Source organism: Hymenobacter gelipurpurascens (genome assembly GCF_900187375.1).
GTDB classification, from domain to species: Bacteria; Bacteroidota; Bacteroidia; order Cytophagales; family Hymenobacteraceae; genus Hymenobacter; species Hymenobacter gelipurpurascens.
In genome coordinates, this window is sequence record NZ_FYEW01000001.1 from 1782339 (window position 1) to 1897681 (window position 115343).

General features: G+C 57.3%; 83 protein-coding genes (2 of these 83 cut by a window edge). 40 read left to right on the top strand and 43 right to left on the bottom strand.

What is annotated here, in order from left to right; genetic code table 11:
* The 6 genes from CFT68_RS07610 to lysA form a co-directional block, all read left to right on the top strand.
* Positions 1–526 carry the end of a M20/M25/M40 family metallo-hydrolase gene (locus CFT68_RS07610; protein WP_088842779.1) on the top strand. Its footprint begins 833 nt before the window's first position, so the window shows 526 of its 1359 coding nt (coding positions 834–1359); the start codon falls outside the window, past its left edge; its stop codon occupies positions 524–526.
* A 133-nt stretch (positions 527–659) separates the two neighbouring features.
* Entirely contained in the window at positions 660–1460 is an 801-nt protein-coding gene (locus CFT68_RS21475) for a hypothetical protein (RefSeq protein ID WP_141106487.1), read from the top strand.
* 87 nt (positions 1461–1547) lie between these two features.
* Positions 1548–2147, top strand: coding sequence for a glutathione peroxidase (locus CFT68_RS07615; protein ID WP_088842780.1), 600 nt, complete (start codon positions 1548–1550; stop codon positions 2145–2147).
* A gap of 114 nt (positions 2148–2261) precedes the next feature.
* Positions 2262–2774, top strand: a complete 513-nt coding sequence (locus CFT68_RS07620) for a hypothetical protein (RefSeq protein ID WP_088842781.1) — start codon at positions 2262–2264, stop codon at positions 2772–2774.
* Between the two features lie 417 nt (positions 2775–3191).
* Complete coding sequence (locus tag CFT68_RS07625) at positions 3192–4517, top strand: aspartate kinase (RefSeq protein WP_088842782.1); 1326 nt, start codon at positions 3192–3194, stop codon at positions 4515–4517.
* Between the two features lie 244 nt (positions 4518–4761).
* Positions 4762–5904: a diaminopimelate decarboxylase gene (gene lysA, locus CFT68_RS07630; protein ID WP_088842783.1), complete on the top strand. Its 1143-nt coding sequence runs from the start codon at positions 4762–4764 to the stop codon at positions 5902–5904.
* A gap of 259 nt (positions 5905–6163) precedes the next feature.
* Here lysA and CFT68_RS07635 read toward each other — a convergent pair whose 3' ends face one another.
* Complete coding sequence (locus CFT68_RS07635; protein ID WP_170934731.1) at positions 6164–7804, bottom strand: ArnT family glycosyltransferase; 1641 nt, start codon at positions 7802–7804, stop codon at positions 6164–6166.
* Positions 7805–8037: 233 nt separating this feature from the next.
* On the opposite strand from CFT68_RS07635, the gene CFT68_RS07640 reads away from it, so the two are divergent.
* The gene (locus CFT68_RS07640) at positions 8038–9549 is read left to right on the top strand and encodes an SDR family oxidoreductase (protein WP_088842785.1); all 1512 of its coding nucleotides are present in this window, start codon (positions 8038–8040) and stop codon (positions 9547–9549) included.
* A gap of 343 nt (positions 9550–9892) precedes the next feature.
* Positions 9893–11755 (top strand): prolipoprotein diacylglyceryl transferase family protein, encoded by a 1863-nt coding sequence (locus tag CFT68_RS07645; protein ID WP_088842786.1) that lies wholly within the window; start codon positions 9893–9895, stop codon positions 11753–11755.
* Between the two features lie 164 nt (positions 11756–11919).
* Here the strand turns inward: CFT68_RS07645 and CFT68_RS07650 are convergent, their stop codons facing one another.
* The 17 genes from CFT68_RS07650 to CFT68_RS07740 form a co-directional block, all read right to left on the bottom strand.
* The gene (locus CFT68_RS07650) at positions 11920–13458 is read right to left on the bottom strand and encodes an aldehyde dehydrogenase family protein (RefSeq protein WP_088842787.1); all 1539 of its coding nucleotides are present in this window, start codon (positions 13456–13458) and stop codon (positions 11920–11922) included.
* A 93-nt stretch (positions 13459–13551) separates the two neighbouring features.
* Positions 13552–14604 carry a class 1 fructose-bisphosphatase gene (gene fbp, locus CFT68_RS07655; RefSeq protein ID WP_088842788.1) on the bottom strand — a complete coding sequence of 351 codons (1053 nt, stop codon included), beginning with the start codon at positions 14602–14604 and terminating at the stop codon, positions 13552–13554.
* Between the two features lie 189 nt (positions 14605–14793).
* Positions 14794–15267, bottom strand: a complete 474-nt coding sequence (locus CFT68_RS07660; protein ID WP_245815307.1) for a nuclear transport factor 2 family protein — start codon at positions 15265–15267, stop codon at positions 14794–14796.
* A 20-nt stretch (positions 15268–15287) separates the two neighbouring features.
* The gene (locus tag CFT68_RS07665; RefSeq protein ID WP_088842789.1) at positions 15288–16649 is read right to left on the bottom strand and encodes an MFS transporter; all 1362 of its coding nucleotides are present in this window, start codon (positions 16647–16649) and stop codon (positions 15288–15290) included.
* 80 nt (positions 16650–16729) lie between these two features.
* The gene (locus tag CFT68_RS07670; RefSeq protein WP_088842790.1) at positions 16730–17386 is read right to left on the bottom strand and encodes a beta/alpha barrel domain-containing protein; all 657 of its coding nucleotides are present in this window, start codon (positions 17384–17386) and stop codon (positions 16730–16732) included.
* A 58-nt stretch (positions 17387–17444) separates the two neighbouring features.
* The gene (locus tag CFT68_RS07675; protein ID WP_088842791.1) at positions 17445–18455 is read right to left on the bottom strand and encodes a sugar kinase; all 1011 of its coding nucleotides are present in this window, start codon (positions 18453–18455) and stop codon (positions 17445–17447) included.
* 151 nt (positions 18456–18606) lie between these two features.
* Positions 18607–20043, bottom strand: coding sequence for a glucuronate isomerase (gene uxaC / locus CFT68_RS07680; protein ID WP_088842792.1), 1437 nt, complete (start codon positions 20041–20043; stop codon positions 18607–18609).
* A gap of 179 nt (positions 20044–20222) precedes the next feature.
* Positions 20223–21878, bottom strand: coding sequence for a UxaA family hydrolase (locus CFT68_RS07685; RefSeq protein ID WP_088842793.1), 1656 nt, complete (start codon positions 21876–21878; stop codon positions 20223–20225).
* 123 nt (positions 21879–22001) lie between these two features.
* Positions 22002–23534: a tagaturonate reductase gene (locus CFT68_RS07690; RefSeq protein WP_088842794.1), complete on the bottom strand. Its 1533-nt coding sequence runs from the start codon at positions 23532–23534 to the stop codon at positions 22002–22004.
* 10 nt (positions 23535–23544) lie between these two features.
* Positions 23545–25665, bottom strand: a complete 2121-nt coding sequence (gene pelA / locus CFT68_RS22080; RefSeq protein WP_245815308.1) for a pectate lyase — start codon at positions 25663–25665, stop codon at positions 23545–23547.
* 10 nt (positions 25666–25675) lie between these two features.
* Positions 25676–26029, bottom strand: coding sequence for a cupin domain-containing protein (locus tag CFT68_RS07705; protein ID WP_088842795.1), 354 nt, complete (start codon positions 26027–26029; stop codon positions 25676–25678).
* Positions 26030–26110: 81 nt separating this feature from the next.
* Positions 26111–27955, bottom strand: coding sequence for a RagB/SusD family nutrient uptake outer membrane protein (locus CFT68_RS07710; RefSeq protein WP_088842796.1), 1845 nt, complete (start codon positions 27953–27955; stop codon positions 26111–26113).
* A 25-nt stretch (positions 27956–27980) separates the two neighbouring features.
* Positions 27981–31253, bottom strand: coding sequence for a SusC/RagA family TonB-linked outer membrane protein (locus tag CFT68_RS07715; RefSeq protein WP_088842797.1), 3273 nt, complete (start codon positions 31251–31253; stop codon positions 27981–27983).
* Positions 31254–31842: 589 nt separating this feature from the next.
* Positions 31843–33471: a glycoside hydrolase family 43 protein gene (locus CFT68_RS07725; protein WP_088842799.1), complete on the bottom strand. Its 1629-nt coding sequence runs from the start codon at positions 33469–33471 to the stop codon at positions 31843–31845.
* Between the two features lie 81 nt (positions 33472–33552).
* A complete protein-coding gene (locus CFT68_RS07730) occupies positions 33553–34506 on the bottom strand; it encodes a pectinesterase family protein (RefSeq protein WP_088842800.1) in 954 nt (317 codons plus the stop codon).
* 103 nt (positions 34507–34609) lie between these two features.
* Positions 34610–35440, bottom strand: coding sequence for a 5-dehydro-4-deoxy-D-glucuronate isomerase (gene kduI, locus CFT68_RS07735; protein WP_088842802.1), 831 nt, complete (start codon positions 35438–35440; stop codon positions 34610–34612).
* Positions 35441–35591: 151 nt separating this feature from the next.
* Positions 35592–36362 carry an SDR family NAD(P)-dependent oxidoreductase gene (locus CFT68_RS07740; RefSeq protein ID WP_088842805.1) on the bottom strand — a complete coding sequence of 257 codons (771 nt, stop codon included), beginning with the start codon at positions 36360–36362 and terminating at the stop codon, positions 35592–35594.
* Between the two features lie 308 nt (positions 36363–36670).
* Between CFT68_RS07740 and CFT68_RS07745 the strand changes: the two genes are divergently transcribed.
* On the top strand, positions 36671–37732 hold the full coding sequence (locus CFT68_RS07745; RefSeq protein WP_088842806.1) for a LacI family DNA-binding transcriptional regulator: 1062 nt from the start codon (positions 36671–36673) through the stop codon (positions 37730–37732).
* A 123-nt stretch (positions 37733–37855) separates the two neighbouring features.
* Here the strand turns inward: CFT68_RS07745 and CFT68_RS07750 are convergent, their stop codons facing one another.
* The 9 genes from CFT68_RS07750 to CFT68_RS07790 all read right to left on the bottom strand — a co-directional run bounded on the left by CFT68_RS07750 (position 37856) and on the right by CFT68_RS07790 (position 53269).
* Positions 37856–39787 carry a DUF4350 domain-containing protein gene (locus CFT68_RS07750; RefSeq protein ID WP_088842808.1) on the bottom strand — a complete coding sequence of 644 codons (1932 nt, stop codon included), beginning with the start codon at positions 39785–39787 and terminating at the stop codon, positions 37856–37858.
* Between the two features lie 124 nt (positions 39788–39911).
* The gene (locus CFT68_RS07755; protein WP_088842810.1) at positions 39912–42248 is read right to left on the bottom strand and encodes a glycosyl hydrolase family 28 protein; all 2337 of its coding nucleotides are present in this window, start codon (positions 42246–42248) and stop codon (positions 39912–39914) included.
* A 59-nt stretch (positions 42249–42307) separates the two neighbouring features.
* Positions 42308–43963 carry a RagB/SusD family nutrient uptake outer membrane protein gene (locus CFT68_RS07760; RefSeq protein WP_088842812.1) on the bottom strand — a complete coding sequence of 552 codons (1656 nt, stop codon included), beginning with the start codon at positions 43961–43963 and terminating at the stop codon, positions 42308–42310.
* 32 nt (positions 43964–43995) lie between these two features.
* Positions 43996–46962: a SusC/RagA family TonB-linked outer membrane protein gene (locus tag CFT68_RS07765; RefSeq protein ID WP_088842814.1), complete on the bottom strand. Its 2967-nt coding sequence runs from the start codon at positions 46960–46962 to the stop codon at positions 43996–43998.
* Between the two features lie 403 nt (positions 46963–47365).
* Entirely contained in the window at positions 47366–47593 is a 228-nt protein-coding gene (locus CFT68_RS07770; RefSeq protein ID WP_088842816.1) for a DUF2905 domain-containing protein, read from the bottom strand.
* 30 nt (positions 47594–47623) lie between these two features.
* The gene (locus CFT68_RS07775; RefSeq protein ID WP_088842817.1) at positions 47624–47887 is read right to left on the bottom strand and encodes a hypothetical protein; all 264 of its coding nucleotides are present in this window, start codon (positions 47885–47887) and stop codon (positions 47624–47626) included.
* Positions 47888–47930: 43 nt separating this feature from the next.
* Positions 47931–50471, bottom strand: coding sequence for a type IA DNA topoisomerase (locus tag CFT68_RS07780; RefSeq protein WP_088842819.1), 2541 nt, complete (start codon positions 50469–50471; stop codon positions 47931–47933).
* Between the two features lie 187 nt (positions 50472–50658).
* Positions 50659–51555, bottom strand: a complete 897-nt coding sequence (locus CFT68_RS07785) for a hypothetical protein (protein WP_088842821.1) — start codon at positions 51553–51555, stop codon at positions 50659–50661.
* Between the two features lie 619 nt (positions 51556–52174).
* Positions 52175–53269 carry a formylglycine-generating enzyme family protein gene (locus CFT68_RS07790; RefSeq protein ID WP_088842823.1) on the bottom strand — a complete coding sequence of 365 codons (1095 nt, stop codon included), beginning with the start codon at positions 53267–53269 and terminating at the stop codon, positions 52175–52177.
* A 90-nt stretch (positions 53270–53359) separates the two neighbouring features.
* Between CFT68_RS07790 and CFT68_RS07795 the strand changes: the two genes are divergently transcribed.
* Complete coding sequence (locus tag CFT68_RS07795) at positions 53360–53791, top strand: EamA family transporter (protein ID WP_088842825.1); 432 nt, start codon at positions 53360–53362, stop codon at positions 53789–53791.
* Positions 53792–53905: 114 nt separating this feature from the next.
* On the opposite strand, the gene CFT68_RS07800 is transcribed toward CFT68_RS07795, so the two are convergent.
* On the bottom strand, positions 53906–54853 hold the full coding sequence (locus CFT68_RS07800; RefSeq protein WP_088842826.1) for an NAD(P)-dependent alcohol dehydrogenase: 948 nt from the start codon (positions 54851–54853) through the stop codon (positions 53906–53908).
* Positions 54854–55089: 236 nt separating this feature from the next.
* Here CFT68_RS07800 and galK point away from each other — a divergent pair, with 236 nt between their 5' ends.
* Together galK and CFT68_RS07810 are read left to right on the top strand one after the other, a co-directional pair.
* Positions 55090–56253 carry a galactokinase gene (galK, locus tag CFT68_RS07805; protein ID WP_088842828.1) on the top strand — a complete coding sequence of 388 codons (1164 nt, stop codon included), beginning with the start codon at positions 55090–55092 and terminating at the stop codon, positions 56251–56253.
* Positions 56254–56339: 86 nt separating this feature from the next.
* Positions 56340–57416: a UDP-glucose--hexose-1-phosphate uridylyltransferase gene (locus CFT68_RS07810; RefSeq protein ID WP_088842829.1), complete on the top strand. Its 1077-nt coding sequence runs from the start codon at positions 56340–56342 to the stop codon at positions 57414–57416.
* 165 nt (positions 57417–57581) lie between these two features.
* On the opposite strand, the gene CFT68_RS07815 is transcribed toward CFT68_RS07810, so the two are convergent.
* Both CFT68_RS07815 and CFT68_RS07820 read right to left on the bottom strand, forming a co-directional pair.
* On the bottom strand, positions 57582–58040 hold the full coding sequence (locus tag CFT68_RS07815) for a hypothetical protein (protein WP_141106488.1): 459 nt from the start codon (positions 58038–58040) through the stop codon (positions 57582–57584).
* A gap of 140 nt (positions 58041–58180) precedes the next feature.
* Positions 58181–58606 carry a Fur family transcriptional regulator gene (locus tag CFT68_RS07820; protein WP_088842832.1) on the bottom strand — a complete coding sequence of 142 codons (426 nt, stop codon included), beginning with the start codon at positions 58604–58606 and terminating at the stop codon, positions 58181–58183.
* Positions 58607–58751: 145 nt separating this feature from the next.
* On the opposite strand from CFT68_RS07820, the gene CFT68_RS07825 reads away from it, so the two are divergent.
* The 7 genes from CFT68_RS07825 (at position 58752) to CFT68_RS21780 (ending at position 71218) form a co-directional block, all read left to right on the top strand.
* Entirely contained in the window at positions 58752–61535 is a 2784-nt protein-coding gene (locus CFT68_RS07825) for a substrate-binding domain-containing protein (RefSeq protein WP_088842834.1), read from the top strand.
* A gap of 481 nt (positions 61536–62016) precedes the next feature.
* Positions 62017–65181: a SusC/RagA family TonB-linked outer membrane protein gene (locus tag CFT68_RS07830; protein ID WP_088842835.1), complete on the top strand. Its 3165-nt coding sequence runs from the start codon at positions 62017–62019 to the stop codon at positions 65179–65181.
* A gap of 21 nt (positions 65182–65202) precedes the next feature.
* On the top strand, positions 65203–66924 hold the full coding sequence (locus CFT68_RS07835) for a RagB/SusD family nutrient uptake outer membrane protein (protein WP_088842837.1): 1722 nt from the start codon (positions 65203–65205) through the stop codon (positions 66922–66924).
* Positions 66925–67089: 165 nt separating this feature from the next.
* Positions 67090–68427 carry a sugar porter family MFS transporter gene (locus CFT68_RS07840; RefSeq protein ID WP_088842839.1) on the top strand — a complete coding sequence of 446 codons (1338 nt, stop codon included), beginning with the start codon at positions 67090–67092 and terminating at the stop codon, positions 68425–68427.
* Positions 68428–68510: 83 nt separating this feature from the next.
* Positions 68511–69404: a carbohydrate kinase family protein gene (locus CFT68_RS07845; RefSeq protein WP_170934732.1), complete on the top strand. Its 894-nt coding sequence runs from the start codon at positions 68511–68513 to the stop codon at positions 69402–69404.
* Positions 69405–69464: 60 nt separating this feature from the next.
* Positions 69465–70982 (top strand): glycoside hydrolase family 32 protein, encoded by a 1518-nt coding sequence (locus CFT68_RS07850; protein WP_088842840.1) that lies wholly within the window; start codon positions 69465–69467, stop codon positions 70980–70982.
* Positions 70983–71047: 65 nt separating this feature from the next.
* A complete protein-coding gene (locus CFT68_RS21780) occupies positions 71048–71218 on the top strand; it encodes a hypothetical protein (RefSeq protein WP_170934733.1) in 171 nt (56 codons plus the stop codon).
* Here the strand turns inward: CFT68_RS21780 and CFT68_RS07855 are convergent.
* The 4 genes from CFT68_RS07855 to CFT68_RS07870 all read right to left on the bottom strand — a co-directional run bounded on the left by CFT68_RS07855 (position 71215) and on the right by CFT68_RS07870 (position 76048).
* Positions 71215–71985, bottom strand: a complete 771-nt coding sequence (locus tag CFT68_RS07855) for a carbonic anhydrase (RefSeq protein WP_245815309.1) — start codon at positions 71983–71985, stop codon at positions 71215–71217. The genes CFT68_RS21780 and CFT68_RS07855 overlap by 4 nt on opposite strands.
* A gap of 78 nt (positions 71986–72063) precedes the next feature.
* Positions 72064–73674: a SulP family inorganic anion transporter gene (locus CFT68_RS07860; protein ID WP_088842842.1), complete on the bottom strand. Its 1611-nt coding sequence runs from the start codon at positions 73672–73674 to the stop codon at positions 72064–72066.
* A 213-nt stretch (positions 73675–73887) separates the two neighbouring features.
* Positions 73888–75294 carry a sensor histidine kinase gene (locus CFT68_RS07865; RefSeq protein WP_088842844.1) on the bottom strand — a complete coding sequence of 469 codons (1407 nt, stop codon included), beginning with the start codon at positions 75292–75294 and terminating at the stop codon, positions 73888–73890.
* A 76-nt stretch (positions 75295–75370) separates the two neighbouring features.
* Positions 75371–76048 carry a response regulator gene (locus CFT68_RS07870; protein WP_088842846.1) on the bottom strand — a complete coding sequence of 226 codons (678 nt, stop codon included), beginning with the start codon at positions 76046–76048 and terminating at the stop codon, positions 75371–75373.
* Positions 76049–76363: 315 nt separating this feature from the next.
* On the opposite strand from CFT68_RS07870, the gene CFT68_RS07875 reads away from it, so the two are divergent.
* The 18 genes from CFT68_RS07875 to CFT68_RS07960 all read left to right on the top strand — a co-directional run bounded on the left by CFT68_RS07875 (position 76364) and on the right by CFT68_RS07960 (position 100961).
* Positions 76364–77146 (top strand): polysaccharide biosynthesis/export family protein, encoded by a 783-nt coding sequence (locus CFT68_RS07875; RefSeq protein WP_088842847.1) that lies wholly within the window; start codon positions 76364–76366, stop codon positions 77144–77146.
* Positions 77147–77201: 55 nt separating this feature from the next.
* A complete protein-coding gene (locus CFT68_RS07880) occupies positions 77202–79595 on the top strand; it encodes a GumC family protein (RefSeq protein WP_088842848.1) in 2394 nt (797 codons plus the stop codon).
* A 47-nt stretch (positions 79596–79642) separates the two neighbouring features.
* Positions 79643–81199, top strand: coding sequence for a lipopolysaccharide biosynthesis protein (locus CFT68_RS07885; RefSeq protein ID WP_088842850.1), 1557 nt, complete (start codon positions 79643–79645; stop codon positions 81197–81199).
* A gap of 114 nt (positions 81200–81313) precedes the next feature.
* Positions 81314–82621, top strand: coding sequence for an O-antigen ligase family protein (locus tag CFT68_RS07890; protein WP_088842851.1), 1308 nt, complete (start codon positions 81314–81316; stop codon positions 82619–82621).
* A gap of 42 nt (positions 82622–82663) precedes the next feature.
* Positions 82664–83815: a glycosyltransferase family 4 protein gene (locus CFT68_RS07895; protein WP_088842853.1), complete on the top strand. Its 1152-nt coding sequence runs from the start codon at positions 82664–82666 to the stop codon at positions 83813–83815.
* 12 nt (positions 83816–83827) lie between these two features.
* Entirely contained in the window at positions 83828–84490 is a 663-nt protein-coding gene (locus CFT68_RS07900) for an acyltransferase (protein WP_088842855.1), read from the top strand.
* Between the two features lie 41 nt (positions 84491–84531).
* The gene (locus CFT68_RS07905) at positions 84532–85539 is read left to right on the top strand and encodes a nucleotide-diphospho-sugar transferase (RefSeq protein ID WP_212590372.1); all 1008 of its coding nucleotides are present in this window, start codon (positions 84532–84534) and stop codon (positions 85537–85539) included.
* Positions 85536–86843, top strand: coding sequence for a glycosyltransferase family 4 protein (locus CFT68_RS07910; protein WP_088842857.1), 1308 nt, complete (start codon positions 85536–85538; stop codon positions 86841–86843). The genes CFT68_RS07905 and CFT68_RS07910 overlap by 4 nt, the downstream gene beginning before the upstream one ends.
* Positions 86844–86940: 97 nt before the next feature.
* Positions 86941–87780, top strand: coding sequence for a glycosyltransferase family 2 protein (locus CFT68_RS07915; RefSeq protein ID WP_088842858.1), 840 nt, complete (start codon positions 86941–86943; stop codon positions 87778–87780).
* A gap of 45 nt (positions 87781–87825) precedes the next feature.
* On the top strand, positions 87826–89046 hold the full coding sequence (locus tag CFT68_RS07920) for a hypothetical protein (RefSeq protein ID WP_088842860.1): 1221 nt from the start codon (positions 87826–87828) through the stop codon (positions 89044–89046).
* 736 nt (positions 89047–89782) lie between these two features.
* The gene (locus CFT68_RS21935) at positions 89783–92185 is read left to right on the top strand and encodes a hypothetical protein (RefSeq protein ID WP_088842861.1); all 2403 of its coding nucleotides are present in this window, start codon (positions 89783–89785) and stop codon (positions 92183–92185) included.
* Between the two features lie 271 nt (positions 92186–92456).
* A complete protein-coding gene (gmd, locus tag CFT68_RS07930; RefSeq protein WP_088842863.1) occupies positions 92457–93569 on the top strand; it encodes a GDP-mannose 4,6-dehydratase in 1113 nt (370 codons plus the stop codon).
* Between the two features lie 110 nt (positions 93570–93679).
* A complete protein-coding gene (locus CFT68_RS07935) occupies positions 93680–94639 on the top strand; it encodes a GDP-L-fucose synthase family protein (protein WP_088842864.1) in 960 nt (319 codons plus the stop codon).
* A gap of 69 nt (positions 94640–94708) precedes the next feature.
* On the top strand, positions 94709–95932 hold the full coding sequence (locus CFT68_RS07940) for a glycosyltransferase family 61 protein (RefSeq protein ID WP_170934734.1): 1224 nt from the start codon (positions 94709–94711) through the stop codon (positions 95930–95932).
* Between the two features lie 59 nt (positions 95933–95991).
* A complete protein-coding gene (locus CFT68_RS07945; RefSeq protein ID WP_170934735.1) occupies positions 95992–97077 on the top strand; it encodes a glycosyltransferase family 2 protein in 1086 nt (361 codons plus the stop codon).
* 108 nt (positions 97078–97185) lie between these two features.
* Positions 97186–98499 carry an NAD(P)H-dependent oxidoreductase gene (locus CFT68_RS07950; RefSeq protein ID WP_088842869.1) on the top strand — a complete coding sequence of 438 codons (1314 nt, stop codon included), beginning with the start codon at positions 97186–97188 and terminating at the stop codon, positions 98497–98499.
* 54 nt (positions 98500–98553) lie between these two features.
* Entirely contained in the window at positions 98554–99672 is a 1119-nt protein-coding gene (locus tag CFT68_RS07955) for an NAD-dependent epimerase/dehydratase family protein (RefSeq protein ID WP_088842871.1), read from the top strand.
* Entirely contained in the window at positions 99669–100961 is a 1293-nt protein-coding gene (locus CFT68_RS07960) for a UDP-glucose dehydrogenase family protein (protein ID WP_170934736.1), read from the top strand. Before CFT68_RS07955 ends, CFT68_RS07960 begins: the two co-directional genes overlap by 4 nt.
* A gap of 168 nt (positions 100962–101129) precedes the next feature.
* Here the strand turns inward: CFT68_RS07960 and CFT68_RS07965 are convergent, their stop codons facing one another.
* The 9 genes from CFT68_RS07965 to CFT68_RS08005 all read right to left on the bottom strand — a co-directional run bounded on the left by CFT68_RS07965 (position 101130) and on the right by CFT68_RS08005 (position 111955).
* On the bottom strand, positions 101130–102515 hold the full coding sequence (locus CFT68_RS07965; protein WP_088842873.1) for a glutamate-1-semialdehyde 2,1-aminomutase: 1386 nt from the start codon (positions 102513–102515) through the stop codon (positions 101130–101132).
* Between the two features lie 66 nt (positions 102516–102581).
* Complete coding sequence (locus CFT68_RS07970) at positions 102582–103913, bottom strand: DUF4910 domain-containing protein (protein WP_212590373.1); 1332 nt, start codon at positions 103911–103913, stop codon at positions 102582–102584.
* Positions 103897–105162 carry a class I SAM-dependent methyltransferase gene (locus CFT68_RS07975; protein ID WP_088842875.1) on the bottom strand — a complete coding sequence of 422 codons (1266 nt, stop codon included), beginning with the start codon at positions 105160–105162 and terminating at the stop codon, positions 103897–103899. Before CFT68_RS07975 ends, CFT68_RS07970 begins: the two co-directional genes overlap by 17 nt.
* A 75-nt stretch (positions 105163–105237) precedes the next feature.
* Positions 105238–105780 (bottom strand): dTDP-4-dehydrorhamnose 3,5-epimerase, encoded by a 543-nt coding sequence (rfbC, locus tag CFT68_RS07980; RefSeq protein ID WP_088842877.1) that lies wholly within the window; start codon positions 105778–105780, stop codon positions 105238–105240.
* A 71-nt stretch (positions 105781–105851) separates the two neighbouring features.
* Positions 105852–106961: an NAD-dependent epimerase/dehydratase family protein gene (locus CFT68_RS07985; protein WP_088842879.1), complete on the bottom strand. Its 1110-nt coding sequence runs from the start codon at positions 106959–106961 to the stop codon at positions 105852–105854.
* Between the two features lie 98 nt (positions 106962–107059).
* The gene (rfbF, locus tag CFT68_RS07990) at positions 107060–107950 is read right to left on the bottom strand and encodes a glucose-1-phosphate cytidylyltransferase (protein WP_088842881.1); all 891 of its coding nucleotides are present in this window, start codon (positions 107948–107950) and stop codon (positions 107060–107062) included.
* Positions 107951–108232: 282 nt separating this feature from the next.
* Entirely contained in the window at positions 108233–109057 is an 825-nt protein-coding gene (locus CFT68_RS07995) for a WecB/TagA/CpsF family glycosyltransferase (RefSeq protein ID WP_088842882.1), read from the bottom strand.
* 199 nt (positions 109058–109256) lie between these two features.
* Complete coding sequence (locus CFT68_RS08000; RefSeq protein ID WP_088842883.1) at positions 109257–110660, bottom strand: exopolysaccharide biosynthesis polyprenyl glycosylphosphotransferase; 1404 nt, start codon at positions 110658–110660, stop codon at positions 109257–109259.
* A gap of 476 nt (positions 110661–111136) precedes the next feature.
* Positions 111137–111955: a universal stress protein gene (locus CFT68_RS08005; RefSeq protein ID WP_088842885.1), complete on the bottom strand. Its 819-nt coding sequence runs from the start codon at positions 111953–111955 to the stop codon at positions 111137–111139.
* 159 nt (positions 111956–112114) lie between these two features.
* Here CFT68_RS08005 and CFT68_RS08010 point away from each other — a divergent pair, with 159 nt between their 5' ends.
* The 3 genes from CFT68_RS08010 to CFT68_RS08020 all read left to right on the top strand — a co-directional run.
* A complete protein-coding gene (locus CFT68_RS08010; protein ID WP_088842887.1) occupies positions 112115–113512 on the top strand; it encodes an MBL fold metallo-hydrolase RNA specificity domain-containing protein in 1398 nt (465 codons plus the stop codon).
* A 26-nt stretch (positions 113513–113538) separates the two neighbouring features.
* Complete coding sequence (locus CFT68_RS08015; RefSeq protein WP_088842888.1) at positions 113539–114381, top strand: DUF6544 family protein; 843 nt, start codon at positions 113539–113541, stop codon at positions 114379–114381.
* Between the two features lie 71 nt (positions 114382–114452).
* Positions 114453–115343, top strand: the 5' portion of a protein-coding gene (locus CFT68_RS08020) for a 2-hydroxyacid dehydrogenase (protein WP_088843712.1). Its footprint extends 96 nt past the window's final position; 891 of the gene's 987 nt are visible here — the first part of the coding sequence; it begins with the start codon at positions 114453–114455; its stop codon lies beyond the right edge, outside the window.

Sequence of the window (115343 nt, forward strand, 5' to 3'; positions counted from 1 at the left end):
CGTGCCCGGCCACGAGGTAGTGCTGGAGTATCGCCCCGACCGTTTCCTGCGCGGCGGCGACCATACACCCTTCAATCAGCAGGGCTTCACGGCGGTGCGCTTTTCTGAGATGAATGAGGACTTCCGCCACCAGCACCAGGATTTGCGCACCGAAAATGGCACTGAATACGGCGACTACGCCAAGTTCATGGACTTCGCCTACCTGCGCAAAAACACCGGCGTAAACTTGGCTACGCTGGCTAGCCTCGCCCTGGCTCCCGCCGCCCCCGAGAATGTGGGCGTGCTCACGGCCGAGCTCACCAACCGCACCCAGCTGAAGTGGGAAGCGCCCAAAGCCGGCGAAAAACCCGCCGGCTACTACGTGCTGATGCGCGAAACCAGCGCCCCGGAGTGGCAGCAGAAGTTCTACGTAACCGACACCAAAGCCGACCTACCCCACAGCAAGGATAACTTCATTTTCGGGGTGGTATCTGTAGACGCCGAGGGCCATGAGAGCCTGCCGGTGCTGCCGAAGCCGGTGCGCTAGGCCACCTTTATTATCAGATTCTAACCATATTGAGCCGCCAGCACGCGTTATGTATAACGCGTGCTGGCGGCTCAATATGGTTAAGTAGGGCCGGTTATGAGCCTCTCCTCTTTCCTGTTACAAGCACTTTACTATGTCCCGTTTAGGCCTTGCTGCTCTTTGTTTTTTGCTGGTGCTTCGTATTGCGCCGGCACTAGGGCAATGCGAGTCCTCGCCGTGGGTGGGTGGGTGGCCTAGTGCAAAAACAGAGACAATCCAACCCCGTCAGACATTGCTGATTGACGCTGGTTTTAGCCCTTTAGCTTTGGAGATACAGAAGATTGGTCATGCCACCGAAGTTTCTCTTTGGTCGGCTCACGATTCAGTACTTCTCGTAGTGAAAGACAGAATTGTACATCCGAATAATACCATAATGCTGTTGCTTCAACCAAGCCGCTCTCTCTTACTAGATAGCGTTTACGAGCTCAGAGCACGCAATGATGACGAAAACCTGTATTGGATTTTCCAAAATGGAAAGATGCCTAAAGCACCCAAAACCACCAATTACCGATGGCGAGTAGCGGCTGTTCCAGATACCCAGGCGCCAATCTGGCATACTACTCCAGCAGTAGTAAAAAAGGTATTTTCGGATAATAGTGAAGGAACAGAAAACTACGTTCTTTTTTCCTGCCCTTTGAGCGACACTTCCCCATACTTCATTAAAGCTACGGTGCATCATTTACGCAGCGGGCTCAAAAGCACCACATACATGTCCCCCTGGGAAGGTCAGTTAGCGTTGGGTTGGTTTACCTGCTCCGGAGACTTCAGATTTTCCTACCAAGAAGATTGCACTGTACTTTTTGAGGCAATTGACGCAGCAGGCAATCGATCTACGGCCAGCGGGCAGCCAATACCTTTCCAGGCACCAGTTATAGGTCCTACGCCTTGGCACTAGGCCATTACTCTATGCAACTAGATCCGGAGGCCAAGCCTAGGTATCGTGCCAGATACAGTACCTTCGGATTCCCTTAACCTCAGATCAATGCCCTCATTCCGCCAGAAACTGATGAAGTTCCTTTACCCGCTTATCATGCGGCTGTCCAAATCCAGCAGCAAGGGGAAGGTGCTGAAGAACGAGAATCAGGCCGCCGCGCCCGTACCGTTCTATGACCTTGCCAGCCAGCTAAATTCGGGTAAGCAACTGAAGTTTGAGGAATTGCGCGGCAAGAAAGTGCTGCTGGTGAATACGGCCTCCAACTGCGGCTTCACCAACCAGTACGAGGAACTGCAACAGCTTTCGGAGCAGTTTGCCGATCAGTTGGTGGTGCTGGGCTTTCCGGCCAATGATTTCGCGGAGCAGGAAAAGGACGACGACAAAACCATCGAGCAGTTCTGCCAGGTCAACTTTGGCGTATCGTTTCCGCTGATGAAAAAGAGCGTAGTGGTGAAACAGGGCGAGCAAAACCCGGTGTATAAGTGGCTCAGCAATGCCCGCCAGAATGGCTGGAATGAGCAGGCGCCCGACTGGAATTTCTCGAAGTATCTCATCAGTGAGGATGGCCGCCTGACGCACTACTTTGGCCCCGCCGTTTCTCCGCTCAGCGAGACGGTTACCAGCACCATCAAAGCTCCTCAGGCTTAGCTCATAACGCGGTAAGCACGCCCCAAAAATATCTTTTGGCAAGCGAGTTGCAGAAGCCTGGCTTTTTGGTAGTATTGGTTGCGCATCTCCCCTACTTCCTATCCGCTGCTCTGCATGAAGACGCTTACGCTACTCCTCCTCTTCACCTGTCTGGCCGGGGCACCCCTGGCTTTCGCCCAGACGGTGGCCTACAAGCCACCCTCCGGCTACACGCTGCAGTCGCCCGACGATTACGACGAGTACAAGGCCGATATCATTAAGACGGTAAACTGGCTGGAGGTTACGCCCATCAACCAGCAGATAGAGAAGCGCCGCGAAGCCACCCGCTTTTTATTTCAGTGGATCAGCGGCGCCCCCGATGTATCGGTGCAGATGCAGAAATATGTGGCCGACCTCACGGCGCAGGAACCAGAGTTGCTGCTGCTCTTTATGGGCGGTTGGGCCCGCTACCAACTGCAGCATACGGAGGTGAAAGACCCGGTGGTATTGAATACCGAAGCGCTGAAAACTGTTCTTAAGGGCTATCAGGCGGGAGGCATCAAGCGCAACAAACAGCTCGATATGCTAGCGGGCCTGAACGCCAAAGGCACGCTCACGGACTGGGTCAGGAAGCAGCTGGCCAGCTAGGCCACTAGTGGCTAAATAGAAATTTTCTGATACGGCCCGCTGGAGTTTCTAACATAAACGCTTTACTTGCGGCCGCAAAACCACAGACTATGCCTGTGGCGCACTCACACCTCTCCTGGCAATGTCGGCTGTTATTACTTCATCTTGCACTTTCTTACCGCGGGCTGCTGCCCGTGTGGCAAGCGTGTGCGTGATGACTGGCAAGAAGTGTAAGCGCGTGGCTGGCCTGAACGCCGGCCTGCTGATGGTCAAGAAATCGAAGAAACGTAACCCGACCTGACCGTCGCACCTGTTCGTCGTACCCGAATAAGAATGCAAGCGCCGGTCCTACCAAGGGTCGGCGCTTTTTTCGCCCGTAACCGGCCGCAATCAACGGCCTCCCTTTTTCGCCTCTTACTCTCCAGTTTTTCACCGTTTATGAAGATTTTAAAGTTTGGCGGCACGTCCGTCGGGTCAGCGCAGCGGATGCGCGAAGTAGCCGAACTGATACACGCGCCCCATTTGCAGCGGCGTATCGTGGTGCTGTCGGCCATGTCGGGCACTACCAACGCGCTGGTGGAAATAGCGGGCCTGCTGCACGTGGGCAACGTGACGGGCGCTACCGCCAACCTCGGAGCCCTGCGCCAGCGCTACCACGCCGTAGCCCAGGAGCTGCTGCCCGAGCCCGCCGTGGCCGCCGAAGCCATCGAGCACCTCGACCAGCGCTTTCAGGCCATCCTCGACCTGGCTTCGGAACCCTACTCAGCTGCGGCCGAGCGGGTAATTCTGGCCCAGGGTGAGCTGCTGAGCACGCTGCTGATGCACCGCTACGTGACGCGCATCCTCGGCCGCCCCGCCGTGCTGCTGTCCGCGCTGGACTTCATGCGCCTCGATGCCGACGACGAGCCGGACGCGGCCTACATCCGGGAGCATCTGGCCGCTACGCTGGCGCCGTACGCGGCGGAGCAGCTGTTCATCACGCAGGGCTATATCTGCCGGAACATCCAGGGTGAGATTGATAACCTCAAGCGCGGCGGCTCCGACTACTCTGCCTCGCTGATTGGTGCTGCTGCCGACGCTGAGGAAATCCAAATCTGGACCGACATCGATGGCCTACACAACAACGACCCACGCATCGTGAAGGGCACCTACCCTATTCGGGAGCTGTCGTTTGATGAGGCGGCCGAGCTGGCCTACTTCGGCGCGAAGATTCTGCACCCTAGCTCGGTACTGCCGGCCCGCCAGCACGGCATTCCGGTGCGCCTGCTCAACACCATGCAGCCTGAAGCACCCGGCACCCTGATTTCGGCCAAAACGGGCGCCGAAGCCATCAAGGCGGTGGCGGCGAAAGACGGCATTACGGCCATTAACGTGAAGTCGAGCCGCATGCTGCTGGCCCATGGTTTCCTGCGCACCATCTTCGAGGTGTTTGAGCGCTACCGCACCTCTATCGACATGATTACGACCTCGGAGGTAGCCGTGTCCCTGACTATCGACGACGCGACGCGCCTGCCCCTAATTCTGGAGGAGCTGCAGCGCTTCGCCAACGTGGAAGTAGATGAGAACCAGACCATCATTTGTTTGGTTGGCAACCTGGAGCAGGATGCTCACGGCGCGGCAAACCGGGCCTTTGCGGCTCTCAAGGACATTGCGGTGCGCATGATCAGCTACGGCGGCTCGCCTAACAACATCAGTATTTTGGTGCACACCAACGATAAAGTACGCGCCTTGCAGGCGCTGAACGCCGGTTTGTTCCAGCGGTAACGTCTTTGCTGGCTAAAACAACCACACCAAGACGTCATTCCGAGCTTGTCGAGGAATCTCGCGTGCTGACGTCAGGATTACGACCACAACCTCAGCACGCGAGATTCCTCGACAAGCTCGGAATGACGGTCAAATGGAAGTCGTTCCAGCGTAGTCGTTCTAGGCCAGTCCCCCCCAACCTCTCCTCAGCTGAGGAGGGGAGCTAGTAGTTCTAGTATTTGTTTTCAGTTGCCCTCGTAGCACCATGCCTTTTCAACTTCCGGCCGAACTCGTTTCGCAGCCGACCCCTTTTTACTACTACGACCTCACGCTGCTGGACCAGACGCTGGGGGCGCTTACCGCAGCGGCTCGGCCTGGCAACTTTCAGGTGCATTATGCGCTCAAGGCCAACTCCAACCTGCCCATACTGCAGCGTATTCAGCAGGCGGGCCTGGGCGCCGACTGCGTGAGTGGCGGCGAAGTGCAGCGCGCCCTGGAGGCGGGCTTTGCACCCGGCCATGTGGTATTTGCGGGCGTGGGTAAATCCGACGCGGAAATCAATCGGGCATTGGCCGCCGATATTTTCTGCTTCAATGCGGAATCGGTGCCGGAGCTGCAGGTGCTGAACGAGCTGGCCGCCGCCCAAGGCCGCGTGGCGCGGGTGGCGCTGCGCATCAACCCCAATGTGGATGCTCATACGCACGCCTACATCACGACTGGCCTAGAGGCTAACAAGTTCGGTATCAGTCTTTCCGACCTGGCTGGCGTGGTAGATGGCCTAGACAGCCTCCCCAACGTGGAGTTGATTGGCCTGCACGCGCACATCGGCTCTCAGATTACGGAGCTGCACGTTTTCGCCAACCTCAGCCGCAAGCTCAACGAGCTCCAGGCCTGGCTGGAAGGCCGCGGCCATCAGCTTCCGCACCTGAATGTGGGTGGTGGCCTAGGCATCGATTACGAACAGCCCGACCTCAACCCGATTCCGGATTTCAAGGCCTACTTCGGCATGTTTGAGCAGCATCTGGTGCGGCGCCCCGGCCAGCAGGTGCACGTGGAGCTGGGCCGCGCCGTGGTAGCGCAAGCGGGTACGCTCCTGAGCCGCGTGCTCTACGTGAAAGAAAGCCAGCAGACGCGCTTTGCCATCCTGGACGCGGGCATGACGGAGCTGATCCGGCCGGCGCTCTACGGCAGCCACCACCACATCGAGAACATCAGCAGCCAGCTCCCGGCACTGGCCTACGACGTGGTAGGCCCCATCTGCGAGTCGTCGGATACGTTTGCCAAAGCGGTGCAGCTCGCCGAAACTCGCCGCGGCGACCTGGTGGCTATCCGCTCCGCCGGGGCGTATGGGGAGGTCATGTCATCGAGCTACAACCTGCGCGAGAAAGCCGAAGCGCTGTACCGGTGAGCTAGTGAGTTGGGGAGTTTGACGTTTGACTGGCCTAGGCGGCGCTGTCATTGCGAGGACGCAGAACGACGCCATCCTTCCTATTCAGAATTATAAGCCTTAAGACTAAAAAAGCCCTTACTCCTGCGTGGAAGTAAGGGCTTTTGAGTAGGGCAAAGAGTGTAGCGTGCTAAGGAAAGATGGCGTCGTCGTGCGTCCTCGCAATGACAGAAGGGTGGCCTACAGAACGCCTAACTCCCCCATCTCACCAGTTCACCTCCTACCACAGCACCGTCCACTTGCCCAGCTTTTGCTGCTGCTTGAAATAGCGCAGCATCCATTGGCGCTCGGGCTTTATGTCGCCTTTTACCAGCATTACCGGCTGTTGCAGCAGCAAACTCCCAAGTAGGGGTTCCTGTTTGGGGTCGTCGAGGTAGAGTAGGTATTTGTGCCAGGAATTGTTGGGCTCGAACTGGGTTTCGCGGTTGAGGCTTGAGTTGCCATCATTAAGAGATACCGGCAACTGGACTAGCTCGAAAGCCAGGGACGGCAGCAGCTCATTATACACCAGCACCTGCCGGCTCTGCAGATTTTTGTCCCGGATAAATTGCGCCAGGGGGCGGCTGCCGTTGAAAGCCAGCTCATTCTGCTGCATAATGGGTTTGGCCGTGAGCAGCAGCGTGACGGTAAACAGGACCGTAGCCACCAACAGGCGCGGCGCAATGCGTACCTGGGTCCAGAGCGTGAGTAGCAGCACCATGACCACCACGCCCGCCGCCGGGTACGCCGCCGTATAGGGCCGCACTTCCAGCCCCAGCGGAAACACCGCGCTAAAGACCGGCAACATGCAGAGCAGGCCTAGCAGCAAACCATAAAACGCCAGAATACTTACGTACCAACGGTGCAGGGCGGCCTCCGTGCAACGGCCCAGGTAGTACACCGTGAGCAGCACTACGCCTGGGAAAATGGGCAGCACGTAAAGCAGCAGCTTCGACTTGGAAAGCGAGAAGAATAGCAGCGGCACCAGTACCCAGAAAATGAGCACGTTGCGCCACTGTCGCGGCACCGAGGCCCAGGGCGTCTGGATAGCGCGCACAATGAGCGCCACGGCCCACGGCAGGCTGGTAGCGGGAGCCAGCACCAGATAGAACCACCACGGCTTAGCCCGGTTGAAAGTGGCGGCATTAGCGAAGCGCTCCACGGTATGTTCGTAGAGGAAGTAGCGCACGAAGGCCGGATCTTCGGCCATCAGGTATAGATACCAGCTCAGGCCCACCAGCACAAACAGCGCAAACCCCAGCCAATGGTGCACCGTGAGGGGGCGCTTGGCCTGGCCTTGCTTCACGTAGAAGCCCAGCATCACCATCAGGGGCAGAATAAAGCCCACGGGGCCTTTGGTCAGGAACGCCAGCCCTAGGCCTATCCAGAACAGGTACAGCCACCGCGGGCCGCCCTGGTGGTAGTAGCGCAGAATGCCATAGGCCGCAGCCAGTTCCAGCGTAGCCAGGTAGGCGTCGGTCGTGACGTTGAGGGCGGAAATCAGGATGACGGGCAGGGTGCCGTAGATGACAGCCGCGGCCAGCGCCCGGGCACGGTCGTGCTGAAACAGCAAGAGGCCCAGGCCATACATGATTACCACTTGCAGCAGCACTGCCAGCACCGGCAGCAGGCGCACGCCCAGCGTGTTCTCCCCGAACAGGCCCAGGCCAGCAGCCGTGAGCCAGTACGTGAGCGGAGGCTTATGAAAGTGCTGAATCCCGAGCAGGCGCGGGTGCAGCCAGTCGCGGCCCTTGAGCATCTCCCGCCCGATTTCGGAGTAGCGTGCTTCGCTGCTCTCCAATGGCCCCCACGACCCCAGCTGCAACAAAAACGCGGCTCCCAGCACCAGCAGAAACAGCCAGAGCCAGCGGCGGGAAGTCATGGGAAATGGCATAGCGAAAGACGTTGGCGAGTAAAGCGGAAAACGGCCGCGAAGTTAGCCAGAAAGCGCTAGGCCACTAGACCAGCGCTAGGCCAGTCTTGTGTGAACGTCGAAAGAAAAGGGCCTTCTGCTGAAAAGAAGCCCATCATGTTGATCAGACCTGTTTAGCAATCAGGTTGAGAACTAACGCTGCATCTGCTAGTTACACAACTACATCCACCTAGTCCGTTGTCATGAAGATCTTACTTACGGGAGCGAATGGCTACATCGGCCAGCGTCTGTTGCCTCTGCTGGTGGAGGCCGGCCATGAGGTGGTATGCCTGGTCCGTGACCCCCGCCGCTTCGAGCTGCCAGAGCGCCTGCGCAGCCAGATCACCATAGCGCAGGGCGACTTGCTGCAACCGGAGAGCCTGCAGGAGCTGCCCCTGGATATTGAGGTGGCCTACTACCTGGTGCACTCCATGAGTGGGCACGACAAAAACTTCTTCGAGTCGGAGCAGCAGTCGGCGCGCCATTTCACGGAATACATTGACCGCACCACGGCCCGCCAGATTATCTACCTCTCCGGCATTGCCAACGATGCCTCCCTGAGTACCCACCTCCGCTCCCGCCGCTCCGTGGAGCGCGTACTGGATGAGGCGGCGCACGCCGCCCTCACGGTGTTGCGCGCCAGCATTATCATTGGGTCGGGCTCGGCGTCGTTTGAGATTATCCGGGACTTGGTGGAGAAGCTGCCCGTGATGGTGACGCCGCGCTGGCTGAACTCGCGTTGTCAGCCCATCGGCATCCGGGATATCATGTACTACCTCACCCACGTGCTCGACAACCCGGCGTGCCTAGGCCAGTCGTTTGACGTGGGCGGGCCCGATGTGCTCACGTACCGCGACATGCTGCTGCAGCTGGCCAAGGCGCGCGGCTACCGGCGCTACATCATCACGGTGCCTGTACTTACGCCGCGTCTATCGTCGTGGTGGCTGTATCTGGTCACGAGCACAACGTTTTCCCTGGCACAAAGTCTGGTGGAAAGTCTGCGCAATGACACCGTAGTGGACCCCAAACGCAGTATCCGTGAGGTGCTGCCCCACGAGTGCATGGGCTACCAGGCTGCCGTGGAGCTGGCTTTCCAGCGCATCGAGCAAAACGAAGTGGTGAGCAGCTGGAGCGACGCCCTCAGCAGCGGTGTCATGCCCCGCAACTACATGGACCACATCCAGATTCCACAGCATGGCTTACTCCAGGACCGCCAGACGCTACGCTTCTCCCGCGACCCCAAAGAGGTACTGCAAAACGTCTGGAGCATCGGCGGCGACCGGGGCTGGTACAAGGTAGATTGGCTGTGGCGCATCAGGGGGTTGATGGATAAGCTGGTGGGCGGTGTAGGCCTGCGCCGGGGGCGCCGCTCCCCCAACAAGCTCCGCGCCGGCGACCCGCTCGATTTCTGGCGCGTCCTCGTAGCCGATAAAGCCAGCCGTCGCCTACTGCTCTACGCCGAAATGAAGCTTCCCGGCGAGGCGTGGCTGCAGTTCCGCATTCTTGACAATGAAGATGGCTCGCACACCCTGGAGCAGTTGGCCGCCTTCCGGCCGAAGGGCCTGGCGGGCCGCCTGTACTGGTATTCGCTGGTGCCCTTTCACTTCGTGATTTTTAAGGGCATGATTGAGAATATCGTGCAGTACGGCCAAAAATCTCCCGCTCAACTTCCGCAGCACGGCACTCAGCCCCAAGCGCAACCAGCCGCGTCCTAGGCCAGTATCCAGCGCAGCAAATTTCAAGACCCATAAAGTCCTTTATTGACCAGGTTAATATATTGATTTACAGTTTATTATTTTCCTTTTTCCTTATCCATTAAGTCTGATAATCACCTATATTGGTTGGCGACCATCAGAGTCTTGGGCATATCTTCCAGTCATTATTCCTCCCCCTACTTATTCCTTTTATGGGGCCACACCCGGCCCTGGTAGCCAACCAATCGTTACGACCTTATCCGGCCGCCATTTGTCGCCTTGTTATGAGGATGCAAAGGCGGCCTTTTAGGTGGTAGAACAGGCAGTTTGGAGCTGGAATAAGAGCTTATTTACTTGCCTACTGATGTATCCACTACTACTATTTGGCGCCGTATCCTGGGCCGTGCCGGCCGATGCTGGCTACGATTTCTATTCCTTGTTCTACGTGCTGGCGTTTGGCCTCAACCTACTGCTGTTGGTGGCGGAAGGCCGGCGACGGGGCTACCCCCTGCGGCCCTGGCTGGTAGTGCTGGCCTGCACTACGCTCGCATTTATTCTGGGCACCAAGCTTCTGGCGTTTTCCGGCCGGGAGTGGCGCGGCCTCCTGACTACCGGCTACTGGCCTAGCACGGAAGCGCGCACCGTATTGGGCGGAGCGCTGGCCGGCACGCTCACGCTGCTGGCCCTGCGGCGGCCCTTTGGGTTTAGCTGGCACGTCTTCGATGCCTTTACGCTCCCCATGTGCGCGGCCCTGGCGGTGCAGTGCATAGGCTGTGTACTCACAGGCTGCTGCTTCGGCGAGCCTACCGCAGGCAGCTGGGGCCTCACCTACCCACCCGATACACTGCCCTACTTGGTACAGCAGGCTCAGGGGTTGCTGCCGTTGGGAGCGGCCCGGTCCTTGCCCGTGCACCCCACGCAACTTTACTCGCTCGGGCTGTGCGTGGCTGTGGGGCTTGTGCTCCTCCTGACGCGCCACCGCCGGTGGCCGGGCGGTAGCCGCCGCCTCTTGCATCTAGGCCTGTTGCTGACGGGGCGCTTTCTGATTGAGTTTTGGCGCGACCCTGCTGGCGAGCAGGTTGGGGCTGCCTTGCACACGCACGGTGGGCTGGTTCTTAAGCAAGTGCAATGGACGTTGCTAGTGTTGGCTCCGGCCGCACTGGGCCTGTGGGGCTGGCTGTTGCATCGGCCCAAACACCACAACCTGCAGCCGGAGCAGCTTCCCACCCAATTCCCGGCGCGCAACCTGTTGGCCGTGGCGGCTTTGCTGGCCCTTACGGCCTGGCTGGGGCCCCTGTCCCTCACGCTCCCGGAAGTTGTCGTCGTCAAGACGTTGCTGCTGACGGTGCTCGTGCTGGAAGGTGGCGCGCTGCTGCTGGGTGCGGCGGGCTCGGCCCAACCGTTTCGCGTGGCTCTTCCTCTCGGTTTGGCCTGCACGGTACTGATACTCAGCAGCCAAGCCCCTGCCGATTCTACTACCGGCCATGGGCGCGAAAAATACACTACGCTCAGCGGCAGCCTGAGCTTGGGCAACTTCCGGCGCGAACAAAACCTTGGGGGCGGCTGCAACGGCTCCTCGCCCTTGCTGGCCTACCGCCACCGCTACGCTACCGGCACCCTCGATCTTGCCGTTACGGAGCTTCCGGGGGTTGATGAGGACGGCGACATGCACAAGGCCGAGACGACGATAGGCGTGCGGGTGCACACCGGCGCCGACCAGCAAACCCCCACCGGCGACCCACAGCCCTACACGTATGACGCCGACCGCCTCTCTTTCCTGATTGGCCTGAACCCGTATGTGCAGCTAGACCGCAAATGGCTGGGCATGGGCATCGGGTTCATGGTAGGCAACCTGGGCTACCACCGCCTGTACTACGGAGATAAGCAGAGCCTACTGGATCTGCAGACTTCCCTCCGTTTCGGCGACCGGCAGGTGGCCTACGCCATTGCCGATTACAACTACCTGGGTTACGGCACCGCCAATCCACAGCATCGGTTCGGAGTGGGTACTGGATTTGGGGGCACGCGGTGGCAGCTGGTCGGCGGGGCCGCTTCGGCCAAAACCTACGACGTTTCCAGCGGCCAGAACCGTTGGTCGGGCTTTTTGGAAGCTCAGGGGCGGTTTACACCGCAGTGGCAGGCCAGCACGTTTCTGGTGCTAGGCAACCCTCACCAACAGCAGGTGGGCTTGCGACTGGGCTATCGGTTCCCGCCGAAAACCCGCTAATAGGTATTGGCAACGCACCTTCAGCTTCTTTTCACCTGTTGAGCATTGGCGACACTGGCCTATTCCTGCTCCAGGCGGGCCTGCACCAATGAGCAGGCCGGTAAAACAACTCAGCGCGGCCTTTCGGGCCGCGCTGAGTTGGTAAGCAGAATATATAGACTGGCCTAAATCTTCTCCGGCAGCCGGGTGGCATCCTCGAAGTTGCCCAGAATCGATTTTTCACCTTCCGTTACGGCCTCCACGAGCAGCGCACCGCCCACAAAAGCACCCTTCCACGACTCGCCCAGGCCACCAAATACCTCTTCCCGGTCGCCACGCGAGCGGAGTTTATTGATGCCCATCTTGAAGGCACGCACTTCCTTGGCGGTGCGCGCCGCCCACTTCTCGTCATCAGAGGCCAGCGCCCCTACCAAGGCTCCGTTCGAGATGTTCATTTCGCCTACCAGTTCCTCCACGCGGTCTACCAGCACAATGGAGTCAATGGGGCCGAAGGGCTCCTTGAAGTATAGCTCGCTTTGGCGAGGCAGATTTACGAGGGCGCGGGGCGCGCGGTAAGCCGAGCGGTCCTGGCCGGGCAGGAACAGGCTATCATCGAGCTTACCCTCGAAAATAGGCGTAGCGCCAGTTTTCAGGGCGTTTTCGTAGAGGCGGTCCAGATCTTCGGCCTGCGCTTTATTGATTACGGGTCCAAAGGCCAGATCCGGCAGCTTGTCGTCGGCGCTGTCTACGAGCGTGGGGTTGCCGACTTTCAGGCCCTTGATGGTGTTCCAGTAGGTTTCCACGAACTGCGGAAACAGGCGGCGCTCCACCACAAACCGCACGTAGGCCGTGCAGCGCTGCTTGCCGTAGTCGTAGCCCTTCTTGAGCTGATCGGCTAGGCCATCCCAGTCGCTGTAGTTCCAGATGCCGTAGGTGTTCACGCCTTCCATTTCCAGCATGTAGCGCTTGTGCACGGAGCCCAGGGCATCAGCAATGTTGCGGCCGTTGTAGCGGCCACCTACGAAGCTGAGGCAGTCTACTGCTTCATTCTTCACCAGCACGTCGCTCAGCTCACCGCCCGAGCCACTCACCAACGTAACGGGCAGGCCGCAGCGACGAGCAATGGCGAAGGTCAGGCTCAGGGAAATGAAGCCGCCATCGGTAGGTGTTTTGGCAATAACCGAGTTGCCACATAGGGCCTGCACCAGCACCGCGTGCAGCAGCACCGACATAGGGTAGTTCCAGGAAGCAATGTTGCTGACCAAGCCTAGCGGCTCGCGCTGGCCCAGCATGCCTTCAATATTATCGACATACCACTGCACGCCCTCGATAGCGCGGTCGATGTCGGTGAAGCCCAACTTATAGGTTTTGCCAATCTCCCAGATCAGTAGTTTGCCCACGAGGTCTACCTGGTCGCGCAGTTGGTTGAGGCAGTCCTGCACGCGGCGCTTACGCTCATCCAGGTCTACGGCGGCCCAGGCAGCGGCTTCCTGCTTGGCAAACTGCACGGCGCGCACGGCGGTGTCATGGTCGAGCATGGGCAGCGAGCCAATATCGGAGCCATCTACGGGCGAGGTAAACGGGCGGGGCTTACCGGGCTCCTGCCACCGGCCTTCCATGAGGTTCAGGAACTTGCCGTCCTGCGTGAATACTTCCGGAGTGATGGATTTCATCTGGCTCAGCAGACCGCCGAACTCAACCTGGGGCGAAACGATTTTGGTCATGGCAAAGAGAGAAGCAGCCGACAACAGCTGCGTGCTGTAGTTGTGCTCCCTAAAGAAGGTTCTTTTTTGAATTGTTTGCGAACAGGGAGTGGCCTAGCGGGCAGCTTCCGAGGTTTGAGCAGCAAGTACCGGAACCTCTGGAACCGCTTTAGCGCAGGCCAGCAACCGATTAACCAGCTCCGGCGAGCCAATATAGAGCGGAGCCCGCTGATGAAAATCAGTAGGCTCAATATCCAGCACTTCCTCCGTGCCAGCCATGGCCAGGCCACCGGCCTGCTCAATGAGGAAAGCCAGCGGGTAGCCTTCATACAGCAGGCGCAGCTTGCCCTGGGGCGTTTTGCGCGTGGGCGGATACAAGTAAATGCCGCCCGTAAACAGATTGCGGTGATAGTCGGCTACGAGGGAGCCCACGTACCGGCCGCTCATGGTTTGCTCCTTGCACTGCATGAGAAAGTCGCGCACGTACTGCGGATAGTCGAACCAGTAGCCTTCGTTGCAGGAAAACACGTTGCCGGTGGCCGGAATGGTGATGCTGGGATGAGACAGGAAGAACTCCCCCAGCGAGTTTTCATACGTGAAGCCGACCACGCCGTGCCCGGTAGTATACACCAGCATGGTGCTGGAGCCATACAGTATGTAGCCGGCCGCAATTTGTCGGCGGCCACCCTGTAGAAAGTCTTCCCGCGTAGCCTCCTGCCCTACCTCCGACACGCGCCGGTAGATGCTGAAGATAGTCCCGATGCTGATGTTGACATCGATGTTCGAGGAGCCATCCAGTGGGTCAATGGCCACCACGTATTTGCCCTGGCAGTTGCCGGTGTGGATGATGTCGTCCTCCTCCTCTGAGAGAACAGCACAGGCCTCGCCCCCATTGGTGAGAGCCCGGATAAAGCGGATATTGGCTTCTACATCGAGCTTTTGCTGCGCCTCGCCCTGCACGTTCTGCTGGCCCATAGCGCCGATGATGCTGGTCAGGCCAGCCCGGTTTACCTCCCGGTTTACGATTTTTCCGGCCAGCGCAATGTCGCGCAGCAGCTGCGACAACTCGCCCGTGGCGTACGCAAACTCAGACTGCTTGCGCATGATGTAGCGCTCCAGCGTAGTGCCAACTGGCTGGGCCAGTGCGTTTTCGCGACTAATACTCATATACCAGAAAGGAAATAAAAGGGTGTATGCGGAAGCGCGGCGGCTTCCCGATGCTTGTGGCCCCTAACCTCCACGCCCACCAGTAGGCCGCCGCTTTTCTGCGTCGTATTTTGAATATCACATAGAAAAACACTGGCCTAGGGCTCCCTAACCAGCATCTATTCCTTAAACTAACTTGCGCGAAGTGGCCTAGCTTTTGGCTTCAGGCTGTTTCTGCGACTGCCACAGCACTACCTGCCAGCCCTTCTTGGGGTCTTTCACCTGCACCACCACATATTTCAGGTGCGCAATGTTGGGCGTGCCGTCGGGTTTGTTGGGCTGGTAAATAGTAATAGTCCCATTCACTACGGCTGCTTTGCCGTCGTTGTAGGCCCGCACGTTCAGGGCTTCCACGTCGATCTTATCGTACACACTTTTGCCATCCCGAATGGACTGGATGTACTCCTGCTTGTTGTTCTGGTGGCCGTTGGAGTGTGTGTATACCAGGTCATCGGCAAATACCTTCTCCAGCACAGTGTAATCCTTTTTCACCTGAGCTTCGAAACGTTGGCGTTCCAGCGCTTCTACTTCTTTGGCCGCTGCCACGTCTTTCTTGGATTGAGCGAACATACTAACAGGCACAGCCAACAAGGCCAGCAGCAAAAGCAAAGCTGATTTTTTCATAGCGCGAGGAGAGAAAGGAATTAGTGAGCCGCCGATGTTGAGGCAGTTTCGTCGAGGTTGATTTGCTTCATGGTAGGCGCCAAGAAGTGCATCAGCACCCAGGCCAGCAGGTAGGCTCCACCGCAAATCCAGAACATTATAAAATAGGCCTTGTCGAGCTGGCCGATGCTCTCATAGTACACGAACATGCGCTTCTGCACCAGCGCCGACAGCACAATACCTCCCATACCACCGGCCATACCCCCGATGCCCGTAACGGACGCCACGGCACGCTTCGGGAACATATCCGATACGGTGGTAAAGATGTTCGCGCTCCAGGCTTGGTGTGCCGCGGCCGCAATGCCAATCACGAGCACCGCCAGCCACATGTTTACCTGGCCTAGACGCTGGGCAAACACAATCGGGAACACGCAGAGGGCAATCAGCAGCATGGAGGTTTTGCGAGCTTTGAAAGCCGGCATACCATGCTTAATGAAGTTCAGCGGAATCCAGCCGCCGCCCACGCTACCAATGCTGGAGAGCATGTACACCATGGCCACGGGCAAGGCAATATCAGTGCCTTTGAGGCCGTACTGCTTGCTCAGGAAATCGGGCAACCAGAACAAGTAGAACCACCAGATAGGATCGGTCAGGAACTTGCCGAGCACGAAGCCCCAGGTCTGCCGAAACGTGAGCAGCTTAAACCACGAAACCTTAGGCTGGGTGGTGATGGAAGCCGCCGCCATATCATCCACATCACTGTGGATATACTCGAACTCAGCCTTCGTGAGCTTAGCGTGCTTGGCTGGCACTTCGTACAGCACAAACCAGAGCACCAGCCACACAAACCCCAGCGCGCCGGTAATGACAAAAGCCCATTTCCAGCCCCAGGTTTCAGCAATCCACGGCACGGTGAGCGGCGCAATGATAGCGCCCACGTTGGAGCCCGAGTTGAAAATGCCCGTAGCCAGTGCCCGCTCCTTCTGCGGAAACCACTCGGCGGTGGTTTTGATGGCAGCGGGGAAGTTGCCGGCCTCTGTTACGCCCAAAAAGGCCCGCGCCACACTGAAACCCAGCGTACTGCTGACCAAGGCATGCCCGATGGCGGCCAGACTCCACAGGAAAGTAGACAGGGCATAACCCATCTTAGTCCCCAGCTTATCGATAATGCGCCCCACCCCCAGCATACCCAACGAGTAGGCCAGTTTGAAAGCAATTTCGATGTTGGCATAGTCGCCGGCGTTCCAGTGGAACTCGGTTTCGAGGTACGGCTTCAGCAGGGAAATAACCGCTCGGTCGAGGTAATTGACCGTGGTAGCGAAGAACACCAGCGAGCAGATGGTCCAGCGGTACTTCCCGATACCGGTGGCGGTTGCCGGTGCAGCAGAAGTGGTTTGTATCATAGAGGTCGGGCTGAATGCGGTGGGAGAAATTCAGGAACCGAAAGAGGCAGGCGCTAGGCCACTCTGTTTCGGCTTGGCGTTTACTTCTGAAGCGTTTTCACAAACTGCAGCAGGTGGGAAATCTGCTGGCTGAAGGCCTGGGTGTCATCAACGTTTTTGAAGAGCTGGGAACCCATCCCGACCACGTTTACGCCCGCTGCAAACCATTCGCGCAGGCTTTCTTCGGTCGGCTCCACGCCGCCCGTTACCATCAGAGGCACCGTAGGCATGGGGCCGCGCAGGCTCTTGACGAAGCCCGGACCTACCACGTTGCCGGGGAAGATTTTGACGATGGCGGCGCCCATTTTCGTGGCCTGGTACACCTCGCTCACGGTCATGGTGCCGGGCAGCCAGGGCGTGCCGTGCTTTCGGCATACTTCCGCTACTTCAGCCGTCAGGCAGGGCTGTACCACAAAATCGGCGCCGACCTGAATGAAGCGCTCCGCATCCTCAGCGGTGTAAATAGTGCCGATACCGAGTAGCATATCGGGGCAGTTCTCCTTCACAAAAGGAACCAGCGCCGAGAAAACATCGAAAGCATTAGAGCCTCGGTTCGTGAATTCAAACACGCGTAGACCACCTGCGTAGCACGCCTGCAGAATACGCTGGGCGTACGCCACATCGGCGTGATAGAATACTGGCACAATGGGCGTACCCAGTACGATGGTTTGAATATCAGCGGCGGAGAAGCGAGGCATTGAAAAGCAGATTATCGTTTGTTAGGCTACTACTGGCCTAGAAGAAGGTCAGATGTATTTACCGAAGCAGGCGGCCCGAAGTGTTCCCAGCCACAATGTGTTCCACTTCGGCGGCTGTCACTAGGTTTATGTCGCCGTGAATGGTGTGCTTGAGGGCCGAAGCAGCAGTAGCAAACGTGAGGGCTTCCGCTACAGTGGCGTATTTCTGGCTACCATAGATGAAGCCGGATATAAATGAGTCGCCGCCGCCAATGCGGTCTACCACGGGGTTAATGTCGAAGTCCTCGGTTTCGTGGAAAGCGCCGTCGATGTAAGCAATGCCCCGGATGCGCTCGTGGGAAGCACTTTGCGTGTTGCGGCGCGTGGCAATGATGCGCTTGATCTGAGGAAAACGCTGAATTAGTTGCTCGCTCATGGATACGAAGCTGTTTTCCGCTTCTGCTTCGGCCTTAATGCCAAACAGGTCCTCAGCATCGCCTTCTGTGCACACCACGATGTCGCAGCCGGCTACCAGCGGGGGCATCACATCCTGGGCACGTTGCCCGTACTGCCACAGGTTGCGGCGGTAGTTTACATCAGCCGAAACCGTGATACCCAACCGGCGGGCAGCCTGAATAGCATCGGCAGTGGCTTGAGCAGCGGAGACCGAAATAGCCGGCGTAATACCTGTCCAGTGCAGCCAGTTGGCGTCCTTCAGAATTTCATCCCAATTAAACCACTCCGGCTGCAGGTTGGCAAAGGCCGAGTTGTAGCGGTCATACACAATACGGCTGGCCCGCAACGACGCCCCTACTTCCAGAAAATACAGGCCTAGCCGTTCGCCCTGAAACACGCAATGGCTCATATCAACCCCCAACCGCTGAAACGATTGGGCAGCGGCCTGGCCTAGCTCGTTGTTGGGGAAGCAGCCTGCATGAGCGGCCGGCATCCCCAAGCGCACCAAGGAGGCCGCGACGTTGGCATCGCCGCCGCCGTAGGTTATTTCCAGCGAGCTGGCCTGCGTAAGGCGGTAGTTCAACGGCGGCGAGAGCCGCATCATGATTTCACCAAAGGTGACGACTTTCTTCATGTTAGGGACTTAAAGACGCTACTTAAGCTCAATGAGAAACGTCATGTCGAGCTTGTCGAGACATCTCGCTCGAGAGTAATCAGATTACTCTTACAACCTCAGCACGCGAGATGTCTCGACAAGCTCGACATGACGGACTGGATTTGTGATTCTAGCCCACTTCTGCCGTTTCCGACACGCCGGCTTTCACGAAGCCGAAGTACTCCTTGGCATTGCCGTAGCAGATGTTCTGGATGATCTGGCCCAGGCCTTCGATGTCCTCGGGTAGCTCGCCGTTTTCCACGTCGTTGCCGAACAGGTTGCAGAGCACGCGGCGGAAGTACTCGTGGCGTGGGTAGGAAAGGAAGCTACGCGAATCGGTGAGCATGCCCACGAAACGGCTCAACAGGCCCATGTTAGAAAGAGCGTTGATTTGCTTCTCCATGCCGTCCTTCTGATCGAGGAACCACCAGCCCGAGCCGAACTGTACTTTGCCGGCTACCGAGCCATCATTGAAATTGCCAATCATGGTGGCAATCAGCTCGTTGTCGGCTGGATTCAGGTTGTATATGATGGTCTTGGCAAGCTTGTCCTGGCCATCGAGGCGGTCAAGAAAAGTAGAGATTGCACGGCCTTGCGAGAAGTCGCCGATGGAGTCCCAGCCCGTATCGGGGCCAAGCTCACGCAGCATGCGAGAGTTGTTGTTGCGCAGAGCGCCCAAGTGGAACTGCTGAGTCCAGCCTTTCTCCCAGTCCATTTCGGCCAGCAGCACCAGCATCGCCGACTTGAACTTCAAGATTTCTTCCTGGCTTAGCTCTGTTCCTCCCCGGATCTTGGAGAAAATCGCATTGACTTCTGATTCGGTGTAATTGGCCGCGTAAATCTGCTCCAAACCGTGGTCAGAGAGGCGGCAACCGAGGGCCGCGAAGTAATCATGGCGCAGGCGCAGGGCCTGCTGCAAATCGCGGTACGACTGAATATCCACGGCAGCCGACTGGCCTAGCTTGTCGAGGTATTCGTTGTAGGCTACTGCTCCATCTACGGCCATGGCTTTATCGGGCCGGAACGTGGGTAGTACCTGCACCTCGAAGCCGCTAGCAGCCAAAGCGCGGTGGTGCTCTAGCGAGTCCGAGGGGTCATCGGTGGTGCAGAGCGTTTCCACGTTCATCATGCGCAGCAGGTTCCGCACCGAAAACTCAGCGGTGCGCAGCTTCTCGTTGCACTGGTCGTAGATGCGGCGGGCGCTGCCAGCGTTCAGCAGCTCCGTGATGCCGAAGTAGCGGCGCAGCTCCAGGTGCGTCCAGTGGTAGAGCGGGTTTCGCACGGTTTGAGGCACTGTTTCGGCCCATTTTTCAAACTTCTCCCAGTCTGATGCATCGCCGGTGATGTAGCGCTCCGGAATACCGTTGGCCCGCATGGCGCGCCACTTGTAGTGGTCGCCGTAGAGCCAGATCTGCGTGATATTATCGAACTGCTTGTCCTGGGAAATCTGGTCAGGCAGCAGGTGGTTGTGGTAGTCGATGATGGGCATCTGCTTGGCATACTCGTGGTAGAGCGTGCTGGCGGTGGCCGTTTGCAGCAGGAAGTCGTCGTTGAGAAAAGGCTTCATAAACAACCGAGATTATGGGCGAAACCCGCAAAACTCGCGGGTGGGTGTTAGGTAAAGGTATCAGCTTCCGACTGGCCTAGCGCCTCATTTCGCGGCTTTATTAACGGAAACGATTACGGTAGGTGGCCACTCACTGGCCTAGAACAAGCATGACGTTTTTTAGCCAGGTAAGCAAGACTCTACAGCGACACGCCGCGTTTCCACGGAATGAAGTCCGTTTGGCCGTGGCGCACGGCGGCTACTTCTTCGCCGCTGGCTACGCGCACCACGTAGTCGAGAATCCGCTCGGCAGCCTGCTCGATGGTTTCTTCGCCGTCAATCACGGTGCCGGTGTTCAGGTCAATGATATCGGGCATGCGCTTGGCCAAGGCCGTGTTGCTCGAAATCTTCACTACGGGCGCAATAGGGTTGCCGGTGGGAGTGCCTAGGCCAGTAGTAAAGAGAACTACTGTAGCGCCAGAGCCAACTTCCGCCGTTGTCGATTCCACGTCGTTGCCGGGCGTGCACAGCAGGTTCAGGCCGGGCTGCGTAACGGGCTCAGGATAATCGAGCACAGCTACCACGGGCGAAGAACCACCTTTGCGCGCTGCCCCCGCCGATTTCATGGCATCCGTAATCAGACCGTCGCGAATGTTACCCGGCGAAGGGTTCATGTCGAAGCCCGAACCTACGGCCACGGCGGAATCGCCGTAGGCCTTCATTAGGGAGCTGAAACGCTCGGCCGTGGCGGTATTCACGCTGCGGTCAACGAGCTCCTGCTCTACTCCGCACAGCTCCGGGAATTCCGCCAAAATAACGGAACCACCCAAGGCCACCACCAGGTCGGAAACGTGGCCTACGGCAGGGTTTGCCGAGATGCCCGAGAACCCATCGGAACCGCCACACTCTAGGCCTATGCACAGCTTGCTGAGCGGGGCTGGCTGGCGCTGAAGTTGGTTGGCCTGCATCAGGCCGGCGAAGGTCTGGCGCAGGGCCGTGCTCACGAGGGTTTCCTCAGTACCCAGCTTCTGCTGCTCCAGTATGAAGAGCGGTTTATCGAAGCCGTTGGGGCTGCGCTTGTTGATTTCGTCCTGCAGCATGCTCACCTGCGCGTTCTGGCATCCCAGGCTTAGCACTGTAGCACCGGCCACATTGGGGTGCGTGATGTAGCCAGCCAGTAGGCCACACAGCGTCTGGGCGTCCTGCCGGATGCCGCCGCAGCCGCCCTCATGGCTCAGGAACCGAATGCCGTCCACGTTCGGAAAAGGCTTTACTTTCTGTTGGTTGATTTCGGCAGAATGCAGATCAGTCGCCAGAATTTCCTCCACCGATTTACCGGCCTGCATCAACTCCAGCAACGCCTGCGTCTGAGGTTGATAGGATTTGCGACGAGCATAGCCGAGGTCGTTCACCAAAGCCTCCTCCAGGACCTGAATATTGCGATTTTCGCAGAATACCAACGGAATCACCAGCCAGTAGTTGGAGGTACCCACGCTCCCATCGGCGCGGTGGTAGCCCATAAAGGTGCGGTCCTGCCACTTCGTGACCTCAGGCGCCTGCCACTCGGCGCGGCGTTGGTGGTGCTCGTCGTAGCTGTCGGTGGCGTGCTGCATGTTGGCGGTGGTCAGTAGGCCACCTACCCCAATGGCTTCGCGCGCCTTGCCCACCAATACGCCGTACATGTGCACGGGGTCGCCGGGGGCGAGGAATTCGAGAGCTAATTTATGCTTGGCCGGAATCCGGTCAGTGGTCGCGACGGTGGTGCCATCCCAAGTAACGGGTGTGCCGATAGGCAGGTCCGTGAGGGCCACCAGCACATTATCCTGCGGATGAATTTTGGCTACCAGATGTTTCATGTGAAGTGCTGTTTTTGATCTATCGCAACGAAGTACGCAGGCTTAGCATCTGTCAGGTGTTGCTTATCGAACCAAGGTGGCAATAGGCTTGCATGACGTTCTTCGGTTGCTAGGCCAGTGTACTTACTCCGCAGCGGCTTTTTGCGCGACGTTTTTGTTGAGTGCCTCCGCCAGTGTAGCATTGGCACCTTGCGTCAACAGTTTTTCGAGGTACCGAGTTACACACGCCGCAAATCCTGGCAGCGCCGATAAGTCATGCCCCCACAGGGCTTGGTTATGCAGCACGGTGCGCGTTAGCTCGGCTGGCTCCAGACGGTCCCACATTTCGGCGAAGTAGCCAGCCTTTTCGTCCTGAATCGGGTAGGCCTGTCCGTTAGCTTCGCCGTACCATACCTGCTCCTGCTGGTGCGTGCCACGCATGAACAGCAAGTAGGCCGCAAAACCCAGTGCCATGTAATGCGGCACGGCATTCAGCTGCTTGTAGTAGTGCAGCAAGGTGGCCACGTTGCGCATCTGCATCTTGGCCGTGTAGTTCATCGTGATGGCCAGCCAGCGGTGCTCAATAGCGAGATTGCGGAAGCGGTCCAGCACCTGCATTCCAAAGCGTTGACCCACTTTTTCATCCACGGCATACGGGATACCCGGCAGTAGATCAGCCAGCATCAAATTGTGGATGAAGCCAGCTGCACACTCATCTTCCATGGCCTCACGTACCGTTCCGAAACCGGCCAGCACAGCCAGGCCACAGCTCAGGGTGTGCGTGCCGTTGAGCAAGCGTAGCTTCAACTCACGGAACAGGTTGATGTTGGGCTGTACCACTACGCCGGCATCAACCTGCTCAAACGAGAGAATCTGTTTCACCCGCTCATCGCCTTCAATGGCCCAGAGCGTGTATACTTCCGACATGGTCAGCAGCTCATCCTCGTAGCCCAGCTGCGCCGTTATTGCAGCTTGTACCGAGGCAGCGGGGCGCCCAGGCACAATTCGGTCTACCAAGGAGTTGCAGACCTGATTGGCCGTTTCCAGCCAGTCAATAAACTCCGCATCTAGGTTGTTGCGGTGGGCCTGCTCCAGCAGAATGGCTTCAAGCTTCGTCCCGTTGTCAGGAATCAGCTCCGCGGGTACAATCACCAGGCCCTTTTCCTTATCACCGTTAAAGGCCTGAAAGCGGGCGTGCAGGAAGGCCAGCAGCTTACCCGGAAATGACTGCGGCGGACTCTGCGTCACGTCGTCAGCCACCAGCTGTATCCCGACTTCCGTGGTGTTAGAAATCACGACCTGCAGCTCCGGATTGGCGGCGCAGGCCAGAATTTCGGCCCACTGGCTTTTGGCTGACAGCACCCGGCTGATGGAGGAGCACACCACGTTTTCTTCTATCTCACGGCCATCTTCAATCCCCCGAATTCCCAAGGTATATAGGCCATCCTGGCGAGTAAAAGCATCTATATCGCCTCCATCTGTGCTTTTCACAACCACAATGCGGCCGTTGAAAACGCCTTGGCGATTGGCTTTGTCGATAAGGTAATCGGGCAGGCCCCGCAGCAGCACACCCGTGCCAAACTGCAGTACCTTTTCGGGCAACTCAAACAGGGCCGGAGTAGGCAGCATAGCAGCCGGAGTGGCCTGCAGAACATATTCTTTTGATAAGTGTGGCATAGCCAAAGTCCTAGAGTTTGCTTCCCTCTTGTTTTGTTGAATTGGTGGCCCATTTTTGCTGCCATTTCGGGTAGTCCCGCTGCAGCAGTTTCTCGGGCCAGGTGCCGGCGTACACGTAGCCGGCACGGCGTTCATTTTCTATTTCGCTCAGTGCATAATGCACCTTGCTGTCGCGGCCCACATAAATGGGGCGGTTGGTTTCGAGGTCATAGAACCGGGCCCACAGCGAGGCTCCGGGCTGTGCTACTATCACTCGGTCGCGGCCGCTAGGCTGCGCTGGGTCTTTGATTTCCTTGAGAGCTTGATTAGGCATTTTTACCTTCTCAAACCACGCAATAGCGCTGGCAATAGCCTTCTTAACTTCCGGCGAAGGGTTCTCAACTCCTAGCAGGAATTCCACAATAGCCGCCGACTCATCGCCGCTCAACGAGGCCAGCTCGAATGCACGGGCTTTGGCTGGCTGCAATGTTTTTTCATCGTACTGCGCGCACCAGGCCGTGAGCTGCCCGTTCTGCACGTATTGGGTTTTGAGGATGCAGGCAACCCCACGTTCTACCGCTCCTTTTGCCAGCGGTACTAGGGCCGGATCAACAGCCGTAAAATCGCCTTCCTGCTTTGCCACGGAACGCAGCACTTCCAGTGCCAGCACCATCGCGTTATCGTTGTAGGTAATCTGGTGGCGGTAGTTGCTGAAATCGGGGTAATACTGTGGGAAGCCGCCGTTGGCGTACTGCATTTTCAGCAGGTACTGGATGCCTCGCTCAGCGGCTGCTTTGTAGGCCACTCTGTTGGTAGCTTTGTAGGCCTTAAGCAGATAGGTGATTTCGCGCGTGGTGGCTTTGTTGTCGATGGTAGCATCGGTGCGCCCGGCGTCGGCTAGCGTAGCGGCGCGCAGAGCGGCCGACAGGGGCTTGGTGTAATCCACCTTCACTTCTTTCACGGCCTTAGGCCACCCGCCCACGCTGCGCTGATATACCAGCATCTTCTCTGCTACGCTGTCTACCTGATCTGCCTGCTGATTAGCTGCCGTGGGCAACACTGAGTTAGTATGCAGCGGATTGGATGGCGGCAACGCTACCGTCGCCTTTTTGCCCGACACCGGGTACCACCGGCCCCCATAGGTCCAGTCGGCCTTTATTTTTCGGGCTTTTGGTGCGCCTTCCGCAGTTTTCAGGTTATCCTGGTGCCAGGCATAATCACCGCCTTCATGGTGAGAATTCTGGTAGTACACGCGGCGTCCCCATTGCTTGGCACCAGGCCCCGATTGAGCCCAGTAGATATCCGCATCGGCCATGTTTTTGGCGAAGGTGCAGTTCACCAAATAGAACTGCGCCTCGCGGTGAAAACGCCCTAATTTGAAGTTATCATCGCCCTCGAAAGTGCAGTTCCGAAGTACCGTTTTCTGGTCTTTGTTGCCGGAGCCATCGTGCCAGATGGCAGCGTTGGTATTGTGGCAAATGAAGCGGCAGTTCTCAGCGTAGGCCCACCCACGCGGGCAGTAAAAATCTACGCCGCCTTCCATGGTGCAGTCCTTGAAGTAATAGAGGCCAGCATCCACGTCCCAGGGACTCACGGTGTCGCCGCCAAGGGCCCGGAACGTACAATGCTTCACGGTGAGGCGAGTAGTGCCGGGCATGGTGCGCAGGGCCATTTGGTGGCCCGTCTTGCTGATGGTACGTTGGCCCGTAGGGTCCGTGGGGCATGGCACCGTCACGGGTCCTTTGGCATCGAAGCCGTAGCTGTTGATAACCGTTAGGTTTTCAAGCGTCACGTCGGGAGAGTTGCGCATGTTGAGTGTGGCCACTCCCCAATCGTCCTGGCCGGCTGTAGGGTCGCAGCGCCACTCGTCGCGGGCTTGCGCGTAGGCCAGTACCACACCGGTTTCGCTTTGTCCTTTCAGGATAATCTGCTGCTTGCCATCAATGAAGACCTTCTCGCGGTACGTGCCATTCTTGATGTACACGGTGCGCGGCTTGGTGGCCTCATTGGGTAGGCTGTTGAGAGCGGCCTGGATGGTCCGGAAATTTCCCGAACCATCCGACGCCACCGTCACCTGCTGAGCATGGGCCGATTCTATTCCCATTTCCCCAACCCCCACCAGCAGGAGCAGTAGTTTTAGTAAGTTTTTCATGGCAAGTGGCCTAGAGGCCGCCTTTTACAAAATCATCCCGCATCGGGCTGAATGAATCCAGCAGAACACCGGCTTCTTCGCACACCACGCCATGCCACAGGTTAGAGGGTGCATGAAATCCGTCGCCGGCTCGCAGAACTCGTTCCTCCTCCCCTACCAGGCAGCGAAAAACTCCGTTTTCTACATAGGTAATCTGGGCGTGTACATGCCGGTGAGGAGCGCCGAATGCGCCTGTCTCGAAGGCCACTTTCACCAGCATCAGATCCGGGCCATAGGCCAGTACCTTGCGGTGCACTCCCTCCCCTACGGTTTCCCAAGTCAGGTCTTCGTCGGTGAGAAAATGGTGCTGTGGAAATGAGGTCATATCAGGAGAATAGAGAGGCGGAACAGGAGGGTAAAACGAAGTACAGATAAGTCCTTCGTCTACCCCTCATGCACTCACCTGCTAGTAGCCGAAGTTTTGCACCAGTGCCGGGTCAGAGCTCAGCGTGCTCTGCGGAATTGGCAGCAGTTCTTTGCCCTGGCCGGGCACGTACTCAGCCGCTAGGCCAGAGCCCACGCTGGTTGCCGTGGTAGTGCCAACCGTTACGGTGGTACCGGTAGGCTGCGTGTTGGCTACATAAGCCGCATCAATGCCCTGGCGCCAGTTCACGCGCACCGTACCTGTTGGCGCAGTGTTGGGCGTAGGAGAAGGCCGGTAGAAAGAGCGCGTCCATTGCACATCACCGGCAGCCGGCGTTTTGAAGTACATGTACAGCGGCACTTTATCATAAGGGGCTTCGCCTTTGGCCATCTTCAGAATGTTGGCTTTGGCTTCTGCCAGCTTGGTGGCAAACAGGTTCCAGCGCAGCAAATCATACTTGCGGATTCCTTCGCTGCCAAACTCCAGGTAACGCTCGTTTACTAAGGCATTGAACAGAGCAGTTTTTGAGTTCAGTACCAGGCCAGCTTGTGCTTTAGCCTTGGTGCCATAGGCGCGCGTACGCACTTCCAGCAGGGCATCCTGTGCCGCTTGCGTAGGCCCGTTCAGCTCGTTTTCAGCTTCCGAGAACATCAGCACTACATCGGCGAAACGGATGATAGGCCAGTTGTAGCCCAGGTAGTTGTTCGTGCCAGGCAGTGAAGGGATGTGCCAGTCGCGGCGGAATTTGCCATCGGTTACGCTGGCTAGTGCCACACCTGCCCGGAAATTGTTGGCCGGGATAGTGTAAGGCGCAATCGTCACGTCGCGGCGTACGTCCGTCGAGTCGAACGCGTAGAAATACGTGGGGACAATGGTTACGGCGCCTTGCGTAGAGCCGTAGATGGTAGAGGCGTTCAGGCGAGGGCCGTTGTAGTAGCCCAATTTGCTGTCGGAAACCGCCGTTGAGCCGCCCATGCCCACCTGGAACATGATTTCGTTAGCCGACTCCGAACGCTGCTCGTTGATGCTTTTGAATACTTCCAGGAAACTTGTATTGAGCGTATGCTCCGAGCGGTTCGCCATTAGCTCGGCGCACTCCTGGCGGGCAATGCGGTAATAGTCGAGGTAGTCGGCGGGGCGCACCATTTGGTTGCCCTTCAGCGAGTAGCCGCCCCGGTACAGGGCCAGACGGGCGCGCAATGCCTTTACCGCGCCTTTGGTAATACGCTCACTGGCGGCACCCGCTTTGGAGCGCCACGGCACCAACTTTTCGGCCTGCAGCAAGTCGGCAATCAGCTTAGTGAGCGTCTCGTTGCGGTCAGCATTCGGCAGGTTGAAGTCCTGGCCCGACACGGAAGCCGTGAACTGCGCCGGAACGTCGCCCCAGTTGCGTACCAGCTCCAAGTAGTACTGTGCGCGCAACGTCAGGGCCTCGCCGTGCAGCCGGTGCAGCGCAGCCGTATCGGCGGCGGTGCCCGTGGTGTACAGGCTCATCTTCGGAATCTGATCGATGCAGATGTTGCTGCGTTCCACGCCTTGGTAAAGCGTGTTCCAGGGGTTGGTAATCTCGGTGTTGGTAGGCAGCGCCTTATAGCGGGCAATGCTCCGGCGGGCACCATCAGCGGCTCCAGATGAGCCAATCATCTCGTCGGAATCGAAGGGGAAATACATGCTAATCCGGGTGCCGTAGGTCTGGTCGCCCGAGAGAGGATCGTAGGCCCCTACCACGGCAGCCGTAGCGCCGGCTACCGTGCTAAAGGTGGCCTCCGTGGTATTAAGAGCCAGCGGCTCTACATCCAGAAAATCTTTGCAGGATGACACCGCCCCGGCGGAGCCGGCCAGTGCCAGGCCGGCTAGTGCAGCCCGGAAGGAAATGAAGGATTTCATATGCGCAGCGAAAAATCAGGTGGGATTAGAGGGACAGGTTCAGACCAAAGAGAAAGGCGCGGCTGCGGGGGTAAGCAGCATAATCGACACCCGGCGTGAGCGGGGTAGCGCGGCGGGTATTCACTTCGGGGTCGTAGCCCGTGTAGTTGGTGAAGGTGTACAGGTTATTGAGCGTCACGTAGAAGCGCAGCTGCTGTACCTTGGCGCGGGTAGTGAGGGTCTTGGGCAGGGTGTAGCCCAGGGTCAGGTTGTTAATGCGCAGGAACGAGGCATCTTCCACGGCCCACGAGTGCAGGAAATAGTTGCGGGTGGGCGTCCAGATGTCAGCATTCTGGTTTACTTGATTCAGTGTACCCAAATCGGTAATGGGCGTACCGTCGGCGTTGATGGTGCGGTACCGGTCGCTCATGACATCGAGCACGTTGCTGAACACCGTGTTGGCCGTGTTCGACGTAAATTCAATCTTGTTCGCGTTGTAGACATCATTGCCCAGCACGAAGTTGACGAAGACGCTGGCGTCGAAGTTCTTGTAGGTAAACTGCTGGTTGAGGCCACCTGTCAGCTTAGGGTTGGCGTTGCCAATTACCGTCTGGTCCTTGTCGTCGATAACCCCGTCACCATTCAGGTCCTTCAGCTTGATCTGGCCGGGTCGGGCAACGGTCTCACCAATCAGGCCTAGGTTGTTTGGGAATACGTTGACACCCTGGGCGTTCTTCTTCGGAATCCAGGTTTGCGTGGTGGCATTGTAGCCTTCGAAATCGTCAGCCGTCAGGTAGTTGTCCGTTACGTAGCCATACATCTGGCCTACGGGCTGGCCTACACGCGCTACATAGTCGCGGTTGAGGGCAGTACCGGCCCAGCCGGAAGCAATACCAGGAATTTCATCCAACCCAGAGCCGAGGCTCTCGATGCGGCCCCGGTTGAAGGAAGCATTGGCCGTAGCCGTCCAGCTAAAGTCAGGTTTGTTGAAGATGATGCCCGTCAGCTGCAACTCGACGCCTTTGTTGGAGGTTTTGCCGATGTTCTGCAACTGCGAAGAGTACCCCAGGAACGGAGGAATTGGGCGGTTAATCAGCAGGTCAGAAGTAGTGTTGTAGTAAACATCACCGGTGAACTGTACCCGATTTTCCCACAGTGCCAAGTCTATACCGAAGTCGCGGGAAGTTGTCACTTCCCATTTCAGTTTTTCATTGGACAGCGTAGTAGCTACAGAGCCCAGCACCTGATTGTGGTTGAGATAATACGGCGCCCCACCAGCCTGGAACAGCTGGCTGAACAGAAAGTCGTTGATACGGTTATTACCAGCCTGCCCATAGCTCAAGCGCAGCTTTAGGTCCGATACCGCTTCTACCGACTTAAAGAACTCCTCCTTGGAAACGCGCCAGGCGGCAGAAGCACCGGGGAAGTAGCCCCAGCGGTTACCCGCTTTAAACTTGGATGAGCCGTCGGCCCGGAACGTACCCGTAAACAGGTACTTGTCGTCGTAGGAGTAGGTAATGCGCCCGAAGCCAGAGGCCAACGTATAGTCGTTCGGAATGCTCGTATAAGGCAGTACAGGCTGTGAGGTCACGCCCGCGGGCAGCACCCCTTGGTTGATGTTGGCCAGCGCACGCTCAGCCGTGATATCCAGCGGCAGGAAGTTGGTCTGGATGAACTGCGACTTAGTCTGCTGCTGATAGGTCTCCTGGCCTAGCAACAAGCCCATCACGTGTTTCCCTTTCGTAAGGGAATAATCCAGCACGTTGGAGTTGTTGAACGTGATTTGGTTGCCCGTAGTGATAGTAGCGAACGGCAGGTTCTGGTAGCCGCCCGCTGCCTGCCGGATGGTAGGCGAAAAGCGGCCATTGAACGTACCTAGGTCACCGCTAGTGATATCAAAACCAGCCGTAGAACGGAAGAAGAGGCCTTTCGTCAGTTCCAGGGCGGCGTTGCCACCTACGTTGAAGGTCCGGCGCTTGTCGCGGCGGTATTCGCTATCAATCGTAATCAGTGGGTTTACCAAGCTAGAGGTGGTGAAGAAGTCATCATCGAAAGTGCCGGGGTCGATGATGGCACCTGATGCTCTTGGCACCGACAGAGGCTGGTACTGCACCGTATTGCGCAAGCGTGAGGTAACGCTGGAGCCGCTGGTAGAAGTACCGGCGCCGTTCACGGTCTGGTCGTTGAAGCGCATGTTCAGGCCTACGCGCAGCTTGTCAGTGGCCTTCGTATCAAAGCGGAAGTTGATCAGGTTGCGGGAGTAGTCGGAGCCGCGCTGGATGCCTTCCTCGTCGTTGTGGGTTAGGCTCAGTGAATACGTTGTGCCTTTCACGCCACCCGATACCGATACGTTGTGGGTTTGCTGGAAAGCGTTGCGGCCAAACACCTCATCCTGCCAATCGATGAATGGAGCGCTGCGGGCGCGCTGCAGCGTGTCGCTGTTGAAGTTGGAGCTACCGAACAGGGTTTTGAAACTGGCAAGGCCGCCGGTGCCGGTAGCGCCTGCCTGCTGAGCCCGCTCAAACTGGTAGTTCAGGTAATCATCGGGCTTCAATACGCCTAGCTTCTTGCTGATCTGGCGGAAGCCGGCAAAGCCGTTGTAGCTGATCACCGTCTTGCCTTCCAGGCCTTTTTTCGTGGTGATGATAACTACGCCGTTGGCCCCGCGGGCACCGTAGATAGCCGTGGCAGAAGCATCCTTTAGTACGTCAACGGAAGCAATATCCTGGGGAGCAATAACGGACAGGGCGTTTTCAATCTGGATACCGTCTACCACGTAGAGCGGCGAGTTATCCTGGGTGATAGAGCCACCACCGCGCACCCGAACGCGCACATCCTGGTTGCCGGGCGTGCCTTCGGAAGACGTCAGCTGCACACCGGCCAAACGCCCCGTAAGGGCTTCGGCGGCGGAGTTAACCGGAATATCCTTTATCTGCTGGGCACTCACTGACGAAACCGAGCCAGTAACGTCGCGACGCTGCACCGACTGGTAGCCGATAACTACTACATCGTCCAGCGTCTTGCTATCATCCTGCAGCGTTACGTTGATGTCCGTTTTGTCGCCTACTGCCACTTCATAAGGCAGGAAGCCGATATAGCTGAAGCGCAACGTGGCATTGGCGGGCACCGCCAGGTTGAAGCGACCTTCTCCATCGGTCGAGGCGCCGATGGTCGTTCCTTTCACCACGACCGTCACGCCGGGCAGGGCTTCTCCCTTTGCCGACTTGACGATACCCTGGACGCGCTGTTGTTGCTGCGCCCATGCTGGGGCCGCGGCACTAACCAGCAGCGGGGCCAGCAACAGTAATTTTCTTTTCATGACTAGGATGTGGGAATTTGGTGTGGGAAGGGCGCAACAAGTACCAATGCAAGCCAAGCGCTCCTGGGTAGGTAAGCGGCTCCTCACTTACTGTTTCATCGCAATCATCTTTGGCTGCGTTGGGACATTTCAAGGAGGTGACAATTCTCGGGCTGGAGGCTGGCTGATTCTACAAGCCGTTTTGGATTGTTGGCTAGCGGATCAGTTGATTAAGTTTAGCCCTACCCTTGGGGAAAGCGAAGTATAAGCCTCGATTTATTTCTGCAATCGTTGTCGGGAACGTTGCCATTGCGCGGTTTTACTTGATTTCGTTTAATCCTGCATCAAGAATGTGCCGTAATAGCCATTTTGCGTGCTTTGGAGGCAAAGCGCATCACCCTTTCACATTTATTGTACTTTTCCAATCAACGCCCTTCAATGGTCTTCTCACCTGCCATAGGCCTAGGCCACTCTCCTCTTCTGCCTACTTGCCCGAGCCACTTGCCTGCGCATGTTGCTTAACTTCCTTCAACGATACTTATACATCCACAAAAAAACTCCTTTGGCGAAGGAGTTTTTGCGCTATTCAGTAGGTACTTACTTAGTGGCGCTACTCTATCCGGAACCAATCGAAGTCGGCGGCGCCGGCGTCGTTGGTTTGGCTGGCGCGGGTGCAGAACAGGCCCACTTTGGCTCCAATCCACTTGCCTTCCCGGGCCGTGAATTCAGGACCTAACGGTTGAAATTTTTCTCCATCCAGACTGTAGCTGAACTGGCAATTCGCCCCGGGCAGCACCTGCACACGCAAATACACCGGCTGCTTAGCAGGCACTTCTACTACTGCGGAACTGGTTTCTACGCCTTGCTTATCGGCATTCCGGCACACCGACTGGCCTAGTAGCACTTTGCCACCCTGACTGATGAGCGAGAGATAGGCGTAGTCCAACCCCATCATGACCAAGCCGGTTTTTTCGCCTTCAAAGCGTGGCGTGAAGCTAACTTTAGTGGTAGCAGTAAACCGGTCGGCGGGCAGTTTCTGCAGCAGCAGATTCGGTACCTGCCAGAGGTTTTTGTAGCCCTCGGGCAGCGGGACCGAGTAGAGGCGCAGAAAGCCCTCGTTCCCGTTCAGAAACGACCACCCCACCTGCGGGTTAGCGTGCCATTGCCACTGTAGGCCTAGCGCGTTCGTACTGAACTCGTCGGAAGTGCTAGGGGTGGCCAGCGGCTGAGGTTTGCCGGGCACGGCGGGTTTGAGGTGGGTGAGCACCGGTTGGCCTTTGCCATCGCCATCGGGGTCTTCGCCAACCACGGGCCAGTCGTTTTTCCACGCCATCGGCTGCAGATGCACCACGCGGCCGTAGGGGCCCTGGTCCTGAAAATGCAGAAACCAATCCTGCTTGCCATCGGGTGTATCTACCCAGGCGCCTTGGTGCGGGCCGTTGATGGGGGTTTTGCCCTGGTCCATCACTACGCGGTCTTCGTAGGGGCCGAACACGTTTTTGGAGCGCAACACCACCTGCCAGCCCGTAGCTACACCGCCACCCGGCGCGAAAATGTAGTAGTAGCCGTGGCGCCTGTAGAACTTCGGGCCTTCGATGGTAGGATGCTTGTCGTGGCCATCGAACACCAGCACTTCATCCCCGAACAGGCCTAGGCCATCGGGGCGCATCCGGCTGACGGTCAGCACACTTTTGAAGCCAGCCCGGGAGCCCGCAAACCCGTGCACCAGGTAAGCCTGCCCGTCTTCATCCCAGAGCGGGCAGGGGTCAATCCAGCCTTTGGCCTCTTTGATACACACAGGCTCCGACCATGGCCCCGCCGGGTCCTTCGCTGTCGTCACGAAGATGCCCAAGTCTGGGTCGGGATAGTAGATATAGAACTGCTTGTTGTGGTAGCGGATAGCGGGTGCCCACACGCCGTTGCCGTGCTGCGGCACTGCGTAGCGCGCCGCAGGAGGCTGCTGCGTAAACACCGCCCCGATTATCGTCCAGTTGACTAAATCCCGGGAGTGCAACACCTGTAGGCCAGGTACGGCATTGAAACTCGACGAAGTGAGGTAGTAATCGTTGCCTACCCGCACCACATCGGGGTCCGAGTAATCGGCGTAGAGCACCGGGTTCTTGTACATCCCGTTGCCCAGGTCAGGAACCCACACCTTTGAAATTGATGATTGAGCCGCCAGCGGAAGCGGCTGTAGGCCAGTCAACACCAAGAGTAGCAGTAGGGAGAAACGAAGCATAAGCTTGGATAAGGAACGGATAGGCAAGTAAGTTTTCGTTAGGCCACCTTGCTAAGTAGAGATGGGCTAAGTGGCCTACTGCTAGGGCTGAGCAGGATTCCAGTTTCGGAAGACGTTTTCCAACGTGTATTCCTGGGCTTGCTGGGCGGTGAGTTGCCTTGACCACGGCACGCGCTGTTTGGGCTGAAATCCTTTACCCCGGTTCTGATACTCGGCGTAACGGGCGGTTTGCTTGTTGCTCTCCTTCTCCCAATGGTCCCAGCCTTCGGGCTTGATTTGCTCGCCTAGCTCACACTGCAAAAACACGGTTTTGGCGTAGGGTCGCCAGGGCCGGCCCAACACGAAGCTGCCGGCCGGAGCATCACCTATGATTTTGCAGTTCCGGAAAACATAACCGTAACGGGTGCTGTCGGGCGTAGAGGCGGCCGTCACGTAGCCGCCGCCCTTTTTGCAGAAGATGGTGCAGCCTTCAAACCAAGCCGTGCTGGAGCCGAAAATAAAATCAACAGTGCCCTCGATGTAGCAGTCCTGGTAGTACTGGCGGCTGCCGTAGCCGTAGGTATAAAGTGTATCCTGGAAGCCCAGGAAGCGGCAGTTTTTAAAGCGGGCTTTGTCGCCGGCCACCCACACGGCCACCGCCTGGCCTACGGGCCCGGAGGAGTTCTGAAACGTAATGTTTTCGGCCGCAAAATCACTGCCGTAGATGTAAATGCTGGAGGAGCCTGAGGTGCCCTTGTCTTCGCCGAAGATGTTCTTCTTCTGGTTATAGTCGTCGTAGGTGAGGATAGTGTTTTTCAGGTCCTCCCCTATCAGCTTCACCAGGTTCTTGGAACCGGCCAGAATCAGCTTTTCCTTGTAGGTGCCTTTCTTGATGAAAATAGTGGTGACTTTCTTGCGAAAATCGGGCACGGCATTGAAGGCTTCCTGCACCGTTTTGTAGTTGCCGCTGCCATCCTGCGCTACCACGAAATCGTAGGCCAGGGCGTGGCCGATCAGCAGCCAGCTCAGCACCAGCCACGCGAATAGTTTTTTCATGCTTTGGATGATTGGCTTCTGCCCAAAAACAGGAGCAGCTTATCGACTACAACAGGCAAGCAAAACGGCCGGTCTTCTACAGGTAGAGAGCCGGCCGCAAGCCTTATTTCAGGTCGTGAATGCTCACGGCATCCATATCCGTGTATTCCAGGTTTTCGCCGGCCATTCCCCAGATGAAGGTGTAGTTGCTGGTGCCACAGCCCGTATGAATCGACCACGGCGGCGACAGGATAGCCTGCTCGTTGCTTACCCACAGGGGGCGCGTTTCGTCGGGTTGGCCCATCATGTGCAGCACACGCTGGTTTTCGGGTAGGTTGAAGTACAGGTAGGCTTCCATCCGCCGGTCGTGCACGTGCGAGGGCATGGTGTTCCAGACGCTGCCGGACTTGAGTTGCGTAAGACCCATCACCAACTGGCAGCTTTGCAGCCCTTGCAGGTAAATGTACTTGTAGATGGTGCGCTCATTGGCCGTTTCGGGCGCACCCATTTGCACGGGCGTGGCCTCAGCCTGCGTCATGCGCGTGGTGGGGTATACTTTATGCGCCGGAGCGGAGAGCAGGTAAAACTTAGCCGGACTGGCCGCGTCGGCGCTGGCAAACACTACTTCCTTCGACTCTTTCCCCACATACAGGCAGTCCTGCTCGCCTAGCTCGTAGGCCACTCCATCTACCGTAACGGTGCCTGCTTGGCCAATATTGAGGATGCCCAGCTCGCGGCGCTGCAGGAAATACTCGGCCTTGAGGTCCTCCGGATTCGGCAGCGAAATAGCCGTCGTGGCAGGCACAGCTCCTCCCACAATCATACGGTCATAATGAGTGTATACCAGTTCCAGCGAATCAACCACAAAAAGCGTTTCGATCAGGAAGTTTTCCCGCAATTGAGCAGTATTCAGGCCCGCCGTTTCGCGTGGGCTAATAGCATATCGTTGGGTCATGAGGGGGTGTAGTTGTGAGGTGATGAAATGGCAAGTAGGTGAAGTTGTATAACGGTGAGTTTGACGTTGCGGTAGCGCAGACTGCGCACGTGTAGCGGTGTAGGCCACTAGAACTTCAAACTCCCTCTTTCATAACTTCCTCCTCTCACTTTTAGCGGCCCATCCAGCCGCCATCAACGGTTAGTATGGTGCCGTGCACGTAATCGGCGGCGGCAGAAGCCAGGAATACGGTGGGGCCTTTGAAGTCGTCGGGGATGCCCCAGCGGCCGGCTGGGATGCGGCCAAGGATGCTTTGGGAGCGGTTGGGGTCGTTGCGCAGCGCTTCGGTATTATCGGTGGCAATGTAGCCTGGCGCTATGGCATTCACATTCACGCCACGGCCGGCCCATTCGTTGGCTAGGGCCTTTACAAGACTCCCGATGGCGCCTTTGCTGGCAGCATAACCGGGCACATTGATGCCGCCCTGGAACGTGAGCAGCGAGGCCGTGAAGATTATCTTACCCGAGCCATGCTGCAGCATCTGGCCACCAATGGCGCGCGCAATGCGGAAGGGAGCATCCAGATTGATGGCCAGCACTTCATCCCAAAGGGCGTCTTCGTGCTCGGCGGCCGGAGCCCGCTTGATGGTGCCGGCGTTATTAATCAGAATATCAATGCGCGGGAAGTCCTGCTGCACCTGGCCTAGAAAGGCGTCAACAGCGGCCCGCTGGCTGAAATCGGCCTGGTAAGCATGAAACTGACGGCCTAGCGCGTGCACCTGTTGTTCGGTTTCGCTGCCGCTCAGGGCCAGGGAAGAGGATACACCAATGATGTCGGCGCCGGCTTCTGCTAGGCCAATTGCCATGGCCTGGCCAATGCCGCGGTTGCAGCCGGTAACCAGCGCTACTTTTCCTGTCAGATCAAACCCGGAAGTATTCGTCATATAGAGCGGAGCAATTGTAAACTTTTCGGAGAATACCGGTGTACTTTTAGAACGGCCACGGCTAAGTAGGCCTGTTAAGGTTAAAAGATGTAGCTGCCGAAAGGAAGCAGCCTCGGTTTTTTATTCCTGCAATCGTTATCGGGAACGTTGCCAATCGTTGCTTCGGGCAGCAGCTACGCTTCCCTTACGCCAAAAGTGCTCAGCTATTTCTATTTTCAAGCCCCAATTTCACGGATAGCCCTGCTTTCCGTTCTTGGATTTACCGAAGCCGCTCCTCCTACCTCACGCCACCTTACCCCGTCTCCGCTGTGGAAACCTTCACGATAAAAGACATTGCCCGCGAACTGAATCTTTCTACCTCCACGGTATCGCGCGCATTACGGGGCAGCTACGAAATCAACCCCGAAACCAAGCGGCTGGTAATGGAGTGCGCCGAGCGCCTCAACTACCGCCCCAACCCTATTGCGCTTAGTCTTAAAGGCAGTGCCAGTCGGGCCATTGGGGTGATTGTGCCGCAAATTGCCAACTACTTTTTCTCGCAGGCAATCAACGGCATTGAGGCCATTGCCTACAACCGCGGCTACCACGTTATTATCTTCCAAAGCCAGGAGTCGTATGAGCGTGAAATGGCTAATGTGCAGCAAGCCATGTCGCGTAAAGTGGATGGATTGCTGATTTCGCTTTCCAGCGAAACCTCCGACGTAGCGCACCTACAGGAAGTGCAGGATAAAGGCGTGCCGGTAGTGCTTTTCGACCGGGTTTCGTCGGAGCTAAATGCTACCAAAGTAGTGGCCGATAACTTTGGGGGCGCTTTTGCAGCTACCGAGCACCTGATTCAGACGGGCCGCCGCCGGATTGCGCACCTCACCATTCAGCCGTGGCTGAGCATCACGCAGGAGCGCTTGGCTGGCTATCGGGCCGCGTTAGAAAAGCATGGTGTTGAGTTCGATGAAAACCTCATTCGCTATGGTACCTTCGGGCCAGATGAAGTAGGGCCCATGATAAAAGAACTCATGCGTCTCGACTCGCCCCCCGACGCGTTCTTCACCGCCTCCGACCGCCTCGCTGTAGGTTGCCTCACGGCCTTGCGCCAGCAGCGCCTCGCCATTCCGGATGATGTTTCCCTTATTGGATTTACGAACCTGAATGTAGCCGACCTGATGGCGCCTTCCCTGAGCACGGTGGTGCAGCCGGCGCAGGAAATTGGGCAAGTAGCCGCCGAGCGCCTGATTGATCAGATTGAGCGGAAGCACCGCGCTCTGCCCATCGAAACCGTGAAGATTCCGACTGAGCTTATTGTGCGGGATTCTTCAAGCCGCACCGCAGACCATGCTGCCCTGTTTGCTACTCCAAAAACAGTTACCCACTAGGCTCTAGGCCAGTAGGTCGCTGAAAAGCAAAACGCCCGTCATGCTCGGTTTCTCGAGGTATAACGGGCGTTTTGCTTTTCAGCGACCTACTGGCCTACGCGGGTTTCCCCGGCGGCTGCACAACTACTTGCGGGCCGACTGTTGCAGCAGCCAGGTAGCGAGGTCCTTCCCTGCCGAGAAGTTTTCGTACACGGCCGGAATTTTCCGACCATCGTTGTACTCGTTGTACAGCCACGGGTCACCTACCGCGAAAACGGTTCCTTTGCCCACTTTTGCGGTGGCCATAATTATCTGGCCGCCTTGGCTTATTAAGGCCGTAGCAGGAGCCTTTATTTCCAGCGGAGCCAGCTCTTTGATGTAGGCAGCGCGGGCGTGCTTGAAGACGGCATTGCCAGCTGGCAATTCCACTTTCCCCTGCTCGAACTGGCTGCCTTTCACCATATTCACATTCACGTCGCGGAACTTCATCCCGAAAGCCTGCGCCAGTGTATTGAAGCGCGGAATCTCGCAGTTGCTGGTGTCGTTGGCCATGAGCACAAGGGTGCCGCCAGCCTTTACCCAGGCGGTGAGGGCCTGCACATCAGCGGGCTTCACGAAGTTGGGGCTGGCCGTTTCTTTTTTGGTGTCCGGATCGACGATGATGTACACATCTACGCCCTTCAGCGAGGCGGCTGTAGGGGCCGTGGGAACCGACACAGTGTTGGCGCCTAATTCTCTGAACTGATTGCCCCAGAGCCAGAAGCCGGAGTGCATGCGGTCCTCCCATGTGTAGTGGAAGGGTTCTGGCTGGCCCGTGATGTTGCTCTTGCGGCTTTCGTGGTTGAAGTAGGTATCAATGCCCACGGTTTTGCCTTTGCCTAGGCCACTCTCTGCAGCAATTTCCATCTCTACGCTGGCCAGAATAAATGGGCCCACGCCTTTCAAATCGTTCTTGCGCAGCGGTTCGGTGAGGTAGTACTCGTAGCTGCCGTCGCGGTAGGGGTTTCCACCTAGCCCTCCTACACTCACCGTGCCGTTGAAGGCCAGCGCACCGTTTTCTGTCGCCACAAACTCCTTCAGCAACCCGTCATAGCCTTTGCGGGCTACGTCGCTATACTTCTTATCGAGGTAGCCCATGCGCACACCTTTGGCCAGCATGTACACAAACATGCTGCTACCCGATGCTTCGGCGTAGTTGCCTTTACGCGTGGCCTGGTCTACTACCAACGACCATGTACCAGTTTTAGCGTCCTGGTACTTGGCCAGCACCGGCGCCAAGCGCTGGACATCCTTGATGAGTTGAGCGCGCTGCGGATGGTTCTTGGGGAAATAATCTAGCACATCTACCAGCGCCATGGCGTACCAGCCCATGCCTCGGTCCCAGAAGTTCGGCGACTGGCCCGTGGTTTTGTTGGCCCATTTCTGCTCCCGGCTTTCATCGTAGCCATGATAGAGCAGGCCCGTTTTGGAGTCAACGAGGTTTTTCTCGATGAGGGCAAACTGCTTGGCCACGTCATCAAACCCGGCGGGCTGCTGGAATACCTGGCTATACTCGGCATAAAAGGGCTCAGCCATGTAGAGGCCATCGAGCCACATCTGGTTGGGGTACACCTTCTTGTGCCAGAACCCGCCCGCTTCCGTGCGCGGCTGGCCATCCAGTTGTTTCCGCAGCAGCTGGGCTGCTTTCTGGTACTTCTCCGGATTCTGGACCGACATCTGGCTCAGCAGCAGCAAAGCGTGACCCGTCGTTAGGTTATCCAGGTTGTAATCTTCCAGCTTGTAGGTCCTGATGGAGCCATCGGGCTGCACAAACTGCTCGAGGTCCTTCTGGATGTACGTGAAGTAGCGCGCGTCGCCGGTACGTTCCCACACGCGCTGCATGGCCTTCAGCATCAGGCCCTGCTCATAGTCCCAGCGGGCCGTTTTACGGTTGCCGATGACAATAGAATCAGGATGCCAGCTGATGAAAGCATCCGTCATGCGCTGCGACATAGGCCTAGCAGCCGGCGCAGTTTGTGCCTGCGCTGCAAACGAGGAAATAAGAAGACCGGAAAGGAAGAAACGGCGGAGAGACATGAAAAGCTTATCTAAAACTAGAAACTAGTTCCCCTGCTCAGATGAGGAGGGGTTAGGGGTGGTAGACTGGCCTAGAACGGTGCTATCGGGCTGGTCTAACAATTATGCCAGATTATGTACTGGCCTACAGCTTAGAAACCGTCACGACTTTCTTCGACACCTTCTCGCCCATTTCCAGGCCTTTCTTGGCAGCTTTGGTGTTGGTATTGCGCAGGGTTACGGCCTTGCTGCGGGCACCTGTTACGCGCAGCAGCAATTCAGCGCCGGGCGTGTAGCGGATGTTATCGAGGCTGATGTTGCGGCTGTTCTGCACTTCCATCACCGGCTTGGTTTCCTTGGAAAGTAGCGTCACGTTTTTGAGGCGGATGCCATCGGCTTCCTGGCACACGAGGCCCTTATTGCATTCCAGCACCACATTTTCAATATCCACATCCTGGATGGCCATTTCGGGCAGACCGCGCACCAGAATACCCGTGTTAGCCCCTTTGCAGGTCACGTTCTTGATGCGGAAACCTTTGAACTGTGGCGTGCCTTCGTTCAGCGGCTCGGCTTTGATTTCGGGGATGCCGTAGGCCTCTCCATTCACTTGCACCGGGTCTTTGGCGGCATAATACATATCGAACAGGATGGCTTCGCCGGCAATGTCGGTCATGTCCACGCCGTCCACGAAAATGTTCTCCACTACCCCCCCCCGACCACGCGTCGTCTTGAAGCGTAGGCCTACGTCAGTGCCCATGAAGGTGCAGTTGCTCACGTAGAGGTTACGCGCGCCGCCCGACATCTCGGAGCCAATCACGAAGCCGCCGTGGGCATGGTACACTTTCGTGTCGCGAATGATGAAGTTCTCGGTAGGAATTCCGCGTTTGCGGCCTTCTTCATCGCGACCCGATTTGATGCAAATGCCGTCGTCGCCCACGTCAAAGGTGCAGCCTTCTACTAGGCCATTCTTGCAGGATTCCAGATCCAGCGCATCAGTATTCTGCCCATACCAGGGGTTTTTTGCCGTTACGTTGCGCAGCGTGATATTCTCGCACAGCAGCGGGTGAATCGTCCAAGCCGGAGAGTTCTGGATGGTAAAGCCTTCCAGCAGAATCTGCTTGCAGCGCTGCAGGCTGAGCATGTTAGGGCGTAGGAAATCCTTGAACTCCGTGTACTTGCTAAAGTCGGGCTGCTGACCGGCCGGAATGGTCCAGGGCTTGTTTAGCGTAGAGCCTTTCAGCGAGCCAGCCGATGGATACCAGGTGGTGCCTTTCTCATCCAGCACACCACCCGATTTCACGAGGCGCTGCCACTGGCCGGCATTCAGTTTCTCCTTTTTCACCATGCGCCAAGCGTCACCGGCACCATCGAAAGTGCCTTGGCCCGTAATGGCAATGTTCTCCAGATCAAAACCCGAAATAGGCGACTGATTCCGCACGGCGTCTTCTCCCTCCCAGTTGGTTTTCACAAGCTGAAAGTCAGAGAGTTTATTGCTGAACTGCACCAAAGCCCCTTTGGCTACATGCAGGTTCACGTTGCTTTTCATCTGGATGGGGCCCGTGAGCCACAGGCCGCGCGGCACCAGCACTACGCCACCTTTCTGGCTGCAGGCCTCAATGGCCTTGCGGAAAGCCTCCGTGTTAAGCGTCTGGCCATCAGCCACGGCACCATACTTCGTGATGTTGAAGGTATCCTTGCTGAAGTAGGGCTGCAGCACTACCGGCAGATCATACACGTACTTGCCTGCAAAAGCCAGCGGTTGCAGATGCGAGGCGAGGTCTAGATTCAGCTTTTTAACATCCTGCGCCACCAATTGCGCCACACGCTCAGCGCCGTAGGCCGAGAAGTGGGTGTTGTCGAGCTTCGTGTTGTTGGCGCCGTTCTGGTAGCTCCAGAACAATGGCTGAGTGCCTTTTTCGCCGAGCTGGCTATACATGGCCCAGCTGGTTTCGTGCAGGTCAATCATCGGCACCTTCTGGGCCTTAGCTACTTCCTTCACCACGCCGGGGTATTCGCCGTGGTCATCTTTGCGCTTGCCTTGATCATCGAAATAGCGGCGGCCTACGGGCGTCAGAAGCACGGGATTAGCACCCTTGGCGCGGGCTTCTTGCACGTAGCGCGTCAGGTTTTGGCGGTAGGCCGTTTTGGGCGCAGCGTAGCGGGCAGTGTCCTCTTGTTTGGAATCGTTGTGACCAAACTGGATGAACACCCAGTCGCCGGGCTTTAGCTGTTCCAGCACCTTGGCCCAGCGGCCCTCGTGGCGGAAGTTGCGGGTGCTACGGCCGTTCATGGCGTGGTTCTGCACCTGCACATTTGCATCGAAATACTGTTGAAAATACATTCCCCAGCCACGCTCGGCTTTATCAAGCGGTTTGTCGGACATCGTTGAGTCGCCGACCAGGAAAATCTGTACTTTCTTGTCTTCGGCAGGCCGGAAGGCCCACAGAAGCACGGCAAAAAACAGGATGGTAAGTTGTTTCATAGGAAAAGAAAAAGCCTTCCTAGGCCAGTAAGGTACTGGCCTAGGAAGGGTACGGGATGTTATCTGTAACCTGGGTTCTGAATGAATTCGTTTTTATTGGAAACCGCGTCCAGCTGGCGTTGCGGAATTGGGCGCACCAGGTGAATATCCTTGATGCTCACGGCAGCATCGGGGTTATACTTCTGCACGCGCTCCAGCAGCTTGCCGGTGCGCTTCAGGTCAAACCAGCGCAGCTGCTCGCCCCCTAATTCCCGCCCCCGCTCATCCAGAATGAAGTCCAGCGTTACGTCGGCGGGCTTGATGAGCATATCGGTTTCCTTGCCAGGAATGGCGGCCCGGCGGCGCACCACGTTAATCAGGTCAGCGGCTTTGGTGGCGTTGCCGGCCTTGAACTCCGCTTCGGCGGCCGTCAAATACACATCAGCCAGCCGGATAACGTAGGCGTCGCGGGCACTCTGTTCTTCGGCAATGGTAGGCCTGGTCGGGTCCAGGAACTTCTTCATGGTGACGTAGTGAATCCGGTCGCCGCTGATGGTACCGTCGGGCCGGTACACGGCGCTCTGGTCCCAGATGCGGTACTTCTTCTTGGCCTTCGTAGTAGCCGGAATAATGTACTTGCTGGCGACAATGGCGGTATCGCCTACAGCTATGCCCGTTACGGCGCGGTTAGCCAGCCAGGTAGTCTGGAAAGTGGCGGCGTAGCGGGAGTCGATTTTCTCGTTGAACAGGTTCAGGTAGAACAGCGAGGGCATGAAGCGGTTGAACGGACGGCCATAGGGAATGTCCCGGATAACACCCGGTTGGTCATCGTACTTCATTAGGAACAGCAGGTGGCCGTTGTTGCCGCCCCGGGGGTGCCCATCGGGATAGAGCGTAGCATCTACCCTATCATTCAGGCTTAAGTCCTTGGAGTAGTTCACGGCCCACAGAATCTCCTTGTTTTCCAGGTTGGTCATCGACCACAGATCGGCAAACTTGGGCTGCAACGAGTAGCTATAGCTGCTAATGACTTTCTGGGCCAGGTCGGCGGCTTCGCGGTTTTGGCCGCGCGTCAGGTACATCTTGGCCAGGAAAGCCTCAGCAGCGGGCTTGGTCACGCGACCGTAATCTGAGGTAGTGGTAGGCAAATTTGCCACGGCCACATTCAGGTCCTCAAAAATCTGTTTGTAGAAGGTTTCTACCGGCGTGCGGTTGGCGGTGTTGGCAATAGCAGCGGTTTCCTCAGTGGTGAAATGCACTCCGCCCCAGGTTTCCACAATCTGCCAGTAGTAGAAGGCGCGCAGGAAACGTAGCTCGCCTTCCCGCGTTTTCTTCAAGGCATCCGTCATGCCCGACTGGCCTACGCGGGCAATGCCGGCGTTGCAGACGTTTACGGCCGCGTAGAGCTTGCTCCACAGGTCATTCAGAGCGGCAGAACTGCCTTGCAGGGTGGTATATTCGGTAAGGTCGGGGTTCACGTCGCCGGCACCACGCTGCCACAGGTCGGTGCCCATTTCGGAAGCGCTGTAACCGTTTTCCTTGCCATACCACCAGCGGGTGTAGGAGTAAGAGGCATTCACCAGGGTTTCAAAACCGGCTGGGGTGCTATAAACTCCTTCTGCTGTGAGGCCCGAGGGGTTGTATTCTTCCAGCTGCTTTTCGCAGGCCGGCAGCGTCAGGGAAAATACGCCAGCGGTCAGCAGCAGTTTGAGAGTATGTTGCGTTGAGATTTTCATCGTGCAGAATCTATTAAACTACCTCTCTTATTCTAAAACCCAAGGTTCAAACCAGCCGTCAGCACCCGCGGGATGGGCGTGGTGATGGCGCCACCACGCTCGGGGTCGTAGTTGTCGACATGGCTCCAGGTGTAGAGGTTCTTGCCCTGCACATACACGCGCAACGACGACATGTGCAGGCGCGAAGTAAGCGAAGCCGGCAGTGTGTAGCCCAGCGTAGCCGCCCGAATCTTGGCATAGGAGCCATCTTCGTAGAGCAGCGAAGTGCCATAGAGCGCGTTTTGCAGCGTGCTCTTCGAAAGGCTGGCGTCGGGACGTGGGTAATCGTTGGAAGGGTTTTCGGGGGTCCAGTAGTTTTGCTGTGAACTGTTCTCGATGCCCTGCGGATCGAAGAAGCCATTGTACTCGTAGTTGAACATCTGCCCGATACGCGCAAACAACTGCAAGGACAGGTCGAAGCCCTTGTAGGTTACATCGGTGTTGAAGGAGCCGCTCCACTTCGGCACAGACGTGCCCAGCACTTTGCGGTCATCGGTAGCCGTGATGCGGCCGTCGCCGTTCAGGTCGCGCACCTTAATCTGGCCCGGTTTCTGGCCGTAGGTTTTGGCCTCATCTGCCTCGCTGGTCTGCCAGATACCGATCTTCTCGTAGTCGTAGAATACCCGCGTAGGCGAGCCGATAAACCAGAGGTTACTGATGTCGTTGCCGGAAATGGTCAGGGCCGTAATTTCTTCCTTGTTCTTAAACCAGGTAGCGCCCACGTTCCAGCGGAAATCTTCCTTGTCAATCACGCGAGCATTCAGGCCTACCTCAACTCCCCGGTTACGGGTTTTGCCGGCATTTTCCGTCACTACGGAGTAGCCCGAAGTAGCGGGCAGCACGCGGTTCAGCAACAAGTCGTTGGTGCGGGTGTCATACACATCCACGGTGCCCGACAAACGGTTTTGCAGGAAAGCAAAATCCAACCCGAAGTTCAGGGTATTCGAGAGCTCCCAGCCCAGGTTCTTGTTGCCGATGCGGTTGGCGAAGGTATAGGCCGGTGCTGATGACTCGCCGAAGGCAAACGGAATGCGCACCAGCAACGACTGCGTAGAATACGCCGGAATGTCGTAGTTGCCGGCGCGGCCGTAGCTGGCACGCAGCTTCAGGTCAGTGATGGGCGTCAGGCCCTTCATGAAGTCCTCCTCAATGATGCGCCAGGCCACCGCTGCCGAGGGGAAAAACGCCCACTTGTTGCCGGGTGCCAGCACCGAGGAACCATCGGAACGCCCCGTGAGCGTGAGCAGATAGCGGCTCTTGAAGTTGTACTGCACGCGGCCCGTGAAGGAAAGCAGCTTGCTATCTACGTAGCCACTATTAATGCCGACCTGCTGGTTGGCATTTGCCAAGGCATAGAACCCCTGATAATCCAGGAGTTGGTTGCGGCCCTGCGCGTTGGAGTTTTCGTTGTTGAAGGTGAGCAGCGAGGTAACCCCCGTGGCGCTGATGGTATGGTCGCCGAACGTTTTGTTGTAGTTCAGGATATTCTCCCAACTCCAGTTCGTTACGAACTCGGTACCGTAGGCCGACTGGGCCACCGAACCGTTGCGGTCCAGCGTATTGGAACCCTGATAAATGCCGGTACGGGCGTTAGAAAGCGTAAGGCCCAGGTTGGAGCGCAGGTTCAGGCTGGGCAGAATCTGGTAGCTGACGTAGCCCGTAGTGAAGGTGCGCGTGGTGCGTACGTTATTCTGGTAGTTGCCCTCCTGCTCATCAATGAGCGGGTTGATGAAGTTGCCGGCGTTGGGGAAGATGGCCAGGTTACCGTTCTCATCATACGGCGACAACAGCGGGTTGATCTTGTTGGCTTGGTTGGTAGGGTCGCGGCGGCGGTTCTGGTTGAAGTACGTGAGTTGGCTCTGTAGGCCTACCTTCACCTTGGCATTGATTTCCTGATCGAGGTTGAAGCGAATGGAATAGCGGTTCAGGTCGTCCATCCGAAACAGCCCCTTCTCATTGAAGTAATCGAAGGATGTATAGAACTTCGTTTTCTCCGAACCGCCCGATAGGCCTATCTGGTGCTCCTGCTGCACACCTTGGCGCAGTAGCATATCCATCCAGTTGGTGCTTACCCCATCGGCAATATTCTGAATTTCCAGAGGCGTAAAGATCTTTGAGTCATCGGCCGGACTGGCCCAGTTGCCGGTGGTGCGGTTGGCTTCGCGCTTCTGCGCTACGTACTGCTCGGCGCTGTTCACCTTGGGGTAGTACACGGCATCCGTCACGCCGTAGTAGGAATTCACCGTCACGCGGGGCACCCCAGCCGCGCCTTTCTTGGTGGTCACGATGATAACGCCGTTGGCGCCGCGTGAACCGTAAATGGCTGTAGACGCGGCATCCTTCAGCACCTCCATGCTCTGGATATCATTGGGGTTGATATCCTGAATGGAATTGTACTGCACCCCGTCCACAATAAACAGCGGGCCATTCTGGGCCGTGATGGAGCGGTTGCCTCGCACGGCAATGTTCACGCCCGAGCCCGCCGAGCCACTGCTGCGGGTGATATCTACGCCCGGCAAACGGCCCTGCAGCGTTTCCATTACGTTGGCCGAGGGAGCCTTCTGTAGGTCTTCGGACTTTACTGAGATGATGGAGCCCGTAACATCGCTCTTCTTTACCTGCCCATACCCGATTACTACTACCTCATCCAGCGCCTTCTGGTCAGTCTTCAGGGCAATCTTGAGGGCAGTTTGTGAGCCGACACTTACCGTCTGCGGAATGTAGCCGATATAGCTGAACGTGAGGGCTACATCGCCCGAAGCTGGTAGCGCTAGTGAGAACTTTCCGTCGCCATCGGTCGTCGCGCCGAGGGTAGAGTTCTTCACAACTACCGTCACGCCTGGCAAGGCCTCTCCCGTGGAGCTGTCGAGAACCCGCCCTTCTACCTGCCGAGTTTGCTGCGCCTGTGCAGATGCCACTGTGCCAAGCGCCAATGCACTTAGTAGTAATGCTTTTCTCATGGTATGGGAATTTGATTGGTCGAAGAAAGAGCTACCGAACCTGCAGAAGTAAGTCCTTACTAATGTTAGAGGAATGCCTTCGCAATGCGCAGAATGGGGCACTGAATATTTGTGCAATCGTTATCGGGAACGTTGCCAGTAGCCATTTCTGAACGCTTGTTAGCTTTCTCAGCAGTGCTTTGTGCCCTCCTGTTTCCTACATCCTGCTTAAAAACAAGATATTCCTACCCTAGCATAAATTGCATAAAACGGATATACATAGGCCTAGGCCACTCTTCGGTACATCTGGCGTCGTCAAATTCTGGGACGCGACCCCATTCCTCATATAGAGGGAGGCTATAACCCAGAACAGGTGCCTCGGGCTGAACAACCCCCTTCTTCTAATCTATTCGCTGTTAATCTCTTACCCCAATCGCCGCGCCAACCACAGCAAAAGACTCAGGAGCAGGCTCACCAACAGCATCGACATGATAGGCGCGTAAAACCGAAAGCCCGGCCGCTCCACCCGTATATCGCCGGGCAGACGCCCAAACCAGTTAAGCCAGTTGCCGCCGCCTAGCCACAAGAAAGCACCCAGAGCCACCAGCAACAGGCCTAGAACGACGATGATTTTACCGAGTTGAGGAGCCATAATCAGAAGGCTTGTTTAGTGGGCGTGCCCCTATCGCAGCATAATTATCGCTGCCCCAATTACTACCACCACGAATATCCCAAACGCCATCCACTCCTCCCGCAGCTTGAAATCTTGGGGGTACGATTTCCGGATTTTGGCCTGCCCCCAGATGGCGGCAAACAGGGCCGCGGCAAAAAGTGGCATCATTACCTGCATCGTGATGATGCTCCGGGAAAACAGGTAGATGACCAGCAGCACGGGCAGGCCTACAAAATAGGCTCCGAGGCGCGGCAGAAAGGCAGATTGCTTCATAAACACCGGTACTTACTGCGTGAATGTAGGCGTTTTGGCCTTGTTACCCTTTATCAAAAATGGGCTCGATCCGGCCTTCCGCTCCAATCTGCAAAGCTGCTTCATAGCGGTTGCCGGTTTTGGAGGAAATAAAGCCCCGAATGACGCCGGTTTTACCTTTGCGCAGGAGTTGGTTCATCTGGCTGTCGGTGAGGGTTTTGCCGCCCCACTCAAATGGCACCCGGAACTGGCAGTCTTCGCGGAAGCGGGAGCAGCCCCAGGCGCTTTTGCCTTTCAGCATCTGGCCTAGGCGGCACACGGGGCATGGAATCTGACCGGGGTCCTGAGCAGTAGTGGGCTTGCTTTCGGCAGCGCGTACCAGTTCCAGCGTGTGCTGCGGCGTGAGCTTGATGGCGGCCCCGAATTTGTTGCCCGCATCATCCAGAAAGCCCTGCATCACCTGGGTGCGGCCTTTCTTGAGCAGGTCAATCATCTGTTTGTCGGTAAACTTCTTGCCCTCGAACTCAATAGGCAAACGCAGGGCACATCCTTCGCGCCAGCGCGAGCAGCCGAATGCCGATTTGCCGCGCAGCACATGACCACTGCCGCAGGCCGGACACTGGCCTAGCGCACCCGGCACCGCAGGCGTAACCGCTGCCACGGGCGCCGTGGGGCGCGGCGCGGCGGGTTTGCCAGGACTGTTTGTCTCGGGGTTGGCCACCGTAACAGCACGGCCCGAACCGTCTTGCTTTACCTCTAGCACCATTTCGCGCACCAGCTGCTTCAGCTCGCCCAAAAACAGATCGGCGTTCAACTGGCCGCCTTCAATCTGGCGCAGCTTCCGCTCCCACTGGCCCGTGAGTTCTGCCGATTTCAGGGTGGGGTTACGGATGAGGCCGATGAGCTCAACACCGGTGGGCGTGGGCACAATCTTCTTTTTATCGCGACGGATGTAGCCGCGCTTGAACAACGTCTCGATGATAGCGGCGCGGGTACTAGGCCTACCAATGCCGTTTTCCTTCATGGCCTGGCGCAACTCTTCGTCGTCTACGTTACGGCCAGCGGTTTCCATACCACGCAATAGCATGGCCTCCGTGTATTCGCGCGGCGGCTGTGTTACTTTTTGGTCGAGACGGGGCTTGTGGGGGCCGTTTTCGCCTTTCTCGAAGTTGGGCAGCACGGTGTTTACTACGTCGTCTTCGCCTTCCGTACCGGGCGCTTTGGGCGCCGAGGGCGCCTGCTGCTTCTCTGGGTCGCCGTACACCACGCGCCAGCCGGGATTCAGAATCTGACGGCCACGCACCCGGAATGGATAGCTGGCCGCCTCTGCCGTTACGGTGGTGTTCGAGACTTCGCAATCGGGATAGAATGCCGCCAGAAAGCGCCGCACAATAATATCGTAGACGCTTTGCTCGGTGCCGCCTAGGCCACCCGCGCTGGCTCCCGTCGGGATGATGGCGTGGTGGTCGGTGACTTTGTTGTTGTTGAAGACCTTGCCCGACTTCTTGATCTTGCCAGCCAGCAATGGCGCAGTTAGGCCACTATAGGCCCCCAAGCCGCGCATGATGCCGGCAATTTTGGGGTACTGGTCGTCGGGCAGGAAGGTGGTGTCCACGCGCGGATAGCTCACTACCTTTTTCTCGTAGAGGCCCTGCACCGTCTTGAGTGTATCCTCGGCGGAGAGGCCTAGCTGGTTGTTGCACTGCACCTGCAAGGAGGTGAGGTCGAAGAGGGAAGGCGGCGTTTCCAGGGCCTTCTTGATTTCGACATTGGTTACCGTAAGCGGCACGTCTTTCACGGCGGCCATGGCCATATCGGCTTCCTCCTGGCTCACGAAGTAGCCGCGCGCTTTCAGGCGGGCCTTTTCGTCGGGCTCGTCGTCATCAGCTTTGCCTTTTTTGGGCGGTGCCACGTGGCTGAACATGGTGCCGCGGTACTCCGTGCGCAGCACCCAATAGGGCTCCGGCTTGAAGTTCTGGATTTCGTGGTACCGATCTACAAGCAGGGCCAGCGTGGGCGTTTGCACGCGCCCGATGCTGAGCACCTGGCGCTGGCCGGGCGCGTATTTCAGCGTGAACAGGCGCGTGGCGTTCAGGCCCAATAGCCAGTCGCCGGCGGCGCGGCTTTTGCCGGCCTGGTACAGGTTGTCGAACTCCGAGCCTTCCCGAAGGTTCTCGAAGCCCTGCCGAATGGCTTCTTCCGTGAGCGAGGAAATCCAGAGGCGCTTGAAGGGCTTGCGGTACTTGGCTTCCATCAGCACCCAGCGCTGAATCACTTCTCCCTCCTGCCCGGCGTCGCCACAGTTAATTACCTCCTCGGCGTTGGCCAGCAGGTTCTTGATGACGTTGAATTGGCGCACTACGCCATCATCGCGGCGCATGAGCTTGATGCCGAACTGCTCGGGCATCATGGGCAGATCGTGGATGCTCCAGCGCTTCCACTCGGGGCGGTAATCCTCGGGCTCCCGGAGCTGGCAGAAGTGTCCGAACGTCCAGGTAACCTGGTAGCCGTTGCCCTCAAAATAGCCATCCATTTTGCGGTTGGCACCCAGCACCTGGGCTATTTCGCGGGCTACGCTGGGCTTTTCGGCAATGCAAACTTTCAAAATCGCAGATTCTCGCTGATGAATCTGATGCAGCGCCGCTGGCTTAACCGTAGGCCAGGCGCAGCATCAGTAAGGAATCAACAAAGATAACAGGAGAAAAAGTCGAGGCAGCCGTTCTATTTACAGGGTGCGGGACAGCAGAAACCGGGCAGCAAGGCGGCTCCGTCCACAGTGGCCTAGGCCACTGCTAAGAGGCAGAGGCCATGCGCAGATGCCCAGTCGTACTCACGAAATGATAGCGCACCTCATAAAAGCCCCTATCAAGGGCACGGTCCAGCATCGTAACGCTTTCTATTTCGAAGGGCAAGCCCCGGGAAGCCACGCGCACCGGGTTCAGGCTGCGCTGCTGCGTAATTTCCTCGCGGGCCATGTGCAGTGCGGCATGCTCGCTGGCAGCCTGTACGCGCACATAAAAGAGGTTGGCCAGCGGAAACTGCTGGTGTTCCTGCACCTCGCCATCCCAATTCTCGAAGTTCTCCAGCTCCACCGGAAATACTCCTTTGTAGCGTTCATCCAGCACTTTTTGCTTTACCGGATGGTAGGCCACCGTGGTGTTCATATGGTGCGTGAGCAGCTTAATGATGTGGTCTACATCTAGCTGGGGCCCCTGGGCAACCAGCTTGCTGCGGTAGTACAACCCATAGCTGCTGGCTTCCTCATTGTGCGTGATGACCACACCGCTTTGAGTTGCCACCTTCTTCAACTCGGTACTGAAGTCGGCCTGGTTGGTGTGCAGCTGGCCCCACGGAGCATCGGGCCGCATAATCACCCCGAACTCATCGGGAGGCGTCAGGGCCATGTTGGAGGAGTTCTCTCCCTCAAACAGGCGTGGATAGTATTTTTTTAACTGACTGATGCTCAGACTAGCCACCCACACAGCCAGGGTGATGCGGTGCAGGCAAAAGGAACCTAGGTCGTTGCTGACATGGTAGCCAACTGACATCAGGCGGCTGCTCTGGCGCAGGGGCAGGCTGATGACCTGCGGCTCGTTGTACGAATTCAGGCCAAAAAACTTCGGATGTCCTTGTTCTTCCAGCTCCAGCACGTAAGGGCCGTAGGGTACATAGGTGGGTACGCACGGCATAGCGTCGCCCTTCGGAGCTGTATCCTGCTGGCGCAGTTCACTTGCAAGCTGCAGAAGTGCGTCGTATGAAAATAGTCGTTCAATCGTCCTTAACCCGTGCATGTCGGCGCGACAGTATTATTGTATTTTTCGGCAATATATTACGTTGTTTCTAATCTATCACAATCAATAATGCAATATATAGAAGATATATTTATATTAATTATTCCCAATATTAAAAACAAGTGTAGCAACAAGGGTTTATCTGCCTAAGAGGGGCTTTTTCGCTGCTTTCCGCACCCTATGAAAATGGTTTGTGTGCTATGCCAAGCTTGGGGCACCCGCTCCAGGCCAGGACTCTGTATGCTGTGTTGAGGTAGCCGCAAGGCAACAACGACTTGATAAGTCGGCGCAGAATAGCCGCCACTGCTCCCTATATGGAACTCGCTTCTGCCTCCGTTCTGCTCTCCCCCACTGATGGCCTTAAAGCGTAGGCCGGCTGGGCTTCGCGTCCATCAGAGGATTGTGTACCTGATGCTGGGCAGATTGGCGGCTACGATGGCCCTGGGCCTGATAGTGTATGGGCTGTATAGGCTCGTTCGGGCCTGATTTCCCATTTTGCGGGGCGTCTAGGCCACTGCTACAGGGTACCGGCCACTTTTTTCTGTATCCTCACCGAAGCCACGCACCGGAACCCCAACCAGCTTTGCGACCCCTGATAGGGCTGGCTTGCGGCCACCGTAAGGGCTTGCGCCGAGGTTTTAAAGGAGCCGCCTTTGGCCACGCCCTTGGTAGCCGTCATTTCCGCCACGTTCCCGATAATGTTGTACAGGCCTAGCGCGCTGGTCGGGTAAGAATTTACATGGTGGAGCGGAAGTTTTGTGGGCTTTGCCTTGCAGGAAAACAGCTTCACGGGCTCCGTGGTGTAATACTGTTCCAGCAGGTTATACGGCAGCTGATATACGGGCTGCTTCTCTGAGATTCCTACTTCAGTTAAGCACTGCGCCAAGTCAGGCTCCAGCCGAACATTGATAGGCTTGTTCTTGAATTTTGCCTTAAGCAGCACAATTTCTGCCGGCCCGGTGCCACTTGCTCCGGCAGCCTGCTGCCACTCCTGCTCTGTGGGCAACCTGTACTCTACCTCCACTGTATAGCCACGCAGCTCCGGGTGCTTTTTCAGAAATTCCTTCGACTTGAAGAAGTTCTGGTTTACCATTGCGCTACGCCATTTGCAATACGCGGCGGCCTGCTCATAGCTTATGCCCACGGCCGGGTAATAGTACATGGGTGGATAGCGGAAGTACGATACCGGCCTGGCCGCGGTGCCGGCCTGCTGCGAGGCGGAAGCGCTTTGCGCTACCCAAACAGTGGAGTCGGGTAGCTGGCTCCGGTAGTGGGCGGTAGCTGAATCTTGGGCGAGAAATTTGAGGTACTCTAGCCAGTGGATATTGGCCACTTCTGCCTCATCCATGAACAAGTTATCGGCTACCTGCACGGTACCAGGGGGTTTGGGCAGTGCCGGCGTGCCGCTGTTGCTGGGCATATTCTGGCCCCGTAGGCCTAGCGGCAAAAACGCAAGGGCAAGGAGCCACAGCAGCATAATAGCCGGCCGCTTAGATAGTTCGGGAGTGCAGTAATGAGGCATGCGCGTGGGCTGGGAAGAGGTTCGAAAGTACGCATAGATTACCCAGCCGCTGGTAGTGCGTAGGCCAGCCTTGCTTGCGCGGCTCTGCATCTTTTACTATCGGATTATGTCTTTCCCTGACCTCGGCAACGCCGGTTCCCGTACCTACTAGCGTTGTGTAATCATTTGATTTAACGGTATATGTGGATTATTTTTTCGTTGATGGCCGCCATATCGGCCGCTGTGGTGGTAACGCTCTCGAAAGTAGGCGTTAAAAACATTGAGTCGAGTGTGGCTTTTGCCATTCAGTCGGTTCTGATTGTGGCCGTGGCCTGGAGCGTAGTGGCCTGGCAGGGACATTTGCCCCAGGTAGCCCAGATTGAGCGCCGCACCTGGATATTCCTGATTGCAGCGGGCATTATTACGTGCGCCTCTTCCTTATTTTCGTTTCAAGCCCTGAAGCTCGGGCAGGCATCGCGTACGTCTTCGTTCGATAAAATCTCGCTGGTGTTTTCCATCCTGCTGGCGTCATATTTCCTCAAAGAAAAACTCACGTGGCAGGTAGCGCTGGGCGCAACGCTCATGGCCGGTGGCGCCATCCTGATTGCCTTCTCTAAACCAGAAACGGAATAAATATGGCCCAGGCAGTGGCCTAGCAGTGCCCCCTACAATCAGCAAGGCCAACTTCTCTGCGCACCGGGCAGAGAGGTTGGCCTTGTGAAGGTAAAGTATGCCCAGATACCGTGGCTAGGCCACTGTCAGCACAATTTTTCCGGCAGCTTTTCCCGATTCACTGAAGCGCTGGGCTTCGGCGGTTTCAGGTAGCGGGAAGGTTTTGGCAATAACCGGGCGGATGGCTCCGGCCTGCAGCCACGCCGCAATCAGGGCCATGTCGGTGCCTCGGTCTTTGGCCAGCAGCACGTTCATTTTCTTGTCAGAAACTGTAGAGGCCAGTTTGCCAGCCACCATATCAAACGGGTTTGGGTCTGTAGTAACGTAGCGCCCTTTGTGGCGCAGGGCCGGGCGGCTGGCGCGGTAGCTGCTCTTGGCCACGGCATCGAAAATAAGGTCGTAGCGACTCAGGTCTTTCGTGAAGTCGTGTTCGTGGTGGTTCAGCACGCGGTCGGCGCCCAGGCTGCGTACCAGCTCGGCGTTGTCGGGGCCACACACGCCCGTTACTTCTCCGGCGCCCAGTGCTTTGGCAATCTGCACCGCAAAGGTGCCCACGCCACCCGAAGCACCATTGATCAGCACCCGGTTGCCGGAAAGCAACAACCCTTTATCCCGCAGGGCCTGCAGAGCCGTGAGAGCGGCCAGGGGAACCGCTGCCGCTTCCTCGAAGCTCAGCTTCTCGGGGATGAAGGCCGCCGCATCATCGGAGAGCAAGGCGTACTCGGCATTTGCGCCGCCCACACCCTCACTGTGCATGCCAAATACCAGGTCGCCGACGCTGAAACGGGTGACGTTGTCGCCTACGGCAGCCACTTCGCCTGCCACATCACGGCCCGGAATTTTAGGGAATTTCGTGCCCGTGAGCAGCTTCAAATCGCCTTGGCGCACTTTCCAATCGATGGGATTCACACTGCTGGCGCGCACCCGTACCAGCACCTGTCCGGCATTAGGAACGGGGGTGGGCTGGTCGCCGTAGCGCAGTACGTCGGCAGGACCATATTGGTCGAAATAAATGGCTTGCATAAAGTACAAGGGAAAGAATCGTGAACTTGTGCTTACGTAGGGCAGCGCCCAGAATGTTCGCCTCCGGGCTCAGCCGCTGAGCGCAAAGCGGTACTACTCTGCAAGTAAGCCTGCGTTGCGTACTGTTTCCACCCACCAACAGGCGCGCAAAAGGCGCGCAACGCCTATAGCATTACCCATGCTTTAACTTAATATTGGGCCCGGCGTACCCTATTTCCTCACCTCTGCTTTCTCTTATGCCACTTTCCTCCATCCAGGCTGCCTTTGAGCAGCGGTTCCAACATAAGCCGCTAGTAGTCCGGGCGCCTGGTCGCGTGAACCTGATTGGCGAACACACCGACTACAATGGTGGCTTTGTGCTGCCTGCGGCCATTAACCGCGAAATCTTCTTTGCGGTGGGCCTCAACAACACGACGCAGATTCGCCTTTACTCCTTCGACCAACAAGAGGCCTACGAAACCGAAAACACGGCCATTCAACCCAGCCAGATACATTGGGCCAATTACCTGCTGGGCGTAGTGGCGCAGTTTGAGAAGCGCGGTATTTCGGTGCCGGGGTTCGACTGCGTATTTGGCGGCAACATCCCGATTGGAGCCGGCCTTTCTTCTTCGGCCGCCGTGGAGTGCGGACTGGCCTATGCCCTCAACTCCTTGCTGAACAGCGGCCTCGAGCGGATGGACCTGGCGCGCATGAGCCAACTAGCCGAGCATGAGTACGCCGGCGTGCAATGCGGCATCATGGACCAGTTCGCGAGCCTGTTTGGCAAGGCCGGCCACGTGGTGCGCCTGGACTGCCGCTCCCTGGAATATGCTTACTTCCCCTTCGACTCCGAGCGGTACCAGTTGGTGCTGTGCAACTCCGGCGTGAAGCACTCTTTGGCCAGCTCCGAATACAACACGCGCCGCCAAGAATGCGAGCGAGGCGTGGCCATTCTCCAGAAATACTATCCAGAGGTAAAAAGCCTGCGCGATGCCACCCTGGCCCAGCTGGAAGAACACCGCACGGAACTCGGCGACGTAGTGTGGCGCCGCTGCAGCTATGTGGTAGAAGAGAACCTGCGCGTAGAATCGGCGTGCCAGAGCCTTAACGCCGGCGACCTGCAAGCCTTTGGGCAGCAGATGTATGGCTCGCACGCCGGCCTGCGCGATAAGTACGAAGTAAGCTGCCCCGAGCTGGATGTGCTGGTAGAGCTGGCCCAGGGTTTCCCTGGCGTGCTGGGCTCCCGCATGATGGGCGGCGGTTTTGGCGGCTGCACTATCAATATGGTAGAAACCGGCCAGGTAGAAGCCTTTGTGCAACACGCTACGCAGGGCTACCAGGAGCGGCTAGGCCTGCCCCTGGAAACCTACCAGACCACCATTGTAGCAGGTGTTAGCCCCGTGGAGGTGGCCGCTTCGTAGGCCACCACACCCGCTCGCAAGAGTGGCCTAGGCCACTTTGTTTCGTTCTTTTCAGCTTTCGGCTGAAGCCGTTTTCCTTAGTTCCTATGTCTGAGTTTGATCCGAAAGAACAAGCGCACCGGCGCTTCAACCCGCTCAATGGGGAATGGATTCTGGTGTCGCCGCACCGCTCCAAACGCCCTTGGCAGGGCCAGCAGGAGGCACCCGATATAGCCCAGCGCCCCACCTACGACCCCACGTGCTACCTCTGCCCCGGCAATGTGCGCGCCAACGGTGAGGTGAACCCCAGCTACGAAGGCACTTTTGTATTCGACAACGATTTTGCCGCCCTCACCCCCGAAGTGCCCGTAGGCTCCACCGACATCGGGGGCTTGCTGCGCGCCGAAGCCGAATCGGGTGTGGGCCGCGTAATCTGCTTCTCGCCGCGCCACGACCTGACGCTGCCCGAAATGAGCGTGCCCGACATTCGGCGCGTAGTGGACGTCTGGAATGACGAGTTCCAGACCCTCGGCGCCCGGCCCGATATCAACTACGTGCAGATTTTCGAGAACAAGGGCCAAGTAATGGGCTGCTCGAACCCCCACCCCCACGGCCAGATCTGGGCCCAGCGCACCGTGCCCAGCGAGCCCGCCAAGGAAACCGTGCAGCAGCTGGCGTATTTTCAGCAGCACGGCCGCAGCCTGCTCACTGACTACCTGGAAATTGAGCAGCGGGAGCAGCAGCGCACCGTGTTTGAAAATGCGCATTGGGTGGTGCTGGTGCCGTATTGGGCGGTGTGGCCCTTCGAGACGCTGGTAGTGTCGCGCCGCCATGTGCAGGATATCACCCAGCTCACCAGCGAAGAAAAAGACGCCCTGGCCGAAGCCATCCAGCAGCTCACCATCCGCTACGACAACCTGTTCCAGACGTCGTTCCCCTACTCCGCCGGCCTGCACCAGCGCCCTACTGATGGGCAGGAGCACCCTGAGTGGCACCTGCACATGCACTTCTTCCCGCCCCTGCTGCGCTCCGCCACGGTCCGGAAGTTTATGGTGGGCTACGAGCTACTGGCCAACGCCCAGCGCGACATCACGGCCGAATACGCCGCGCAGCGCCTGCGGGAGCTACCCAACGTGCACTACAAGCAAGCCCTGGGCACAGCGCAACCCGCAAAACAGGCCTAGCACCAACTGCCTACTACATAATACGTCATCCTGAGCCCAGCGAAGGATTTTGTCAGATAAGTACGACTGGCCTAGCGCCTCGTGCTAACGTGACAAGATCCTTCGCTGGGCTCAGGATGACGTGCTTTTTTGCCGCTCGGACACAGCATATTACCTCCTAGGCCACTAGCGGCCCGAAACGCGCACATACCGAATCTGCTGAAATACTTGCTGTTCAGGCCGCCAGATCGGAAACTCTACCTGAAGCACATTGCGCGTGAGGCGCACAATGGTCTGCTTATCCAGGGTGGGCTCACTGTGGTCGTCGGTGGTGCCGTAGCTGAAGAGCCTGCCGTTTTTCACTTCGAAGCGGCCATGTTCTGCATAGAAAGGCTCTTTCTGATTCTGCCGAGCCATTTCGTAGTCGTAGGTTCCATCAGCCCGAAACTCCACTTCCACCGTGAGCGAGCCTTCCTTTACGGCGGCGTTCGTCTCACCGGCCGGACTATAGAACAGCTTAGCCTGCAACGAATCGGGCAGTGGCCTACGGGCCTCAAAGGTAATCTGCTTCAGCGCCCAGCGGCCTACCAAAGCGGCCGGCACTTGCGCTTTGGCCGCCTTAGTCAGCAGTAAAAGCAGTACCAAGAACAGCAAAAAGCGCGTACCGTGTGGTTGGCGCTTTCCTATTTTAACACTATAGAAGCCTATCAGCATGGCCCGCAAGTTGCGAATTATGGCGCTATTTGGTAGAGCGAACCGCCAGGCCTCTGCCGGCCGGTCACCTATTACTCCTGGCACTCGCGGCAAACGCCGGCCAGCAGATAGTCGCGAGTTTTGGCCTCAAACTTATCGGGCAGCTGCACGGCCGGAATGGCTACCTGGTTGAGGCAGTAGATGTGCTGGCAGTTGGTGCACTTGAAATGCACATGGTTATCAAAGTGCGCGTGAGCACTGCACTCGATGGAGCAGGCGGCGTAGCGCACCGTGTCGCTGGTATCGATAACGCGATGAATCAGCCCGCTTTCCTCGAAAGTTTTCAGCGTCCGGTAAAGCGTAATGCGGTCCGTATCTCCCCCAATTTTCTGCTCAATTTCGTGGCCTGAAAGAGCAAAAGAGGACTCGAGCAACGTTTGGAGCACCGCCCGCCGCACCGGCGTTTGGCGCAGCTCGTGGCGGCTGAGAGTTTGAGAAATACGGTCGGGACTTGCCATAACAGCACAAAGATACGGTGAATCTGCGGGCACCGCGCTTCTTGTTAGCACGGCCTCATTGTTGAGCTATAGTCGGCGCGCAGCGGATAGTTGCCGCTTATTACACAGAAATTTGAAACTTGAGGAGCCGATTCAGCCACTTCCCATGCCTCACCTCCCCCCTACCGCCTTTCTTTTGCGACGTTTCGGCGTCCTATTCGGGCTGCTGCTGTGGCTGGCAGGTTGCTCCACCTCCACGCCTACGCCCAAGTACACCATCGGCTTCTCGCAGTGTACCAACGGCGACGCGTGGCGCCAAGCCATGCTGGCGGGCATGCAAAAGGAGCTGAGCTTCTACCCTGAGGTGCGCTTTCGCATGAAGGATGCCCACGACGACAGCAAGCTGCAGCAGCGCCAAATTCGGGAATTTCTACGAGAGAAAATTGACCTACTGATCGTATCAGCCAATGAAGCGGAGCCCATTACGCCCATTGTAGAAGAGGCTTTCAACCGCGGTATTCCCGTCGTGATTCTTGACCGGCGCACTACCTCCAAGCTCTACACGGCTTACGTGGGCGGCAATAATCTGGAAGTAGGCCAGGCGGCTGGCAACTATGTGGGTAGCCTGCTGAAAGGCCGCGGCAATGTGCTGGAAGTACTGGGCGCGCCCGGAGCCTCCCCGGCTCTCGACCGGCATCAAGGCTTCGCGCAGGCCCTGGCCGCCTACCCTGGCCTACACTTGGTGGCGCAGGTGCACGGCGACTGGAAGCGCCCCTCCGTGATGGAGCGCCTGCCCGCCGTACTGCGTCAGCACCCGGAAACTAACCTGATATTTGCCCACAACGACCGGATGGCCTTGGGCGCCTACCAAGTCTGCAAGAAGCTCGGCCTTGATGGGCGCATTCGGGTGATTGGCGTAGATGGCTTGCCGGGGCCGCACGGCGGCCTACAGTTTGTGCAGGATGGCGTACTCAGTGCCACGATGCTGTATCCGCCCGGCGGCGAAGAGGCCATCCGGACGGCCATGAAGATTTTGCGCAAAGAGGCCTACGACAAAGAAAATACGCTCAGCACCATGGTCATCGACTCGACCAACGTGCTGACGATGAAGCTCCAGACCGAAAAGCTTACCAGCCAGCAGCAGGATATTCAGCGCCAGCAGCGGCTCCTGAAGCAGCAGCGCGACACCTATGCCAGCCAGCAGACGGTGCTGTACGTGCTGGCGGCCGCCCTGCTGGGGGCGGGCTTGCTAGGCCTGCTGGTGTGGCGCGCATTCCGGGCCAACCGGCGCATTAATCGGCAGCTGGGCGAGCAGAACCAGGAAATTCTGTCGCAGCGCAACCAGATTCAGGAATTTGCCGAGCGCGCCCGCGTAGAAACCGAGGCCAAGCTGCGCTTCTTCACCAACTTCTCCCACGAGCTGCGGACGCCGCTCACGCTCATTCTGGGTCCCGTAGAGGAAATGCTCACTAGCGGCCCCGAGCTGCCAGCGGCTCAGCGCCACGACCTGGGCTTGATCCGGCGCAATGCCCAGCGCCTGCTACAGCTCGTGAACCAGCTCATGGATTTCCGCAAGATTGACGTGGGCAAAATGCCGGTGCGCGCCACGGAAGGTAATCTTGTGGCCTTTGTACGCGAGATTATGGACGTATTTGAGCGCCCCGCCCGGCAGCGTGGCATCACGCTCCGCTTTCTGCCCGCCGAGCCAGTTATTCCGCTCTGGTTCGATGTCAACATCCTGGATAAAGTTTTCTTCAACCTGCTCAGTAACGCCCTCAAATTCACGCCCGACCGCGGCCACATCACCGTCAGCATTCAGCCAGTACCAGCCGATAAGGCAGTGCGGGTAAGTGTGGAGGATGATGGCCGCGGTATTTCTGACGAGGACAAAGCGCACATTTTTGAGTGGTTTTACCAAGGCCAGCAGTCCGTGGCGAGGGGTTCCGGCATGGGGCTGGCGTTGGCGCTGGGCCTCACCCGTTTGCACCAGGGTCAGTTGAGCTTCACCAGCCAACCGGGTAAGGGAAGCACCTTCATCGTGACTCTTCCCATGGAGCTAAACGCCGACCTACGCTCCGACAGCCCCGCCCCCCTCTCCTCGCCGGCATTTGCCCTCGATGAAGGCATAGAGCGCTCCAGCAATACGCCTGATGTAGCCAGCCCGCTGGCTACCGGTGCCGGCAGCGAGGCCCTGGTACTGGTGATTGAGGACAACCCCGAAGTCAATGCGTTTCTGGCCCAGAAGCTTCAGCCACACTTCCAGATCAGCACGGCTTTCGACGGAGCTACTGGCCTACGCCTGGCCGCAGAGTCTATTCCCGATCTGATCATCTGCGACGTGATGCTGCCGGAGCTTAGTGGCCTAGAGGTGGTGGCGCAGCTGAAGGGCGACTGGCGCACCTCGCACATTCCGGTGGTTTTGCTCACGGCCCGCAACGCGCCCGAGCAGCAGGTAGAAGGCGTGCAGGCCGGCGCCGACCTGTATCTCACGAAACCTTTTAATCCGGCCTTTCTGCTCGAAAGTGTCCGAACGTTGCTGACTAACCGCGAGAAGCAGCGGGAGCACTTCCGGCGGGAGCTGTCTGTGGATACCGTGACGGTAGCTCCGCAGCGCGTCGACCAGAAGTTCCTCGCCGACCTCACCGCTATTGTGGAAGCCAACCTGAACCGCTCCGACCTGAGCGTGGAGGATGTGGCCCGCAGCCTGGGCATTTCTAGGGTGCAGCTCTACCGCAAAGTGAAGGCCGTGCTGGGCACGGGCGTTACCGATTTCATACAAGGGGTCCGTCTCACCAAGGCGCGGCAGCTGCTACTCGATGACGACCTATCCATTGCCGAGGTGGCCTACCAGCTGGGCTTTTCTTCCCCCTCCTATTTCTCCACCAGCTTCAAAGCCCGCTACCAAGTGTCGCCTTCCGAGTTTCGGGCCATGCACACCACGACGGGCTAGGCCACCTTATTTGATTCCCGCCAAGGGCTGAACCTGACTCCTCATCTAGGAGCCAAGTTCAGCCCTTTCACTTTTGTGTCGGTACTGGCCTAGAAGGTGTATCAAATTCAAAAAATGTGGTATCAGAAGTGAAAGTGGAGCTGTACAAAATATTTTAAAAATGGTGTTAATTTACTGACTATCAATTATTTATTTTGTTTCATGCTCATTGAGTTAAATCTGAAAGACATTGAGTGAATAGAGCAAGCGAAAGGTGGGCGGTTAGCGGATATTTGATCAACTGCTCGGTGCTCTAACCCCGCTCCGAAGCTTCAAGTATCCCCGCCCGCAGCCGCCGAAGTTGCAGCTGCTAAACCCAAGGGCAGCCAGAGCGGCGGGGCAGTTGAAGCGAGTTCTCACCTGACGCAAGCGGGTGAGTCGTAGGCCGGGCTGCTAGGCCAGTGTCCTTATCTGAATCTTCCCACCATCTTTCAATTCCCCCATGAAACATGCCGTACCCACGCTGCGTCGGGCCGCTGGACTGACGTTGCTCGCCGCCCTGCCGCTGGCCGTTGTTGCGCCCACGCAGGCCACTGCTCTAGGCCACTCCACTCCGGCTGCGGATGCCGCTGCCGACGTTCCTGTTAAGGGCCGCGTGCTGGATGAAAAAGGCGCCGGAATGCCCGGCGTCACCATCGTGGCCAAGGGCACGGCCATTGGCACCTCCACCGATAATGACGGCAATTTTACCCTCTCGGTGCCGGACAATGTTACTTCCCTGCTGGTTTCCTTCGTGGGCTATAAGTCTCAGGAAGTACCTGTGGCAGGCGGCCCCATCAACATCACGATGGCCCCCGATGCAGCGGCTCTGGATGAAGTAGTCGTGACCGGCTACCAGACCCAGCGCAAGGCCGACCTGACCGGCGCCGTGGCGGTGGTGAAGACGGAGGAAATCAAGGATATGGCCTCCAACGACGTAACGCGCAACCTGCAGGGCCGCGTACCGGGAGTACAGATTAATACCGATGGTGCCCCCGGCAGCGCGGCTACGGTGCGTATCCGCGGCATTGGTACGCTGGGCAACAACGACCCGCTGTACGTTATCGACGGCATTCCAACGAAGGAAGGCATCAACCAGATCAACCAGAACGATATTGAGTCGATTCAGGTGCTGAAGGATGCTTCGGCGGCCAGCATCTACGGCTCCCGCGCCGGCAACGGCGTTATCATCATCACCACGAAGAAGGCTAAGCGAGGCGCTACGCGGGTTGACTTCTCGACCTTTTTCAGCGTGCAGCAGCCGGGGCCACACATCAAGCTGCTCAACACCCAGGACTACGGCCGCGTGTATGGCCAAGCCGCCATCAACGATGGCACCGTGCCCAGCCTCCCCTACTACAACTTCCAGACCAGCCGCGACGCCAGCGGCAAGCTGGTGCTGAATGGCGTGACGGTGCCGGAGTTCATTGACGCCGACAAAACCCAGCGTGCCTCCAACACCGACTGGTTCAAGGAAACCCAGCAAAACGCCCTGATTCAGAGCTACAACCTGAGCCTGAGCAGCGGCAGCGAGCGGGGCGGCGCCTTGTTCTCCCTGAACTACTACGACAACTCCGGCACCCTGAAGCACACCAGCTTCGACCGCATGACGGCCCGCCTCAACTCCGACTACAACTTCCTGGAGGGCAAGCTGAAAGTAGGCGAAAACCTGACCATTGTGAAGTCGCAGCGGGCCGAGTTTGACCTGAACTTGGTGCGCGACCGGACCACACAGCTGCCCTCCATTGTGCCGGTGCATACCGTAGACGGCGTGGGCTGGGGCGGACCGGTAGCGGGCATGAGCGACCGGGACAACCCCCTGCGTCTGCTCACCGACAACAAGCAAAACCGCTCGAACACGGGTCGGGTATTCGGCAACCTGTTTGCCGATGCGGAAATCCTGAAGGGCCTGCACTTGCGCACTAGCTTCGGTATTGATTACAGCCTGTTCAAGTACCGCCAGATCTATAAGACCTACAAGGCGGGCTTCCTCTCTGAGCAGAACAACCGCGTAACGGACAACAACCGTTTCTGGGGTAACTGGGTGTGGCAGAACACGCTGAACTACGACATGACCCTGGGTGGCAAGCACCAATTGGGCTTCGTAGCCGGCACCGAGCGCATCAGCTACAACGACGAAAGCAGCTTTGCCTCGCGCACCAATTTTGCCAGCGAAGACCCTAACTACGCCTACCTCGATGCGGGCTCGGCCAACAAAGACAACGGCGGCGGGGCCACGGCCTACCGCTTGGCCTCCTACTTCGGCAAATTCAACTACTCCTTCGCTGACCGTTACCTGCTCTCGGCCACCATCCGCCGCGACGGCTCCTCGCGCTTCGGGCAAGATGAGCGTTTCGGGGTATTTCCGGCCCTCTCGGCGGGCTGGCGCCTAAGCGAGGAGAGCTTCGTGAAGGATGCAGTGCCTTTCCTCTCTGATTTGAAGCTGCGCGCCGGCTGGGGCCAGACCGGCAACCAGGACATTGCCAACTTCGCATCGCGAGGTTTGTACCAGTCGCTGCTGGGAACCTTGGACCCTAACTTTGACTACGACCACGGTACGGCCTACGACATCTACGGTAACGACACCAACTTGCCTTCGGGCTACCGGCGCTTTCAGCGGCCCAACCCCGGCCTGAAGTGGGAAACCACCACCCAGACCAACGTGGGCGTCGACTTCGGCTTCTTCCAGAATAAGCTCTCCGGCTCGGTTGACTACTTCGTCAAGAACAGCAAAGACATTCTGGTGAACCTACCTTTCCTGGCCGTGGTGGGCGAAGGCGGCGACAAGTTCGTGAACGGCGCCTCCATCCAGAACAAAGGCTGGGAATTCCTGCTCAGCTATCAGAGCGAGTTGGCTAACGGCCTGACCTACGGCATTACGGGCAACCTTTCCACCTACCGCAACAAGCTCACCTTCCTGCCCGACGAGGTAATCAACGCCTACGGCGGAAACGGCCAGAATGTAACTCGCCTAGGCCACTCCATTAACGCCGTGTACGGTTACGTGGCCGATGGTTTGTACCAGAACTCCGCCGAAGTAAGCGGCGGCCCTACGCAAGTGGGCGCCGCACCCGGCCGCATCCGCTACAAAGACCTGAACGGCGACGGCAAGGTGGACAACTTTGATCAGACCTGGATTACGGAAGGCGTGCCCGACTTCAACTACGGCCTCAACCTGAACGCTGGCTATAAGGGCTTCGATGTGCAGGTGTTCTTCCAGGGCGTACAGGGCCTAGATGCCTTCAACAACGCCAAATTCCGGACGGACTTCTCCTCCATTGCTTCCGGCGAAAACTGGGGCCAGCGCCTGCTGGGTGCCTGGACGCCAACCAACACCGGCTCTACTATTCCGGCCGCTACGCTCATCAACACCAACAACGAAGGCCGCGCTTCCACCTACTTCATCGAAAACGCTTCTTACATGAAGCTGCGCAATGTGCAGCTGGGTTACTCGCTGCCGAGTGGCCTAACGAGTCGGATTAAGCTGCAAGGCGTGCGCTTGTACGTGCAGGGTCAGAACATCTTCACGGTCAAGAGCAAAGAGTACACCGGCGCTGACCCTGAAGTGACCAACTACCAGTACCCGCTGCCGCGCATTTTCACCACCGGCCTCAACGTTTCCTTCTAACCACCCGCCCGCGCTACTGTCATGAAAATCTTTAAAACCAGCGTGTTGGCCCTGTCGCTACTCGCATTTGCTTCTGGCTGCAACGATAACAAGTTTCTCGATGTGGCTCCCATCGGTGCCCTCAGCGACGACCAGCTGAATACACCCGCCAACATCGAAAAGCAGGTGATTGCCGCCTATTCTCAGCTCGGCAACGATGTGTACCGCGCCCCCTACACCTCCATGTGGCCCTACGGCAACGTGCGCGGCGGCGACGCCTACAAAGGCGGCAACGGTACCGCCGACGTGGACGCCTTCCACTTCTACGAAACCTTCACCTTCAACCGCGTCGACGTTGGCAACACCGACGAGCTGTGGTTCCTAATTTACATTGGTGTGTCACGCTGCAATGATGCGCTGCGCCGCCTCGATGCCGTGGATGCTGCCGCTATGCCTACCAAGGCCGTGCGCCAGGGTGAGGTCCGCTTCCTGCGGGGCCACTACTACTTCCTGCTCAAGGAGCTGTTCAAGCGCGTACCCTACATCGACCAATCAGTACCTTCTGACAAGTACGGTGAGGTATCGAACGTAGACCTGAGCAATGACGAGCTGTGGACCAAGATTGCCGATGACTTCCGGTTTGCGGTAGCCAACCTGCCCGAAACCCAGCCCGAAACTGGCCGGGTTACGAAGTCGGCGGCCCAGGCTTACCTGGCCAAAACGCTGCTCTACCAGGCCTACGTGCAGAACGACAACCATGCCGTAACCTCGGTAGATCAGGCGAAGCTGCAGGAAGTAGTGACCCTCACCAATCAGGTCATTGCCTCGGGCAAGTACTCCCTGCATCCTGACTTCGCCACCAACTTCCTGACCGCCGGCGACAATGGCGTGGAGTCGGTGTTTGCCATCCAGTTTTCGCGCAACGACGGCACGCCCAAGGGCCGCACCCAGCGTGGCAACGAGCTGAACTACCCCATGAACCCCGACTACGGCTGCTGCGGCTTCCACCAGCCCAGCCAGAACCTGGTCAACTCCTTCAAGACCGATGCGCAGGGCCTGCCACTGTTCACCACCTTCAACAACTCAGACATAGCCACTGCGGCTGATTTCCAGGCCAATACGGTTGATCCTCGCCTGGACCATACCATTGCCATCCCGTCGCACCCCTACAAGTACCTACCCACGTTCATCTTCGAAACCTCGTGGCTGCGCGACCAGAATACCTATGGCGTGTATATGTCGATGAAGGAAACGGTGCTGCCTTCCGACCCCAGCTTCCAGAAGACGCCGCCGTTCATGAACTCCTCGAAGAACTGGGCCCTGATTCGCTTTGCCGATGTGCTGCTGTGGAAGGCGGAAGCCCTGATTGAGCTGAACCGCGCTTCGGAGGCTCTGCCCATCATCAACCAGATTCGGCAGCGCGCCCAGAACAGCACGGCCCGCCTGAAAACCACGGCCGGCACCAACATCTCCAACTACAAAATCGGCCTTTACTCAGCTGGCCAGTGGAACCAGCAGTACGCCCGCGAAGCCCTACGCTTCGAGCGCCGCCTGGAGTTTGCCATGGAAGGCTACCGCTTCTTTGACCTGGTGCGCTGGGGCATTGCCAGCGACTATCTGAACACCTACTTCGACAAGGAAAAGACTAAGCGTTTGTACCTCAAGGAGGCACGCTTCACCAAAGGCCGCGACGAATACCTGCCTATTCCGCTGAATCAGATTAACTTCAGTAAAGGCCTGTACAAGCAGAACCCAGGCTGGTAGGCCTGTTAGGCCTCTTCAGCTAGTCTTTGAATTGGTTGTAGGCCTCTCCCATATGCTGTGCTGCAACACAGGCGAGAGGCCTACAACTGTTCGGACAGCCAGCCCTTTCAGCCTTGCGTACATCTTGTAAGTCAGGATCTTCACTCAGTTTTTTACTTCCCCGCCGTGAAAAATAGCAACGTTTTCTTCTGGTCCCTGGTGGTTGCGCTGGGCGGCTTCCTGTTCGGCTTCGATACCGCCGTGATTTCGGGAGCCGAAAAAGCCATCCAGCAGGTTTGGAGCCTGAGCCCCGTGGAGCACGGTTTCACCATTTCCATCGCCCTGATTGGTACCGTGTTCGGCGCCATCTTCGGTGGTATCCCGTCCGATAAGCTGGGGCGCCGCCAGACGCTCATCTGGATTGCCGTGCTCTACTTCGTGTCGGCGCTAGGCGCGGCCCTCACGCACAGCTGGCTGGCCTTTGTGGTGTTCCGCTTTTTGGGTGGCCTAGGCGTAGGCGCGTCGTCGGTTACGGCGCCGCTGTACATTTCGGAGGTGTCGCCGCGCGAGTCGCGGGGGCGTATGGTGAGCATGTTCCAGTTCAATATTGTGCTGGGCATTCTGGTGGCCTACCTCTCAAACTACCTCCTGACGGGCGTAGGTGAGCAGGACTGGCGCTGGATGCTGGGTGTGCAGGTGGTACCCGCGGCCCTGTTTTTTGGGCTGCTGTTCCGAGTGCCGGAAAGCCCCCGTTGGCTCATCGGGCGCGGCCGCGTAGAAGAAGGCCGCCGGATTCTGCACCTCATTAACCCCGCCTCTGCCGACGAAGATGTAGCTAATATTCTGACCACCAATGCCTCTGACGAAGCTATGGTAGGCGGCCGTTCCCTGTTCGCCAAGCAATACCGCACTCCGGTTATGCTGGCTGTGCTGTTCGCGGTGTTCAACCAGGTGTCAGGCATCAACGCCATCATCTACTTCGCTCCGCGCATTTTCGAAATGACTGGCTTAGGTAAGGGCTCAGCCCTGCTGTCCTCGGCGGGCCTGGGCCTCGTGAACTTCGCTTTCACGCTGCTGGCTCGCCAGTTCATTGACCGCGTAGGCCGCCGCCAGCTTATGCTGATCGGCTCGTTCGGCCTGATTGTCACGCTAGGCCTAGTATCGTGGGCTTTCTATTCCGAGAACTTTGGGGCGCTGGGAGGTATGCTGGTACCGGTGCTGCTGTTCGTGTACATCGCCTTTTTCGCCTTCTCGCAGGGCGCGGTTATCTGGGTATTTATTTCGGAAATCTTCCCGAACACGGTGCGCGCCAAAGGGCAGGCGCTGGGCTCTTCTACGCACTGGGTGATGGCGGCCATCATCGCTTTCACCTTCCCCTACCTCGCCGAGAAGCTAGGCGGCGGACACACCTTCGCCTTCTTTTGCGCCATGATGGTGCTGCAGCTGCTCTATGTGTGGCGCCTGATGCCCGAAACCAAAGGTACCTCGCTGGAACAGCTCGAACAAACGCTGGTCATTCACTAGGCCACTCCGTAGCAACAATTCCCGCACGTCATGCCAGCCGAAAGCAAAGCAGGGTGTGCTACAACCATCAACTCCCGATATCCATGTCTGACAAGAAAATAGTCTGCTTTGGCGAAGTGCTCTGGGACGTGCTGCCCACCGGCAAGCAGCCCGGCGGCGCCCCCTTCAACGTGGCCGTGCACCTGCATCAGCTAGGCCTATCTGCCGACCTCATCAGCCGCGTGGGTGATGATGATTTAGGCACGGAGCTCCTCGATTTCATTGAATTGAAGGGCCTCAGCACCGAATTTGTGCAGCGCGGCAAAACCCACCTCACGGGCGTGGTGAAAGCCAACGTAGATGACGCCAACGAGGTAACTTACAAGATTGTACAGCCCGTGGCCTGGGACTACATTCAGTATGACGCGGCGCTGGAGCAACTGGTGGCGCAGGCCGATATGTTTGTATTTGGGAGCCTGGCTGCCCGGCAGGCCGCCACCCGCGAAACGCTCTACCGCTTGCTGGAGCACGCCAAATTCAAGGTTTTCGACGTGAACGTGCGTCCGCCGCACTACACGAAGGAAGTAGTGAAATATCTGCTTGAAAAAGCCAACCTGGTGAAGATGAACCACCATGAGCTGGCCGAAATCATGGCGTGGTTTGGCCAGGAAACCGACAAGCCCACCGCCATGCAGTGGCTGGCTACCCGCTTCGATCTGCAGGCCGTGTGCGTGACCTGCGGCGCCGATGGCGCGCTGCTCTGGACCAACAACCAGCTCTACCGCGCCCCTGGGGTGGCGGTAGAAGTAAAAGACACTATCGGGAGCGGTGATGCTTTTCTGGCAGCATTGCTGAAGGGTTGGCTGGCCGGCACGGAGCCCGGCGAGGCCTTGCGCTTCGCCTGCGCCACCGGGGCTTTGGTTGCTACGCACCTGGGCGCTACGCCTACCTTCTCTGAGGCGGAAGTCGCAGAGCTGCTGGCCGCACAGGTGGCCTAGCCCAAGAACCGTCGCGCCAACTAAACCGCGTGCTTTCCCTAACTTCTCTTTCCCACCCGCATGAAAAACGCTCTTTTCCTGGCTTTATCACTCACTAGCCTAACCACCTTTGTTCAGGCGCAGACGGCTAAGCCCGTGCCGCCCGCCACGCCGCAATACCGCCCGGCCTACCACTTCACGCCGGCTGCCCACTGGATGAACGACCCCAACGGCATGGTGTATCACAAGGGCACTTACCATCTGTTCTTCCAGCACTACCCCGAGGGTATGGAATGGGGCCCGATGCACTGGGGCCACGCCACGAGCCCGGATATGGTAAGCTGGAAAGAGCAGCCGATTGCGCTTTTTCCGGATAGCCTGGGCATGATCTTCTCGGGCAGCGCGGTGATTGACGCCAACAATACGGCCGGCTTCGGGAAAGATGCTATGGTGGCCATCTTCACCCATCATGACCAGGTGGCGGAGAAGAAAGGCACCAACAAACACCAGAACCAAAGCCTGGCCTACAGCCTCGACGAAGGGAAAACCTGGAAGAAATACGCGCAGAATCCTGTCCTGAAAAACCCCGGCATCCCGGACTTCCGCGACCCGAAAGTAAGCTGGCACGAAGCCAGCAAGAAGTGGGTGATGACGCTGGCCACCAAAGACCGTATCACGTTCTTTGCGTCTCCTAACCTGAAAGACTGGACCAAGCTCAGCGAGTTTGGCGAGAAGCTCGGCGCCCACGGTGGCGTGTGGGAATGCCCTGATCTGTTTCCGCTCACGCTGAACGGCAAAACCCATTGGGTGCTGCTGGTGAGCATCAACCCCGGCGGCCCCAACGGCGGCTCGGCCACGCAGTACTTTGTAGGTCAGTTTGATGGCAAAACTTTCACGCCGCAAACCACTACCCAAAAGTGGATTGATTGGGGCAAAGATGACTACGCCGGTGTAACCTTTGCCGGTACTGGCGCCCGCAAGATTTTCCTGGGCTGGATGAGCAACTGGGAGTACGCCAACCAGGCCCCCACCTCGCCCTGGCGCAGCGCCATGACGGCCCCACGTGACCTAGCGCTAAAGCAGGTAGGCTCCGAGATTTACCTCACCTCCACGCCCACCCCGGAAGTAGCCAAGCTGGCCCAACCTGCCCAAACCCTGAAGAACCTGACAGTAAAATCGGAGCTAGGCCTATCCGACAAGGTCAAGATGACGAGCCCGCAGTTTCAGCTCAAACTCAGCACCAAACAGCTCCAGGATTTTGCCGTGGTGCTGTCTAATGCCGGCGGCGAAGAACTGGTCATCGGCTACGACAAGAAGGCAAATCAGTACTTCATTGACCGCACGAAAGCCGGCCTCAGCAGCTTTAGCGACAAATTTTCCGGCCGTCACCCCGGGCCACGCCTAGCTACTGGTCCCGCCGCCGATCTGACGCTGCTCTTCGATGCTACATCGGTAGAGCTATTTGCTGATGGTGGACTGACGACCATGACGGAAATTTTCTTCCCGAAGCAGCCCTTTACGCAACTTAAGCTGCGCTCTGCTACGGGCATTACCGTGGATGCGCTTACGTATGCCAAACTCGGCAACACCCTGAAATAGCTTCCTTCATCGGGATATTATCGATTATTGAAAGGCCGGCTCCCCTTGTGGGAAGCCGGCCTTTTATGTACCTTATGGAGGTAGGTGGCCTAGGACTGTTGCCGATTCACCTCAGCCACACCTACGCGAGCGGCCACAAAAAAACCACCGCACCCAACTGGATGCGGCGGTTCCACACATCGAAAGCGCACTCCCCTCAGACTACGCCCGATGATATTGTTGAAGCAGTGGCCTAGCTGACTTTATGCAGCTTCTTTTCCTCGCTTTTCTTGTGGTTTTTCGATTCTTCCTGGTCGATTTGCAGTGAAGGCAACTTCTCGATAACATCTTCACCTACTTGCTCTTCCACCACCTTTTCGGCGTGCGCATTGTTAGACTTGGTGCCATAGATGTGGTCCAGCTCGCCCACTAGGCCACCCTCCACTTCCAGATCTTTCAGCAGACCTTCCTTGATATCATATACCAAGCCGTGCAGACGGGGCGGGTTGGCGGTTTTCCAGGCGTTCTGGATAATGCTGGTTTTGGCCAGGTTGCGCACCTGCTCAATCACGTTCAGCTCCACGAGGCGGCGCAGGCGCTGTTCCTCATCCTTGATGCGCAGAAACTCGGTTTCATGTACCCGAATTACGTCGCGGATGTTGGTCAGCCAGCCATCAATCAGGCCGTATTGCTTGTTGGTGGCCGCCGCCGCTACGCCGCCGCAGCCGTAGTGGCCTACCACCATAATATCCTGCACACCTAGCACCTCTACGGCGTACTGCAGCACCGATAGCAGGTTGAAATCGGTGTTTATTACCATGTTGGCGATGTTGCGATGCACGAACATCTCGCCGGGGCCGGTGCCCGTGATGGCGCTGGCGGGCACCCGCGAATCGGAGCAGCCGATGAACAGGTAGCGGGGTTTCTGGCCATCGGCCAAACGCTCAAAAAACTGTGGATCGGCAGCACGCTGCTTATCCACCCACTTACGATTATTTTCCAGAATGGGCTCGATGCCTTTCATATGCAATTAGGTTGGGAGATGGTATAGTGGCAGATTAAGGCTGCCCGGGAGGAGGTAAGACGGCGGGGTGTTAAACGCTTAGTGAGCCAGCACGTGCACCTGCGGAATGTCGCGTAGCTCCAACTCAATGCCCCGCTCGTGGGCCGAAAGCCGGAAGCTCTCAATGGCCTCCAGCACGTCGTAGTCAATGGAGGCAGAACCGGTGCCATCCAGCACAACATGGGAGCCCGCAGGAAAGGAGTTCAGGACTTTCACGATGCTGGCTTTGTTGAGGAAGGAAACCTGCTCGGCCAATTTCAGATGGATAACATCATCAGCGCGCGGCGTTTCCTCGTGCATATAGAAAGCCGACTCGTAGTTTGCCTTCAAGATGTAGAATATGCCTACTGCCAGGCCAATAGTTACGCCCTTGAGCAGATCAGTGAACAGAATGGCTACAATGGTTATGATGAAAGGTAGAAACTGCTGCCAGCCCAGTTTCCACTGCATGCGGTAGAGAGCCGGCTTGGTCAGGCGGAAACCTACTACCAGCAGCACGGCCGCCAGCGCCGAAAGCGGAATCCAGTTCAGGATAGGCGCCAGCAGTAGCAAGCTCGTGAGCAGCAGCAAGCCATGGATGAAAGAGGACATTTTGGACTGACCACCGGCGGTGATGTTGGCGGAGCTGCGCACGATAACGGCCGTGAGCGGTAGGCCACCCAGGAAGCCCGCTACCATGTTGCCGGCACCCTGCGCCATTAGCTCGCGGTTGGGTGGCGTAGTACGCTTGTGGGGGTCCAGCTTATCCACTGCTTCTACACTCAGCAGGCTTTCCAGAGAGGCTACAATGGCAATGGTAAAGGCCAGCACATAGGTAGAGGTTCTCGTGAGGGCACTCCAATCGGGGCGGGGCAGCTCGGCTACCAGGCTATCGAAGGAGGTGATGATAGGCAGCTTCACGAGGTGCTCGGGCCGCACCTGCAAGGCGGGCGCAAACTGGCCTAGCAGCAGGTTCAGGCCGATAGACAGCACCACCACAATCAGGGCGCCTGGAACTAGCTTTAGGGCAGCTATGCGGCGTACCGGGGCACTATCCCACAGTAGCAGCACCAGCAGAGAAATTACGCCTATCAGCGCAGATCCCCAGCTGATGGCATTAGCCGCAGAGGCAATGGCCGAGAACGTGTTCTGCCCATTGAACTGCAGGAAATCCATGTCCTCAAAGTAGTCCGTATCGGCCCCGAGGAAGTGCGGGATCTGCTTTAGAATCAGGATCAGGCCAATGGCAGCCAGCATCCCCCGGATAACCGATGTGGGGAAATACAGCCCGATAATACCAGCCTTCGCAAAGCCCAGAACAATCTGCAATGCTCCGGCAACGATGGTAGCCACCAGCACTGCCTCAAAAGACCCCAACGTATGAATGGCGCCAACCATGATGGCCGTAAGGCCGGCTGCTGGTCCGCTCACACTCAGGCTCGATCCGCTCAGCCATGACACCACCACGCCGCCCACAATGCCCGTAATTACACCGGCCAGCAATGGTGCCCCAGAGGCCAAAGATATGCCCAGGCACAGGGGAAGTGCCACCAGAAATACTACCAGTCCGGCCGGTGCATCCTGCCCCAGCGTGCGGAAGTAGTTGGGGCTTTCCGAAGAAACGACAGTAGGCTTGGTGGTAGCCGCTGGCGAAGGCTTTGTCTTTAACATATGGAGGGGAGTAGCAGTGCTGTAGCGCATCCCTCTTCAGGGATTACAATACAAGTGTACTTCCTCGTCGTTAAGACCGCGTTAAAAGAGAATTAAAAGGAAATTAAAGCTTGAAGTATTTATCCAACACCTTCTTTTAAAGCGAAATAAGCCCTTTTTTGCGTGATACAGACAACAACCCAACTCTCCTTACGCTGGCGCTTGGCAGGTGGCTTACTTCAGGGCCGCCGGCATATCAAGCACCACTGTAGTACCCTGGCCTAGCTCGCTTTGCACCTGCACTTCGCCCCTGTGTAGTTCCATGATTTTGGCGGTGAGCGGCAAACCGATGCCATGCCCAGGTACGTTCCGGACCGCATCGGCCCGGAAGAAAGGCACGAATACCTGGCGCCGGTCGGCATCGGTCATGCCCACGCCCTGGTCCCGGATTTCTAGGCGCACTCGGCCTAGCGGGGCCGCAAGGCTGGCAACTACCGGCGCTGTGCTCCCTACTGAGAACTTACAGGCGTTTTCGAGAACGTTTAGGAAGGCGGAAAGTAGCAAGGCCTCGTTGCCCATCACGCCATACGGGTTAGCCCGTGTAGGACCCATAGGCTCACCAAAATCCAGGTCTATGCGGCAGGTTGGGTGGCGCCGAAGTACCTCCTCGTAGGCCTGTAGCAGCAGCTCATCCAGCCGGACCAAGGTCAGAGGCACCTGCGAAGGGTCATCGGAGGCCCGGGCAATTTGCAGCAGGCCGTTCGTCAGATCCTTGAGCAGCCGGGACGCATCCAGCGTGCTTTGCAGCACGCGGCGGTATTCCTGTGGAGTACGCTCCTGCTGCATTAGGGCCACCTCCAGCTGCCCAATCAGGACGGTAAGGGGAGTGCGGAGCTCGTGGGAGGCATCGCGCACGAAGGTGCGCTGCCCGGCAAAAGCTGTTTCCAGTCGATCGAGCAGGCGGTTGAAGCGCTGGGCTAGCAACGATACTTCATCCTGTCCATCTGCCTGCGACAAGCGGCGGTGCAAGTCGGATGCCGTGATGCTATCTACCTCGCGCACAATACGCTGCATCGGCTGTAGAGCCTGCCCAGCAAAAAACCAGCCTCCTATCCCGACGATAACCAGGGAAGCCAGTAGGCCAGTCGTGAGTACGGCGCGCAGGTCCGTGAGCTTCTGGCGGCTATCGGCATCTACGGAGGAAGCCACTACCACAAAGTCGCCGCGGCGGGGGTCGCGGTAGAGCAGGCCTACCGTCTGGCGGTAGTTGTCTTCCAGCACTACTTGCTGACCATTTTGGCGCACTTGGCCCAGCAGCCGCGTCAGGTTTGTTTGCTGGCCGGGCCGCCCCTCTTGGAAAACTACCTGATTCTGAGAATCAAACACTTGCACTTCTTCTTCTGGCAAGGTGCGGTAAAACTGCCGCAAATAGCGCCGGTAAGAAGCCTGGCTGCCCTCGTCGCCGCGGTTGGTGCCATCCAAATACACGTGGGCCACAATCCGGGCTCGGTCAAACAGGCTATCTGAGAAGAACTCCCGCCGCGAGTGGTAGGTATAGAAGTAAATCACGACCGAAAACACCACTAAGGTAATGGCCAGAATAGCCGCAAACTGCAGCGCCAGGCGGGTGCGAATGGTCATGGTTTCAGTTACGAGTTATCCGATTCCGGTTCCCAGTGGTTAGTCATTGGCACGAACCGACAACTGGCAACTCAATTTATTCTTCCTTCATAACGTAGCCCATGCCCACCAGCGTATGGATGAGCTTCGGGGTGAAATCCTTGTCGATTTTCTTGCGCAGGAAGTTGATATACACGTCAATGACGTTGGAGCCCGTATCGAAATTGGTTTCCCAGACGTGCTCAAGAATATCTACCCGCGATACCACGCGGCCCTGGTGGCGCAACAGATACTCTAGCAGCGCAAACTCCCGGGCTGTAAGCTGAATGGGATGCCCTGCGCGCTGCACAATTTTGCTGGCGGGGTCCAGGGTTAGGTCGGCGAGGCGCAGTAGAGCCTGAGCGGCAGGCGCCTCGTGGCGCCGACGCGCCAGGGCCCGAATACGCGCCAGCAGCTCCTGAAAAGCAAAGGGCTTCACGAGGTAATCATCGGCCCCGGCATCAAGCCCCCGGATTTTATCATCGGTTTCGCCGAGAGCGGTGAGCATCAGAATGGGTACGCCCGCATCGTGGGCCCGCACTTGGCGGCATACTTCTAGGCCATTGAGGCCCGGCAGCAGGGTATCCAGAATAATCAGGTCGTAGCCGCCGGCCAACGCCAGCCGCAGGCCTAGCAGCCCCTCCAGCGCCAGATCAACGGTGTGTTGCTGTTCCGTCAGCCCTTGGTGCAGGAAGGAGGCCACCTTCGGTTCGTCTTCAACCAGCAGAATTTTCATGAGGTCAGCTAAATGCAGGTGATGGCGCCAAGGTAGGCACATCCGCCCATTCTCCCGAAATATCGGCCTTTTAGGGCTGCCTGCGCCTATAACCGGTCCAGGCTGAAAACAGTTATCTAGACCCCTTCTATCAATGCAAATTATTATCAGAATAATTTAAATAAACCTTGACTTTATAGTATCAATACAATACGTTTATGGAAATATTCTATAGCCATGTTCTTACTCAGATTTGAGAACAGTTTTCTTTTTTACGTCTACTCTTCTTCTTTTTCTCTTGCCTAAACGCTTTATCCTCTTCATAGCCCCTACCCTATGCGTCCTTACCCCCCTCAGTTCCTAGTTCTGCTGTTGTCTCTTGTGCTGTTGGGCGGCTGCGTGTCGCAAAAATCCCTTCCCTACCTGCAAAGTGGGAAGTACTCTACTCAAACCCCTGTAACCTCCGAAAACACCCGGCTTACTTACCGATTGCAACCCAGTGACGTGCTCAGTATTCGGGTGCAAAGCGTGCAGCCACAGCTGAACGACATGTTCAATACCACCGACAGCCGTGCCATGCTGAACGGTGACCCCGGCACTCTGTTCCTGACGGGTTACTCAGTAGATGAGCTCGGGTTCATCAATCTGCCCACCGTAGGCCGGTTGAAAGTACAGGGCATGACGGTAGATGAGGCCCAGAGCGTGGTGCAACAGGGTGTGGCCAAGTATGTGCGCGATGCCAACGTGCTGGTAAAGCTGCTTTCCTTCAAGATCACGGTACTGGGCGAGGTCCGCAACCCCGGTCGATACTTCGTTTACAATGCACAGTGCACGGTGCTGGAGGGCCTAGGCCTAGCCGGCGACCTGAGCGAGTTTGGCAACCGCAAAAACGTGAAGCTCATACGGCAAACGGCCAACGGCTCGGAAGTGGTTCTGCTGGACCTCACCGACTCCAAGCTTCTCAGCTCCAGTCATTTCTACCTGCTTCCTAACGACGCCCTGTATGTGGAGCCCATGAAGGCCCGCACTAACCGTGGCAATGCCACCAACCTGGGGCTGGTATTCGCCGGCATCTCCACCGTGGCCCTTATCCTGAACTACATCCAGAGCTCCAAGTAGGCCACTTCTACTTAAGCAGCAATCCTCCTATTCTTCTCTTTACTCCCCTTTTGCTATGGAACAACGTCCTGCTCCGCATGCCGATGAAATCGATCTGCATGAGCTCTTCTTTCGCTTACGCAACCGCTGGCAGCTCTTTCTACTGGCTCTTTTGCTTGCGGGCAGTGCGGCCTTCCTATACCTACGCCTGAAAGCTCCGATATATTCCTTCCGTTCTACTATGCTGCTGGGCAACCAGAGCTCGGGCTCCAAGCGGGCCCAGGAGTTGCTCCAAATTCTGGAGGTGCAGGACAAAGGCACCAAGATGGAGGACGAAATCGGGCTCCTGACTTCTACCGACATGGTGCAACGGGCCATGAGCCGCCTGCCCTTCAACGTATCCTACTTCGCGGCCTCCGATACCTGGCTGAATACATTCGGCGACCTGCAGGTACGGGAGCGGGGCATGGGCACCGTGCCGTTTAGGGTAACCCCCGTAATGTCGGCTCCGCAGCTGACGGGCACCCGAATTTATGTGGATCCGCTGCCCGGTGGCAAGTTCCGCTTACACGCCGAAGCGGATAAAGCCTGGCTGGTGGATCTGCCGAGCGGCGAGTTGATGCAGGAAGTACTCGATGTAAAATTCGACAGAACGGTACAGGCCGGCGACACCCTCCGCTCCCCCATGCTCACGGCCGTGATACAAGCCGAGCCAGGCTACGAGGATGCGACTTCTAAGGAGCGCTACTACTTCCAGTTGTACGACCAAGCCGATCTGGCTGACGAATACCAGAGCCGCCTGACGGTGCGCCCCGTCGATCGGGAATCGCGCATTATCGAGCTGACCAGCAAGGGCACCGTACCACAGAAGGAAGTGCAGTTTCTGGATACGCTCATGCGCGTGTTCGTGGAAGATGAACTGCGTGACAAAAATACGACGGGCCAGAAAACAGTGGCCTTCCTGAACAAGGAAATCGGGCAGCTTTCTGACTCTGTGCGTAAATCTACCGCGGCCCTGAGCTCCTTCCGCGCCGCCCGGGGCATGGTGGATGTTACGGCCCAATCTTCAGCCGGTATTCAGCAGCAGGGCGAGCTGCAGATGACGCGCGCCAAAATTGCCACCAACCGCAAGTACTACCAGAATATGCTCAGCTATTTGCGGGCGAACCAGGGTGCTACCCAGATTGTGTCGCCGAGCAGCGTGGGCATTGAGGACCCTGTGGTGAACAACCTGATTCTGCAGCTCACGGACCTGAACAGCCAGCGCGCAGCTCTGGGCGTGAATGCCAGCGTAGACAATCCCATGGTAACCATTCTGGATGAGCGGATCCGCTCGGCAAAGCAAGCCCTAGCCGAAACCCTCATCAACATGACCCGCGCCACGGATATTGCCCTACGCGACCTAGATGCTCAGCTGGCCAAAGTGCGTGGCACCATGAACCAGCTCCCGGAAAATGAGCGCCAGCTGGCCTCCCTCAAGAGCAAAACCGATTTTAACGACAAGAACTATCAGTTCCTGATTGAGAAACGGGCCGAGGCCGCCATTGCGCTGGCCACCAACTCCACCGACAAGAAGGTAATTGACGAAGCCAGCATGACTGGTGGCGGCCCTACAGAGCCCAAGCCTGTGCTGGTAGGATTAATTGCCCTGCTGGCAGGCCTAGGTATTCCGTTTGGCATTTCGATGCTGATGGACAAAGCCAACCGCCGCATTCAGAGCAAAGAAGACCTCTCGCGCATTACTACTATCCCCATGCTAGGCGTAATTGCTCACGGCACCAAGCAGGATAAGGTAACGATGTTCACGGACCCCAAAGGGCCTATTGCTGAGTCGTTCCGCTCTATCCGCGTGAACCTGCAGTACCTTTCGGCTGGCCTAGACAAGAAAGTGATTGGCGTTACGTCGTCGGTGCCGGGTGAGGGAAAAACCTTCTGCGCAGTAAACCTGGCCGCCGAAATGGCCCAGAGTGGCCGCAAGGTGCTCCTGCTGGAATGCGACCTGCGCCGGCCTACGGTGGCAAGCTACTTCGACCTGGGCCCCAATTGCGCCGAGCATGGCCTGAGCAGCTACCTCATGGGCCTGAGCACCGTGGAGGAAGCCCGCCACGCCACCGGCGTACGCAGCCTGGACGTGATGTGCTGCGGCCCCATTCCGCCAAACCCCACTGAGCTGCTCGAAAGCCCCCGCATGACCGAGCTCATGGAACAACTGCGCACCGAGTACGAGTACGTGATTGTGGACACTCCGCCGGTCGGTTACGTGGCCGAGTTCTTTATGCTGCTGCGCCACCTCGATGCTAACATTTATGTGGTGCGCCAGAACTATACCGACAAAGGGTTGGTGAGCCACATCAATGAGCTGCACCAGGAGAAAAAAATCAAGCAGATCTATATGGTTATCAACGACGTGCACTTCACCAAGACCTACGAGTATCGCTACAAGGAAAAGGCCTACACCTACGGGTACTAGCCCAAACGGTCACTTCCTTTTTCGCATAGCTACGTTCCTGCTCCCTCATGGCCTCTACTCCAAAAGCGTCCCTGACTTCAGCCACCTTGCGCGGTATGCAATGGACTACGCTGGCCACGATAGCTACTGCTGTTATGCAGATTGGCTATACGGCCGTGATGGCCCGTTTGCTGGATCCTGCCGCATTCGGACTGGTGGCTATGGCGGGGGTAGTGCTACGGTTTGGCGGGTACTTTGCAGAGATGGGCCTGGGGCATGCGCTGGTGCAACGGCCCCAACTTACTCCCTATACTATCCGGGCTGTTTTCACGGCATCCATGGTGCTCGGAATAGCTGTAGCCGGCATCATGTGGCTGCTAGCTCCGCTGGCTGTTTTTTTCCTCAAAAATGAGGGAGTTGTGCCATTGGTACGAGCTCTTTCCTTGGGCTTTGTGGTGAATGCGGCGGGCATGACGGCCAGCAGCCTATTGCGCCGGGAGTTGCAGTTTGATACGCTGGCAAAAATTGATATTGCCGCGTATGTACTGGCCTACGGGGGCTTGGGCATAGGCCTAGCCTGGGCTGGCGCCGGTGTATGGAGCCTGATTGCGGCCAGCTTGGCCCAGCAGTTTCTGGTCACGGTGTTTGCATATGCCACCGTGCGGCACTCCGTAAAGTTTTTGCTGGGGTGGGAGCATTACGCGCCTCTGCTGAGCTATGGCGGTCAGGTGTCCGTTATCAGTTTCCTGGAGTTCCTGAATACCAACATGGACACCCTGCTGATTGGACGCTTGCTCGGCTCGGCGCCGTTGGGCATTTACAATCGGGCGTACATGCTGCTGTATTTGCCGGCGTATTTTCTCTCCTTCAGCGTTGGAAAAGTGGCGTTTCCGGCATTCAGTCAGCTGCAGGAAGACCCTCGCCGACTGGGCGCCGTGTATCTCACGTGCACCACGCTGGTGGCGTCGCTGATTTTGCCTTTGTGTGCAGGAGTAGCCATTGCCGCGCCCGAAATAGTGCGGGTATTGCTTGGCCCCCGCTGGACCGAGGCAGTACCGGTGCTGCAGGTCTTGTCGTTGGCCATTCCCCTGATCATGACCACGTTGTTTGCAGGAATTGTAGCCGATGCCCGGGCCAACCTAAGGCAAAAGATGGCACTCAACCTCCAGTACATCACCTTGCTGGTACTCTTGTTCCTGGGGCTGTACCGCTTTGGCCTACTGGGTATTGCCGCCGCCATAGGCCTAGGAGAAATAGCCAGAGCGGGCCTCTACATGCGGCTCACTCACCAAGATCTGCAGCTTTCCTTTCGGCAGTTGCTGGGAGTATATGGGCCAGGGCTTCGGGGCGCATTGGGTGTAGGCCTTACTCTGTTGCTGGTATCTGAAATAATACGTCCCCTGGCGCTTCCGGGCTTGGTAGCACTCCTGCTTCAGATGGTTATGGGAGCCGTGTCGCTGGGTATTCTGCTGTTTCGCTGGCCCTCACCAGAGTTGCGGCCGTGGCTTCTGCGAGCACTGCACGCCGTGTATCAGCAGCGCCTGGTTCCGCAGCGGATACGCATGCTGCTGGATAGGTATTTTGTTTTTCTGGAGCAGACGGAACCACAGCCCGCTGCGGCGTAGCTGCTCATCTATTATGCTACCTGAACAGGTAGTGGCCTAGGCCACTCCAGATGGGTCTCATTGACATCTGACGCTCTATCATCGGCCTGCTCCTTTACTGTTCTACTGTTCGCAATGAAAATCCGGCTTCGCTTCTTGGTCATCCTCGTGATGCTGATCATCTTTTTCACGGATCAGGCATTCTGGGAGTACTATACAACTAATGAGGATGACCCACTGCTTTACCAGCTGAATTATGTGCTTGTTGCCATCAGTTCGGTGGTTTGCCTCCTATACTACCGTCATCTCCCGGTCCTGCTTCGGTGGTGGATGGGCCTGACGCTGGCCTACATCGGGTTGTTGATGCTAGAGGCCTACCAGATGCAGGGCCACTGGTTTATCTACCCGCACGTGTTTATGAAGCTGCTGGTGTTGCTCATGCCTCCTGGCGTCTACCTGCTTCACAGGCGTTTCGGAATGCCCCATCTGCGGGTGCTGGCGGCCGTTGTGCTGCTGGTATTAATGGGCAACCTGCTGCTGTACCACCCCGATTCTTTGAGTTGGAGCGCCTTCGCCGACAACAAGCGCGGATTTATGACGCCTTCTGCTCACTTGTTCCTGCTACTAGTACTACTTAGCCTGAACTGGTATCTGCAGCGGCCATCATTTATTAGTATGGGGGTCTTTTTTCTGAGTATGGCCATGGTGTTTTTCCTTCAGCACCGCACCATTTGGGCTTGTACTGCCGTGGCCTTGCCCGTAAACCTGTTGCTGCTGCGGCGCGTGCCTACTGCCGTACTTTCCTGGCGGCGCCTCAGCTTATTGGTTACAATTCCGCTGCTCGCCATTTCCCTGGGTGGCCTAGCCACCGTTCTCGATAACCCCGCCGTAATGCGCCGGATTGATGAAAGCATCGAAGATATTCGCAACCCCAACAAGCAAGGAACCGGCGAATGGCGCCGGCTGCAGCGAGAGGCCTATACGCCTTTCGTAGAAGAGCGCCCCCTGATGGGCTGGCGGCTGGAAGGGTTTGAGCTACCTGTTCAATTCTATGACCCCAGCAGCAACCTGCCGATGTGGGAAGATTTCACGGGCCACCATTTCCACAGCTTTTACCTCGACAGGATGTTTTACCTCGGCATCGTGGGCGTGTTGCTGACCTTGACTATCCCTATCATTCTGGTGTACAGGCGCCTACGTCAGCCCACCCCACTGACGCCCGAAATGGTGGCTCTCATCTCTTTTGGCAGCACGTTTCTGGTTTACGCGTACTCCTACGACTGGTCTTTCTATCACTATGCCTTCTTAGGATTCATGCTGGCGGCTTTGGCGGAGCCCGTTCCTGTCATGCCTCCCGTTCCGGTGCCTGCTCCGTCTCTGCCGGGCTCTGCGGCCTGGCCTCCTGCCCCCCTACCCGCTCACTTCTCAGCCCAGGAGGCCTAACGCGCGCCCCAGTTCTCTCCCTAGCAGTTTGCTCTCTTCCATATGAAAGTCCTATGGCTTGCCCCTTTTCCGCACCGGAGTTATGCCGGCCACCCGGCCCCCTGGCTTACCACGCTGGCCCGTGCTCTCAGCCGACAGCCGGGGTTTGACCTGACGGTATTAAACTGGGAGCCAGCCCTGACTCAGCCAGTAGAGGAGTACGAGCAGGACGGCATTCACTTCGTATATCTGAAGACGCCTACCACCCGCCAGGACCTGCTTTCCCTGTATCGCCAGCGCATTGCTCTAACCGCCGACTACCTGCGCCGCTACCACCGGGAGTACGATGTTATTCATGTGCATGGCTCCGAGCTGCAGTACCAAGCCGCCGTGGCAGGCCTAGACCGGCCTGTACTTTTATCCGTGCAGGGTATCATCTCAGAGTGTCTGCGGGTGCTGCCCGAAACCCTGTCGTTGCGGCGGGTTTTCTGGACGCTGGCCAGCTACTACGAGCGTAAATATGTGCCGGGCATCCATGAGTTCTCGTGCCGTACAAACTGGGACAAAGCACAAGTGGCGAAGCTCAGCCCCGGCAGCCGCATTCACCACAATTGGGAGATGATACGGCCAGAATTCTTTGCGCCGGTCACAGAAGATTCTGTTCCAGAGGGGCGCCCTCAGATTCTGTTTATGGGTGGCACCCAAATCATGAAAGGCTTTCACGAAACCCTGCAAGCCTTTGATGCAGTATGCCGCCAGATACCGGCCAAGTTGGTAGTGGTAGGCGAGCAGGATGCTGAGCAGGTATTCCGCTACGTGCGACAGGCAGGCCTACACCATATTCAGCACCAAGATATTGAGTGCAGGGGCTTCCAAACGGCTCAGCAGTTGCGAGACGTATTCGCGCAATCGTTGTGCCTGCTCCATCCTTCCTACATTGATAACAGCCCCAATAGTGTGTGCGAAGCGCAGGTAGCGGGGCTGCCGGTAGTAGCCTCGCAGGTTGGCGGGGTAGATTCGCTGATTGATGATGGCCACACGGGGTTGCTTTCTTCCTTACGCCCCCAGCAGCTGGCCGACCAAGTGCTACGCCTGCACCACGCCCCCGACCTGAGTCGCCGGTTGGCAGCGCAGGCCCAGGTGGTGGCTCGCACTCGCCACGACCCTGCTACTATCCTACAACGCGCCCTCGATATCTACCACGTGATCCAATAACCACCCCACGCTATGAACCCTCTCTTCCGCTTTTCCGGCCTACGGAAAGTCACGTATCTACTGCAGAACGCGGTGTTCAACTGGTTGTACGCGGGTCGGCTGGGCACTTCCATCAAGATTTTCGGGATTCCGCTCCTGCAGGTACCGAACTGGAAGAACGTGCGTGTAGGCCAGGGGGTGTGGCTAATTTCCGATTCCTACTTCAGTGAGCCCGGCATCAGCCACCCCGTTCTGATTCGTCTGCTCAATGACTCGGCGCGACTGAGCATCGGCGACAATGTGGGTATTAGCGGTGGTGGCATTTGCGTGCAAACGGAAGTCATCATTGGGAATGATGTTATGCTAGGGGCCAACACATTTATTACGGATACCGATTTCCACCCGCTTCTTGCTGAAAACCGCCGCTTCAGCGACGCCAATATCCGAACCCGGCCGGTCCTCATTGAAGACAACGTATTCATCGGTATGAATAGCTTGATTCTCAAAGGCGTACACATCGGTCGAAACTCCGTTATTGGCGCAGGAAGCGTAGTCTCGCATGATGTTCCGGCCAATGAAATCTGGGCCGGTAACCCTGCCCGGTTTGTGAAGCGTCTGCCGGTGGGCCCTTCCGGTCCTGAAGCGGATACTGCAGCAGTAGCCGCGCAGGTTGCGGTTTTATCGTCGGCGTCTTGAGAGTGGCCTAGCAATTCCTTATCTGCATTCCCGATCCAATTATGCTTGACTCTACCCACCTGATCACGCCCGTATTGTTGCTGCTGTTCAATCGTCCGGACACCACTCGTCGGGTGTTTGCGGCGGTGCGCCAGGCCCGGCCGAAGAGGCTGTACATCGCCGCCGACGGTCCCCGCCCCACTCACCCCACCGATGTGGCACTGTGTGCCGAAGCACGCTCTATTGTGGGAGAAATTGACTGGCCTTGCGAAGTATTTACGCTGTTTCGGTCTACCAACCTCAACTGTGGCCTAGGTCCGGCTACAGCTATCGATTGGTTTTTTCGGGCTGAAGAAGAGGGCATTATTCTGGAAGATGACTGTGTACCTTCTCCTTCCTTCTTTACCTTCTGTGAAGAGCTGCTGGCCCGCTACCGTTCCGACACCCGCGTAATGCACATTGGCGGCAACAATTTCAGCCGCGAAGCCTGCTACTCTCAGCGGGCAGGCTCTGACTCGTACTTTTTCTCCACTCAGGTAAACAGCTGGGGATGGGCTACCTGGCGCCGCGCCTGGCAGCTCTACGACTTTCATCTGACGCGCTTTCAGAACCTCCACGATCAAGGCTATCTGGAGGGAAAGTACAGCTCATGGCTCGAAACCCGCTACCGCCTCAGCAAGATACAAGAGGTACGGCACCTGCCCCAGCCGCCCGATGTGTGGGACTATCAATGGCACTTCGCGGTGCTGGCTCACTCGGGGCTGTGCATAGTGCCAGCCGTGAATCTGGTAGGAAATATCGGCTTTGGAGAGCTGGGCACGCACACCCTCGATGCACAAGACCAGCAAGCCAACCAGCCTGCCTCCGACCTGGCTTTCCCGCTGCAGCACCCAGCGCAGGTGTTGCAGGATAAGCGCCGCGACCGACAGCATTTTCGGGAGTTTTTGCTTAGTCGCGTTGCCATTAAGGCCCGCAAAATGCTGAGTCGCCCACGTACCGCATCGGCGCCAGCCCCGGCACCACCTCCGGTTCCTACAGCGTCTGTTTCGCCTCAAACACAATTGGTATGAACGTTTTGCTATCAGCTTACGCCTGTAACCCCTCTTATGGGGGTGAAGATGGCTTCGGCTTTCACTGGACCTGGCAAACTGCTCAGCAGGGCCACCGTGTGTGGTGCCTTACCAACCCTGCTGGCGAAGCCGATATCAAGGAATACCTGACCCAACATTCCGCTGAAATACCGAATGGCCGACTGCAGTTCACTTATGTGAGAGTGCCCAATTGGGTGGAATTTCTGTACCGGTGGCAGTTTGGGGTGTACCTGCACTACCTGGTGTGGCAGTTTCTAGCTTGGCGAGTGGCGCGCCGCCTTGATGCGCAGGTAAACTTCGACTGGGTACACCACGCTACTTTTGGCAGCCTGCAGATGGGCTCCTGGATGTGGCGACTAGGCAAACCCCTGATTTTTGGGCCTGTAGGGGGCGGCCAGCGTGCGCCCAAAGCCTTCAAGCAATACCTGCCCAACTGGTTTAAGGCCGAAACTATGCGCAATGCGGTGGGCTGGCTTCTCATGCACCTCGACCCCAACGTGCGCCAGACGTTGCGCCACGCCTCCGTGGTATTAGCCACCAACTCCGAAACGGCCAACCTGGCCCAACGCATGGGTGCCCGCCGTGTGGAGCTTTTCTTGGATTCGGGCTTGCCCGAGGATTTTTTTCTTCAGGATTATCATGTGCGGCAGCCACAGCCAACTCTGCGCCTGTTGTGGGTTGGCCGGTTTTTCCCGCGCAAAGCGCTGCAACTGGTGCTGGAGGCGCTAGGCCAGGTAAACAAGCAAGTTCCGTTTCATCTGACCATTATCGGCTTTGGCGAGCAGGAGGTGCTGTTGCCGGGCTGGCTCACGGAGTATGGCCTAGAGCAGCACGTAACGTGGCGTGGGCAGCAACCGTGGCCGCAGGTGCGCGAAGCTCTGCTTGAGCACGATGCCTTTATGTTCGGAAGCCTACGCGACTCCTTTGCCTCACAGTTTCTGGAAGCTATGGCGAGTGGCCTACCCATCATCACCCTCGACCACCAAGGAGCCCACGACTTCATTCCGGATTCTGCCGGGCTGAAAGTACCGGTTACCACGCCGGCCGCCACCGCAGCAGCCCTGGCCCGTGCCGTCGAGTATTTCTACCATCACCCCACGGAGCGCGAGGCCATGGGTCGGGCTGGCTATGCCTTTGCACGTACCCAAACCTGGGGGGCCAAAGCCAAACGCCTGCAGACCCTGGCGCTTGGTTTAGTGCGCCCTAGGCCAGTACCGAGTGTGGCCGCTCCCGCTTCCAGCACAATGGAAGCCGATCTGCCCCTGGAGGCGATACCCCGATAAGTTATTTTCCATCTAGGCCAGTATTACCATCAGCTAGCCGCTCCGCCCAGTGCCGAACTAGGGAGGGTGGCCTAGCAACACTCAGCTTTTTCTATCTATGCTGTATCTCGTCATTCCTGTTTTCAATCGGTGGGCTTTTACGCGGGAGTGCCTGCTTTCCCTGCGCCGTCAGACGGTGCAGGGCTTTCGGGTGGTGGTAGTAGATGATGGCTCCACCGATGGTACGGGCGCTAAGCTTCGCGAAGAGTTTCCGGATGTCATCATCGTGGAAGGCGACGGCAACCTGTTCTGGACAGCCGGAGTGAATGCCGGCATTCGGCGTGCCATGGAGCTGGGCGCCACACGCGTCATGACCCTCAACAATGACGTGATAGCCGCCCCCGACTTTGTAGCGCAGATGCTGATATGGGCCGAGCGCTTACCAGATGCCGTGCTGGGTGCCCTGGAGCTGGATGTTGCCACTAGCACACCCATATACGGTGGCGAAACGCTGGACTGGCGCACCAATACCCGCCGCGACCTGCTGGAAACCCTGCCAACGGAAAAGCGGCATGGCCTACACCCCGTTACGTACTTACCAGGCCGTGGGCTCCTGATTCCGCGCCGCGTGCTCGATACCATTGGGCTGTTTGATGAAAAGCGCCTCCCCCACTACCTCGCCGATTATGACTATACCAGCGTAGCACGTCGGCACGGTTTCCCGGTGTACTGCAACTACGACGCTCACCTCAGCACCTACCCCGATGAAAGCGGGCAGGAAATAACCCGCCGACACCGCAGCCTCAAAGGATACTACCAGCACCTTTTTGGCATCCGGGGCGGAGGCAATCTGCGCAATTTCACGCATTTCAGCCTTAAAAACTGTCCTAAGCCCTACTTGCCCTATTTCCTGCTCAATGGCTACGCCCGCCGTCTGGTAGGGTATTTTCTGCACTGAGACCATTGAGAGCTCTCTCTGCCGTGGCCTGATTTCCTGTACCCTATGAAAACCCATCTTCGTGCTTTGCCCATTGGGCTGGGCTTTTTACTGATAGCCGGCATCCTTTCCGGTATCTGGTACAAAATTTTGGATGAACGGGCCATTCTTGTCATCACGAAAGGCGGGACGTACACGGGTAACTTCCGTTCGACAGAATCGGGCAAGCCCGTGGTACTCATTGAAACCACGCAGCTCGTCATTCTGGAAAACTGCACGCTAACGGGCGCAGGCGACATCATTCAGGCGGCAAATGGGCAAGCCGACCTGATTGTGCGCAATTGCACGGCCTACGGTCTGACGCCTTCAGAGGATAAAAAGGACCGAGGGACCTTTCTGCGCGTTGCTGAAGCACGCAGGCTTACTGTCGAACACAACTATATCGAGCATCTTAATGGGCTTATAGTGTACCGTTGGGGCGGAGACGGGTCGGCGCAGCAGACGATGACGGTGCGCTACAACTCGGTCAAGAACCTGGATGCGCGCCGCCGCGACGGCAGCTACCCCCGCCAGGGCGCCGCTTTCGTGCTGCTCAACTCCGTGCGCAACCTGGCCGGCATCGACATCAGCTTCAACCAGGTCATCAACGAGCCCGACCAGAGCACCGTCTTCGACAACATCAACTTCTACAACTCCAGCGGCACGGCCCAGAGTTGGGCCAAGGTGCACGACAACTACGTGCAGGGCGCCTACCCCTTCCCCTCCACATCCAGCGAGTTCTCTGGCTCGGGCATGACCACCGACGGCGACGGCTCGACGGCGCAGTCCACCGTGGCCTTCTTGGAGGCCTACAACAACCAGTTCGTGAGCACCTGCAACGCAGCCATGAACATTGCCGCCGGCCACGACATCTACTTCCACCACAACCGCATGGTCACCAGTGGCCTGCGCAAAGATGGGGTCCGCCTCAATTCTACCTTCGCGGCGGCTTCTATTTTTAACAGCTATAAGAAGGATACCCTAACGGTATTTGTGCGTCACCGCATGCTTGACAATACCATTGGCTACGTTCGGATCGGGGTATCTTTCCCATACAAAAACCGGCAGGACCAGGACGTAACAACGGGCCTGAACCGTATGCCCAAAACAGGGAATAATCATCTTCCGAATCCTATAACGCTGGCCACCGAACAGAACGAATGGACCTTGTGGCAGCAGAAGCTCAGTAAGCAAGGAGTGCAGGTAGGGCCACTCACTCGGGCCACTGTAAAGGCAGGTTATGAATAAGCCCCCGCTTGAACCATCATTCAGTAAGACACTTACAAATTTTCTAGGCTTTCCTTCAGCGGAAAGCTTTTTTTATGCCCGTAGCTCAACGGTAAATCGTCGCTGATGACGTGCTAGGCCTATAATTTGTTGCATCAAAATACTTTTGATTAAAAAAATCCTATTTATATAATTTTGGTGTGCTGCTTTTTAAAAAATGTTTTTTATACATTTGTAACGAACCAAGCCTCAAGCATTATAACAATTTCAAGTTATAACTTGAGTTACCGTTTCTTAAGAAGTAGTAAGCACCCAACAGTTTTATGGTTGGTCTCTACTCAGACACGGGGTGTAGGTAGCAGCAGAGTGGCGCTGCTATAGCAAGAAGTTGGAAGCGTGCGGAAGATTAACCACTTACTTACCCTCAGGAAGACCTTTTTTCTTTTCTACGACAAGCTTTCTGCTGTTGCTGACACTTAGCCTTGCCACTACTTTGTGCCATCTCCTCTGTAGTACTGGCCGGTGTTTTTCCAACAGATAAGGCAAAACCACACTCAGGCACAATAGAAGGAATTCAATAATCAAAAATCTGATAAATTGAATTTACTATCTAGCTGCCACACCATTTACCTCAACACACCTTTCACCAAAACACTTCGGAATGCAAAATGCTGTTGGTTTTATGGGTTTAGCTACCCGCCGGGAAGAGTTTTCCGGTTCTGTGCGCCCTTCTTGGGCTTGGATATTTGCTTTCCTAATGAGCCTTCCTGCGCTGTCTTTCGCGCAGGCTCCTAATGTAACCTATAAGGCCCCGCTTGTTATCACGCAAGGCGGCACGTATTCGGGCAATTTCCGAAGCGACGACTCCAATACGCCCGTAATCCGCATCCAGACCACGCAGCCCGTCATTCTGGAAAACTGCACGCTGGCGGGTGCCGGCGACATCATCCATGCTATTAATGGGCAGGCCGATGTGATTGTGCGCAACGTTAGTGCGTATGGCCTCACGCCTTCGCAGACTGGCCTAGAGCGTGGCCACTTCTTTCGTACCGTTGATGCCCGACGCGTTACGGCTGAGCGCAACTACTTTGAAAGCATGAGTGGCTTTATCTTCTACCGTTGGGGTGGAGACGGGTCGGCGCAGCAGACGATGACGGTGCGCTACAACTCGGTCAAGAACCTGGATGCGCGCCGCCGCGACGGCAGCTACCCCCGCCAGGGCGCCGCTTTCGTGCTGCTCAACTCCGTGCGCAACCTGGCCGGCATCGACATCAGCTTCAACCAGGTCATCAACGAGCCCGACCAGAGCACCGTCTTCGACAACATCAACTTCTACAACTCCAGCGGCACGGCCCAGAGTTGGGCCAAGGTGCACGACAACTACGTGCAGGGCGCCTACCCCTTCCCCTCCACATCCAGCGAGTTCTCTGGCTCGGGCATGACCACCGACGGCGACGGCTCGACGGCGCAGTCCACCGTGGCCTTCTTGGAGGCCTACAACAACCAGTTCGTGAGCACCTGCAACGCAGCCATGAACATTGCCGCCGGCCACGACATCTACTTCCACCACAACCGCATGGTCACCAGTGGCCTGCGCAAAGATGGGGTCCGCCTTAACTCTACCTACGCAGCTACTTCGAGCCTGAACCAGTATCAGATGCCAAGCAACGTATTTTACAATAACCGCACGGAGAACAACACCATCGGATTTGTAAAATGGGGATATAATGTTCCATTCCCTGATCGTCATGACCTGAGCGTTGGCGCGTGTGCTACCTGCACCGGTACTACGCACCTGCCGAACCCCATCACGCTCCAGACGGAGGCCAACGAGTGGACTCTGTGGCAGCAGAAGCTGCAGCAGAATGGTGTAGCCGTAGGTCCGAACGGTTCTATCCCTGTCGCACCAGCACCAGCACCAGCACCAGCGCCTGCTCCGGCACCAACGCCAGCACCAGCGCCCGCTCCAGCACCCACCGGCGCTACTTTCGTACGTGCTATTAACGTAAATGGCAGCGCTCAAACAATTGATGGCAAAGCCTGGGAAGCCGGCAATGCTACCGGTGTTTCGATCAACGGTTCTACCTGGGAAGCTCAGAGCACAGCCCTGAACCCCGCTACCGACGCAGCCCGTGCTACTATGATTCGCTCCATGAAGTATGGTTCGAATCTGACGGCCAACGTGAGTGTGAGCAATGGCACGTATCAGGTGTACACCTACGTATGGGAGGATAACTATGCTCAGACGTTCAACATCGCGCTGGAAGGCAAGATTGTACAGAGCAACTACAACAGCGGCGCCGCTGGCCACTGGGACCGTTTAGGCCCGTTCACGGCCAACGTAACGGACGGCAACATTACGCTGAACCTCACGGGTGGCGACGCTAACCTTTCGGGCATTGAGATCTGGAAGCAGGATGGTACTACCAGTGCTCCTGCTCCTGCTCCTGCCCCTACTACTCCTACCACCACGGCTGGTTTCTACCGGGCTATCAACCTGAACGGCTCTGCTACCTCTATTGATGGCAACGCTTGGGAAGGCCGCTCGGCTGCCAACTACACCACCAACGGTGCTACCTGGGACGCGCAAAACGTTACCCTGACGACTGCTACAGACGCTAGCCGTGCTTCCATGATTCGCTCGATGGTGTACTCGCGGAACCTGAGCTTCACGATGACAGCCGTACCGAATGGCGACTACGATGTGTATGCGTATGTGTGGGAAGATAACTACGCCCAGACTGTTAGCCTGACCGTAAACGGCAAAGCTGCCCTCACTAACTACAACACGGGTACTGCCGGTACCTGGAAAAAAGTAGGTCCGATTGCCGTAACGGTTACCAATGGCACCATCCAGCTGAACGGCACCGGTGGCGACCTGAACCTCTCGGGTGTGGAAGTATGGAAGAAGTCGACCACTGCTTTCCTGACTTCACCAGCTTCTGGCAGCCAAACCCTTTCGGGTGCACTTGCTCCACAACAGCAGGTAGCCGCAACGGCTCCTTCTTTGCAGATGTCAGCTTTGGCTGCTGCTAAGGTTGAGTTGCCGCTAGGCCAGTCAACGTCTGCTCAGACGTCAGTCGCTACCACTACTCGCCCTTTTGCTACGGAGCAGCGTGTATCTGCCCTGGCCCGAGTATTGACGCCACGCCTTATTTAGCATAAGCCTTGCTGGGAGAGGCCTAGCAAGAACTTAGTTTTCGAAAAGCCTGACTCTAGCAAGAGTCAGGCTTTTTTTTCTGCAGATAACATAAACAGAACCATTCCACCACGGATACGTAGCATAACACCACTTTCATTTATCTTATATTATTGATAAATATTTTTACAAATATGGTTTGATATATGATTTATAATGCAATAATTTGTCACTAAAGTTCTAAACGAGCTTTAGCGTGGATTGTTCTATCTCATCTTCTACTTTCTGTTATATGAAGCGTGCTCTCATTACAGGCATCACAGGCCAGGACGGCTCCTATCTGGCCGAACTGCTTCTCAGTAAAGGCTACGAAGTGCACGGCATCAAGCGCCGTTCGTCTATGTTCAACACCGAGCGCATCGACCATCTGTATCAAGATCCGCACGAGAGGAATATTCGGTTTAAGTTGCACTACGGTGATTTGACGGACTCCACGAACCTGATCCGAATTGTGCAGGAGGTGCAGCCCGACGAGATTTACAACCTGGGGGCCATGTCGCACGTGAAGGTCTCGTTTGATACCCCGGAGTACACGGCCGATGTGGATGGTATCGGCACGCTGCGGCTGCTGGAGGCGGTGCGCATTCTGGGCCTGACGCACAAGACGCGCATCTACCAGGCCAGCACCTCGGAGCTCTACGGGCTAGTGCAAGAAGTGCCACAGCGCGAAACGACACCTTTCTACCCTCGCTCGCCCTATGCCGTGGCTAAGCTCTACGGCTTCTGGATTACGGTCAACTACCGCGAGGCCTACGGCATGTATGCCTGCAACGGCATCCTGTTCAACCACGAGAGCCCACAACGGGGCGAAACCTTCGTGACGCGCAAGATTACGCGGGCGGCGGCTCGCATTGCGCTGGGCCTGCAGGAGAAGCTGTATCTGGGCAACCTGGATGCCAAGCGCGACTGGGGCCACGCCAAAGACTATGTGGAGGCTATGTGGCGCATGCTCCAGCAAGAGCAGCCCCGCGACTACGTGGTGGCCACGGGCGTCACGACCACGGTGCGCGAGTTTGTGCGCCTGGCATTTGCTGAGTTAGGCATTGAGGTCAGCTTCAGTGGCGAGGGAGCCCAGGAAAGGGGCTTTGTGGCAGCCTGCCACCACCCCGATTTCCAACTGCCGCTAGGCCAGGAGGTGGTGGCCGTAGACCCGGCTTACTTCCGCCCGACCGAAGTAGAACTGCTCATCGGCGACCCTACCCGCGTCAAAACTGAATTAGGCTGGGAGCCCCAGTACGATCTGCCCGCATTGGTGCAGGACATGGTGCAATCAGACCTGCGCCTGTTCCGCCGGGATGCCGTGCTGCTGGAAGCAGGTCACCAAATTATGTATCATGATGAGTAGGCCAGTGCCGCTGGTGACGGAGGTGGCCTAGGCCACCTGTCCCCGCCTACCCTTCCACAACTATACTAGTAAAGTCAGCCTACCGCTTATACTCTTACTCCCTTGACTTTATGGAACTTAATGCCCGAATATATGTAGCCGGCCATCGTGGGATGGTAGGCGCGGCTCTGGTTCGCCGATTAAAACAAGCCGGTTACTTCAACCTCATCACCCGCTCTTCACAGGAGCTCGACCTGCGGGACCAAGGCGCGGTGGAGGACTTCTTTTCCCTGGAAAATCCGGAGTACGTGCTACTGGCCGCGGCCAAGGTAGGCGGCATCCTGGCCAACAATACCTACCGTGCCGACTTCCTGTATGACAACCTGATGATTCAGAGCAACGTGTTGCGGGAAAGTCAGCGGCGCGGCGTGAAGAAGTTGCTGTTTCTGGGGTCTTCGTGCATATACCCCAAGATGGCGCCGCAGCCTATCAAAGAGGACTACCTACTGACCGGCCCGCTGGAGCCCACCAACGAGCCCTACGCCATTGCCAAAATCGCGGGCCTAAAACTCTGCGAGGCTTACCGCGAACAGTACGACTGCAACTTCATTACGGCCATGCCCACCAACCTGTATGGCCCCGGCGACAACTATCATCCGCAAAACTCGCACGTGCTGCCGGCGCTGCTGCGCCGTTTTGCTGAAGCGCAGGCCCTAGGCCACCCGCGCGTAGTGGTGTGGGGCACGGGCACACCCCGCCGCGAGTTTTTGCACGTGGATGACCTAGCCGATGCGTGCCTGCACCTGATGCTACACTACAATGAGGTAGCTCCCGTGAATATTGGTACCGGCCGCGACATCAGCATTCAGGAACTGGCTGAACTGGTAACCGAACTGACGGGCTACCTCGGCGAAACCGTCTTCGACTTCTCGCACCCCGATGGCACACCCCGCAAACTTCTCGATGTCAGCCGTCTGCATGCCCTGGGTTGGCAGCACTCCATAGGCCTACGCGAAGGTATTGAGGCTGTGCTGCAGTCAGAGGACTGGCGACGGGCTACATCCGCCTCTTCCTTGTCGGTGGTGGCATAAAAACGCACTGGTTTCTCACGCCAACCCTCTCCTCTTATGCGCAACTATATTACTCGCTTACAGCATTTCATGCAGAATGAACCTTACGCTCGTACTCGGCGGAAGGTGAGTAGGATGTTGCGCGAAGTAGTGCCGCATAACCAGCAGTACCGGCCTACGGGTATGTGCCCGAGCAGCCGCGAGTTAGCCGCCCAGCCCGGTAGCGGGGTGGCCTACTACGGCTTGGTGCCCGCCCACACCTCTACCCTGGCGGTGCCCGACGACTTCTATGAGCACACGTCGCAGTTTATTGGCCTGCATACCAAGCCAAACCGCCAGGAAGAAGTGCCGGAGGCATTCGTGGTAACACTCGACCACGGTCGCCTATACGCAGATAATTTCACGAGCATTGCCATTATTACCAAAGGCAATAAGCTAGTAGGCGATGCCTCATTTCAGTTTGCCAACCGCGACCTGTGCCGGCCCGAGGACAACAACATTTTCCGGCAACGCTATTTCCTGGAGCCTCAGGAAGTGGATGGCACAGTGTTCAGTCTGCTTTCGGGAGGAGGAGCCGGAGAAGGCAACTTCTTTCACTGGCTAATTGACTCGCTTCCGCGCCTGCATCTGATTCGGGAAGCGGGCCTGCTAGACCAGATCGAATACTTTCTGGTGTATGATAAAACCCGGCGCTTCATGCTCGACACGCTGGCCCCCCTGGGCATCGGGCCCGAGAAACTACTGGATCTAAGCACTCACCGCCACCTACAGGCGCGCCGGCTGGTAGTAACCTCCACCGTGCGTGGCCGGCTTACGCACACCCCCAGCTGGGCTCTGCAGTTTCTACGCGATACGATGCTGCCAGCGGCAACACCCCGCGAGTCCTTTAGTCCCTATATTTTCGTAAGCCGCCGCGATGCTCGTTTCCGACATATTCTCAATGAGCCCGAGGTGGAAGCTATGCTGCAAGAATATGGCTTCCAAACGCACGTACTCACCCCCTACTCACAAGCTGAAAAAGTGGCCCTGTTTGCCCAGGCAAAAGTAGTAGTTACCACAGTGGGAGCAGGTCTGACCAACCTGATTTTCTGCCAGCCCGATGCTCATATCATTGAGCTATTGCCCAAGAGCTTTGTGGTGCCGGAATACCAGATGCTGGCGGCTCGCCTAGGCATCTCATACCGCCATTTGGTTTGCGAATCGACGCGCGACAGTACGGTGTATTCTGATGCCGTGAATGACCACCTGACGGTGGACCTTGCGGCCTTGCGTCAGCTTTTAGAACAAGTGCTAGAACCTGAGTCTGTCCGCTAACTCTTTCCCCTCTACGGTATACGATCTTTCTTTTCTACTTCCCTGCTATGATGATGAATATGCCACTAGCTTTCACGCAGTCTGCCCTTGCGGGCTCTCCTACTGCGGGGGTGGAGGTGCCCGAGCGACGTGCCGCTCCCGCTTCGCCAGCTGCCCCCAACGAGGAACCCCTGCTTAGCATTTGTATTCCTACCTACCACCGGCCCGAGCTTCTGGCCCGCGCCCTGAACTCGGTACTGCCTCTACCGCCGGAAGTAGAGCTTATTATTTCCGATAACTCTACCGCCAACAGCGAAAGTGAGCACACTACCTGCCGTGTTCTTGCTGATCAGCCGACCTCCCGCTGGACCTATTATCACAACCCACCCGGTGGCAGTGGCGGTACCAACTGGGTAGCCTGCGTGAAGCGTGCACGAGGCCATTATGTTCTCATGCTTCACGACGATGACTACCTGCTACCCGGCAGCGTGGAGGCCATGCTAACAGTGTTGCGTCAAGTGCGAGGAAAGTACCATTCGGTGCTTTTTGGCGTAGATGTAGTAGATGTGCAGCGGCGGGTTCTGCAGAAACAGACGCCCTCCCGCACCAATTATTTGCCGCCCGCCGTTGCCGTAGAAGCGCTGCTCACCAACTCATCGCTCATTCGGGTGCCGGCCATGGCTGTCAGCCGCGAGGTGTATCGCAGCACGGGAGGCCCCGACCCTTCTCAGAGCACCACCGACGACACCGATTTGTGGCTCCGTGTATTCGCGGCGGCAGGCGTATACCGGGTGCCCATTACCACATGCGCTTATACGGTCCACGATGGTGCCGTCACAACGGGCGTATTCAATCAGACGACGGTACAACTGCTGCTTCAGATCTTCAATAAGGCACGGGGCCACAACCTGTTATCCGAAGACCGGCTGCAGCGGGCACAGGCTCACTTTTTTCACCAGTTTGTACTGGCGGGGGCCTATCGCTCCCTATGTCGCCGCGATACCTCGGCGGCCCGGCAAGTACTGCAACTTCTAAACCTGCCTGAGCTGAAGCAACTGCCTACCCCGGCGCGCTGGCTTCCGGTTCGGCTAGGCCTGTCGTTGTGCGCTCGTCTCAATTTTGTCCCACCTCTTCTGCCAAACCACTCTCAACGCCAGTCAGGATAGCCCTACCTAAATAAAAAGTAAATATTATTTGCATTATTATATAATTAACACAACAATATTTAGGATATTACACGAAAGGTTTCCCGTTTCCCTTATTACCCGCATCATATGTTCATTCTTGACAAATCGTTACAGGCTCGCGAACGGGCCGGAAACCCTATTCGAGTAGGATTGTGGGGAGCAGGCCAAATGGCTCAAGGCTTGGTGAATCAGGTGATGCGCTACACTCCCGGCATGGAGATAGCCGTAATTGCCAATCGAACGATCAGTAAGGCGCATGAGGCCTACGACTACGCCGGCTATACTGCCTCGGAGTGTAATGACCTAGCAACCTTGCAAGCCTGCGTATCGGCGGGGGGCTATGCCGTGACGGAAAACGCCGAGCTTCTTTGCGAGCTGGAGGGGCTGGATATCCTGGTGGAATGCACAGGTACAATCCATTACGCCGCCAACCTTATAATGAAGGCTATCGAGAACAAGAAGCATGTTCTCCTCTTCAACCCGGAGGTAGATGCCACCATTGGGCCAATACTGAAGGTATACGCCGACAAGGCTGGGGTAATGCTCAGCGGCTGCGACGGCGACCAGCCGGGCGTCATCATGAACCTGTACCGCTTTGTGAAAGGGCTAGGCCTCACGCCACTCATTTGTGGCAATATCAAGGGATTACAGGATTTCTACCGCAACCCTACTACGCAGGCTGGTTTTGCTGCCCGATGGCAGCTGACGCCCGAAATGGTGACCTGCTTTGCTGATGGCACCAAAATATCTATTGAGCAGGCCTGCGTAGCCAATGCCACGGGCATGGGTGTGGCCAAGCGCGGCATGCTGGGCTACACCCACGATGGCCACATTGATGACATGACGGGCCTCTACGATGTGGAGGAACTCAAGCGACTGGGCGGCATTGTCGATTATGTGGTAGGCCCCAAACCAGGCCCTGGCGTTTTTGTGTTTGCCACTACCGACGACCCCAAGGTGCGTCATTACCTGGAGTACGGCAAGCTGGGCACGGGCCCTCTGTATAGCTTCTATACTCCCTATCACCTGATTTACGCCGAAATCCCGATTTCCATCGCCCGCATGGTGCTCTTCCAGGACATTATCATGGAACCCTTGGGTGGCCCGGTGGTAGAGGTAATTACGTTGGCCAAAACGCCCTTAAAGGCGGGGCAAACGCTCGATGGCCTTGGTGGCTACGACACGTATGGCCAGTGCGAAAATGCCCAGGTAGCTCGGCAGGAAAACTTGCTACCGGTAGGCCTAGCCGAAGGTGCTACCGTAAAATACGACCTACCGCGCGACCATGTGCTCACGTTTGATGACGTAGACCTGCCTGCCGACAACCTCGTGCAACGCCTCTACCGCGAGCAAACAACCCTATTCTTTCCGGAGCTACAGCCCAAGACCGTGCTGGCTTAGGCCACTTTATATTCCTCGATACTCCCCTCTATCTGACTTTTACTCCCTGAAGCCATGATTGAAGCTATTGCCACTCAGGTGGAAAACCGCATTTTGCGGGAAGACATGCAAACTATCTATCAGCACCTTTCTGAGCAGGAAAAGGACAAGCTCCGCGACTCTACCATTCTGCTAACGGGTTGTGGGGGGTTTCTGGGCTACTACTTCATGCATTTCTTTGCGCAGTATGCTGAGGAGCTAAATATTCAGCGCATTATTGGCCTAGAGAACTTTCTGACCGGCACTAAAGACTGGCTGGATAACCTAGTAGCAAGTAATCCGGAGGTTATTAAGCTGCACGAGTTCAATGTCATTACCGACTCGGTGGAAGATATTCCGGGTGCAGCGGAGGCAAACCTGGTGATTCATATGGCCTCCATTGCCTCACCTACATTCTACCGCATCTACCCTATTGAGACGGTGGATGCCAACATAACTGGCCTACGTCGGCTCCTGGATTTTTACGCCGATAAGCAGCTGCGCGGGTTTTTGTTTTTCTCCAGCAGCGAAATCTACGGCGACCCATTTCCGGAGTTTATTCCAACCAGCGAAGACTACCGGGGCAACGTGGCCACCATTGGCCCCCGCGCCTGCTACGATGAAGCGAAGCGCTTTGGCGAAACGCTGTGCTACCTATTTTCGCAGAAGCACAACATGCCTATTGGCATTGCACGGCCATTCAACAATTATGGCCCCGGCATGAGCATCCACGACAAGCGCCTCCCCGCCGATTTTGCGAAAGCAGTGGTAGAAGGCCGCGACCTGGAAATCCTATCGGATGGCACGCCTACGCGCACGTTCTGCTACATCTCCGATGCTATTACCGGCTACCTAAAAGTGCTGCTCCATGGCCAGTTTGATGTTTTTAACATCGGAATGGATAAGCCAGAGCTCTCGGTACGGGATTTTGCAGGGTTCTTTAATACCCAAGGAAAAGCTATCTTCAACTATCAGGGAAAGATATCCTTCAATACGTCTCAGGACAAAGAATACCTTACTGATAATCCGAACCGCCGCTGTCCCAATATCAGCAAAGCCCGTCAGCTACTGGCCTATGAGCCCCAGATGGGGGTAGAAGAAGGTATCAGGCGCTACCTGGAATTTCTCTTCATCAATAAAGAGCAGGCATTATGATTACCGTACTCGGACTTGGCTTTGTGGGGTTAACCACGGCGTTAGGATTCAGCAAGAAAGGCTTTAAGGTCTACGGTATCGACGTAAACCAGGAGCGCGTAGAGAAGCTACGAGGGTATGAGGTGCCCTTTTATGAGCCGCATTTAGATGAGGCGCTACGTCAGCAGCTCGGACACAACTTTTGGCTGGATGTTCCTCTGGTCGAGGCTGTCCGCAACAGTAAGGTGATTATTCTGTGCGTAGGCACACCTGGCAACCCCGATGGCAGCGCCGACCTGACGTATTTGCTCCAGGCAGTGCATGATGTATTTGAGGCTAGCTCCGGCGAGTTCAAAGTCATCGTGACCAAATCGACGGTGCCGCCTTCCACCGTGACCAACAAGGTAAAGCCGTATGTGGAAGAGCTGAACCGGCAATACAATAAGCCCATCGGGTTGGCCTCTAATCCCGAGTTCCTGCGCGAGGGCTATGCCTGGGACGATTTCATGCACCCTGACCGCATAGTAATTGGGGTGGAAGATGAAGACTCGAAAGAGGTGCTTAACGAAATCTACCAGCCCTTCCATGCGCCGGTGCATTATGTAAGCTTCAACTCTGCCGAGTTCATTAAATACCTATCAAACACACTCTTATCCACCCTGATTAGTTTTTCAAACGAAATGGCCATGATTGCCGAGCACATTGGCGGCATTGATGTGGCAGGCGCATTCAAGATTCTGCATCAAGACAAGCGCTGGTTTGGGGCGCCGGCCGCCATGGCCAGCTACGTATACCCCGGCTGCGGATACGGCGGCTATTGTCTGCCCAAAGACACGGCCGCCTTGGTCAGCATTGCGCAGGAGCATGGCTTCACGCCGCACATTCTGGCGGGCAACCTCCAGATCAATGAAGAAATCAAGGATTTTGTGGTCAGCAAAATTATGGCAGCAGTGCCTGCCAGCAGTACCATTGGCATTTTAGGACTCGCTTTCAAGAGCGGCTCCGATGATGTGCGCCTGAGTCCTAGCAAGAGTATCATTGAAAAGCTGCTGGCGCAAGGTTACTCGCGCATAGTGGCCTACGACCCGATGGCCAACGAGATTTTCGCTCAAGAGTATGGGTTGCCCATCACGTACACTAATACACTGGAAGACCTGGTAGAACAGGCCGATGAATTGGTGCTCCTGACCGGGTGGCCGGAATTTCGGCAAAACAAACACCTGATTACCAGTAAGCGGCTGTTCGACTTCCGCCATACCCTGGCGGAACTACCTCAAGCTCCCATTTTGAAAGCCGAGGAAGTGGCCTAGCCCGAATAGTCTTATTGCTTTACTTAGTCTAGGCCAGTTCTGCTCACTAGCAGGACTGGCCTTTTGCTCATACCGCTAAACCGCTTCTCGACCAAAGGGCCGCAAAAAGGCCCGGACTTTCAGCAAGTGCCAAAAGGCCGGGCCTCTGAAGGTAAGTGCTGGTGCTGGTTAGTTGCGGGTCCGGTAAACGGGCTGCACAGGCCTACCGTGCAAGTACTTCTCCACTCCCTCATCCAGTGCCCGCCGATAGACGGCTAAAGCTTCGTGCACGCGCTCGGCGGTTTGCTCTACCTCGGCGGGCCGGTGTGCGTTGCTGATGATAAAGGACGGTAGCAGCAACCCGCGCCGCAACGTCTCCTGCATAAACAGCGTGCGGAACGCCTGCGACGGCTGACCATCGGCATCTCGGGTGCCATACACCAGGCATTGGGGCTGACCGAGCAGCAGAAATTGGTTTTGCAAGCCATGCTCCAGCACACTCTGGTTCAGCAATTTGCGCAGATATTGCCCTGCCTCGTGCATGGTTTCTATGACGGGCTCTCGGCGGTAGGTGGCCAGCACTTCGCGCATGGCCGCCAGGGCATGGCTTTCGGCTCCGTAGGTGGTAGAAAGCAGGAAAACGCGCTCCTGCTGGTGGTGTAGGCCACCCAGTTCCATCAGTTCCCGCTTCCCGGTAAGGGCCGCGATGCTGAACCCATTGCCCAGCGCCTTGCCCCAGGTGCTCAGATCGGGCCGGATGCCATGCACGGCCTGGGCGCCGCCTACATGCCAGCGCAGACCCGCGATTATCTCATCGAAAATAAGTACGGTGCCGTGTTGAGTACATAGGTCGCGCACGCCCTGCAGAAACCCTGGCTCAGGTGCAACTTCCTTTTCCACCTCCAGAATCAGGCAGGCTACCTCTCCGGCGTTTTCCGTGAACAGCTGCCGCACGCTGTCCAGATTGTTATACCGAAACGACACCGTGAGGCGGCGCACAGCCTCGGGCACACCCGCGCCCACGGCCGTAGTCCCGATAAACCAATCATCAGTGGAAAAGAACGGGTGGTCGGTGCAGAGTGCAACGAGGGGCCGACCTGTAGCGGCGCGGGCCAGCTTTACGGCGGCGGTAGTAACATCGGAGCCATTTTTAGCGAATTTCACCATGTCGCCGGCGCCGGTTGTGTGCAGGAAATCTTCGGCAGCCTTCAGTTCCAGCACCGTAGGCCTGCCTAGGTTGGTAGTGCCGCGCCACATTTCGCGCTGAGCAGCGCGCAACACCGGCGCATACGCATGGCCCAACGTGACGGCCCGCAGGCCCATTCCGTACTCGATATACTCGTTGCCATCTACATCCCACACGCGGCAACCTTTGCCCCGCACCAGATACGGCGCCATATTCTCCGGAAACTGGTCGTCGCCTTTGGCATACGTGTGGCAACCCGCCGGAATTGCCGCATGAAACCGCGCATCAAGGGCGCGTGAGCCCGCTACTGTGGGCGCTGCTGACTCAGGCGTAGTTATGGACTGCACATCTGGGGCAGCGCTTTCAAGCAGACTAGTGAGGGAAGACATAGCCGGAGCGGTTAGAAAATGGGGAGCGGTACCAGCGTGGCCTAGGCCACGCTGGTACCCTAAAAATCAGGCAAGTAACTGGGTGGCGCGCAAGGCTACGGCAGCCTTGTGCAGCAGCTGAAACGGTAAGCCAGAGCGCTCGGCAATATCCAGCAGGCTGTGGCGCCCATCCGATTGGTTAAGCACCCACAGCAGCACCATTTGCCACTGCTGGCCGTCTAGGCCACCTCCTACCGTTTTGTACAGGCCCCGGCGGCCCAGTTGCGGCTCGCCGTAGGGGCTTAGGTTCTGGTAAGTCTGGTTCTGCTCCAGCACGCGGCACACACGGCGCAGCAGGCGCAGGGAGCCGGTAAGTTGCTGTTGTGTAACAAAGTCGGGGTTATCGGCGGAGGTATGGTACTCTGGGAATTCGCCGAACGGCGTGCGCGTGAGGCACCCTACCGGCAGCCGAAAACCCGGCGAGCAATACTGGCGCTCATCGTAACCGTAGGGGCTGAACAGGCGCAGCTCATGTGGCTCGTGTAGGTCGCGGAGGGCCAGGGCTACGGCGCGGTCTACCTCGGCGGCACCGGCTTCTGATGCCTTGTAGGTAAATTGCCCTGGCCCGCCCAGCAAGGAAAGCACCAGTCCATGCCGCACACACGGTACGGCGGTTTCCTGGTGTTGGGCCAGCCACGTAATAGCGCCTATGGTAGCAGGCACAAACAAAAATCGATAGGAATAGCGCCTAGGCCTATCGGCAAGCCAGTTAGCCAATGCCGTGGCCACCACCAGCCCCGAAATGTTGTCGTTGGCCAGGGAAGGGTGGCAGAGATGACACGAAATCAGAACCTCTTCCTCGCTAGACCCCGGCAACAGGAGCTGCCCATACGTGAGCGAGCCAGCAGGATCGTGGGTGGCGTCAATACATACTTCGTACACCTCATCCTGGAGCTGCTCGCGCTGCCGATGGGCCAGACAAAAGCCCCAGGAAGCACCGTAGTAGCTCGTTCGGTACGGGATGAGGTCAGGCTGCTCGGGCAGGGAGTGCAGATGCTCCTCCAACTCGGCACGCGTAAACCAGCCCGCCACAGGCTGGCTGTAGCCTACTACATGCAGATTGTGGTTGGCAAAATCAATAACGTGCCTCCCCTGCGTATCTCGCACGTAGGCCTGCCGGATGTTCCACTCGGGCGGTACCACCCAATCGAGCACGGGCGTGCCGCTGGGCACCTCCTGCACTTGCAGGCCCGCTGGCAGGTACTGCTCCAGCATGCGCAGCGTCTGCCGTACACCCTCGCCCGTAATGCTGCGCCCAATGGGGTAAAGCTTGCGCAGCAGCCGGTGCATGGCCACCGACTGGCCTACGGGCTTGCCTGTAGGCGGCGCCAGAAAGGCAGCTTCAGATGTGGACGACATCGGCGGTAGCAGGCGTGTAGCTGAAGATTTCCAGCGCCGGAATGGCCACCACAAACTGCCCGCCCCACTCACTGATAGCAGCAAACCGTTCCGATACCTCTTCCCGGATGTTCCAGGGCAGAACCACCACGTAATCGGGGCGCTCCACCTGAATCATGTCGGGGTGCAGCACCGGAATGTGGCTGCCAGGCAGGTATTTGTTCTGCTTGTGCGGGGAGGCATCTACTACAAACGTCATCAGATCGGTGCCCTGAATGCCGCAGTAGTTGAGCAGCGTATTGCCTTTGGCAGCGGCCCCGTAGCCGACAACCCGACGGCCCAGGCGTTTTTGTTTCAGCAGAAACTCCAGAAAATTGGCCCGCACTTCATCAATGCGCGGCTGGAAGTTCTGGTAGTAGGCCACCGTATCCATGCCTTCGCTCCGCTCGCGGGCCAGCAGTTCTTTTACGGCGCCGGAAACCGGCTTGGTATCATCGGCCGTATGGCGGGCAAAGACGCGTAGGGAGCCTCCATGAGTAGGAAGTTCCTCCACATCAAACACTGTGAGGCCTTTGGAGGCAAAAATTCGGTTTACCGTTGTGAGCGACAGATAAGAGAAATGCTCGTGATAAATGGTGTCGAACTGGCATTGCTGCACCAGGTTCAGCAGGTGCGGAAACTCCAGCGTTACCACTCCCTGCGGCTTTAGCAGCAGCGGTAGGCCAGTCACAAAGTCGTTGATATCGGGCACGTGCGCCAACACGTTGTTGGCAATCAGCAGATCGGTCTGCTGGCCTTCGGCGGCCATTTCCTGCGCCAGATTGGTCGTGAAGAAGTTTACCCGGGTTTTTACGCCCCGCTGGGCCGCCATACGGGCCGTGTTTGCAGTAGGGTCGATACCGAGCACGGGTATTCCGTAGCCATGGAAATATTGTAGCAGATAGCCGTCGTTCGAGGCTACTTCCACAACCAAGGAATCGGAAGTGTAGCCGAAGCGCTGCATCATCATATCTACATAGCGCTCTGCATGTTGTAGCCAGCTCGTAGAATAAGAAGAGAAATACGTGTATTCATCACCGAAGATTTCAACGGCCTTTTTCACTTCCCCGATTTGCACCAGAAAGCAACTTTCACAGACATAAATTTTGAGAGGATAATGCTGCTCTGGCTCATCCAACTGCTTTTGCGTCAGCATGGAATTAGAAGGCGGGCAGTGACCTAGATCGGCAAATACATGGTGAAGCGATGTTCCACAATGACGGCAGTTCATAGCAAGCGAGTAATGGTGAGGAGAGAAAACAGGGAACGGAGAACTTGCTGAGGTGTGAAAGGGCTAGTAATCCAGCTATTGGGTTACCAGTAGGTGGATATCGGGGTGGCTTTGGTCTTTTTCGGAGATTAGCACAGGCTCCGTAGGCCACTGAATACCGATGGCCGGATCGTTCCAGCGGAGGCCGCGCTCGTGGCCCGGCGCGTACTTAGCCGACACCTGGTAGCACACATCGGTATTATCGCGCAGCGTAAGAAACCCATGCGCGAAACGAGCTGGCACAAATAGCATCCGGAAGGAGTCGGCGGTGAGCTCAATTCCCAGCCACTGTCCGTAGGTAGGCGACTCTTCGCGCAGGTCTACAATTACATCGTAAATGGCGCCGCGCGTGCACCGGACCAGCTTGGTTTCCTCGTAAGGAGCCAGCTGAAAGTGCATACCGCGCAAGGTGCCTTTGGTAGGGTTCGAGGACACATTGGCCTGCAGCGGCGGCATCAGGATGCCATGCGCGGCAAATTCGTCTTCGCACCAGGAGCGCGCGAAAAAGCCGCGCTCATCGGCCATACGGTCAACATCAATAATAAACGCGCCGGCTAACTCGGTTTCGGTGAAAATCATAACAAAGGATGTGCAGGTGTAGTGGTAGTGAACAAGGGCGTTTTAATAGAGAACCCGGGGCAAAATATACCCTACAGAGCGAGAGCTGCGTACTCCGGCGTTTCTATAGGGGGCAAGGTAGTGGCGGCGGGCAGTGCCCAGCGAAGCGCGGCGTTTAGCTCGCCGGTTTCGCGCAAGGCAGTCAGCACCCGAAGGCGCATTAGCTGCGATGTGCGGAAGCTGCCGTCGCGGAAGTTCATGCTCATCAGCCCGTCGCGCAGCTCTGCAATGGTATCGGGCAGGGTGCGTTGCGGCTGGTGCTCGGGCGCGAGCTGTTGGTACAGGCTAAAATCGACGCGGTAGGAGCGCTTATCGGGGGGCGCCGCCGCGTTCAGGCTTACCCGGGTTCCGGGCAGCGCCTCGGCCACAGCGTAGGCCAGGTCGCGCACTTGGTAGTTCCAGACTTCGGCACCCGTATTGATGGCCAGGAAGGCCGCCCCGCAGCCGCACCGGGGGCGCTGGACGGCCCACCCGATAGCGCGGGCCATATCCTGCACATGAATAAGGGGGCGCCAAGGGGTTCCATCGCTGAGGATGCTGATTTCGCCCGAGGCCACTGCCCCGGCCACAAAATCGTTGACCACCAGATCCAGTCGCAGCCGGTGGCTCCAGCCACACGCGGTGGCAAAGCGCAAACAGGTTATCTGAAACTGCTCATCGGCCAAGGGCTCCAGTGCCTGCTCGCTCAATACCTTGGAGCGGGCATAGGCCGTCAGCGGATTCAGGGGTGAGTTTTCCGACTTGGCCTCGTCGCCGCCTGCGCCATACATGCTGCAGGAGCTGGCAAATACGAAGCGCTCGACGCCGGCCTCCTTGGCCAGCCGGGCCAACCGTACGCCAGCGAGGTAATTTACATCCAGCGTAATCTGCTCATAGGTCTGGCCCATGGGGTCGTTGCTGATGGCAGCCAGATTCACGACTACATCAATGCCCTGCAGCAAGGCAACTGGCAGCTCGCGTATATCCCCGAACAGTTGGCGGTCCAGGCACAGCTCCGGCAACCGGGTAGCGCCCGTCAGACAATGCGCAAAGAAACCTGTATCGTAGCCAATTAGCTCCGCTTGCGGGTACTCTTGCCGTAAGTATCGGACTACGCCGGGGCCTACATAGCCCATGTTACCAGTAATGAGAATACGAGGCATAAAAGGAGTATCAGGTAAAGCTCCGGCAGTACCAGAACCTTGAAGTAGAACTGATTGGGTGGCCTAGGCACCAGCCATAGAGCCATAATTGGTTGCTGTTAACTGGCCGGAACAATGGTCGGGGCCGCTACCCGCTCGTTGGCCGGCGCCATTACCGGCGAAGTCATAATATCAGCTAGTACAGAATCGGTTGTGAGAGGCTTAGGCGCATCGTTCCACACTTTCCAGCGGGCACGGCCCTGGTGCCACATTTCTTCCAGCAGGTTTTTATCGCGCAGGGTATCCATGGGTTGCCAGAACCCCTCATGCCGGAAAGCGGCCAGCTTGCCACCCGAGGCCAAGCTCTCCAATGGCGCCTTTTCCCACACAGTATCATCACTGTCAATATAATCGAGCACGGAGGGCTCCAGCACAAAGAAGCCACCGTTAATCCAGGGCGTTTCGCCGCCTTCGGGCTTTTCCGTGAAGCTGGAAACCAGGCTGCTTTCCTCCGTGAGGTTAAACACGCCAAAGCGGCCGGGCTGCCGCACCGCCGTGAGCGTAGCCAACGCTTTTTGCTCTTGGTGGTAGCGAATAGAAGCCCGTATATCCACGTCCCCTACTCCATCACCATAAGTCAGGCAGAAGGTTTCGTTATCCAGGTACTCCCGCACCCGGCGTAATCGCCCGCCCGTCATGGTTTCTAGGCCAGTGTCTACCAGCGTTACCGTCCAGGGCTCAGCGTTGTTGCGGTGAATCTGCATTTCGTTGCGGTCCATCCGGAACGTAACGTCTGAGTTGTGCAGGAAATAATCAGAGAAATACTGCTTAATCATATGGCCCTTATAGCCGCAGCAGATCACAAAATCGGTGATGCCGTGGTGGGCATAAATCTTTAGAATATGCCATAATATTGGCTTTCCACCTACTTCCACCATCGGTTTCGGGCGTACGCCGCTTTCTTCACTAATGCGAGTTCCGTAGCCGCCCGCGAGTATTACTGCTTTCATAGTAGGAAACGTTATGACACTGGAAAAGTGAGCTGAAGTCAGCGAGATAGTTAGTAATAGCTCTTTACACTGTACTAACCCATCATAGAATAGTACCGATGGAAAGATAAATAATATTATAACAATGGCAATAAAAAATATAATCTTATTTAATACATACCAATAAAAAATATTCAAGGTACCATACATTCCTAGCTGGCACTATGTGCTGAGAATGATATAGCATCATGCCTTTTACTGGCCTAGGCATCCTAACACATTCACTTGTAGCCAGCTACACTACTAGAGCACAATGTGTTCTGACTCAGGGGCAGGCACTGAGTACGAGAAAGCAGGGGTTCGCGGCACTGGCCGGCCAGCCAGCATGGCCAGACTTCGGCGCACCATCATATACACGAATTGTGTGTTCGTTACAAGGTAGCGCTTACCTAAGCGGCGCGGTTCCAGCCAGAGCCGGTAGGCCCATTCCAGCCAGAGCTGCCGGGCCCAAGTTGGCAAACGGCGCTCTAGGCCCGCATAGACCGGAAATGCCTGGCCTACACCCAGCATGCACGCCCGAATGCGGCCCTGATGCACCGCCATCCAACGTTCTTGGCGGGGGCAGCCTAGGGCTACAAACAGCAAATCGGGGTCGGCGGCGTTGATGGCGGCTACTTCGGCGGCATCCTCTTCGGGTGTAAGCTGTCGGAAGGGGGGCGAATGGGTACCTACTACGCGCAGGGTGGGCAACTCGCGGCGGGCTCTTTCCACCATGGCGGTAAGTACCGGCTCGGTGGTGCCATAAAAATACACTGACTGCCCTCGCTCAGCGGCAGCGGCTAGCAGCTGCGGCATCAAATCCATGCCAGCTACGCGGGCCTGCCGCTTTCCTCGGTTAAACCACCCCACTGCTGCTGCTACTGGGCTCCCATCGGGCGCTACAATGGCGGCGTGCTCCAGCACCCGGCGGAACGAGGCGTCGTGCTGGGCCTCCACCACCATATGTACGTTGGCAAAGCATACGTAGGCCGAGCAGCGGGCCTTACCCAAGCTCAGCACCGCCTCCACAAAGCTGGTAGGCGCACCGGTAGAAATCCAGGAATCCAGAACGGGTAGCTTTGGGAGCATACGCTACATACTTAGGTATAACAGGCTGATTAAGAGAATCTAATAAAGAAACAATATGGAGCAGTGCCGCGCCAAAACAAAGTCGGCAGTGTGGACTAAGGACGCGCCGGCCTGTGCCAGTGGGCGGCATAAGGCGCATGCCATTAGCCCACCGTATAGGAGGGTTTGCCCAAATCGGGCGGCGCCGCGGTACAGGCGGTTAATAGGCGTTCTTTTCTCCCCGCACCATATTCCAGACGGTCTGGCCGATGATTTTCAGATCAAGCCCAAACGACCAGTTTTCAACGTATTTCAGGTCGTACTCTACGCGCTTTTCCATGGTCCCCGCTTCGCGGGTTTCGCCACGGTAGCCATTCACCTGGGCATAGCCCGTAATGCCGGGCGTAACTGCGTGGCGCATCTGGTAGGTGCGGATGTGCTTGCTGTATTCTTCGAGCTGCGAAATCATGTTGGGACGCGGGCCTACCACTGACATGTGGCCTAGCAGCACATTAAAGAACTGCGGCAGCTCATCTAGATTATACTTGCGCAGATACTTGCCCACGCGGGTGATGCGTGGATCGGCTTTGGTGGCCTGCAGCTCTGCCTGGCCATGATCGGTGCGCATGGTGCGCAGTTTGTAGCACGGAAAGAGCTGGTTGCGCTTGCCCGGCCGCATCTGGCGGAAGAATATAGGACCCGGCGAATCGAGCTTGATAAGGATAGCCAGCGTAGTGAGCAGCACCGGAAACACGCCTACAATAATCAGCAGCGAGAAGACTACATCGAATACCCGCTTGAGGGCCAGGTTGGTTTGAATCCCCAGGGGCTCGTGCCGAATAGTGAGGATGGGCAGATGGTCGTAGAAGTATACGTTCACGTCTTTACGAACTGTGCCCCGGAAATCGGGCACGATACGGAAGGATAAGAAATGCTCATCGGCGAAGCGCGACAGGTCCTCAATCAGCTGGCGCCGGTCCAGCGGAAGCGCGAAATAAATGGCCTCTACCTGGTGGTGCAGGCAGTAATTCTTCATTTCAGAAAGCCGGCCGCGCACCAGCGCGCGTAGGCCTGCCGGCACAGGGTCAGTGTCATCGGCGAAGAACCCCATGAACTGATTGGCAATGGGATCATGCGACTCCAGAAAACGGTACAGCTCCTGCCCGCTTGGCCCGGCTCCCACAATAATGAAGCGGCTCTGCGCCTGCCCGAAGTGCTTGTGGTATGTCCGGTACAGAAACGTCATCAGGAAGCGGCCCGAAATCACGACCCCCATTGACAGGCTATAAACGGAGAACAGGTAGCGCATCGGGACCCAATAGATGCCGAGTGCTACTACCCCCAGCAGTACCAGGAAGGCATGCAGCATAAAGGTGCGCAGCAGATACAGCAGCTTCTCCGGATAGGTGATGAGCCGGTCTACGCGGTATAGGTTCGCGAACTGGCCCGACAGAATCCACCAGAGCAGCGCGTATATAACAAAGAAGAAGGGATAGTACCCCTGGAAGTGCCAGTGGCCTAGCAGCAAATAACCCGCCATCCGGAAGGCCCCGAAAATCAGCAACAGATCTACTGCAGGAAGAATAAAGCGGGAAGTATCAGTGTAGTGTCTGTAACGTTCCATAGCAAAGCAGAGAGCATGAGAGGAGAGAGAAAGCAGAGTTCATGCACTATTACTGAATAGTACTAGCAGATACAAAGTAAACCATTTTTGGTGTTTAATCGATATTTAATTGAACTTTGTTACATATTTTTTCTATTAAAAATTTAATACTTACTACTAAACTTCCACACCTCAGTCTTGTTACATCATCTTACAATCACACAACAAACTAATTATCAGTTATTTATATAGCATAAGAACGATGTTACAAGTAGGTACAGCAATGCAATGGCTTGTATTGGCACCTTAGGCTGCTTTTTTGGGTAGCGGGCTTTAAGTGCTGCTGAACCTGAGCCCGGACTCCGGTGGGTACCACAGGCTGCAGCACGGGAGTGGCTGGCCCGCCGCGTGCCCGTTGGGCCATAAAAAAGCGCTAGGCCACTCACCAGTATGTTGCTGATGAGTGGCCTAGCGCTGGTAGGACTATTCTTATCGGGTTACTTGGCGGGCACTACCAGCACAGGCAGCGGGCTATGCAGCAGCACCTGAGCCGTTACGCTATGATGGAACAGCTTTCCCAGGAAGCTGCGGGGGCGGGCCACCAGCACCACCATGTCGTACGCATCGGGGGTAGCCGCCGCCAGAATTCCGTCGGCAGGACTGGCATTCAGCACGGTGCGCGTGTATACGGGCTGCAGATCTACGGCTAGGCCAGTCTGCAGCACCGAGCTCAGGGCATCGGCTACGGTTTGGTGCCCTCCGGTTTCAGGCGCCACGTGCAGCACCGTCAGTTCGCACTGCAACGAGGTGAGGATGTGCCGAATGCTGCCCGCGTATTCGCCCAAGGTAAAGGCCTCGCCATCAACGGCCATCAGTATACGCTTTGGCAGGGCAATATCGACGATGGAATGCGGCACCACCAGCATTGGGTAGGGCGAGGTGCGAAGGATATCGAGGGAGGTAGTCTGCACCAGCTCATCGGGGGTTCCGGAGTAGTCGGGGCGGCCTAGCACAATCAGGGCCGGCTGGTGCCGGCTTACCGCATCGGCCACGGCAAATGCCACGCGCCCGTGGCCCACCTCAGCCACTACCGGCACCGTGAGCCCCTCGGCCAGGCTGTTCATGGCTAGGTCCATGGCTTCCTTGCTTAAGTTAGAAAGCTGCCCGGTAAACATTTCCGCGTCCAGCACAGAGTCGCGGCGCACATGCAGCAGCACCAGGCGCGCGCCGAGCGGGCCTGCCAGGTTAGTGGCGTAGTTGAGGGCGCGGTTGGAAGCCTGGAAAAAATCGGTGAGGATAAGCAGCGAGGTGGCCATAAGCTGAAGTGTACAAACGAGTGAGAACAGATAAGCAAAGGACCGGCTCAGCGGCTGCCGGGGCTATGCGCCAGGTTAGGACGGCACATGACAAATGTCATTGGCCCAGAGGAGACGGGGCTGTAATCTTGTGATAATCTACTCCTTTTAGATCCTATTATGAACGTCCGGCTGCAATTTCTTGGCGCGGCCCATTGCGTAACGGGCTCAAAGTATTGGCTCACCCTGGATGGCCTGCCCACACCCCACCACGTGCTAATCGACTGCGGGCTGTTTCAGGGGCTGAAGGAGCTGCGGCTGCGTAACCGCGAGGAGTTGCCCCTCGACCCAAGCCTGCTGGATCCCGTCATCCTGACCCACGCCCACATCGACCACACCGGCTACCTGCCCAAGCTGGTGCATAATGGGTTTCGGGGACGCATTTTCTGCACGGAGCCCACTGCCGACCTGCTCAGCATTATGCTCCTCGACTCGGCCAAGCTCCAGGAAGAAGAAGCGGCTTTTGCGAATGCCAAAGGCTACTCCAGCCACCACCCGGCCGTGGCGCTCTACACCCAAACCGATGTACTGCAGGTGCTGCCCCTGGTAGAGAGTGTGGCCTACGACTCGGAGTTGACCTTGTGCGAGGGCGCCCTGACCCTCACGTACCGCGAGGCTGGCCATATTCTGGGGTCGGCCATTGCTGAGCTAACCGTGCAGGGCGCCACCCAGCGCAAGCAGCTGGTATTTTCCGGCGACTTAGGCCGCTACGATAACCCGGTGATGCACGCCCCGGCCGTCATCAGGGAGGCCGATGTGTTGCTGGTAGAGTCTACCTACGGCGACCGGGATACGCACCTGCAGAACCCGGAAGAGGAACTGGCAAACGTGGTGAATGAAGCGCTACGCCGTGGGGGCGTACTAGTGGTGGCCGCCTTTGCCGTGGGGCGCACCCAAAGCCTGCTCTACTACCTGAAAAAGCTACGCCAGGAAGGCCGCGTGCCGCAGGCACCAGTTTACGTGGATAGCCCGATGGGTATTCGGGTCTCGGACCTGTACCCCCGCCACCCCTCGGCACATAGGCTGGGGCATGGTAACGTGTTTGATTTCAGTGGCCTACGCTTCGTTACAGAGTCGTGGGAATCGAAGGCCCTGAACGATAAATCCGGGCCGGCTATCATCATTTCGGCCAGTGGCATGTGCACCGGAGGCCGCATTATGCACCATCTGTATCATCGTTTGCCAAAGCCCCAGGACACGCTGCTGCTGATTGGCTACCAGGCCGAAGGCACGCGCGGCCGCGACCTGCAGGAGGGCGCTGCTTCCGTGAAAATATTTGGCGCGGCGGTACCCGTACACTGCCAAGTGCAGCACCTCGATGGCTTTTCGGCCCACGCCGACCGGCAGGATCTGTTGCGCTGGCTAGACCAGTTCCGGCACCCTCCCCAGCAAACCTTTGTGGTACACGGAGAGCCCGCCGCCGCCGATGCGCTGGCCACCACTCTCCGGCAGCGAGGTTGGTCGAATGTGCGGGTTCCAGGCTACCTGGACCACGTGCTGCTCTTTGAAAATATCTGACCGCATCTGGTTTCCCTTAGCCCTTTATGCTCCCGCACCCGCGCTTCCCGCGCCTTATACCGCTCCTCGCTTCCGTAGGCCTAGCCACCGCGGCAGGCCTATGGTGGAGCAGATATCAGGCCCACCGCCAACTACGCCGGAAAGTGGCACAGCTCTTCGCTCAGGCTGAGCCCAGCCCGGAAGTTTACGTGGAGGCACGACTGGCGGGGCTGCCGGCACCGGTGCAGCGGTATTTCCGGCACGTGCTGCGCGAGGGGCAGCCGTACTTGAGTGGCCTACGCCTGCGCCACACCGGGCAGTTTAAAACCGATTTAAAGAAAGACTGGCTTTCCATTGAGGGCGAGCAGTATAGTACGGCCAATCCGCCTGGCTTTATCTGGCAGGGCACCACCCGTTTGTTTACAGCCCAGGATGAGTACCTGGATGGCCATGGCCGACTTGCCGTGCGGCTGCTGGGGGCCATTCCGCTTATGCAGGGCGAGGGCATCCGCTACGACCAGGGTGAGCTGCTCCGCTGGCTGGGCGAATGCGTGTGGCTGCCCACCGCCCTACTGCCCGCCCCCCACCTGCGCTGGACCGCCGCCCCCGACGACCACTCGGCCCACCTTACCCTGACGCACCACGGGCAAACCGTGTCCTACCTCGTGCGCTTCAACGAGCAGGACGGAATGGTACAGTGCGAAACCCAACGCTATCAAGGAGATACTACCCTGCTGCCTTGGGTGGGGCGCTTCAGCCGGTACCGCGTGCTGCACGGCGTGCGCGTGCCCACTAGGCTGGAAGCCAGCTGGGTAGTAGACGGGCAGCGCCTGCCCTACGCCCGCTTTCGGGTGCTGGAACTGGCCTACCACGAGCTGCATCTTTTCTGACTTCTTCTACCTGCTTTTGTATGCTGCCTTTGCTGCAGCATTTCTCCCTTTCCACTACTTGCCACCTCCTGATGAAGGTACTTATATACAGCGCCCACGAGTACGAACGCCCTTTCCTGACGCACGCGGCCCAGGGCAAACACGAGCTGCAGTTGGAAAGCCGGGCCCTAGGCGCGGCCACCGCAGAGCTGGCGCGCGGCTATGAGGCAGTTGTGATTTTCACCAATGATGATGCCTCGGCCCCGGTACTGGAACAGCTGCAGGCACTGGGGGTCCGGTACGTAGCCGTGCGGGCGGCAGGCCACGACCAGGTAGACTCGGCGGCGGCCCAGCGGCTGGGCTTGCGCGTGTGCAATGTGCCTAACTACTCGCCCTATGCCGTGGCCGAGCACACCGTAGCACTTATGCTGGCCCTAAACCGCCAGCTGCTGCGCGCCCAGGCAAATATGCGCCGCTCCGACTTCCGCCTGGATCAGCTGGTGGGCTTCAACCTGCACGGCAAAACGGTGGGCATTATCGGCTGCGGGAAGATTGGAGGAGTGCTGGCGGGTATCCTGCAGGGTTTTGGGTGCCAGCTACTGGCCTACGACCTGTACCCCAACCCTGAGTTCGTACAGCGCTATGGCCTGCGCTATGTGCCTTTCGAGGAGCTGTGTGCCACCTCCGATATCATCAGCCTTCATGTGCCGCTTGTGCCAGCCACGCACTACCTGATGAATGCCGATACGCTGGCCCGTTGCAAATCGACCGCCATGCTCATCAATACGGGCCGGGGTGGCCTAGTCGATACGCGCGCCGCCCTGGCGGCCTTGCGCGCCGGCCGCCTCGGCTACCTGGGCCTCGATGTGTATGAGTTCGAGAAAGGCCGGTTCTTCGAAGACCACTCGCAGGATGCCGCCCCCGATCCGCTCCTGGAGGAACTGCTGGCCGAGCCTAATGTATTAGTTACTGGCCACCAGGCG

Coding starts and splice junctions, on each gene's coding strand:
- CFT68_RS07740 (WP_088842805.1), bottom strand. CDS start 36,362: ATGACGAATACTTCCGGGTTTGATCTGACAGGAAAAGTAGCGCTGGTT.
- CFT68_RS21935 (WP_088842861.1), top strand. CDS start 89,783: ATGAGCCTTCCTGCGCTGTCTTTCGCGCAGGCTCCTAATGTAACCTAT.
- CFT68_RS07665 (WP_088842789.1), bottom strand. CDS start 16,649: ATGATACAAACCACTTCTGCTGCACCGGCAACCGCCACCGGTATCGGG.
- CFT68_RS07685 (WP_088842793.1), bottom strand. CDS start 21,878: ATGAAACATCTGGTAGCCAAAATTCATCCGCAGGATAATGTGCTGGTG.
- CFT68_RS07975 (WP_088842875.1), bottom strand. CDS start 105,162: ATGAACTGCCGTCATTGTGGAACATCGCTTCACCATGTATTTGCCGAT.
- CFT68_RS07830 (WP_088842835.1), top strand. CDS start 62,017: ATGAAACATGCCGTACCCACGCTGCGTCGGGCCGCTGGACTGACGTTG.
- pelA (WP_245815308.1), bottom strand. CDS start 25,665: ATGAAAAACTTACTAAAACTACTGCTCCTGCTGGTGGGGGTTGGGGAA.
- CFT68_RS07915 (WP_088842858.1), top strand. CDS start 86,941: ATGCTGTATCTCGTCATTCCTGTTTTCAATCGGTGGGCTTTTACGCGG.
- CFT68_RS07880 (WP_088842848.1), top strand. CDS start 77,202: ATGGAACAACGTCCTGCTCCGCATGCCGATGAAATCGATCTGCATGAG.
- CFT68_RS07865 (WP_088842844.1), bottom strand. CDS start 75,294: ATGACCATTCGCACCCGCCTGGCGCTGCAGTTTGCGGCTATTCTGGCC.
- CFT68_RS07795 (WP_088842825.1), top strand. CDS start 53,360: ATGTGGATTATTTTTTCGTTGATGGCCGCCATATCGGCCGCTGTGGTG.
- CFT68_RS07945 (WP_170934735.1), top strand. CDS start 95,992: ATGCCACTAGCTTTCACGCAGTCTGCCCTTGCGGGCTCTCCTACTGCG.
- CFT68_RS07910 (WP_088842857.1), top strand. CDS start 85,536: ATGAACGTTTTGCTATCAGCTTACGCCTGTAACCCCTCTTATGGGGGT.
- CFT68_RS21780 (WP_170934733.1), top strand. CDS start 71,048: ATGTACCTTATGGAGGTAGGTGGCCTAGGACTGTTGCCGATTCACCTC.
- CFT68_RS07935 (WP_088842864.1), top strand. CDS start 93,680: ATGGAACTTAATGCCCGAATATATGTAGCCGGCCATCGTGGGATGGTA.
- CFT68_RS07870 (WP_088842846.1), bottom strand. CDS start 76,048: ATGAAAATTCTGCTGGTTGAAGACGAACCGAAGGTGGCCTCCTTCCTG.
- CFT68_RS08000 (WP_088842883.1), bottom strand. CDS start 110,660: ATGGAACGTTACAGACACTACACTGATACTTCCCGCTTTATTCTTCCT.
- CFT68_RS07660 (WP_245815307.1), bottom strand. CDS start 15,267: ATGAAAAAATCAGCTTTGCTTTTGCTGCTGGCCTTGTTGGCTGTGCCT.
- CFT68_RS07725 (WP_088842799.1), bottom strand. CDS start 33,471: ATGCTTCGTTTCTCCCTACTGCTACTCTTGGTGTTGACTGGCCTACAG.
- CFT68_RS07635 (WP_170934731.1), bottom strand. CDS start 7,804: ATGACTTCCCGCCGCTGGCTCTGGCTGTTTCTGCTGGTGCTGGGAGCC.
- CFT68_RS07800 (WP_088842826.1), bottom strand. CDS start 54,853: ATGCAAGCCATTTATTTCGACCAATATGGTCCTGCCGACGTACTGCGC.
- CFT68_RS07960 (WP_170934736.1), top strand. CDS start 99,669: ATGATTACCGTACTCGGACTTGGCTTTGTGGGGTTAACCACGGCGTTA.
- CFT68_RS07785 (WP_088842821.1), bottom strand. CDS start 51,555: ATGCCGTGCGTACCCACCTATGTACCCTACGGCCCTTACGTGCTGGAG.
- CFT68_RS07715 (WP_088842797.1), bottom strand. CDS start 31,253: ATGAAAAGAAAATTACTGTTGCTGGCCCCGCTGCTGGTTAGTGCCGCG.
- CFT68_RS07620 (WP_088842781.1), top strand. CDS start 2,262: ATGAAGACGCTTACGCTACTCCTCCTCTTCACCTGTCTGGCCGGGGCA.
- CFT68_RS07675 (WP_088842791.1), bottom strand. CDS start 18,455: ATGAAGAAAGTCGTCACCTTTGGTGAAATCATGATGCGGCTCTCGCCG.
- CFT68_RS08015 (WP_088842888.1), top strand. CDS start 113,539: ATGCTCCCGCACCCGCGCTTCCCGCGCCTTATACCGCTCCTCGCTTCC.
- CFT68_RS07835 (WP_088842837.1), top strand. CDS start 65,203: ATGAAAATCTTTAAAACCAGCGTGTTGGCCCTGTCGCTACTCGCATTT.
- CFT68_RS07985 (WP_088842879.1), bottom strand. CDS start 106,961: ATGCCTCGTATTCTCATTACTGGTAACATGGGCTATGTAGGCCCCGGC.
- CFT68_RS07820 (WP_088842832.1), bottom strand. CDS start 58,606: ATGGCAAGTCCCGACCGTATTTCTCAAACTCTCAGCCGCCACGAGCTG.
- CFT68_RS07690 (WP_088842794.1), bottom strand. CDS start 23,534: ATGCCACACTTATCAAAAGAATATGTTCTGCAGGCCACTCCGGCTGCT.
- CFT68_RS07875 (WP_088842847.1), top strand. CDS start 76,364: ATGCGTCCTTACCCCCCTCAGTTCCTAGTTCTGCTGTTGTCTCTTGTG.
- kduI (WP_088842802.1), bottom strand. CDS start 35,440: ATGACCCAACGATATGCTATTAGCCCACGCGAAACGGCGGGCCTGAAT.
- CFT68_RS07645 (WP_088842786.1), top strand. CDS start 9,893: ATGTATCCACTACTACTATTTGGCGCCGTATCCTGGGCCGTGCCGGCC.
- CFT68_RS07730 (WP_088842800.1), bottom strand. CDS start 34,506: ATGAAAAAACTATTCGCGTGGCTGGTGCTGAGCTGGCTGCTGATCGGC.
- CFT68_RS21475 (WP_141106487.1), top strand. CDS start 660: ATGTCCCGTTTAGGCCTTGCTGCTCTTTGTTTTTTGCTGGTGCTTCGT.
- CFT68_RS07845 (WP_170934732.1), top strand. CDS start 68,511: ATGTCTGACAAGAAAATAGTCTGCTTTGGCGAAGTGCTCTGGGACGTG.
- CFT68_RS07790 (WP_088842823.1), bottom strand. CDS start 53,269: ATGCAGAGCCGCGCAAGCAAGGCTGGCCTACGCACTACCAGCGGCTGG.
- fbp (WP_088842788.1), bottom strand. CDS start 14,604: ATGAGTATTAGTCGCGAAAACGCACTGGCCCAGCCAGTTGGCACTACG.
- CFT68_RS07755 (WP_088842810.1), bottom strand. CDS start 42,248: ATGAAACAACTTACCATCCTGTTTTTTGCCGTGCTTCTGTGGGCCTTC.
- CFT68_RS07850 (WP_088842840.1), top strand. CDS start 69,465: ATGAAAAACGCTCTTTTCCTGGCTTTATCACTCACTAGCCTAACCACC.
- CFT68_RS08005 (WP_088842885.1), bottom strand. CDS start 111,955: ATGGCCACCTCGCTGCTTATCCTCACCGATTTTTTCCAGGCTTCCAAC.
- uxaC (WP_088842792.1), bottom strand. CDS start 20,043: ATGAAGCCTTTTCTCAACGACGACTTCCTGCTGCAAACGGCCACCGCC.
- lysA (WP_088842783.1), top strand. CDS start 4,762: ATGCCTTTTCAACTTCCGGCCGAACTCGTTTCGCAGCCGACCCCTTTT.
- CFT68_RS07950 (WP_088842869.1), top strand. CDS start 97,186: ATGTTCATTCTTGACAAATCGTTACAGGCTCGCGAACGGGCCGGAAAC.
- CFT68_RS07625 (WP_088842782.1), top strand. CDS start 3,192: ATGAAGATTTTAAAGTTTGGCGGCACGTCCGTCGGGTCAGCGCAGCGG.
- CFT68_RS08010 (WP_088842887.1), top strand. CDS start 112,115: ATGAACGTCCGGCTGCAATTTCTTGGCGCGGCCCATTGCGTAACGGGC.
- CFT68_RS07640 (WP_088842785.1), top strand. CDS start 8,038: ATGAAGATCTTACTTACGGGAGCGAATGGCTACATCGGCCAGCGTCTG.
- CFT68_RS07765 (WP_088842814.1), bottom strand. CDS start 46,962: ATGAGAAAAGCATTACTACTAAGTGCATTGGCGCTTGGCACAGTGGCA.
- CFT68_RS07855 (WP_245815309.1), bottom strand. CDS start 71,985: ATGAAAGGCATCGAGCCCATTCTGGAAAATAATCGTAAGTGGGTGGAT.
- CFT68_RS07705 (WP_088842795.1), bottom strand. CDS start 26,029: ATGACCTCATTTCCACAGCACCATTTTCTCACCGACGAAGACCTGACT.
- CFT68_RS07770 (WP_088842816.1), bottom strand. CDS start 47,593: ATGGCTCCTCAACTCGGTAAAATCATCGTCGTTCTAGGCCTGTTGCTG.
- CFT68_RS07920 (WP_088842860.1), top strand. CDS start 87,826: ATGAAAACCCATCTTCGTGCTTTGCCCATTGGGCTGGGCTTTTTACTG.
- CFT68_RS07750 (WP_088842808.1), bottom strand. CDS start 39,787: ATGTCTCTCCGCCGTTTCTTCCTTTCCGGTCTTCTTATTTCCTCGTTT.
- CFT68_RS07890 (WP_088842851.1), top strand. CDS start 81,314: ATGAAAATCCGGCTTCGCTTCTTGGTCATCCTCGTGATGCTGATCATC.
- CFT68_RS07970 (WP_212590373.1), bottom strand. CDS start 103,913: ATGTCGTCCACATCTGAAGCTGCCTTTCTGGCGCCGCCTACAGGCAAG.
- CFT68_RS07885 (WP_088842850.1), top strand. CDS start 79,643: ATGGCCTCTACTCCAAAAGCGTCCCTGACTTCAGCCACCTTGCGCGGT.
- CFT68_RS07965 (WP_088842873.1), bottom strand. CDS start 102,515: ATGTCTTCCCTCACTAGTCTGCTTGAAAGCGCTGCCCCAGATGTGCAG.
- CFT68_RS07940 (WP_170934734.1), top strand. CDS start 94,709: ATGCAGAATGAACCTTACGCTCGTACTCGGCGGAAGGTGAGTAGGATG.
- CFT68_RS07860 (WP_088842842.1), bottom strand. CDS start 73,674: ATGTTAAAGACAAAGCCTTCGCCAGCGGCTACCACCAAGCCTACTGTC.
- CFT68_RS07775 (WP_088842817.1), bottom strand. CDS start 47,887: ATGAAGCAATCTGCCTTTCTGCCGCGCCTCGGAGCCTATTTTGTAGGC.
- CFT68_RS07955 (WP_088842871.1), top strand. CDS start 98,554: ATGATTGAAGCTATTGCCACTCAGGTGGAAAACCGCATTTTGCGGGAA.
- CFT68_RS07650 (WP_088842787.1), bottom strand. CDS start 13,458: ATGACCAAAATCGTTTCGCCCCAGGTTGAGTTCGGCGGTCTGCTGAGC.
- CFT68_RS07895 (WP_088842853.1), top strand. CDS start 82,664: ATGAAAGTCCTATGGCTTGCCCCTTTTCCGCACCGGAGTTATGCCGGC.
- CFT68_RS07760 (WP_088842812.1), bottom strand. CDS start 43,963: ATGAAAATCTCAACGCAACATACTCTCAAACTGCTGCTGACCGCTGGC.
- CFT68_RS07900 (WP_088842855.1), top strand. CDS start 83,828: ATGAACCCTCTCTTCCGCTTTTCCGGCCTACGGAAAGTCACGTATCTA.
- CFT68_RS07670 (WP_088842790.1), bottom strand. CDS start 17,386: ATGCCTCGCTTCTCCGCCGCTGATATTCAAACCATCGTACTGGGTACG.
- CFT68_RS07825 (WP_088842834.1), top strand. CDS start 58,752: ATGCCTCACCTCCCCCCTACCGCCTTTCTTTTGCGACGTTTCGGCGTC.
- CFT68_RS07995 (WP_088842882.1), bottom strand. CDS start 109,057: ATGCTCCCAAAGCTACCCGTTCTGGATTCCTGGATTTCTACCGGTGCG.
- CFT68_RS07710 (WP_088842796.1), bottom strand. CDS start 27,955: ATGAAATCCTTCATTTCCTTCCGGGCTGCACTAGCCGGCCTGGCACTG.
- CFT68_RS07810 (WP_088842829.1), top strand. CDS start 56,340: ATGTCTGAGTTTGATCCGAAAGAACAAGCGCACCGGCGCTTCAACCCG.
- gmd (WP_088842863.1), top strand. CDS start 92,457: ATGAAGCGTGCTCTCATTACAGGCATCACAGGCCAGGACGGCTCCTAT.
- CFT68_RS07905 (WP_212590372.1), top strand. CDS start 84,532: ATGCTTGACTCTACCCACCTGATCACGCCCGTATTGTTGCTGCTGTTC.
- rfbC (WP_088842877.1), bottom strand. CDS start 105,780: ATGATTTTCACCGAAACCGAGTTAGCCGGCGCGTTTATTATTGATGTT.
- galK (WP_088842828.1), top strand. CDS start 55,090: ATGCCACTTTCCTCCATCCAGGCTGCCTTTGAGCAGCGGTTCCAACAT.
- rfbF (WP_088842881.1), bottom strand. CDS start 107,950: ATGAAAGCAGTAATACTCGCGGGCGGCTACGGAACTCGCATTAGTGAA.
- CFT68_RS07615 (WP_088842780.1), top strand. CDS start 1,548: ATGCCCTCATTCCGCCAGAAACTGATGAAGTTCCTTTACCCGCTTATC.